Source organism: Pseudomonas sp. MWU349 (assembly GCF_017947325.1).
GTDB lineage: Bacteria > Pseudomonadota > Gammaproteobacteria > Pseudomonadales > Pseudomonadaceae > Aquipseudomonas > Aquipseudomonas protegens.
This window is the reverse complement of the sequence record NZ_JAFEVP010000004.1, coordinates 735,172-818,793: the sequence shown is the minus strand read 5'-3', so window position 1 is coordinate 818,793 and position 83,622 is coordinate 735,172. Positions and strand designations below refer to the sequence as shown.

The 83,622-nt window shown below is 59.5% G+C and carries 76 protein-coding genes and 1 tRNA gene (1 of these 77 only partly in view); 36 read left to right on the top strand and 41 right to left on the bottom strand.

Annotated features, from left to right (window positions below; translation table 11 throughout):
- Positions 1–35: 35 nt before the first annotated feature.
- A complete protein-coding gene (gene tyrS / locus KCG88_RS20110) occupies positions 36–1,235 on the bottom strand; it encodes a tyrosine--tRNA ligase (RefSeq protein ID WP_053154182.1) in 1,200 nt (399 codons plus the stop codon).
- Positions 1,236–1,444: 209 nt separating this feature from the next.
- Between tyrS and KCG88_RS20105 the strand changes: the two genes are divergently transcribed.
- The gene (locus KCG88_RS20105) at positions 1,445–2,866 is read left to right on the top strand and encodes a peptidoglycan DD-metalloendopeptidase family protein (RefSeq protein ID WP_210712976.1); all 1,422 of its coding nucleotides are present in this window, start codon (positions 1,445–1,447) and stop codon (positions 2,864–2,866) included.
- Between the two features lie 3 nt (positions 2,867–2,869).
- On the top strand, positions 2,870–3,961 hold the full coding sequence (locus KCG88_RS20100) for an anhydro-N-acetylmuramic acid kinase (protein WP_210712965.1): 1,092 nt from the start codon (positions 2,870–2,872) through the stop codon (positions 3,959–3,961).
- A 70-nt stretch (positions 3,962–4,031) separates the two neighbouring features.
- On the opposite strand, the gene erpA is transcribed toward KCG88_RS20100, so the two are convergent.
- Positions 4,032–4,382 (bottom strand): iron-sulfur cluster insertion protein ErpA, encoded by a 351-nt coding sequence (gene erpA / locus KCG88_RS20095; RefSeq protein WP_210712964.1) that lies wholly within the window; start codon positions 4,380–4,382, stop codon positions 4,032–4,034.
- A 168-nt stretch (positions 4,383–4,550) separates the two neighbouring features.
- Positions 4,551–5,585, bottom strand: a complete 1,035-nt coding sequence (gene argC / locus KCG88_RS20090) for an N-acetyl-gamma-glutamyl-phosphate reductase (protein ID WP_047337946.1) — start codon at positions 5,583–5,585, stop codon at positions 4,551–4,553.
- 135 nt (positions 5,586–5,720) lie between these two features.
- Here argC and hemJ point away from each other — a divergent pair, with 135 nt between their 5' ends.
- From hemJ to coq7, 6 genes are all read left to right on the top strand, one after another.
- Positions 5,721–6,152 (top strand): protoporphyrinogen oxidase HemJ, encoded by a 432-nt coding sequence (hemJ, locus tag KCG88_RS20085; RefSeq protein ID WP_011063791.1) that lies wholly within the window; start codon positions 5,721–5,723, stop codon positions 6,150–6,152.
- A gap of 32 nt (positions 6,153–6,184) precedes the next feature.
- A complete protein-coding gene (locus KCG88_RS20080) occupies positions 6,185–7,153 on the top strand; it encodes a nitronate monooxygenase family protein (RefSeq protein ID WP_019092762.1) in 969 nt (322 codons plus the stop codon).
- Positions 7,154–7,249: 96 nt separating this feature from the next.
- Positions 7,250–8,170, top strand: a complete 921-nt coding sequence (locus tag KCG88_RS20075) for a DUF805 domain-containing protein (protein ID WP_047289555.1) — start codon at positions 7,250–7,252, stop codon at positions 8,168–8,170.
- Positions 8,171–8,232: 62 nt separating this feature from the next.
- Positions 8,233–9,021 carry an SDR family oxidoreductase gene (locus KCG88_RS20070; protein WP_047289556.1) on the top strand — a complete coding sequence of 263 codons (789 nt, stop codon included), beginning with the start codon at positions 8,233–8,235 and terminating at the stop codon, positions 9,019–9,021.
- Between the two features lie 70 nt (positions 9,022–9,091).
- On the top strand, positions 9,092–9,430 hold the full coding sequence (locus tag KCG88_RS20065; protein ID WP_016963742.1) for a histidine triad nucleotide-binding protein: 339 nt from the start codon (positions 9,092–9,094) through the stop codon (positions 9,428–9,430).
- 126 nt (positions 9,431–9,556) lie between these two features.
- Positions 9,557–10,204, top strand: a complete 648-nt coding sequence (coq7, locus tag KCG88_RS20060; RefSeq protein WP_011063796.1) for a 2-polyprenyl-3-methyl-6-methoxy-1,4-benzoquinone monooxygenase — start codon at positions 9,557–9,559, stop codon at positions 10,202–10,204.
- Positions 10,205–10,277: 73 nt separating this feature from the next.
- Here coq7 and KCG88_RS20055 read toward each other — a convergent pair whose 3' ends face one another.
- Positions 10,278–10,700: an OsmC family protein gene (locus tag KCG88_RS20055; RefSeq protein ID WP_009045862.1), complete on the bottom strand. Its 423-nt coding sequence runs from the start codon at positions 10,698–10,700 to the stop codon at positions 10,278–10,280.
- A gap of 235 nt (positions 10,701–10,935) precedes the next feature.
- Here KCG88_RS20055 and crp point away from each other — a divergent pair, with 235 nt between their 5' ends.
- Entirely contained in the window at positions 10,936–11,580 is a 645-nt protein-coding gene (gene crp / locus KCG88_RS20050; protein ID WP_047289557.1) for a cAMP-activated global transcriptional regulator CRP, read from the top strand.
- Here crp and KCG88_RS20045 read toward each other — a convergent pair.
- From KCG88_RS20045 to KCG88_RS20010, 8 genes are all read right to left on the bottom strand, one after another.
- A complete protein-coding gene (locus KCG88_RS20045) occupies positions 11,577–12,278 on the bottom strand; it encodes a lipoate--protein ligase family protein (protein WP_041120061.1) in 702 nt (233 codons plus the stop codon). The two genes, crp and KCG88_RS20045, sit on opposite strands and share 4 nt — an antisense overlap.
- A gap of 67 nt (positions 12,279–12,345) precedes the next feature.
- Positions 12,346–13,182 (bottom strand): indole-3-glycerol phosphate synthase TrpC, encoded by an 837-nt coding sequence (trpC, locus tag KCG88_RS20040; RefSeq protein WP_047337948.1) that lies wholly within the window; start codon positions 13,180–13,182, stop codon positions 12,346–12,348.
- Entirely contained in the window at positions 13,179–14,228 is a 1,050-nt protein-coding gene (gene trpD, locus KCG88_RS20035) for an anthranilate phosphoribosyltransferase (protein ID WP_011063800.1), read from the bottom strand. The genes trpC and trpD overlap by 4 nt, the downstream gene beginning before the upstream one ends.
- Positions 14,229–14,237: 9 nt before the next feature.
- Positions 14,238–14,831 (bottom strand): aminodeoxychorismate/anthranilate synthase component II, encoded by a 594-nt coding sequence (locus KCG88_RS20030; protein ID WP_011063801.1) that lies wholly within the window; start codon positions 14,829–14,831, stop codon positions 14,238–14,240.
- An 887-nt stretch (positions 14,832–15,718) separates the two neighbouring features.
- Positions 15,719–17,350: an ABC transporter ATP-binding protein gene (locus tag KCG88_RS20025; RefSeq protein WP_210712963.1), complete on the bottom strand. Its 1,632-nt coding sequence runs from the start codon at positions 17,348–17,350 to the stop codon at positions 15,719–15,721.
- Positions 17,351–17,352: 2 nt separating this feature from the next.
- Positions 17,353–18,180 carry an ABC transporter permease gene (locus KCG88_RS20020; protein ID WP_047289562.1) on the bottom strand — a complete coding sequence of 276 codons (828 nt, stop codon included), beginning with the start codon at positions 18,178–18,180 and terminating at the stop codon, positions 17,353–17,355.
- A gap of 3 nt (positions 18,181–18,183) precedes the next feature.
- Complete coding sequence (locus KCG88_RS20015) at positions 18,184–19,143, bottom strand: ABC transporter permease (RefSeq protein WP_210712962.1); 960 nt, start codon at positions 19,141–19,143, stop codon at positions 18,184–18,186.
- 52 nt (positions 19,144–19,195) lie between these two features.
- Positions 19,196–20,797 carry an ABC transporter substrate-binding protein gene (locus KCG88_RS20010; protein ID WP_210712961.1) on the bottom strand — a complete coding sequence of 534 codons (1,602 nt, stop codon included), beginning with the start codon at positions 20,795–20,797 and terminating at the stop codon, positions 19,196–19,198.
- Positions 20,798–21,035: 238 nt separating this feature from the next.
- Here KCG88_RS20010 and KCG88_RS20005 point away from each other — a divergent pair, with 238 nt between their 5' ends.
- Complete coding sequence (locus KCG88_RS20005; RefSeq protein ID WP_047289565.1) at positions 21,036–21,476, top strand: Rrf2 family transcriptional regulator; 441 nt, start codon at positions 21,036–21,038, stop codon at positions 21,474–21,476.
- A gap of 152 nt (positions 21,477–21,628) precedes the next feature.
- On the opposite strand, the gene trpE is transcribed toward KCG88_RS20005, so the two are convergent.
- The 13 genes from trpE to KCG88_RS19940 form a co-directional block, all read right to left on the bottom strand.
- Positions 21,629–23,116, bottom strand: a complete 1,488-nt coding sequence (gene trpE / locus KCG88_RS20000) for an anthranilate synthase component I (RefSeq protein WP_210712960.1) — start codon at positions 23,114–23,116, stop codon at positions 21,629–21,631.
- Between the two features lie 71 nt (positions 23,117–23,187).
- Positions 23,188–24,006 carry a phosphoglycolate phosphatase gene (locus KCG88_RS19995; RefSeq protein WP_047289567.1) on the bottom strand — a complete coding sequence of 273 codons (819 nt, stop codon included), beginning with the start codon at positions 24,004–24,006 and terminating at the stop codon, positions 23,188–23,190.
- Positions 24,003–24,677 carry a ribulose-phosphate 3-epimerase gene (gene rpe, locus KCG88_RS19990; RefSeq protein ID WP_011063809.1) on the bottom strand — a complete coding sequence of 225 codons (675 nt, stop codon included), beginning with the start codon at positions 24,675–24,677 and terminating at the stop codon, positions 24,003–24,005. Before rpe ends, KCG88_RS19995 begins: the two co-directional genes overlap by 4 nt.
- Before the next feature lie 80 nt (positions 24,678–24,757).
- On the bottom strand, positions 24,758–25,906 hold the full coding sequence (locus tag KCG88_RS19985; protein ID WP_047289568.1) for an iron-containing alcohol dehydrogenase: 1,149 nt from the start codon (positions 25,904–25,906) through the stop codon (positions 24,758–24,760).
- A gap of 117 nt (positions 25,907–26,023) precedes the next feature.
- Positions 26,024–27,466 carry a hypothetical protein gene (locus KCG88_RS19980; protein ID WP_210712959.1) on the bottom strand — a complete coding sequence of 481 codons (1,443 nt, stop codon included), beginning with the start codon at positions 27,464–27,466 and terminating at the stop codon, positions 26,024–26,026.
- Between the two features lie 73 nt (positions 27,467–27,539).
- Positions 27,540–28,688, bottom strand: a complete 1,149-nt coding sequence (locus KCG88_RS19975; protein WP_047289570.1) for an iron-containing alcohol dehydrogenase — start codon at positions 28,686–28,688, stop codon at positions 27,540–27,542.
- A gap of 197 nt (positions 28,689–28,885) precedes the next feature.
- Positions 28,886–30,259, bottom strand: coding sequence for a sigma 54-interacting transcriptional regulator (locus KCG88_RS19970; protein WP_047289571.1), 1,374 nt, complete (start codon positions 30,257–30,259; stop codon positions 28,886–28,888).
- A 102-nt stretch (positions 30,260–30,361) separates the two neighbouring features.
- The gene (locus KCG88_RS19965; RefSeq protein WP_047289572.1) at positions 30,362–31,186 is read right to left on the bottom strand and encodes an ABC transporter permease; all 825 of its coding nucleotides are present in this window, start codon (positions 31,184–31,186) and stop codon (positions 30,362–30,364) included.
- Between the two features lie 13 nt (positions 31,187–31,199).
- A complete protein-coding gene (locus KCG88_RS19960; protein WP_047289573.1) occupies positions 31,200–32,447 on the bottom strand; it encodes an ABC transporter permease in 1,248 nt (415 codons plus the stop codon).
- Between the two features lie 148 nt (positions 32,448–32,595).
- Positions 32,596–33,639: an ABC transporter substrate-binding protein gene (locus tag KCG88_RS19955; RefSeq protein ID WP_047337953.1), complete on the bottom strand. Its 1,044-nt coding sequence runs from the start codon at positions 33,637–33,639 to the stop codon at positions 32,596–32,598.
- 43 nt (positions 33,640–33,682) lie between these two features.
- Complete coding sequence (locus KCG88_RS19950; RefSeq protein WP_047337954.1) at positions 33,683–34,807, bottom strand: ABC transporter ATP-binding protein; 1,125 nt, start codon at positions 34,805–34,807, stop codon at positions 33,683–33,685.
- A gap of 262 nt (positions 34,808–35,069) precedes the next feature.
- Positions 35,070–35,699, bottom strand: coding sequence for a response regulator transcription factor (locus tag KCG88_RS19945; RefSeq protein WP_047337955.1), 630 nt, complete (start codon positions 35,697–35,699; stop codon positions 35,070–35,072).
- Positions 35,700–35,712: 13 nt separating this feature from the next.
- A complete protein-coding gene (locus KCG88_RS19940; protein WP_210712958.1) occupies positions 35,713–38,112 on the bottom strand; it encodes a sensor histidine kinase in 2,400 nt (799 codons plus the stop codon).
- A 74-nt stretch (positions 38,113–38,186) separates the two neighbouring features.
- On the opposite strand from KCG88_RS19940, the gene KCG88_RS19935 reads away from it, so the two are divergent.
- Entirely contained in the window at positions 38,187–39,176 is a 990-nt protein-coding gene (locus tag KCG88_RS19935) for an alpha/beta hydrolase family protein (RefSeq protein WP_047289577.1), read from the top strand.
- 45 nt (positions 39,177–39,221) lie between these two features.
- Here the strand turns inward: KCG88_RS19935 and KCG88_RS19930 are convergent, their stop codons facing one another.
- The 3 genes from KCG88_RS19930 to KCG88_RS19920 are packed head-to-tail and all read right to left on the bottom strand — an operon-like array spanning position 39,222 to position 41,687.
- Positions 39,222–39,989 (bottom strand): TerB family tellurite resistance protein, encoded by a 768-nt coding sequence (locus KCG88_RS19930; RefSeq protein ID WP_210712957.1) that lies wholly within the window; start codon positions 39,987–39,989, stop codon positions 39,222–39,224.
- Position 39,990: 1 nt separating this feature from the next.
- A complete protein-coding gene (murU, locus tag KCG88_RS19925) occupies positions 39,991–40,665 on the bottom strand; it encodes an N-acetylmuramate alpha-1-phosphate uridylyltransferase MurU (RefSeq protein ID WP_065365138.1) in 675 nt (224 codons plus the stop codon).
- Complete coding sequence (locus KCG88_RS19920; protein ID WP_210712956.1) at positions 40,662–41,687, bottom strand: phosphotransferase; 1,026 nt, start codon at positions 41,685–41,687, stop codon at positions 40,662–40,664. The genes murU and KCG88_RS19920 overlap by 4 nt, the downstream gene beginning before the upstream one ends.
- 130 nt (positions 41,688–41,817) lie before the next feature.
- On the opposite strand from KCG88_RS19920, the gene KCG88_RS19915 reads away from it, so the two are divergent.
- From KCG88_RS19915 to KCG88_RS19865, 11 genes are all read left to right on the top strand, one after another.
- Complete coding sequence (locus KCG88_RS19915; RefSeq protein ID WP_210712955.1) at positions 41,818–44,655, top strand: LPS-assembly protein LptD; 2,838 nt, start codon at positions 41,818–41,820, stop codon at positions 44,653–44,655.
- Complete coding sequence (surA, locus tag KCG88_RS19910) at positions 44,636–45,952, top strand: peptidylprolyl isomerase SurA (RefSeq protein ID WP_210712954.1); 1,317 nt, start codon at positions 44,636–44,638, stop codon at positions 45,950–45,952. Before KCG88_RS19915 ends, surA begins: the two co-directional genes overlap by 20 nt.
- Complete coding sequence (pdxA, locus tag KCG88_RS19905; RefSeq protein ID WP_015637252.1) at positions 45,949–46,938, top strand: 4-hydroxythreonine-4-phosphate dehydrogenase PdxA; 990 nt, start codon at positions 45,949–45,951, stop codon at positions 46,936–46,938. Before surA ends, pdxA begins: the two co-directional genes overlap by 4 nt.
- Complete coding sequence (rsmA, locus tag KCG88_RS19900) at positions 46,935–47,747, top strand: 16S rRNA (adenine(1518)-N(6)/adenine(1519)-N(6))-dimethyltransferase RsmA (protein ID WP_210712953.1); 813 nt, start codon at positions 46,935–46,937, stop codon at positions 47,745–47,747. The genes pdxA and rsmA overlap by 4 nt, the downstream gene beginning before the upstream one ends.
- A 124-nt stretch (positions 47,748–47,871) precedes the next feature.
- A complete protein-coding gene (gene apaG / locus KCG88_RS19895) occupies positions 47,872–48,252 on the top strand; it encodes a Co2+/Mg2+ efflux protein ApaG (protein ID WP_025131262.1) in 381 nt (126 codons plus the stop codon).
- On the top strand, positions 48,252–49,121 hold the full coding sequence (locus KCG88_RS19890; protein WP_210712952.1) for a symmetrical bis(5'-nucleosyl)-tetraphosphatase: 870 nt from the start codon (positions 48,252–48,254) through the stop codon (positions 49,119–49,121). The genes apaG and KCG88_RS19890 overlap by 1 nt, the downstream gene beginning before the upstream one ends.
- A 33-nt stretch (positions 49,122–49,154) precedes the next feature.
- Positions 49,155–49,484 carry a thiosulfate sulfurtransferase GlpE gene (gene glpE, locus KCG88_RS19885; RefSeq protein WP_011063830.1) on the top strand — a complete coding sequence of 110 codons (330 nt, stop codon included), beginning with the start codon at positions 49,155–49,157 and terminating at the stop codon, positions 49,482–49,484.
- Between the two features lie 299 nt (positions 49,485–49,783).
- A complete protein-coding gene (locus KCG88_RS19880; protein WP_011063831.1) occupies positions 49,784–51,706 on the top strand; it encodes a PrkA family serine protein kinase in 1,923 nt (640 codons plus the stop codon).
- Between the two features lie 118 nt (positions 51,707–51,824).
- Positions 51,825–53,099, top strand: a complete 1,275-nt coding sequence (locus KCG88_RS19875; protein ID WP_011063832.1) for a YeaH/YhbH family protein — start codon at positions 51,825–51,827, stop codon at positions 53,097–53,099.
- Positions 53,096–54,658, top strand: a complete 1,563-nt coding sequence (locus tag KCG88_RS19870; RefSeq protein WP_011063833.1) for a SpoVR family protein — start codon at positions 53,096–53,098, stop codon at positions 54,656–54,658. Before KCG88_RS19875 ends, KCG88_RS19870 begins: the two co-directional genes overlap by 4 nt.
- A gap of 66 nt (positions 54,659–54,724) precedes the next feature.
- Complete coding sequence (locus KCG88_RS19865; RefSeq protein ID WP_210712951.1) at positions 54,725–55,954, top strand: multifunctional CCA addition/repair protein; 1,230 nt, start codon at positions 54,725–54,727, stop codon at positions 55,952–55,954.
- A 46-nt stretch (positions 55,955–56,000) separates the two neighbouring features.
- Here the strand turns inward: KCG88_RS19865 and folK are convergent, their stop codons facing one another.
- Both folK and folB read right to left on the bottom strand, forming a co-directional pair.
- A complete protein-coding gene (gene folK, locus KCG88_RS19860; protein ID WP_047289586.1) occupies positions 56,001–56,516 on the bottom strand; it encodes a 2-amino-4-hydroxy-6-hydroxymethyldihydropteridine diphosphokinase in 516 nt (171 codons plus the stop codon).
- Positions 56,507–56,860: a dihydroneopterin aldolase gene (folB, locus tag KCG88_RS19855; RefSeq protein WP_011063836.1), complete on the bottom strand. Its 354-nt coding sequence runs from the start codon at positions 56,858–56,860 to the stop codon at positions 56,507–56,509. The genes folK and folB overlap by 10 nt, the downstream gene beginning before the upstream one ends.
- A gap of 74 nt (positions 56,861–56,934) precedes the next feature.
- Between folB and plsY the strand changes: the two genes are divergently transcribed.
- Positions 56,935–57,504: a glycerol-3-phosphate 1-O-acyltransferase PlsY gene (plsY, locus tag KCG88_RS19850; protein WP_019094979.1), complete on the top strand. Its 570-nt coding sequence runs from the start codon at positions 56,935–56,937 to the stop codon at positions 57,502–57,504.
- Between the two features lie 45 nt (positions 57,505–57,549).
- On the opposite strand, the gene tsaD is transcribed toward plsY, so the two are convergent.
- The gene (tsaD, locus tag KCG88_RS19845; protein WP_011063838.1) at positions 57,550–58,575 is read right to left on the bottom strand and encodes a tRNA (adenosine(37)-N6)-threonylcarbamoyltransferase complex transferase subunit TsaD; all 1,026 of its coding nucleotides are present in this window, start codon (positions 58,573–58,575) and stop codon (positions 57,550–57,552) included.
- Between the two features lie 200 nt (positions 58,576–58,775).
- Here tsaD and rpsU point away from each other — a divergent pair, with 200 nt between their 5' ends.
- From rpsU to KCG88_RS19810, 8 genes are all read left to right on the top strand, one after another.
- The gene (rpsU, locus tag KCG88_RS19840; protein WP_002551877.1) at positions 58,776–58,991 is read left to right on the top strand and encodes a 30S ribosomal protein S21; all 216 of its coding nucleotides are present in this window, start codon (positions 58,776–58,778) and stop codon (positions 58,989–58,991) included.
- Positions 58,992–59,474: 483 nt separating this feature from the next.
- On the top strand, positions 59,475–61,448 hold the full coding sequence (gene dnaG, locus KCG88_RS19835; RefSeq protein ID WP_210712950.1) for a DNA primase: 1,974 nt from the start codon (positions 59,475–59,477) through the stop codon (positions 61,446–61,448).
- A 67-nt stretch (positions 61,449–61,515) separates the two neighbouring features.
- Positions 61,516–63,363 carry an RNA polymerase sigma factor RpoD gene (rpoD, locus tag KCG88_RS19830; RefSeq protein WP_011063840.1) on the top strand — a complete coding sequence of 616 codons (1,848 nt, stop codon included), beginning with the start codon at positions 61,516–61,518 and terminating at the stop codon, positions 63,361–63,363.
- A gap of 116 nt (positions 63,364–63,479) precedes the next feature.
- Positions 63,480–67,223: an EAL domain-containing protein gene (locus KCG88_RS19825; RefSeq protein ID WP_210712949.1), complete on the top strand. Its 3,744-nt coding sequence runs from the start codon at positions 63,480–63,482 to the stop codon at positions 67,221–67,223.
- A gap of 15 nt (positions 67,224–67,238) precedes the next feature.
- Positions 67,239–67,315: transfer RNA gene (locus KCG88_RS19820), tRNA-Ile, on the top strand.
- 126 nt (positions 67,316–67,441) lie between these two features.
- Positions 67,442–68,497 carry a site-specific integrase gene (locus KCG88_RS19815; protein WP_210712948.1) on the top strand — a complete coding sequence of 352 codons (1,056 nt, stop codon included), beginning with the start codon at positions 67,442–67,444 and terminating at the stop codon, positions 68,495–68,497.
- Positions 68,498–68,748: 251 nt separating this feature from the next.
- Positions 68,749–68,979: a hypothetical protein gene (locus tag KCG88_RS30975; protein WP_033045894.1), complete on the top strand. Its 231-nt coding sequence runs from the start codon at positions 68,749–68,751 to the stop codon at positions 68,977–68,979.
- Between the two features lie 2 nt (positions 68,980–68,981).
- On the top strand, positions 68,982–69,743 hold the full coding sequence (locus KCG88_RS19810) for a helix-turn-helix domain-containing protein (protein WP_210712947.1): 762 nt from the start codon (positions 68,982–68,984) through the stop codon (positions 69,741–69,743).
- Between the two features lie 181 nt (positions 69,744–69,924).
- On the opposite strand, the gene KCG88_RS19805 is transcribed toward KCG88_RS19810, so the two are convergent.
- On the bottom strand, positions 69,925–70,191 hold the full coding sequence (locus KCG88_RS19805; protein WP_152632659.1) for an antitoxin VbhA family protein: 267 nt from the start codon (positions 70,189–70,191) through the stop codon (positions 69,925–69,927).
- Positions 70,192–70,637: 446 nt separating this feature from the next.
- Here KCG88_RS19805 and KCG88_RS30970 point away from each other — a divergent pair, with 446 nt between their 5' ends.
- Positions 70,638–71,867 carry a HEPN domain-containing protein gene (locus KCG88_RS30970; protein WP_246882744.1) on the top strand — a complete coding sequence of 410 codons (1,230 nt, stop codon included), beginning with the start codon at positions 70,638–70,640 and terminating at the stop codon, positions 71,865–71,867.
- A 162-nt stretch (positions 71,868–72,029) separates the two neighbouring features.
- On the opposite strand, the gene KCG88_RS19790 is transcribed toward KCG88_RS30970, so the two are convergent.
- From KCG88_RS19790 to virB5, 5 genes are read right to left on the bottom strand one after another with little or no spacing between them, the layout of a single operon-like run.
- Positions 72,030–72,848, bottom strand: coding sequence for a type IV secretion system protein (locus tag KCG88_RS19790; RefSeq protein ID WP_210712946.1), 819 nt, complete (start codon positions 72,846–72,848; stop codon positions 72,030–72,032).
- Positions 72,743–73,093, bottom strand: coding sequence for a type IV secretion system protein (locus KCG88_RS31145; RefSeq protein ID WP_210712945.1), 351 nt, complete (start codon positions 73,091–73,093; stop codon positions 72,743–72,745). The genes KCG88_RS19790 and KCG88_RS31145 overlap by 106 nt, the downstream gene beginning before the upstream one ends.
- 14 nt (positions 73,094–73,107) lie before the next feature.
- A complete protein-coding gene (locus KCG88_RS19780) occupies positions 73,108–73,368 on the bottom strand; it encodes an EexN family lipoprotein (RefSeq protein WP_068965576.1) in 261 nt (86 codons plus the stop codon).
- Positions 73,365–73,850, bottom strand: coding sequence for a hypothetical protein (locus KCG88_RS19775; protein ID WP_210712944.1), 486 nt, complete (start codon positions 73,848–73,850; stop codon positions 73,365–73,367). Before KCG88_RS19775 ends, KCG88_RS19780 begins: the two co-directional genes overlap by 4 nt.
- Positions 73,851–73,862: 12 nt before the next feature.
- A complete protein-coding gene (gene virB5, locus KCG88_RS19770) occupies positions 73,863–74,594 on the bottom strand; it encodes a P-type DNA transfer protein VirB5 (RefSeq protein WP_210712943.1) in 732 nt (243 codons plus the stop codon).
- A gap of 453 nt (positions 74,595–75,047) precedes the next feature.
- On the opposite strand from virB5, the gene KCG88_RS19765 reads away from it, so the two are divergent.
- Both KCG88_RS19765 and KCG88_RS19760 read left to right on the top strand, forming a co-directional pair.
- Positions 75,048–75,593: a plasmid mobilization relaxosome protein MobC gene (locus KCG88_RS19765; protein WP_210712942.1), complete on the top strand. Its 546-nt coding sequence runs from the start codon at positions 75,048–75,050 to the stop codon at positions 75,591–75,593.
- A gap of 315 nt (positions 75,594–75,908) precedes the next feature.
- On the top strand, positions 75,909–76,763 hold the full coding sequence (locus KCG88_RS19760; RefSeq protein ID WP_210712941.1) for a hypothetical protein: 855 nt from the start codon (positions 75,909–75,911) through the stop codon (positions 76,761–76,763).
- A 374-nt stretch (positions 76,764–77,137) separates the two neighbouring features.
- On the opposite strand, the gene KCG88_RS19755 is transcribed toward KCG88_RS19760, so the two are convergent.
- The 3 genes from KCG88_RS19755 to KCG88_RS19745 are packed head-to-tail and all read right to left on the bottom strand — an operon-like array spanning position 77,138 to position 80,011.
- Positions 77,138–78,166: an RES family NAD+ phosphorylase gene (locus KCG88_RS19755; RefSeq protein ID WP_210712940.1), complete on the bottom strand. Its 1,029-nt coding sequence runs from the start codon at positions 78,164–78,166 to the stop codon at positions 77,138–77,140.
- Positions 78,163–79,104 (bottom strand): sce7725 family protein, encoded by a 942-nt coding sequence (locus KCG88_RS19750; protein ID WP_210712939.1) that lies wholly within the window; start codon positions 79,102–79,104, stop codon positions 78,163–78,165. The genes KCG88_RS19755 and KCG88_RS19750 overlap by 4 nt, the downstream gene beginning before the upstream one ends.
- 7 nt (positions 79,105–79,111) lie before the next feature.
- A complete protein-coding gene (locus tag KCG88_RS19745; RefSeq protein WP_210712938.1) occupies positions 79,112–80,011 on the bottom strand; it encodes a sce7726 family protein in 900 nt (299 codons plus the stop codon).
- Between the two features lie 387 nt (positions 80,012–80,398).
- On the opposite strand from KCG88_RS19745, the gene KCG88_RS19740 reads away from it, so the two are divergent.
- Both KCG88_RS19740 and KCG88_RS19735 read left to right on the top strand, forming a co-directional pair.
- Positions 80,399–81,022, top strand: coding sequence for a hypothetical protein (locus KCG88_RS19740; protein ID WP_210712937.1), 624 nt, complete (start codon positions 80,399–80,401; stop codon positions 81,020–81,022).
- A 60-nt stretch (positions 81,023–81,082) separates the two neighbouring features.
- The gene (locus KCG88_RS19735; protein ID WP_210712936.1) at positions 81,083–82,222 is read left to right on the top strand and encodes a hypothetical protein; all 1,140 of its coding nucleotides are present in this window, start codon (positions 81,083–81,085) and stop codon (positions 82,220–82,222) included.
- Positions 82,223–82,751: 529 nt separating this feature from the next.
- Here KCG88_RS19735 and KCG88_RS19730 read toward each other — a convergent pair.
- Positions 82,752–83,622, bottom strand: the final stretch of a protein-coding gene (locus tag KCG88_RS19730) for an NACHT domain-containing protein (RefSeq protein ID WP_210712935.1). It continues 4,496 nt past the right edge of the window; only the last 871 of its 5,367 coding nucleotides appear in the window; its start codon lies off the right edge, out of view; it ends in the stop codon at positions 82,752–82,754.

The window sequence follows — 83,622 nt, the reverse complement described above, 5'->3', positions numbered from 1 at the left end:
GAGATATAATTCGCCGTCAACACCTATTTTCAGTTTTATTCGGATTTAAGCGTAATTCGTGCAAATGCCTTCTTGCCGGCCTGGCACACATGGGTCGAACCCACTGCATATATATAGGTGCGATCGACAACCTCACCATCCACCCGCACACCACCGGAGCCTAGAAGATCCCGAGCCACCGCGGCATTCTTCACCAGCCCTGCCTTATTAAGGACAGCCGCAATAGGCATGTCCTCGGCAGCAACCAGCTCGATTTCCGGCAGATCATCAGGCAGCTCGCCATCTTTCATGCGATTACCTGCGGCACGGTGAGCATTTGCGGCAGCTTCTTCACCATGGAAGCGCGCAACAATCTCTTCAGCCAGCTTGATCTTGATGTCACGCGGGTTAGCACCAGCATCTACATCCGCCTTGAACGCATTGATCTCATCCATGGAGCGGAAGCTGAGCAACTCGAAGTAACGCCACATCAACGCATCCGGAATGGACACCAGCTTGCCGTACATCACACCCGGCGCTTCCTGGATACCGACATAGTTACCCAGAGACTTGGACATCTTCTTGACGCCATCCAACCCTTCGAGCAATGGCATGGTCAGAATGCACTGCGCCTCCTGACCATACCCGCGCTGCAGCTCACGCCCCATCAACAGGTTGAACTTCTGGTCGGTACCGCCCAGCTCGACATCGGCGCGCAACGCCACCGAGTCATAGCCTTGCACCAATGGGTACAGGAACTCATGAATGGCAATCGGCTGATTGGTCGAGTAACGCTTGTCGAAGTCATCGCGCTCGAGCATTCGCGCAACGGTGTACTGGGAAGTTAGACGAATGAAATCCGCCGGCCCCATCTTGTCCATCCAGGTGGAGTTGAAAGCCACCTCAGTCTTGGCAGGATCAAGAATCTTGAAAACCTGACTTTTATAGGTCTCTGCGTTTTCCAGGACCTGCTCGCGAGTCAAGGGTGGGCGAGTGGCACTCTTGCCACTGGGATCACCGATCATGCCGGTGAAGTCACCAATCAGGAAGATCACCTGGTGACCCAAGTCCTGGAACTGACGCAGCTTATTAATAAGTACGGTATGCCCGAGATGCAGATCCGGCGCCGTCGGATCGAAGCCAGCCTTAATACGCAGCGGTTCGCCACGCTTGAGCTTCTCGATCAACTCGGACTCGACCAACAACTCTTCCGCACCACGTTTGATCAGCGCTAGCTGCTCTTCAACCGACTTCATAACAGACCCGCAAGGCTCAAATTCAAAAGGGAACCAACCATACAAGATCACGGACTAATTACAAGTTTTGCCCGGCGTACGGGACCATTCCGAAAGCACAGTGCCCGCGCCCTTGCGTCACAGATGATTTGGTTATATTTTATACAGTTATTTCATCTTCATCATGTCATTCATCTTTTCCATTTCATCTTTTCAAAGTCAAATTACCTATGACCACCGAACCGTCTAAAGCGCCACCGCTTTATCCGAAGAGCCACCTGCTCGCCGCAAGTGGCATCGCGGCCCTTCTCAGCTTGGCCCTTCTGGTATTTCCATCCAGTGATGTAGAAGCAAAAAAAACGACATTGAGCCTTGATCTGGAAAGCCCGATCGAGCAACTGACACAAGATCAAGACGCCGCATCCAGCGAACAAGCCACAAGCGAGGCCGTTGCCTCACCTTTCGCACAGATCGAAAACACCGCCGAAGACACCACGCAAACCGCAGAAACCGCACCTGTGCCTGCTGCCGTGGAGGAGCCAAAAGCCCCCGGCCACAGGGAAGTGCTGGTCACCAAGGGCGACACCCTCTCCACACTCTTTGAAAAGGTTGGCCTGCCAGCCACTTCTGTCCATGAAGTACTGGCCAGCGACAAGCAGGCCAAGCAGTTCTCCCAACTCAAGCATGGCCAGAAGCTGGAGTTCGAGCTGACGCCTGATGGCCAACTGAACAACCTGCACAGCAAGGTCAGCGACCTGGAAACCATCAGCCTGACCAAAGGCCCCAAGGGCTTCACGTTCAGCCGAGTGATCACCAAGCCAGTGGTTCGTTCTGCTTATGTCCACGGCGTCATCAACAGCTCGCTTTCGCAGTCTGCCGCCCGCGCCGGGCTATCCCACAGCCTGACCATGGATATGGCCAACGTTTTCGGCTACGACATCGACTTCGCCCAGGATATTCGCCAGGGTGACGAATTCGACGTGATCTATGAGCAAAAAGTCGCCAACGGCAAGGTAGTCGGCACAGGCAATATCCTCTCCGCGCGCTTCACTAACCGCGGCAAGACCTACACCGCAGTGCGCTACACCAACAAACAAGGCTCCAGCAGCTACTACACCGCTGATGGCAACAGCATGCGCAAAGCCTTCATCCGTACACCGGTGGACTTCGCTCGCATCAGCTCGCGCTTTTCCATGGGCCGCAAGCACCCGATCCTGAACAAGATCCGTGCCCACAAGGGCGTGGACTATGCCGCGCCACGGGGCACGCCAATCAAGGCTGCCGGTGATGGCAAGGTGCTGCTGGCCGGCCGTCGTGGCGGTTATGGCAATACCGTGATCATCCAGCACGGCAACACCTACCGCACCCTGTACGGCCATATGCAAGGCTTTGCCAAGGGTGTGAAGACTGGCGGCTCAGTGAAACAGGGCCAGGTCATCGGCTATATCGGTACTACCGGGCTGTCCACCGGGCCGCACCTGCACTACGAGTTTCAGGTCAACGGTGTCCACGTGGACCCGCTAGGCCAGAAGCTGCCCATGGCCGACCCGATCGCCAAGGCCGAACGTGCGCGCTTCCTGCAGCAGAGCCAGCCTCTGATGGCCCGGATGGACCAGGAAAAGGCCACGATGCTGGCCTCGAGCAAGCGCTAAGCCATGGCGCTCTATATAGGTGTGATGTCCGGTACCAGCCTTGATGGCCTGGACATCGCCCTGATCGAGCAAAGCCCGGCGCCCAGTTTGGTCGCCACTCGCTACATCCCCATGCCCGATACCCTGCGCGCCGAACTCCTGAGTTTGTGCGCCAGTGGCCCCGACGAGATCGCCCGCTCCGCCATCGCCCAACAGCACTGGGTCGAACTGGCCGCCCAGGGCATCAACCAGCTTCTGCAACAACAGCAACTGCACCCTCAAGACATTCGCGCCATCGGCAGCCATGGACAAACCGTGCGCCATGAGCCAAGCCGCGGGTTCACGGTGCAGATAGGCAACCCGGCCTTGCTCACTGAGCTGACCGGTATCACCGTCGTCAGCGACTTCCGCAGCCGCGACGTGGCAGCGGGCGGACAAGGCGCGCCGCTGGTTCCGGCCTTTCACGAAGCCCTTTTCGACCAGCGCCCGGGAAACCGCGCCGTACTGAACGTCGGCGGGTTCAGCAACCTGAGCCTGATCGAAACCGCCAAGCCGGTGGCGGGATTCGACTGTGGCCCGGGCAACGTCCTGCTCGATGCCTGGATCCAGACCCAACGCGCAGAGAACTTCGACCGCGATGGCCAGTGGGCTGCCAGCGGTCAGGTTGATCCGCCCCTCCTGCAAGCCCTGCTCAGTGATCCGTTCTTCGCCACCCAAGGCCCGAAGAGCACCGGGCGCGAGGTATTCAATCTTGATTGGCTACAGCGGCATCTGACCGCTCGGGGCGCTATTGCCGCCGAAAACGTGCAAGCGACCCTTCTGGAGCTGACGGCACTGACCATCGTCGAGTCGCTGCAGAGCGCTCAAAGTGACACCCAGGAGTTGCTCGTGTGTGGCGGCGGCGCGCATAACGCAGCGCTAATGGGCCGCCTGGCAGCCCTACTCCCGCAAACCCGGGTCAGCAGCACCGCAGCGTATGGGGTAGATCCGGACTGGGTAGAGGCTATGGCGTTCGCCTGGCTGGCCCACTGCTGCCTGGAAGGCATTGCTGCCAACCGGCCCAGCGTTACCGGTGCCCGTGGCCTGCGTGTACTAGGCGCCATCTACCCGGCTTGAACAGCAGACAGCAAAACGCCGCAGGATCCCAGGCCCCTGCGGCGTTCGGCGAATGGCTGTTGCTGGCAAGTCAGATCGAGAAAGACGACCCGCAACCACAGGTAGTGGTGGCATTGGGGTTCTTGATCACGAACCGCGAACCTTCCAGGCCTTCCTGGTAGTCCACTTCAGCACCGGCCAAGTACTGGAAGCTCATCGGATCGACCACCAGGCTCACGCCCTCGCGCTCGACGATAGTGTCATCGTCGGCCACTTCCTCGTCGAAAGTGAAACCGTACTGAAACCCCGAACAACCGCCGCCCGTAACGAATACGCGCAGCTTCAAGCGATCATTACCCTCTTCATCGACCAGGGTCTTCACCTTGTGCGCCGCACCTTGAGTGAATTGCAAAGCCGTGGGGGTGAAGGATTCAACGCTCATGCTGACTATCTCCCGGCGTTAAGCCGCCATACTGCGTAATGACGCGCATTATCCGCTTCTCCGAGAAAATCGGTCAACTATTGTTACGGTATATCAATAGTCGTACAGCCACCCGTATAAAGCAGAAAGGCCCGTCAGACGGGCCTTTTGGTTCACGCAAAAACGACGTTAAGGCAGCATGCCCGCGTGGGACAGCCCCAGACGCTCATCCAGGCCGAACAGGATATTGAGGTTCTGCACCGCCTGGCCCGAAGCGCCCTTGACCAGGTTGTCGATGACCGACAGTACCACTACCAGATCACCATCCTGCGGCCGGTGCACGGCAATCCGGCACACGTTGGCCCCCCTCACACTGCGGGTCTCCGGATGGCTGCCGGCCGGCATTACATCGACAAACGGCTCATTGGCATAACGCTTCTCGAACAACGCCTGCAGATCCACCGATTTATCCACCACCGTGGAGTAGAGCGTGGAGTGGATACCGCGAATCATCGGCGTCAGGTGCGGTACGAACGTCAGGCCAACCTCCTTGCCTGCTGCCCGGCGCAAGCCCTGACGGATTTCCGGCAAGTGACGGTGTCCCTTGACCGCATAGGCCTTCATGCTCTCGGAGGTTTCCGAGTACAGCGACCCGACGCTGGCGCCACGACCAGCACCGCTGACACCGGACTTGCAGTCGGCGATCAGCCGGGAAGTGTCGGCAAGGCCGGCTTCCAGCAGCGGCAGGAAACCGAGCTGGGTTGCGGTTGGATAGCAGCCAGGAACAGCAATCAAACGGGCCTTCCTAATCTGTTCGCGATTGACTTCTGGCAGGCCATAGACCGCTTCGTCCAGCAATTGAGGGGCGCCGTGAGGCTGACCGTACCACTTGGCCCACTCATCGGCATCCTGCAGGCGGAAGTCTGCCGACAGGTCGATGACCTTGGTCCCCGCAGCCAGCAGCTCGCCAGCCAGCGCATGTGCCACGCCATGGGGGGTGGCAAAGAACACCACGTCACAGGCACCCAGGGTCTTGATATCCGGCACGCTGAACGCCAGGCCGTCGTAATGGCCACGCAGGTTCGGATACATGTCGGCAACGGCCAGGCCAGCCTCGGATCGCGAAGTGATGACTTCCACTCGCGCTTGCGGATGCTGTGCCAACAGACGCAGCAGTTCGACACCGGTGTAACCCGTGCCGCCGACGATACCGACCTTGACCATAAACCTGCCCTCAACGAACCCACTGGAAAGCTGCCGATAATAGGGGCGGCGCGCCCCTGCGACAACCGTCAAGGTGACGTGCGGACGCTCTACCCTCTACTATCTTCGCCACCGTGAACCTGGGAATAACTAAAAATGCTCTATCTATGGCTCAAAGCCTTTCATATCGTCAGTGTGGTCTGCTGGTTTGCCGGCCTTTTCTACCTGCCACGCCTGTTCGTTTACCACGCCCAAAGCGAGGACAGCATCAGCCGCGAGCGCTTCTGTCTGATGGAACGCAAGCTGTACCGCTTCATCATGGGGCCCGCGATGATCGCGGCACTGATCTTTGGCATCTGGCTGATCAGCCTCAACCCCAGCGCGTATTTCGGCCAGGGCGGCTGGATGCACGCCAAACTGACCCTGGTGGTCATCCTCATCGGCTATCACCACATGTGCGGCGCGCAAGTGAAGCGCTTTGCCCGTGGCGAAAACACCCGCAGCCATGTCTTTTATCGCTGGTTCAATGAAGTACCGGTTCTGATATTGCTGGCTATTGTAATTTTGGTCGTTGTACGGCCGTTCTAACTCTAATTAGTCGCTTCCCTGGGGGTACTCCAATGTCACTGCCCGCTTTGCTCGAACAACGTCTGCGTCTGCCCCTAGTAGCTGCGCCGATGTTTCTGATTTCCAATCCGGAACTGGTCCTGGCTTGCTGCCGCAATGGTGTGGTGGGTAGCTTTCCCGCCCTCAATCAGCGCGAAAGCAGCGGTTTCAAGGCCTGGTTGGAGGAGATCGAAGCGGGCCTGGCCAAGCTGGAGAACCCTGCTCCCTACGCCGTGAACCTGATCGTGCACAACAGCAATCCGCGGCTGCAGGCCGATTTGCAGATTTGCATCGAGCACAAGGTACCGATCGTCATCACCAGCCTCGGCGCGGTCAAGGAAGTAGTGGACGCCGTGCACAGCTACGGCGGCCTGGTATTTCATGACGTGACCACCCGCCGACACGCCGAGAAAGCCGCCGAGGCGGGTGTCGATGGGCTGATCGCCGTCGCAGCCGGAGCGGGTGGCCATGCCGGCACCTGGAGCCCCTTCTCTCTGGTCGCCGAGATCCGCCAGTTCTTCGACAAGACCCTGCTACTGGCCGGTTGCCTGAACCGGGGCCACGAGATTCTCGCCGCACAGCTGCTTGGCGCCGACCTCGCCTACTTGGGCACCCGCTTTATCGGTACCACCGAAAGCCACGCACCGGATGCCTATAAAGAGATGCTGCTCAGCTCTCGAGCCGCCGACATCGTGCATACCGCCGCGGTTTCCGGAGTACCTGCCAGCTTCATGCGCCAAAGCCTGGAGAACGCCGGCTTCGACCTGGCCGCCCTGCAAGGCAAAGGTGAGATCAACTTCGGCTCCAAGCTCAAACCCATCAGCGATGAGGCAAAAGCCTGGAAAACCGTCTGGTCCGCAGGCCAGGGGGTTTGTGAAATCGACGACCTGCCCAGCGTCGACCAATTGATCGCGCGCCTGGACAGCGAATATCAGGCGGCCCAGCAACGCGCCAGCCAACTGAGCAAACGCTGGCCACGTTAACCCGTTCTCATTAGTTTTTTGGCCAGCTGAGGGGCGCTGGCCTTAAACTGTCGGTCTTTTGTGTAAACCTTCTTTTCAAGTGACAGGGATGCCCCCATGAGCGAAACCCGCTACAAGATCGTTTTCGACGGCACATTGCTGCCCGGCGTGGAAAAAGCCACTGCCCAACTGAACCTCGCCGAACTGTTCAAAAGCGATACCGCCGCCGTAGAGCGCCTGTTCAGCGGCCAGCAGGTGGAGCTCAAGCGCGACCTGACCCAGACCGACGCCCAGCGCTATCTGGAGGCACTGAAGAACGCCGGGATCGACGCCCGCATCGAATCCGAACAGGCCCTGAAGCTGGATCTAGACGCAGTAACCCCCACATCCAGGGCCAGCAACCTCAGCGAGTCGCCCTATGCGCCCCCGCAAGCCGCAGTAGGCGATGCAATCCCACAATACGCCGCACTCAACGTATTCAGCTTCGAAGGCCGTATCGGTCGCCTGCGCTACCTGGCCTGGACCCTGGTTCTGACGGTGGCCATGCTGGCCGTGGTCGGGGTCGGCGCCTTCTTCGGTATCCTGTCCGCGGCGGTGTTCAATTCCACCCTGCTCACCGGCCTGGGGATTGTCGGCGGCATCGTGGTCTTCATCGGTTTCCTCGTGGTGAGCATTCAGATCAGCGTGCAGCGCCTGCACGATCTCGGCTGGTCGGGCTGGCTGTGGCTGCTGAACTTCGTGCCCATCGTCGGCAGCATCTTCCCTCTGGTGCTGATGGTCAGCCCAGGCAGCAACGTGGCCAACCGCTACGGCGCCCCACCACCGCCCAACACCACTGCCGTCAAGGTACTGTCCTGGATGTGGGTTGTCCTGATCGTCGCACTGATCGTGGGCATGGTGGCCGGTGGCCTGAGCTCCCTGGAAGATCGCTACAGCGAAACCAGCTACAGCGAAAGCATCGACTCCAGCAGCGCCGATGAAGATGCCGAACCCGCCGATATCGCCGCCCCTGTAGAATCCGAGTCCGAGCAAGAATAAACGCGCCCCGAGCCTGCGACCCTCCCCGTCGCAGGCCGCCGGCCGTTGCGATGGAGAAATGCATGACCCGTTACGCTCTGATCACTGGCGCTTCCAGCGGCATAGGCCTGGCCCTGGCCGAAGCACTGGCCCGGCGCGGCCGCAACTTGATTCTCGTGGCCCGTCAGCGTGATCAGCTGGAATGCATCGCCCTGGAATTGACCCAGCGCTTCGGCGTCGAAGTGCTGTTCCGCGCCTGCGACCTGGGCGAACCGCTGCGCCTGTCCGGTTTCCTGCTGGAACTGGAGGAAGGTGACCGGCAGATCGACCTGCTGGTCAATTGCGCCGGCATCGGCACCAGCGGCCCGTTCCTGGCCCAGGACTGGATGACCGAGCAGGACCTTATCGAGGTCAACATCCTCGCCCTCACCCGCCTGTGCCATGCCCTGGGCAACAGTATGGCGCTGCTGGGCGGCGGGCAGATCCTCAATGTCGCCTCAGTGGCAGCCTTCTACCCTGGCCCCTGGATGAGCAGCTACTACGCCAGCAAAGCCTATGTCCTGCATTTCTCCGAAGGGTTGCGCGAAGAATTGAAGAAGTGCGCGGTGAAGGTCTCGGTGCTCTGCCCGGGGCCGACCCGCACCGCTTTTTTCCGCACTGCACAGATGGACAGCGCGAAACTCAACGACAGCAAGCTGCTCATGAGCCCCGAGGAGGTCGCGCTGTATGCGGTGCGCGCCCTGGAAAAGAACCGCGCCATCATCATTCCCGGCCGCCTGAACCGCTGGATGGCCTTCAGCGCCCGCCTGAGTTCACGCTGGCTGACCCGCAAGATTGTCGGTTACGTCAATCGGGCCTACTGCCCACGTTAAACGTCGGGGCTGGGCGCACCTTGTGCACCTGAGTACACTCGGCCCGGACCAACCCAATGGAGAAACAGCTGTGGATACTCTGTTCACCAAGATCATCAACAGAGAAATACCCGCGAAAATCATCTACGAGGACGACCAGGTTCTGGCCTTCCACGATATTGCCCCGCAAGCGCCGGTGCACTTCCTGGTGATCCCGAAGAAACCCATCCGCACCCTCAACGACCTCACCGAGGACGACAAGGCCCTGGCCGGACATATTCTGTTCACCGCCCAGCGCCTGGCCAAGGAACAAGGCTGCGAAGACGGCTTCCGGGTGGTCATGAACTGCAACGAGCTGGGTGGGCAGACCGTGTACCACATTCACATGCACGTGCTGGGTCAGCGCCAGATGAACTGGCCGCCGGGCTGATTGCCCGCCCCACCCCTTGCGCAGCGCCCTCTCGGACCATCGGGGACGAGGGTGCGCTGATCCAGCGCAGTTTTCGCTCCTTTGATTGGAGTAAACTGGCCGCCGAGATTTCTCCCGGAGATAAGCATGACTACCCAACGTCACTACTCGCCGATCGACCGCCTGCTGTTGCAAGCCGATATGGCGATGCGCACGCTGCTGCCTTTCAGCGGCCAACCTTATCGCCCGTCGCCGGCTATCGTGCAGCCGGAAGCGCAGATGAGTGACGAGGACACCCGGCACGTGGCCGGCCTGATGCGCATCAACCACACCGGGGAAGTCTGTGCCCAGGCGCTGTACCAGGGCCAGGCCCTGACCGCCAAGCTGCCTCAGGTACGCCAGGCCATGGAACACGCCGCCGAAGAAGAAATCGACCACCTGGCCTGGTGCGAACAGCGCATCCGCCAGTTGGGCAGCCACCCGAGCGTGCTCAACCCGCTGTTCTACGGTTTGTCCTTCGGCATCGGCGCCGCGGCAGGCCTGATCAGCGACAAGGTCAGCCTGGGGTTCGTGGCCGCCACCGAAGACCAGGTGTGCAAGCACCTGAACGAGCATCTGGAGCAACTGCCGGCCGAAGACGAAAAGTCCCGAGCGATTCTCGAACAGATGCGCATCGACGAAGAACATCACGCTGAAACCGCGCTTGAAGCCGGCGGGTTCCGCTTTCCAGCGCCGGTGAAATTCGGCATGAGCCTGCTGGCCAAGGTCATGACCAAGAGTACCTACCGGATCTGACTCCACACCACGGGCATCAAAAAAGGGCGCTATCGAAGCGCCCTTTTCTTTTACCGCCAGAACCCGCGCCGGTTCAGCCCAGCTCGACGATTTCGTAATCGTGAGTGATGGCTACACCGGCCGCACCGAGCATGATCGACGCCGAGCAGTATTTCTCGGCAGACAGCTCGATGGCCCGCTTGACCTGGGCTTCTTTCAGGCCCCGGCCCTTGACCACGAAATGCATGTGGATCTTGGTGAAGACCTTGGGGTCTTCGGTGGCACGCTCGGCGTCCAGGAAGGCCTCGCAGCTTTCAACCGCCTGGCGCGACTTCTTGAGAATGCTGACCACATCGAAGTTGCTGCAACCGCCCACGCCGAGCAGGAGCATTTCCATAGGGCGAACACCCAAGTTGCGGCCACCGGCTTCCGGCGGGCCATCCATCACCACTACGTGGCCACTGCCCGACTCGCCGAGGAACATGGCTTCGCCAGCCCATTGGATGCGTGCCTTCATCGCCAAGACTCCACTGTTAAAAAAGGGTCGCCAGCTTAGCACAGGGTTTTCCAGCCACAGCGCTTTGACCATTTGTCCCTCATTACCGGCTTTCGATAAGAAAAATCTTAATTAGGCCAAGGATGTGTCTGTTAAGCTGACGCCAAATGACTGGCGCATCGCCAGCGTTCAACACCTTCGTTTACGCCCCATAAAAAAAACACCTCATACCGTGCAGTCTTTTCGGGATACAACCATGGTTGCTATTGCCCCCACCCCCAAGATCAAAAACATCGACAAGTTGCTCATGCACTGTCAACGCCGCCGGTATCAGGCCAAGAGCAACATCATCTGCGCCGGTGATGTGTCCGACAGCCTGTACTTCATCATCAAGGGCGCGGTGACCATCCTCATCGAAGACGATGACGGTCGGGAGATGATCATCGCCTACCTCAATGCCGGAGACTTCTTCGGCGAGCTGGGGCTGTTCGAAGAGGCCGGCCATGAGCAGCAGCGCAGCGCCTGGGTGCGCGCCAAGGTAGAGTGCGAGGTTGCCGAGATCAGCTACGCCAAGTTCCGCGAACTGTCGCAGAACGACCCGGACATCCTCTATGTGCTCAGCGGACAAATCGCCCAGCGCCTGCGCAACACCACGCGCAAGGTCGGCGACCTGGCATTCTTCGACGTGACCGGGCGGGTGGCCCGCTGCCTGCTGGAGCTGTGTAAGCAACCGGACGCCATGACCCACCCGGATGGCATGCAGATCAAGATCACCCGCCAGGAAATCGGCCGGATCGTCGGTTGTTCACGGGAAATGGTCGGTCGCGTCCTCAAGGATCTGGAAGAACGCAACCTGGTTCACGTCAAGGGCAAGACCATGGTGGTGTTCGGCACCCGCTAATCCGCCAGGAAACCCTTGAGCATCTGCCGGTACAGGCTCTCCAACCGCACTAGCGCATCGGGCGCCGCAAAGGCCTCGTGCAGGGCGATATGACTTTCGGCCCGGCAGCGCTGTTCCAGGCCACAGGCCTGATTGAAAGTATTGACCGCGCTCACCATCGAATCGCGTTCGTTATCCAGCAGCAAGGCACCATGTACCAGGCCCACTGGCCGCTGGCCACCCTTGCTCTGACGCCAGCGCTGGGCGGTGCCGACCATCTTGCGGCCGTCCAGGTTGACGTTGAAGCGACCATCGCAGAACGCCCCTTCCACTTCGCCCAATGACGGGTTGCCCCCCAACTCGCTGAGCAGATCGCAGATCGGCTGACACAGGCGCCGGTACGCAGTTTCGATCCGACCCTGATCCCCTTCGCTGCGCGGCGGGGCGTAGACCAGGGCGATGTTCACCGTGGCCGCCGACTGCGGCACCGGCTCGCCGCCGGTTTCGCGCAACAGCACCGGCCAGCCGTTGGCGGCCGACTCCTCGCAGGCCCGTTCAAATCCAGGTAGGCGGCTCAAGCGCCGAGGCATCACCAGCGCCCGGTCACTGGGCTGCCAGAACAGCAGGCCGAACTCTTGTTCACCGGTACACACCAGGGCCAGCAGATCTTGCTCGGCCTGCAGGCCGGCTTCGACAGTCAAGGCAAGGGGTTGAGTCATGGCAGTAGAAATCCTTGGCGATAGGCATGAAAAAGCCGGCATCGCCGGCTTGTTCATTGTCACGGGTTCAGTCCAGGGTCGAGCCGCTGACCGGCAGGCCGCGTTCCGGGAAGAACAGACGCTGCAATTCGCTGCCCGGGCTTTCGGCACGCATGAACGCCTCACCCACCAGGAACGAATAGACATCGCTGATTTCCATCAGCTCGACATCGGCACGGTTGAGGATACCGCTCTCGGTAATCACCAGGCGCTCACGGGGAATGCGTGGCAGCAGGTCGAGGGTGGTCTCCAGATTGACTTCGAAGGTGTGCAGGTTGCGGTTGTTGACCCCCACCAGCGGTGTGTCGAGGGTCTTCAGCGCCCGCTCCAGCTCATCACCATCATGCACTTCCACCAGCACATCCAGGCCAACGCCCTTGGCCACCGCCGCCAGCTCCGCCATCCGCGCGTCATCCAGCGCAGCGACAATCAGCAATACGCAGTCGGCGCCCAGGGCGCGGGCTTCGACGATCTGATACGGGTCGATCATGAAATCCTTGCGGATCACCGGCAGCTTGCAGGCGGCGCGGGCCTGCTTCAGGTACTCATCGGCCCCCAGGAAGTAGTCGACATCGGTCAGCACGGACAGGCAAGTGGCACCGCCTTTCTCGTAGCTCTTGGCAATGTCCGCCGGAACGAAGTTCTCACGGATCACGCCTTTGCTCGGCGAGGCCTTCTTGATCTCGGCAATCACAGCCGGCTGCTTGAGCTTGACCTGGTCCTGCAAGGCCCGGGCGAAACCTCGTGGTGCATCGGCAGCACGCGCCAGGGTTTCCAGCTCGGCCAGGCTGACGCGGGCGCTGCGCTCGGCAACCTCCTCGGCTTTACGGGCGAGGATTTTTTCCAGAACTGTCGGCACACTCATCCTTCATTCTCCTGCTTGAACACCGCGGTAAAGGCACCCAGCTCTTCGAGCTTCTCCCGGGCCAGGCCGGTGTGCAAGGCGTCGTGAGCCAGGGCCACGCCCTCTTTCAGGCTACTGGCATGATCGGCGGCATACAGCGCCGCACCCGCATTGAGCACAATCATTTCGGCGGCCTTCTGGCCATGCTCTGTCTTGCGGCGCCCCAGGGCATCGCGGATCAGCTCCAGGGAGGCCGCCGGGCTTTCCACCACCAGGCCGAACAGACTCTGGCTCTTCATGCCCAGATCCTCGGGCTGTACCCAGTACTCGGTGATCTGGTCATTCTTCAGTTCGGCCACATAGGTGGGCGCAGCCAGGCTGAACTCGTCCAGACCATCCTGGGAATGCACCACCAGAACGTGCTTGCTGCCCAGGCGTTGCAAGACTTCGGCCAAGGGCCGGCACAACGCCTGAGTGAACACGCCTACCACCTGATGCTTGACTCCGGCCGGATTCGTAAGCGGGCCGAGCATGTTGAACAGGGTGCGCAGGCCAAGGTCGCGACGCGGGCCGGCGGCATATTTCATCGCCCCGTGATGGGACTGGGCAAACATGAAGCCGATGCCGACGTTATCGATGCAGCGCGCCACCTGGACCGGGGTCAGGTTCAAATAGATCCCTGCCGCTTCCAGCAGGTCGGCGCTGCCGCTCTTGCCGGACACCGCGCGGTTGCCGTGCTTGGCCACAGTGCAACCGGCCGCTGCGACCACAAAGGAGGAAGCCGTGGACACGTTGAAGATGTTCGCCCCGTCGCCGCCGGTGCCCACTACATCCACCACGCCATCCAGGGTTTTCAGCTCGACCCGGTCCGCCAGCTCGCGCATTGCCGATACCGCACCGACGATCTCGTCGATGCTTTCGCTTTTCATGCGCATGGCCATCATGAAGGCGCCAATCTGCGCATCGGTGCATTGGCCGGTCATGATTTCACGCATTACCGAACGCATTTCTTCGGTGCTCAGGTCCAGGTGGCCGACGATACGGCTCAGGGCAGTCTTGATATCCATGAAAAGTCCTTAGCGCGTGCCGCCGCTCTGTTTGAGAAAGTTGGCGAACAGCTCGTGGCCCTGCTCGGTGAGAATAGACTCGGGGTGAAATTGCACCCCCTCGATATTCAGCGTCTTGTGGCGCAACCCCATGATCTCATCGACGGAGCCGTCTTCCAGCTGGGTCCAGGCCGTGACTTCGAGGCACTCGGGCAAGCTCTCGTGCTTGACCACCAGTGAGTGGTAACGGGTTACGGTCAGCGGCATGTTCAGGCCGTTGAACACCCCCAGGTCGCGGTGGAACACCGGGCTGGTCTTGCCGTGCATCACTTGCCGGGCACGCACCACCTGGCCGCCAAAGGCCTGGCCGATGGACTGATGCCCCAGGCATACGCCGAGAATCGGCAGCTTGCCGGCGAAATGCTTGATCGCCTCGATGGAAATACCGGCTTCGGTCGGCGTGCAAGGCCCGGGCGAGACCACGATGCGCTCGGGCTTGAGCGCCTCGATCTGAGCCACGGTCAGTTCGTCATTGCGCACTACCTTCACCTCAGCTCCCAACTCGCCCAGGTACTGGACGACGTTGTAGGTGAAGGAGTCGTAGTTATCAATCATCAGCAGCATACATGCTCCAACTTATTGATTTTAAAGTAGGTGTGCATGCAACTCAGGGTGTCGATATGCACATTGATATACACGAGCGCAGTGGAGCGTGCCGGGCGAGCTTGCGCACCCGAATGCTGCAAGCTGTCGGCAGGGCAGACAAGGTGATGGAATTGAACCGCCTTATCTATGCAATGTCGCTCAGCTCGCCACGCCATCGTCGGCCATCGCCAGCGCAAGCCGGCAGAACGTTGGGCATGACGATGCACCCGATGGCATTGCCGCCGGGCGAAGGTGTACTGCGTGGGGAGACTGATTGGCATGCAGCGTTCTCCTGGGGTTTGGAGCCGCCGTGCCGGAGAGCTATTAGATCCTTGATCCCTGCTTGCCGATTACGGCGGCAGGGTTCGGTTAAAAAACCGCAACGACGTGCCGCTTCCTATTGAAAGCGCCACCACTGACTAAAACGAATCGTTGCAATGCAAAGCATAGGACCTAACCGTAATTGAGCACTCGACGGCGTTCCGCAGCCGAGCTTCGAGGCGCGATTGTACCGTTCATCAAGGGGCTGCGTCGATTGCAATTTGCCGCTGGGTCTTGCGGCACTCACTCCGCTGGTTGATACCTGCCCCACTCCGTTGGAGCGCAATGCATGGCTGGCCCCGCGTATGCCGTGCGCTCCAGAGCGCCGGGCGGCACGACATGCAAACCGCTTTGCGCAGCCCGCCTCGGCAGATGGCTTGGAGGCCCTTTAAACGCCACAAGTCCATCACCGAAACGGCGCTCTTTAAGGTGGTGGCAGCCTGTTTGCGCCTTCTTAGCCGTGCGGCTCAAGGGGCGTTCCGCCTCTTCTGGCCCCAGAAGCACGGCCGCTTGATCAAAGGGGCGCTTTTCTTGCCATGGCCAAGTCAGGAAACCAGCGCCCTTTTCTCGAGCAAATGGTCGAGCCAGTCCGGATCCATTTCTGGCTCGCTGGAGAACAACAAGCCGGTGTAGTCGCGGTACGGCGGGGTAAAGATCTCCTCCCGGCAGCCGTGATCGACCACCTTCCCACGCTGCATCACCAGTACCTCGTCGGCAATGGCGCGCACGGTGGCGACGTCGTGGGTGATGAACAAGTAGGCCACGCCCAGTTGCTGCTGGATGCGGTTGAGCAGCTTCAGAACGCCTTCGGCCACCAGTTGGTCGAGGGCCGAGGTGACTTCGTCGCAAATGATCAGTTGCGGCTCGGCCGCCAGAGCCCGGGCGATACAGATCCGCTGCTTCTGCCCGCCAGACAGTTCGCGGGGCTGGCGATCCATGTACAACGCCGGGTCCAGCTCGATCATCTCCAATAGCTCGGCGACCCGCTGGCGCAGCGCCTGGCCCTTGAGGCCGAGGTAGAAACTCAGCGGCCGGCCGATGATGTCGACGATGCGCTGGCGCGGGTTGAGCGCGGTGTCGGGGATCTGGTAAATCATCTGCAATCGGCGCAGTTGCTCCTTGCTGCGCTGGCGATAATCAGCTGGCAGCGCTTTTGCGTCATACAACACCTGGCCGCTGGTCGGCGGCAACAACCCGGTGATCAAGCGTGCCGTAGAACTCTTGCCGCTGCCCGACTCGCCGATCACCGCCAGGGTCTGGCCACGATAGAGCTTGAGCGAGACATCATGCAGCACCGGCTGATGGCCGTAGCTGGCGCTGGCCTTGCGTACCTCCAGCAGCGGTGTTGCCTGCGGTGGGCACGGCTTGGGCTCGGTGCGCAAGCTACGCACTGCCCACAGCGATCGGGTGTAATCCTGCTGTGGGGCGTCGAGCATGGTCCGGGTGTCGGCCTCCTCCACCAGCTTGCCGTGACGCAGAACCATGATGCGGTCGGCCATTTGCGCCACCACTGCCAGGTCGTGGCTGATATATAAGGCAGCGCTCCCGTAGGTTTTCACCGCATCGCGAATCGCCACCAGCACTTCGATCTGGGTGGTGACATCCAGCGCCGTGGTCGGTTCGTCGAAGATGATCAGGTCCGGATGGCAGGCCATGGCCATGGCGGTCATCACCCGTTGCAACTGACCGCCGGAAACCTGGTGCGGGTAGCGCTGGCCGATCTGCTCGGGGTTGGGCAGACGCAGTATGCGGTAGAGCTCCACCGCTTCGGCTTGCGCCTTGGCACGGTCGATACCAGCGTTCCTTACCGCGGTTTCGACATGCTGGTCGATCAGCCGGTGCGCGGGGTTGAACGAGGCCGCCGCGCTTTGTGCGACATAGGCGATACGCAGGCCGCGCAGCTTGCGCAGGGCTTCGGGCCTGGCGCCCACCAGTTCCTGGCCATCGAAGCGCACCGAGCCACCCGTGATACGGCAACCGTCGCGCACATAACCCATGGAGGCCAGGCCCAGAGTCGACTTGCCCGCCCCCGATTCACCAATCAGGCCCAGCACTTCGCCCCGCTGCAGGCTCAGGTCGATGCCTTTGATCAGCGGGTGCCAAGCGCCCTGATAATGGCCTTCAATACGCAGGTCGTGGATTTCCAGCAGCGGCTTGTCACTTGAATGAACGGTCATGCTCAGCACTCCTTCAGGCCGCTGGACAGATGCAGCACCCAGTCCACGACAAAGTTGACGCTGACGGTGATCAGCGCCACTGCCAGGGCCGGCAGCAGCGGGCTGATATCGCCGAAGGTGATCAGCACGGCATTGTCGCGGACCATGCTGCCCCAGTCGGCGGTCGGCGGCTGGATGCCCAGGCCCAGGAACGACAACGCACTGATGAACAGAAACACGAAGCAAAAACGCAGACCGAACTCGGCAATCAGCGGCGCGGCGGCATTGGGCAGTACCTCGCGGCTGACCAGCCACCACAGCCCTTCCCCACGCAGCCGGGCGGCCTCGACGAAGTCCTGGACCACCACGGTCATCGCCACCGCCCGTGACAGGCGAAACACCCGGGTGGCATCGAGCAGCGCGATCACCAGCACCAGCGAGGTGGCGTTGGTGCCGACCACGCTGAGGATCAGCAAGGCAAAGATCAGCTGCGGGATGGCCATGAGGATATCCACCAGCCGCGACAGGCCCTGGTCGATCCAGCCGCCCCTGATCGCCGCTACCAGCCCGCAGAAACCGCCGACGGCAAAGGCCAGTAGCGTGGTCAGGAAGGCAATCCCCAGGGTGTTGCGCGCGCCATACACCAGGCGGCTGAACATGTCGCGGCCAAGGTTATCGGTACCCAGCAGGAACTGCCCACCCCAGGGCGCAAAACCTTCACCGACCACTTCAGTCTCGCCATACGGCGCCAGCATCGGCGCAAACAGCGCCACCAGGATGTAGGCAACAATCACCAGCAGGCCGAACTGGGCGCTCATGGGCGCCCGCAACAACGCTTTGATCAGGCTCATGGCTTACCCCTTCGGATGCATCAGGCGTGGGTTGCTGGCAATCGACAGCACGTCGGCCGCGGTATTGAGCAGGATGTAGGTGGCGGCGAAGATCAGGCTGCAGGCCTGCACCACCGGGATATCGCGCTTGGACACCGAGTCGACCAGTAACTGGCCGAGCCCCGGATAGACGAACACCACCTCGACCACCACCACGCCGACCACCAGGTAGGCCAGGTTCAGTGCCACCACGTTGATAATCGGTGCCAGGGCATTGGGCAAGGCGTGGTGGAAAATGATCCGCACCTGGCTGATGCCCTTGAGCCGAGCCATCTCGATATAGGGGCTGGCCAGCACGTTGATCAAGGCCGCGCGGGTCATGCGCATCATTTGCGCGATCACCACCAGGCTCAGGGTCAGCACCGGTAGTAGCGAGCGCTCCAGCACCTCGGCGAACGATGCCCCCGGGGCCAGGTTGGAGATACTCGGTAACCAGTTGAGCTTGACTGCGAACACCAGGATCAGGATGTAGGCGACGAAAAACTCCGGGAACGACACCGCGCTCAGGGCGCTGGTGTTGAGCAGGCGGTCGAACCAGCTGTTGCGGTACAACGCCGCGAGCATGCCCAGCAGCAAGGCCACCGGCACCGATACCAGCGCCGCCAGCAAGGCCAGGGTAAAGGTATTGCCCAGGCGCGCGCCGATCAGCTCGGCAATCGGCCGCTGGTTGGCCAGCGACAGGCCCAGGTCACCGTGCAGCAGTTGCCAGGCCCAGTGGCCGAAGCGGGTCAGCGGCGGCAGGTCCAGGCCCAGTTGGGCACGGAAGGCAGCGACGGTCTCGGGAGTTGCCGCCTGGCCGAGCATGGCCTGGGCGACATCGCCCGGGAGCATGCCAACGGCCAGGAAGATGATCACCGACACCGCCAACAGCGACAACAGGCCCAGGGCCAGGCGCTGGAGCAACAGTTTGCAAAGGCTATTCACCGTACAGCTCCTCGAACAGGATCAACGAAGAAAGGTGCAAAAAGTGTCGGGCTTACGCCTGCCACCAGCGCTCGATCAAGCGCAGGCCGTCGAGCTCGCCATAGGGCGCGGTCAGCCCGCCGTGGGCCACGCGCTTGGAACGTGCGGCCACGGAGCTTGCGAACAGCGGCACGATCGCCCCGCCCTCGTCACGGCACAGGGCCTGCATTTCGTTGTACATCTCCTGGCGCAGCGGCGCGTTCATCTCGCCGCGAGCGGCGTTGAGCAGCTGATTGAAACGGGCATTGTCCCAGTGCGTTTCGTTCCAGGCCGCGCCCTTTGCGTAGCCGATGCTGAACATGCGGTCGGCGGTCAGGCTGCTGTACCAGAACGAGGTGGTGAAGGGCTGCTTCATCCATACATTGGAAAAAAAGCCGTCGGCAGGTTCGCGCACCACGTCGATGTCGATACCGGCCTGGCGTGCCTGCTCCTTGAACAGTACCGAGGCATCCACCGCTCCGGTGTAAGCGGCATCGGAGGCCTGCAGGCGCACCTTAAGCGAATCGACCCCGGCCTGGCGCAGGTAAAAACGCGCCTTGTCCGGGTCATAGCCACGCTGCTCCAGGGCGCTGTTGATGAAGCGACTACCGGGCTGGATCGGGTGGTCGTTGCCAATCTGGCCATAGCCATAAAGCACCGAGGCCAACAGGGTTTCGCGGTTGATCGCATGCTTGAGCGCCAGACGGATGTTGTTGTCCTGGAACTGCTGGCTGTCGGTCAGCATCGGGAAGGTGTAGTGCTGGGCGCCCTTGGTCTCTTCGATGACCAGATTGGGGTTGCGCTTGAGCAAGGCGACAGTCTTGAGATCGACCTTGTTGATCACATCGACCTGGCCGGTGACCAGGGCGTTGACCCGCGCGGCGCCATCGGCGATGGCCAGCAACTCGGCGCTGGCGAAATGGGCGCGGCCGGCTTTCCAGTAATCCGGGCTGCGCTCAAGGTCCATGCGCACGCCGGGTTCGAAGCCCTTGAGGCGATAACCGCCGGTGCCGATCCCGGCCTGCCAGTCGGCGGCGCCGTCCTTGGCGGGCATGATCACCAGGTGATAATCGGCCACCACGTAGGCGAAGTCGGCATTGCCCGAATGCAGTTCGAATACCACGGTGTCATTACCCTGGGCGCTGACCTTGGCAACATCGCCGAGCACAGTCTTGGCCGCCGAGGTGGACTTGTCGCCCAGGTGATGCCCGATTGAGGCGACCACGTCGCCGGCATCCAGAGTCTTGCCGTTATGGAAAGTCACCCCCTGGCGCAAGGTGAAGGTCCAGATGCGTGCATCGGGGCTGGATTCCCAGCGCTCGGCCAGCTCCGGGATCGCCGTGCCATCGACGCCGATTTCGCTCAGGGTGTTGTACACCGCCGAGAAACCGACAAAGGTAAAGGTGTCGCTCCATGAACCTGGATCACGGGAATCGGTAGTACTGCCACCGGCCAGGCCCATGCGCAGCACGCCGCCCGCTTTCGGCGTGGCCTCCCCGGCCCAGCCGCGTTGCGGCAAGCCCAGTGAAAACGCCCCGGCCACGGCAACCGCCGCTGCACTGCATTTGAGAAAATCCCGACGCGGCAGGCCGCTGTCGTGCATCGCTTGAGTTATTTTGTTGTTGTTATCGCTCATGGCATTGCCTCTGTTGAACCGCAGAGAAAAGGATTCAGCCGACCTCGCACGCACTGATGCAAAATATTTGTAATTGTCATCGTGACAAATACATTAAGCTCAAAAACAGGTCGCTGCCAATCCCCTTTTCTTTACGAGCGAGGCTCTTGCTAGGCGGGGGTTTGTCAGTACTATCGGTTCGAAGGGGCAGATCGGAATGTCGCTACTGCCCTACCACTGAAGAGAGAATTCAAACTAGATGAGTCAGTCGACCCGCCTGATCACCGCCTCATACATCCTCTCGTTCGTAGCGGCCAACGCGCCGCAGAGGTTGCGTACCGAGACCATTGCCAAGTGGGTCAAGACTCATCCCACCCGGGTACGCAGCCTCGTGTCGCTGATGGTCAAAGCCAATATTCTGAAGTCATGGCGCGGCGCCCACGGCGGCCTGACCCTTGCGCGCCCAGCCAGCGATATCACCTTGCGTGAGGTCTATGACGCCGTACAGGAAAGCTCGCTGATCGCCGAGAAGATCGACAACCCGTTCTCAGGCATGGAAGAACACTGCAAGGTATTCGATGTATTCACCCGCCTGTTCGCCATGCTTGAAGCCAACATGCGCCTGGACCTTGGCGCTATCACCGCAGACCAACTGTTCGTTGCCTTCGAGAAACCGCAAGAAAATATCAGGCAGGCCTGAGACCTCAGGGCGCAATGCTCCGGGCTTACATCAGCGCAGCACCTGGGCGCTTTTCGCTCCCGCGCTCGATTGGTATACACCACAGCACTGGATTTCATGAGGACCTGATGGAAGTCAGGATCCTCAAGAACCCAATCAGCTACAGCAACGCCTCACGCCTTGGATGCAGGGGTCTGTTCCGCCAGTGCCACGGCACGAAACATTGCGCGACGCTTGTTCAGTGTCTCTTCCCACTCCAGGGTCGGCACCGAGTCGGCAACAATCCCGCCGCCGGCCTGTACATGCAGCTCGCCGTTCTTGATCACCGCCGTGCGAATGGCAATGGCGGTGTCCATGTTGCCGTTCCAGGCGAAGTAACCCACGGCGCCGCCATAGATCCCACGCTTGACAGGCTCCAGCTCGTCGATGATTTCCATCGCACGGATTTTCGGTGCGCCGGACAGGGTGCCCGCCGGCAGGATCGCCCGCAGCGCATCCATGGCCGTCAGCCCGGCCTTGAGCTGGCCGGTGACGTTGGAAACGATGTGCATCACGTTGGAATAGCGCTCGATGACCATCTTTTCGGTGAGTTTCACCGAACCGATTTCCGAGACCCGACCGGTGTCGTTGCGCCCCAGGTCGATCAGCATCAGGTGCTCGGCGATCTCCTTGGCGTCCGACAGCAGGTCCTGCTCCAGGGCCAGGTCGGCTTCCTCGGTAGCACCCCGCGGGCGGGTACCGGCGATCGGCCGCACAGTGATCAGGTTGTCTTCGACCCGCACCAGCACCTCCGGCGAGCTGCCCACTACGTGGAAATCACCGAAGTTGAAGAAGTACATGTAAGGGGTCGGGTTGAAGCAGCGCAGCGCCCGGTACAGGTCGATGGGCGCCGCCGAAAAATCGATGGACATGCGCTGGGACGGCACCACCTGCATGCAGTCACCGGCCAGGATGTATTCCTTGATGGTGTCCACGGCCCGTTCATAGTCAGCCTGGGTAAAGCTGGAGCGGAACAGCGGATCGGCGGCCAACTGCTTGCTGAAATCCAGGCCTGGACGCGGAGTGATCGGCTGGCGCAGTTGCGCCAGCAATTCCTGCAAACGTGCCTGGCCGGCTTCGAAGGCGTTGTCCTGGCTAGGGTCGGCCAGCACGATGGCGTGCATCTTGCCCGCCAGGTTGTCGAACACCACTACCGCGTCGGAGACCATCAGCAGGATATCCGGCACACCGATCGGATCCGGGTTAGGGCACGAGCCCAGGCGCGGCTCGACATAACGCACGCAGTCATAGCCGAAATAGCCCACCAGGCCACCGTTGAAACGCGGCAGGCCGGCAATGGTCGGGACGTTGTAGCGGGCTTTGAATTCCTCGACGAAGGCCAGCGGGTCGGCCACTTCGTGACTTTCGATCTCCACGCCATCATGGGTCACGCTGACCTGGAAGCCGTGCACCCGCAGCACAGTGCGGCACGGCAGGCCGATGATCGAGTAACGCCCCCACTTCTCGCCGCCCTGCACCGACTCCAGCAGATAGGAGTTGGGCTGGTCGGCCAGTTTCAGGTAGATCGACAGCGGGGTGTCGAAGTCGGCAAGGGTTTCGCAGGCCAGCGGGATACGGTTGTAACCGGCTGCGGTCAAACGCAGGAATTCTTCGCGAATCATGGGATGCCTCGTGGCTTGAGGGTCTAACAGTCAGGTATGCAAACGTGCCGGCGGGGCCGGCCAGACAAAAATCAGGCGCGCCAACGCCAACGGGCCAAGGCCTTGATGACTTTCATCCAGAGTTTGCGAGTGACCACCACGATGGAGTTTCCAGAATGGGATGGAACAGCGTCGGGCAACGTTATCTCAGCGGCAGGTTCTAAGCAACCGGGGATCAGCGCCCGCAGGTTGTCGATCACCAGCGCTGGCGATTCCTCGGCAATCGGCCGGCCGTGGTTGTAGCCGTAGCTCAGGGCGACGCACTTGACCCCCGCCGCCTTGGCCGCCAGCACATCACTGCGCGAATCGCCGACGAACAGTGATTGCGAGGCCGGCACGCTGGCCATCTTCATCACAAAGAACAGCGCCGCCGGATCGGGTTTCTTCTGCGGCAGGGTATCGCCGCCGATGATCCAGCGGAAATACCGGCCGATTTTCATCTGGTCCAGCAAGGGGGCCACGAAACGCTCGGGCTTGTTGGTAATCAGGGCCATTTCCACGCCCTGCTTGTGCAGCCACTTGAGAGTCTCGCGCACACCGGGATAGACCACGGTCAACTCGTGGCTGTCCTCGTAGGCGGTATTGAACAGCTCCAGCGCATACTCGGCCTCGACATCGTCGACCCCCTGGGCCTCCAGGCTATTGGCCAGGGCCCGGCGCACCAGCATGGGTGCACCATTGCCAACCCACTCACGCACCGCCTCGATACCGGCAGGCTTGCGTCCCAGCTTGAGCAGCATCTGATCCACGGCGGCCGCAAGGTCCGGTACCGAATCGACCAGGGTGCCATCCAGGTCGAACATCACCAGCCGCGGCAGGCGCCCCTGGAACAGCTGCTCAAAGGCGCTCATGGTCGCGCCAACGCCAATTCGGCACGCATTTTCTCGATGACTTCCTGATAATTCGGCGCGTTGAAGATCGCCGAGCCTGCCACAAAGGTATCGGCGCCTGCGGCAGCGATTTCGCGGATGTTGCCCACGTTCACCCCACCGTCGATTTCCAGGCGGATGTCCCGCCCGGAGGCATCGATCAAGGCACGAGCCTCACGCAGCTTGTCGAGGGTGCCCGGAATGAACTTCTGCCCGCCAAAACCCGGGTTGACACTCATCAGCAGCACCATGTCGACCTTGTCCATCACGTACTTGAGCACGTCCAGCGGAGTTGCCGGGTTGAACACCAGGCCGGCCTTGCAACCGCCTTCGCGGATCATCTGCAGGGAGCGGTCCACATGCAGCGTGGCTTCCGGGTGGAAGGTGATGTAGGTGGCGCCCGCTTCGATGAAGTCACCGATGATGCGGTCCACCGGAGTGACCATCAGGTGCGCATCGATGGGCGCGGTGATCCCGTACTTGCGCAGCGCAGCGCAGACCATCGGGCCGATGGTCAGGTTCGGCACATAGTGGTTGTCCATGACGTCGAAGTGGACGATATCGGCACCGGCGGCCAGGACATTGTCCACTTCCTCGCCCAGACGGGCGAAGTCGGCGGAGAGAATCGACGGAGCAATAGCGAAGGGCTGCATGACGCACCTTTTTTGAGCAGAATCACGATGGCGCGCATTGTATACCTCATGCTTTGGAGCGCACACCGTAACCGCGATGATCAGTAGGCCGCGCGATAGATCTTCTCGATATCGGCGGGGCTCAGCCGGCGCGGGTTGTTGCGCATCAAGCGCTCGATACCCGCGGCCTCGACGGCCATGGCCGGGATCGCGTCCTCGGGCACGCCGAAGCTGCGCAAGCCGCTGGGAATTTCCACTGCCGTACACAACGCTGCCATGGCCTCCACTGCCCGGTCGGCCGCCTCGCTGGCGCTCAGGTGCGCGGTCTGGACCCCCATGGCCTCGGCGATATCCTGCATACGCTCGACGCAGGCCATCTTGTTCCAGGTCATGACATAGGGCAGCAGCAAGGCATTGCTGACCCCGTGGGACATATGAAAGCGTCCGCCCAGGGGATAGGCCATCGCATGCACCGCACCGACCCCGGCGTTGCCGAAGGCCATGCCGGCCATCAGGCTGGCGGTGGCCATGTCCTCCCGGGCCTGCAGGTGGGCCGGGTTGGCAAAGGCCTTGGGTAAAGCCTTGACGATCAGCTTGATGGCGCCGATCGCCAGGGAGTCGGTGATCGCGGAAGCATTGAGGGACAGGTAGGCCTCGATGGCATGCGCCAGGGCATCGACGCCGCTGGCCGCGGTGACATGCGGCGGGCAGGTCAGGGTCATCTGCGGGCTGACCAGGGCCACGTCCGGCAACAGGTAGTCGCTGATGATGCCTTTCTTCAATTGCGCGACCCGGTCCGAGAGGATCGCCACATTGGTCACTTCCGAGCCAGTGCCTGCGGTGGTGGGAATGGCGATCAGCGGCGGCCCCTTGCGCGGCACCTGGTCGATGCCGAACAGGTCCTCCAGGGCGCCGTGATAGCCGGCATAGGCTCCGACACTCTTGGCGATATCGATGGCGCTGCCACCGCCCAGGCCGATCAGCCCGTCATGCCCACCCTCGCGGTACACCTGCATGCAGTCCTCGACGATGGCGATTTCCGGATCCGGCTGCACCCGGTCGAAGACTTCGTAACTGCGCTCCCCCAGGTGGGCCAACGCCAGCTCCACCGTGCCAGACCTGAGCAAGGCAGTATCGGTGACGATCAGCGGGTTATCGACATCCAGGCGGGTCAGCTCGGCAGCCAGTTGCTCGATGGCAGTACTGCCGGTCAGCAATTTATGGGCGATCTTGAAAGAGGAAATACTCATGTGCGCAGCCTCTTCTATAAAGGTGGGAGCCGGCACAAGCGTAGCTGGGGATTGAGAAACCGGGCTGTCGCGATGCCCGATCGGCATCACGACAATGCTCACGTTGCGCCCGGAGGCTCAGGCCACCTCGCTTTCCACCGCCCGGGCGGGCTTGGCCTGGGGCCCTTGGGCACCCGGGGCGGGAGTTGCGTCCGCGCTGCCCAGGTCCTTGCTGAAAGTCCGGTCGTTCTCGCCCTTGAAGAAGTTCTTGCCGTAGATCAGCAGGCACAGCACCACGCCAATGGCAAAGCCCCAACTGGCGCCCTTGATCGCCAGCACTGCACCGATCACCCCTGCGATGCCCAGGTCACGCTGGCTACGGGCCTCGAGAATGCCCAGGCGCACGCTGACGTAGCCCTGGATCAGCAAGGTCAGCGCCAGCGCCACCCCGAGAATCGGCTGCACCAGGGTCACTACCGGCAACAGCAGCAGGCCGGTGTTGGTGCCCCAGCGGAACGAGCCCATGCCGCCGTAGATCGACTTCATGGCCTTGGGCCCGCCCTTGAAGCGTTCGATCACCACCACCAGCATCGCCGCCCATTTAGGCCCGCACATGGCAATGTCCGGACCGAAGATGCTCATGAAGGCGTTGCGCCCGCCGAAGATCAGGTGCGAGCGGTCCGGGTCGTAGTCGACCTTTTCGTCGGTGCGGATCTGCTCGGCTTCGTCCAGCAGCACCTTGGCGCTGAGCACATCGCCAAAGACGATGATGTACACCGCGAGCATGGTCGGCAGCGCGCTGATGAACATCGACAGCGGCGGCATGCCCAGGCCGAACACCGTGTAGTTGTTCCACAGGCCGATGAAGTCCGGCTTGCTCAGGCCCCACTGGATGGTCGGCCACGGCGCTTCACCGAACAGCGGCGCCAGCACCACCGCCAGCAGGATGATCGGCAGGATGCCCAGCTTGGCGAAGTTCCACCAGAAGCGGTTGCGCAGCTTGAGCTGGGCAAAGTGCTGGGAAAAGATCAGGTAGAAGGCAATGCCGATGGCGATGGAAATGGTCCAGGGAAAGCTGTCGAACTTGCCACCCACCTGGAACACCGCGGTCACCGCACTGAGCCCGGCGCCGACAATGATTCCCGACTTGATCGCCGAGGGCACGAAGCCCACCACCTTGCGCGCCATGCCGGTGGCCCCCAGGGCGATGGAGAACACCCCGAGCATCAGCTGGAAGGCAATCAGCGCGTGGACACGCTCCGGGCCCACGGGAAACTGCGCGCAATAGGCCATCAGCAGCGGCACCGCCGGGGTGATCCAGCCGGGCACCACGGGGTCGCCCAGCAGGTGGTGGGCCAGGTACAACAGGCCGTTGAGCATGACCACGGCCAGGGCCATCTCGAAGGGCATGCCGAGGAACTCGGTCATCAGTGGAATGGCCGCCAGGTCGACGGCGCACATCAGCAAGCCTTGCAGGTAGTCCGGCAGCTCGAGTTTGTAGTGGATAAAGGGCAAACGCACCTTGAACGGGCCAAGGGGGATGTACGGCGTTTCGTGCCGAGTGTCGGAAGGCGTTGGCATCAACTGCACCTGTCTTATTGGTATTGGTGGCGGTGTAAAGCGGCCCGCGCCAGTTGGCACGGGCAAGGATCGATCAATAGGCAGCCCGGTAGATCTGCTCGATATCGCCGGGGCTCAGTTGGCGCGGGTTGTTGCGCATCAGCCGCTGGATACCCGCCGCTTCCAGGGCCATGGCCGGGATCGCGTCCTCGGGCACACCGAAGCTGCGCATGCCGGTGGGAATGTCTACGGCAGCGCACAGCGCAGCCATGGCCTGGACCGCCTGCTCCGCGGCCTGGCCATCACTGAGCCCGGCGATCGGCAGGTCCATGGCCTGGGCGATATCGCGAAAGCGCTCGACACAGGCCATTTTGTTCCAGGCCATGACGTAGGGCAGCAGCAGCGCGTTGCTCACCCCGTGGGCGATATTGAAGCGCCCGCCCAGGGGATAGGCCAGGGCATGCACCGCACCGACCCCGGCATTGCCGAAGGCCATGCCAGCCATCAGGCTAGCGGTGGCCATGTCTTCCCGGGCCTGCAGGTTGGCCGGATTGGCGTAGGCCTTGGGCAGCGCCCTGACGATCAGGCGGATCGCGCCCAGGGCCAGGGAGTCGGTGATCGGCGAACCGTTGAGCGACAGGTAGGACTCCACCGCATGTACCAGCGCGTCGACACCACTGGCGGCGGTGACGCTACGCGGGCAGGTCAGGGTCATCACCGGGCTCACCAGCGCTACGTCCGGCAGCAGGTAATCGCTGACGATGCCCTTTTTCAACTGGGCCACCTTGTCCGAGAGGATCGCCACGTTGGTCACCTCCGAACCGGTGCCCGCAGTGGTAGGAATGGCAATCAGCGGCGGCCCCTTGCGCTGCACCTGATCCACCCCGAACAGCTCTTCCAGCGCGCCTTCATGGCCGGCGAACGCAGCCACCGCCTTGGCGATATCAATGGCGCTGCCGCCGCCCAGGCCGATCAGGCCATCGTGGCCACCGGCCCGGTAAGCCTGGGTGCAGGCCTGGACTATGGCGATTTCCGGCTCCGGCTGGACCTCGTCGAAGATCCGGTAGGCGCGCCCGCCCAGGTGGGCCAGGGCCAGATCGACGGTGCCGGACTTGACCAGGATCGCATCGGTGACGATCAGCGGGTTGCGGATCTGCAGGCGCGCCAGTTCGGCGTCCAGCTGTTCGATGGCGCCCTGGCCGGTAATCAGTTTGTTGGCAATCTTGAACGCAGAAATACTCATCAGCTCGGCCTTGTTTAATTGTTGTGGCAAGAGCGCCGTCAGGCGGCCACTCTCGAATGGGCTCGCAGGCTGTAGAGCGAAAGCTGTGCCAAGATACGCAAAGCCTTGATCTACAAGGCTCTGTGAGGAAATCCAGGGGAATGACCGGGGCGTCGCGATTGAATTGCTGATCGCTGCAGGCAGCTCTGATCAGAATCCTAATCAGAGTGTTCCCAGCGCTTCATCTTCTGCACCACCGTGGCCTGGCTCACCCCCAGCGCCTTGGCGGCCAGGCGGGTGGTCTTGTGCAGTTGCAGGGCCGCCCGAATTGCCTGGCGCTCGGCGTTCTCCAGCACCTTGCGCAGCGGCAGGCGGCTGTCGTCGGTGTTGCGGGCCTGTTGCTCGATCAGGTCCTCCGGCAGGTCCAGGGCCTCTATCACCTGTCCGGAGCAGGTCACCACCAGGCGCTCCACCACGTTGATCAGCTCGCGGATGTTCCCCGGCCAGGCGTACTCGCCCAGCAGTTCCAGGGCTTCCAGGCTCCACTGCACCTGACGCTGATAGCGCTGGTTGAAATGCTCCAGGTAGTACTCCAGCAAGGGGCCGATTTCCTCGCTGCGCTCGCGCAGGGCCGGGATCGCGATGGGCACCACATTCAGGCGGTAATACAGGTCGGCGCGGAACTTGCCCTCGGCCACCCGCTGCTTGAGGTCGTGATGGGTGGCGCTGATGATGCGCACATCCACCTCCTTGAGCTCCAGGCCGCCCACCGGAATGAAGCGGTTCTCTTCGATGACCTTGAGCAGCTTGACCTGCACCGCCAGGGGCAGATCGCCGATCTCGTCGAGAAACAGCGTACCGTTGTGGGCCAGTTCCAGCAGCCCGCGCTTGCCCTTACTGCCAGCACCAGTGAAGGCACCCGGGGCATAGCCGAACAGCTCGGCCTCGATCAGGTTCTCCGGCAGCGCCCCGCAGTTGAGGGCCAGGAACGGTTCACGGGCACGAGCACTCGCGTTGTGGATAAATTGCGCCACCAGGGTTTTACCCACACCCGTCTCCCCTTGCAGCAGCACCTTCACATCGCAGTCGGCCACTTGCCGGGCCTGGGCAAAAACCCGCCCGGAAACCTCCTGGTCGGCCATCAGCGGGGATTGCAACAGGTCGTCGCGCTGGCCCGCATGCAGCCGCGCAGTGCTGGTGCGCAGTTGCTTGAGCTGCTGCAACTCGTCGCGCTCGCGCTTGATGCGCAGCAGCTCGGTCATGTCGCGCACGGTGCTGACCACATAGCGAATGCTCTGGTCGGCGGCGAGGATCGGCGTGGCACTGACCAGCAACTTCTTGCCGTGGCTGAGGCTCTGCATCACCGATACCGGCCGACCGTCCTGCAGTACCCGTAGTGAAGCGGACTGGGAAATCACTCCGCTCTTCACCAGCTCCTGCATCGGCCGCCCCAGCAGCTCGGCGCCGCTCAGGCCGGTGAGACGCTCGTAGGCCTGGTTGACCTTGAGGGTCTGACCCTGGCCATCGGTGATGTAGACGCCGTCATGCAGCGCATTGAGCAGCTCTTCGAAACTGGCATCGTTGAAGTTCACCCGCGACTCCACAGTAAGCATGGGAAGCGCGCAGTTTACGGGTGAACGACAAGCAGAGGGGATGGGGCGGCCCCGACCTTAGTAAAAGGCCGCCCGAGGGGCTCAGACCTGAGCCGTGCGCAGTTTCTCGCTGCGCCCACGCAGCCATTCCAGGGTCAGCAGCAGGATCACCGAGAAGGCGATCAGCAACGTGGCCGCAGCGGCGATGGTCGGGCTGAGGTTCTCGCGGATGCCGCTGAACATCTGCCGCGGCAGGGTGGCCTGCTCCGGGCCGGCGAGGAACAGGGTCACCACCACTTCATCGAACGAGGTGGCGAAGGCGAACAGCGCGCCACTGATGACCCCGGGGGCGATCAACGGCAAGGTTACCCGGCGGAACGTGGTCAGCGGCGAGGCGCCCAAACTGGCCGCGGCCCGCACCAGGTTGTGGTTGAAGCCCTGCAGGGTTGCCGACACGGTGATGATCACGAAAGGCACGCCGAGCACCGCATGCACGATGATCAGCGAAAAGAAACTGTTACCCATGCCCAGTGGAGCGAAGAACAGGTAGCTGGCCACACCGATGATCACCACCGGCACCACCATCGGCGAAATCACCAGGGCCATCACCAGCGCCTTGCCGGGGAAATCACCGCGGGTCAGGCCGATGGCCGCCAGGGTGCCGAAGACCATGGCCAGCAAGGTCGCGGCCGGCGCCACGATGACGCTGTTCTTCAGTGCGCGCATCCACTCGGCAGAGGCGAAGAAGTCCTGGTACCAGTGCAGCGAAAAGCCCTGCAGCGGGTACACCAGGAAACTGCCGGAGTTGAACGACAGCGGGATGATCACCAGCACCGGTAACACCAGGAACAACAGGATCAAGCCGCAGAGAATCCGCAAGCTGTAGAACCAGACCCGTTCGACGGGCGACATGTAGGGGCTCAGCATTTCGATTCTCTCCTTAGCTCAGGCGCAGGCGGCTGGCGCCCACCAGCCAGCTGTAAATCAGATAGAGCACGATGGTCGCCAGCAACAGCAGGCCGCCCAGGGCCGTGGCCATGCCCCAGTTGATGCTGGTGTTGGTATAGAAGGCGACGAAGTAGCTGACCATCTGATCGTTCGGGCTGCCCAGCAATGCCGGGGTGATGTAGTAACCAATCGCCAGGATGAACACCAGCAGGCAACCGGCGCCGACCCCGGCATAGGTCTGCGGGAAGTACACCCGCCAGAAGCTGGCGAACGGATGGCAGCCCAGGGAAATCGCCGCACGCATGTAGGTGGGCGAGATGCCCTTCATCACGCTGTAGATCGGCAGGATCATGAACGGCAGCAGGATGTGCACCATGGAGATGTAGACCCCGGTGCGGTTGAACACCAGTTCCAGGGGCTTGTCGATCACCCCCATGGCCAGCAGCGCGCTGTTGATCAGGCCGCCCGATTGCAGCAGCACGATCCAGGCCGCGACCCGCACCAGGATCGAAGTCCAGAACGGCAACAGCACCAGAATCATCAAGAGGTTGCTCTTGCGCGCCGGCAGATTGGCCAGCAGGTAGGCCAGGGGATAGGCCAGGGCCAGGCAGATGGCGGTGATCACCAGGCCCATCCAGAAGGTGCGGGCGAAGATGTCCAGGTAGATGGCCTGGTCCGGGGTAGCCGGGGCCAGCTCGCCCAGGTCATCGATGCGATGGTCCACCGCCGCCAGCAGGTAGTACGGGGTCAGGCTGCTGGTGTTGCGGCGGATCGCCTGCCAGTAGGCCGGGTCACCCCAGCGCTCATCCAGGCTTTCCATGGCTTCTTTATAGGATTCGGGCTCGGCCTTGAACGGCAAGGCGCGGGCGGTTTTGGTCAGCAGGCTGCGGTAGCCGGCCAACTCCATGTTCAGGCGCTTGGACAGGTCGCCCAGTGTCTGATTCTTGCGGGCGTCCGCCAGGTCTTCGCTCAAGGCCTTGTAGGCCCCTTCAGCGGGCAGGCCACGACCGTCCCAGGCACTCACGGCCGCCACCGTACGCGGCATACCGCCGACCACTTCCGGGTTGCCGACGCTCTTGTACAGCAGCGCCACGATCGGTACCAGGAACACCAGCAACAGAAACAGCACCAGGGGCGCGATCAGCGCCTGGGCCTTCCAGCGGTTGACCCGCTCGGCACGGGCCAGCCGCTGCTTGAGGGTCGGGCCGGTGACCGCGTTCAGGGGAACGGTGATGGTCATGACAAACTCCGCGAATCGATCTTTCGAATACAAACCACCGGGTGGCAGGAGCGGGCTTGGCCGCGCATCGAAGGGTGTGCTTCAACATCAAGGTTGATGCGCATGACGCCTTCGCGGGCAAGCTCGCTCCTACAACGGCTGGGGGTGGTTACTTGGCTGCCCAGGCGTTGAAGCGCTGTTCCAGTTGCTCACCGTTGTCAGCCCAGAAGCTGACGTCGATCTGCACCTGGTTGGCGATGTTTTCCGGAGTGGTCGGCATGTCCTTGAGGATGTCCTTGGCCAGCAGCGGCACGGCCTGGGTGTTGGCCGGACCGTAGGCGATATTCTCCGAATAGGTCTTCTGCTGCTGCGGCTGTACCGAGTAGGCGATGAATTTCTTCGCCGCTTCGGCGCGAGCCTTGTCCAGGCCTTTGGGAATGGCCCAGGCGTCGAAGTCGTAGATGCCGCCGTTCCATACCACTTTCAGGTTGCTTTCCTTCTGCACCGCAGCGATCCGACCGTTGTAGGCCGAACTCATGACCACGTCGCCGGAGGCCAGGTACTGCGGCGGCTGGGCGCCGGCTTCCCACCACTGGATGTAAGGCTTGAGCTCATCGAGTTTCTTGAAGGCGCGGTCCTGGCCATCCTTGCCGGCCAGGACCTTGTACACGTCCTTGGGCGCGACGCCGTCGGCCATCAAGGCGAATTCCAGGGTGTACTTGGCGCCCTTGCGCAGGCCGCGCTTGCCCGGGAACTGCTTGACGTCCCAGAAATCAGCCCAACTGCTCGGAGCGGTTTTCAGCTTGTCGGCGTTGTAGGCCAGGACCGTGGACCAGACGAAGAAGCCCACGCCGCACGGTTGGATAGCGCCCTTGACGTAGTCTTCGCTCTTGCCGAACAGCGCCGGGTCCAGTTGCTCGAACATGTCCTCGTCGCAACCGCGGGACAGTTCCGGGGACTCCACTTCCACCAGGTCCCAGGACACGCTCTTGGTGTCGACCATGGCTTTGATCTTGGCCATCTCGCCGTTGTATTCACCGGCGATGATCTTGCCCTTGCCGGCCGCTTCCCAAGGGGCATAGAAGGCCTTGACCTGTGCCGCCTTGTTCGCCCCGCCAAAGGACACTACGGTCAGGTCCGGCCCCGCCGCCATGGCGTGCGCCGCACCCAGCATGCCCAATGCCAGGGCGGTGAATTTCAGGGATCTCAACATTTATTGTGTTCTCCACGTGCAGGTTGGTGTTGCAGGGGGGCGATCAATTCGCCTCTAGAAGCGGGTCGAGCGCGCGAACGTGCTCGACTTGCCAGCCAAGCGGCACCACGTCACCCACCGCCAGCGCAGGATCGAGCTCGGCAATCGGCTGTTTCACGAAGAAGTCGCTTTTGCCGCAGACTTCCAGGCGCACCCGGACGTGGTCGCCCAGATAGATGAATTCCGCCACCCGGCCGGAGAAGCGGTTGACGCAGCTTTCGCTGGAACCGTTGAGGCTCACCCGCTCCGGGCGGATGGACAAGGTCACCGGGCCGCCGACCTGGCCGACATTCACTGCCAGCGCCTCGACCTTCTCGCCACGCCCCAGCTCCACCACGCAGCGCTCGCCGTTATGGCTGTGCAGGCGGCCGTTGAGGCGGTTGTTCTCGCCGATGAAGTTGGCGACGAAGGTGTTCTTCGGCTCTTCGTAGAGGGTGCGCGGCGGCGCGATCTGCTGGATCTCGCCCTGGTGGAACACCGCCACACGGTCGGACATGGTCAGTGCTTCGCCCTGGTCGTGGGTCACATAAACCACGGTCACGCCCAGGCGCTGATGCAGGTGCTTGATCTCCATCTGCATGTGTTCGCGCAGCTGCTTGTCGAGGGCGCCGAGGGGTTCGTCCATCAGCACCAGCTGCGGCTCGAACACCAGGGCCCGGGCCAGGGCCACCCGCTGCTGCTGGCCGCCGGACAGTTGCGCCGGGTAGCGCTGGGCGAACGCATCGAGCTGGACCATGCTTAGCACGCGCTTGACCCGCTCACTGATGTCGGTCTTGCTCAGGCCACGCACCGACAGCGGAAAGCCGAGGTTCTCGGCCACGGTCATGTGCGGGAACAAGGCGTAGTTCTGGAACACCATGCCGATATCGCGCTTGTGCGGCGGCACATTGTTAATGGCACGCCCGGCCAGCTGGATCTCACCGGCGGTCGGCGTCTCGAAACCGGCCAGCATCATCAGGCTGGTGGTCTTGCCGGAACCGGACGGCCCCAGCAGGGTGAGGAACTCGCCTTTGCGAATTTCCAGGTTGAGGTCTTTGACGATCAGGTTCTCGCCGTCGTAGCTCTTCTGCACACCACGAAAACTGACCAGAACATCGTTGGCCCCAGCGCTTGAAACGACCTCGCTCATACCCACACCTTTTGTTTTAGACGGCTGTGGAGCAAGCCTAGAGGAGCCTGCAGAGCGCGCAAATCGGGGGCCAGGAGAGATTCGCCTCAGCCCTCTGGAAGGTTGCGTGTAGGGATTGCCCTACAAGAATGGCGCGATTGGATAAGGGCGGAGGCAAACGGCAGGCTGCAAGCGGCAAGAAACGGCCAAAGCCTGAAAGCGCGGAATGTCGCAAATGGATAAGTGCCCTCCCCCAAGGGGAGGGAGAGCACAGGAGAGGGTGTCAGAGCAGCTTGTGCTCCATGGCGTACTTCACCAGTTCGGCCAGGGAGGTGATGTTGAGTTTCTGCATCAGCCGCGCCTTGTGGGTGCTGATGGTCTTGCTGCTCAGGGCCAGTTGCTGGGCGATGTCGTTGACATTGGCGCCCTGGGCCAGGCGCTCGAAGACCGAGAACTCTCGCTCGGACAGCAGCGAATGCAAGGGCCGGGCATCGGTCAGGCCGACTTCGAAGACCATGCGGTCCGCCAGGTCCGGGTCGATATAGCGCCCGCCGGAGGCCACCTTGCGGATGGCGGTCAGCAGCAGCGACGGGTCGCTGTCCTTGGTGGCGTAGCCGGCAGCGCCGATCTTCAGCGCCCGGGCGGCCATCTGCGCCTCGTCGTGCATCGACAGCACCAGGATTGCCGGCGGATTGCTCAGGGCGCGGATCCGCGGAATGGCCTCCAGGCCGTTCACCCCGGGCATGGAGATATCCAGCAGTACCACTTCGCAGGGCACCTGACGCAGGGTCTCCAGCAACTGCTCGCCGTTGCTCGCCTCGCCCACCACGACCAGGTCCTTGGCCAGGCCAATCAGTTGCTTGATGCCTTCGCGAACGATGGTGTGGTCTTCGGCTACCAGTACACGGATCACGCGCTTCTCCTCGTTATTCTTCTGGATCCAGGGGCACCCGGACGCTCAGGGTGGTGCCTTCGCCCTGCTCACTGTGCAGCGACAGGCTCCCGCCCATGATCAGCACCCGCTCGCGCATGCCCACCAGGCCAAAGGAGGTCGGGCGCGCCGACGCGGTGTCGAAGCCCAGGCCGTCATCGCTGATGCTCATGCACAGCTCGTGTGCTTCCAGGGTCAGGGTCAGTTCCACAGTATGCGCCTGGGCATGGCGCATGACATTGGTCAGGGCCTCCTGGAGGATACGGAACAGGCCGACGGCCTTGGCGTCGCTCAAGCGTGGCAGGTTGTCCGGCACCTGGACCAGGCAAGGGATCTGGGTGCGGGCCTCGAACCGGCGGGCCTGCCATTCGATGGCCGAGGCGATGCCCGCATCGAGGATCGGCGGCCGCAAGGCGGTAGCCACATCCCGCACCAGCTGGAACAGCTGGGCGATCAGGCGCTTCATGCTGTTGAGGCGTTCATGCAGGCCCGGGTCGAGCTGGGCATAGGCCAGTTCACACATGGACGTTTCCAGCTTGAGCACCGTCAGCATCTGCCCCAGTTCGTCATGGACTTCCCGGGCAATGCGGGCCTTTTCCTCTTCGCGCACGCTTTCCAGGTGCGCCGACAGCTCCCGCAACTGTTCACGGGAGCTGGCCAGTTCCAGCTCGATGCGCTTGCTTTCGCTGATGTCCCAGACAATGCCGTCCCAGACAAACGCGCCGTCATCCAGGCGCCGGGTGATGGCCTTGATCTCGGCCCAGCGCTGCTGGCCCTGGCGAGTGAGGATGCGGCCCTGCCAGGACCAGTCGCTGTCGGTGTCCAGGGCCTGGTCCTGGGTCTGGTGATAGCTGGCCTTGTCGTCCGGGTGCACCAGGCTGCGCAGGCCCTTGTCCCGGTGGGCCAGCACTGCTGGCGAGTAGCCCACCAGGGTCTCGCTGCCTTCGCTGATATAGGCAAAGTCGATCTGCCCGGTGACCGGCGCCCGCTCCAGGCGGAACACCAGGCCCGGCACGTTGGCTGCAATCCCCTGCAGACGCGCCTCGCTTTCGCGCAGGGCCGCCAGCGCGCGACGGCGCTCGGTCACGTCATTGAGGTAAACCACCAGGTATTCGCTGTCGCGAAAGCGCAGGAAGCTCAGGGACACGTCCGCCGGCAGGATGCTGCCATCGGCACGCACACACTGGGTCTCGAAACTTTGCACGCCCTCCTCGCTGGCCCGGGCCCGCTTCCACAGGTTGAGCCAGCGATCCATGTGCAGGTTGGGCTCGAAATCGATCAGCGGCCGGTCGATCACCCCGCCCGCCGGGTAACCGAGCATCTCTTCGGCTGCCCGGTTGGCGTAGCGCACATGGCTGTCCCAATTGACCCAGAGAATGCCCACGGTGCTCTGATCGATGGAGAACTGGGTCAGACGCAGGGCTTCCTCGCTGGCGGCACGCAAGGCGATGTCCTCCCGCGCTGCCAGCAGGCGCTGCTCCAGGCTGCGCTGCTGGCGGCGCTGCCAGAAGACGATCGCCAGACTCGCCAGCAGCAGGATCACCAACAGCAGGCTGAGGTTCTGCCAAACCCCGGGGGACTCGCCAAGCCGCGGGTACTTGGGCTGCAGCCAGCGGCCATGGAGCTGCTCCAGCTCCTTGGCCGGGATCGCATGCAAGGCCGCTTCGACAATGCTCGCCAGTTCCGGCCAATCGCGGCGGGTGGCTATCCGCAGCAATTGCGGCAGGCCGATATCCCCCACCACGGCCAGCCCGGCGAACTCCGCCTCCCCCGACAGGCGACTGAGCTGAGCTTCGTCCACCACCGCGTAGCGGGCCTGCTGGCTCAGCAGCAACTGCAGGGCCTGGCGCTCCAGGGGCACCCCTTGCAGGTTGAGGTTGGGGTAAGTCAGGCGCAGGTAATCGGCCACTGCACTGGGCATGCGCACGGCTACCCGGGCCTGGCTGTCGAGCTTTTCCAGCTCCACCGCACCTGCGCCCTTGCGCTCCCCGACCACCAGCTGCGGCACGCGCATATAGGGGTCGCTGAACAGCCACAGGCGCAGACCGGCCGGGGTCTGGGTCAGGCCCGGGGCCATGTCCACTTCGCCGTCGCGCAGGGCTCGCTCCAGCTGTGCCTGGTCAGGGAAGTTGCGCCAGCTGAGCTCGATGTTCAACGCCTTGGCCAGGGCTTGCATCAACTCGACATTGGCCCCGGACAGCCGCTGCAGGCGCCGGTCGTACTGGGCGAACGGCGCCTGCAACACCAGCCCCACTCGCAACTCGGGGTGCTGCGCCAGCCACTGGCGCTGTTCCAGGCTCAAGGACGCCGTCGGCACCTGGGGCGCCGGGGCCGCACGGCCTATCAAGGGAAGGCACAGACAGCCGATAAGCAGAAGGCAGCGAAAACGCATCATCTGAAGTCTCACACCCTGACAAATACTGACCAACCCATTAGGCTGCCGGAATTACTTCTGGCCTGGAATATCCGATGCCCCTTGTCCACCGCTCGGCACTGCCCGCATTGTGCCTGTCGCTGATCCTGCCCTGGACCTTTTCTGTGCAAGCTGCCGACCCGGCTCCAGAAACCAAGACTCCCGAGGAACAACCGGCGCAACGCCAACCCTTGCCTGAACGTAGCCAGGAAGACGCCGCCGCCCTGGAGCGCCAGTTGCCCGCCCTGGAACAGCAGCAGTTGCAAGCCGGCGGCGATACCTTCCTGGCCCTGTGGAAGCCAGCCAACACCAGCGACCCCAAGGGCGTGGTGATTATCCTCCCGGGAGCGGGTGAAACCGCTGACTGGCCGCAAGCCATTGCACCTTTGCGCAACAGATTGCCGGACACCGAGTGGGCCAGCCTGAGCCTGACCCTGCCCGACATGCTCAGCGAGGCCGCGCAACCACGGGTGGTCGAAGCCGCACCGGCCCCTACGGACAAGGCCAATACCGCCAAGGACGCCAGCACCGAGGCCAAGCCGATCGAGCAGGTCGCTGGCGGCGAAGCCGACGTGGCCGACCGGGTAGTAGCAGAAAGCACGGAAGAGCAGGTCAAGGCGGATGCCGAGCGCATCTTCACCCGTGTCGATGCGGCCCTGGCCTTTGCCGAACAGCAGAACGCCCGCAGCATCGTGCTCCTGGGTCATGGTACGGGTGCCTACTGGGCCGCACGCTACCTCAGCGAGAAACAGCCGGCCCAGGTACAGAAGCTGGTGATGGTAGCAGCCCAGTCCCCGGCCAATGGCAAACCGCAGTTGGCGGAGATCACGCCTACGTTGAAGCTGGCCACTGCCGACTTCTTCTACGTCGACAAGCCCCTGGCGCAAAAAGCCGCCCTGGAGCGACTGCAAGCGAGCAAGCGCCTGAAGCACTCGAACTTCAGCCAGATTCCCCTCAAGGCCCTGCCTGGCAACAACACCGCCCAGCAAGAGCAGCTGTTTCGCCGGGTACGCGGTTGGTTGAACCCTCAGAACACCGATAGCTGAGCCCACAGGCCGCGACTGCCACAGCGGCGATCGCGGCCTGCACCCTCAGCGAAATTCTCGGCGCTGGCGTATCAGGGCATAGGCGCTGTGCAGCTCCCGGGTCTTTTCCGTGGCCTCACGCACCTGTGACTCGCTGGCGCCGTTGCCGGCGATCTTGTCCGGGTGATGGCGGCTGAGCAGGCGCCGATAGGCCCGCTTGATCTGCGACGGCTCACTGGTAGCTGCAACCCCCAACAGGCGCAGCGCCTCTTGATAAGTCAGGGCACCTTCGGCCAGCGACTTCCTCGCCGGACCGTAGTCCTGCGCCAGTGCCTGCACCTGCTCGCGGGTCCAGCCCAGCCATTTGCCCCAGAGCTGGATCAGCTCGCGCTCCGCCGGCCCGACCCGGCCGTCGGCCCAGACCATGCGCCAACAGGCCCGCAGCACGCCTTCGGCGGCATGGGGCTGGGCCGCAAGGCGACGCAGATAGCCGCGCAGACGGTCATTGCCCGACTTGCCGCGGTTGAATGCGGCAATCGCCCGGCGCTGGGACGCATCGTTCATCTCCAGCGAGCGCATTTCCTGACGCGCCTGCTGGATATGCCCGTCCATCACCCGGCCATCACTCTTGGCCAGCCGCCCCAGCAGTACGAACAGCAATTCATCATTGCGCAACGCCGGGCGGCCGCCCAGGCGTTCACGCACCTGCGCCCAGCTGTGCAGTTGCAGGCGCCGGTCCAGCGCCTGCCCCAGCAACGCACCGAGCATGGCCCCCGGAATACTGGCGATTGCAAATCCAGCTCCGGCTCCGATCAGAGTCCCTGGCCACCACATATCAGCGACTCGCTTGCAGCAGGTGTTCAACCTGGGCCAGACGCTCGACGGTGCCGACATCGACCCAGTGCCCCTGCATATGTTCGCCGCTGACCTGGCCTTGGGCCATGGCCTCGCGCAATAGCGGCGCCAGCTTGAACGGACCGGCAACACAACCCTGGAACAACCGCGGATGCAGCACCGATATGCCGCTGAACGTGAGCGCCGCTGCGCCTGGCTGGCGGTCGTGCAACTGGCCGTTTACCAGGCAGAAGTCGCCACCACTGGGGTGGTGCGGCGGGTTGTCCACCATCACCAGATGAGCCAGCCCGGCCAGGGGCCGACGCAGCGCGGCAAAATCGTAATCGGTCCAGATATCGCCATTGACCACCAGGAACGGCGCGTCCCCCAACAAGGGCAGTGCCTGGAAAATCCCGCCGCCGGTTTCCAGCGGCTGGCCTTCGGCCGAATACTGAATGTTCAGGCCCCAGCGCTGCCCATCGCCGAGGGCATCCTCGATCTGCTGGCCGAGCCAGGCATGGTTGATAACGATGTCGCGAAAGCCTGCCGCCGCCAGGGCCCGCAGGTGGTACTCGATCAGCGGCATGCCCGCTACAGGCAGCAAGGGTTTGGGAGTGGTCAGGGTCAGGGGGCGCATGCGCTCGCCCTTGCCGGCTGCCAGGATCATCGCCTTCATGCATGGGCTCCCGCCGGCTGGCGCAGGCTGAGCAGCAGTTGCGACAGCTCTGCAAGCTCGGGGCGTCGGGACGTCACCGCCTCTATATAAGCAAAGAAGCGCGGCACGTCGGCCAGGTAGCGTGGTTTGCCATCGCGGTGGCAAATCCGCGAGAAGATACCGATCACCTTGAGGTGACGCTGCACGCCCATCAGGTCGCTGGCCCGCAGAAACTCGTCAAAGTCGTCCTGCACCGGGATGCCCCGCGCCCGCGCCTGGCGCCAGTACTGGCTCAGCCAGCCTTGTACCCGGGACTCCGGCCAGCTGAGGAAGGCATCCTTGAACAGACAGGTCAAGTCATAGGTCACCGGGCCGTAGACCGCATCCTGGAAGTCCAGCACGCCGGGGTTCGGGTCGCTGTGCATCAGGTTGCGTGGCATATAGTCGCGGTGCACCAGCACCTTGGGTTGCGCCAGGGCGCTGTCGATCAGCAGGTCGCTGACGCGCTGCCATTGCTCGCGCTGCTGCGGACTCAGGCTGATGCCCAGCTCACGGCCGATGTACCACTCGGGGAACAGCTCCAGTTCACGGCGCAGCAGGGCCACGTCGTAACTGGGCAGGGGCGCGTCCATCGGCAACTGCTGGAAGGCCAGCAAAGCCTGGAATGCATCCTCGAACAGTGCGTCGGCATTATGTTCGTTGATCACGTCCAGGTAGGTCTGATTGCCCAGGTCATTGAGCAACAGGAAGCCGCGAGGCAAATCTTCTGCATAAATTTTCGGCACGTTGATGCCGCAAGTCGCCAGTAAACGGGCGATATCCACGAAGGGTTTGCAGTTTTCCTGGGGGGGCGGAGCGTCCATCACCACGAAGCTGCGACCCGCGCCCTGCCAACGGAAATAACGACGGAAACTCGCGTCGCTGCTGGCTGCGGTCAATGTTGCCGGGGGCACTTCACCCCAGCCCTGTGCTGCATAAACAATCGCCAACTGCTCATCGAGCCAAACTTTCAGGTGTTGCAAGCGTACATCTTGGTCAGGCATTACAAGGGTCTCCGACGGCGCTAGCCGTCAAGCGGGTCATGCTTTATTATCCAGCATCTTTTTCAGACCATCGAGAGGCGTGCGGCCCACACCGCGGGCAGATGGCACGCAGGAAGCCCGGACTAATAAGATGGCATTGAAATCCCCCGCGTTTCGTAAAAAATTTCCGTTGCTGGTTACCGGCAGTTTGCTGGCCCTGCAACCTCTAGCCACTTCCTTCGTGGTCGCCGCGGAACAGTATGACTGCTCAGTCTCTGCTTCGGGTGGCTGGGCCTGTGCGCCGAAAACCAGCGCCGCCCAACTGCCGCCGCGCCCGGTTCACGACGCCAACTCGGTCAGCTCCAGCGTTGCTACGGCAGCCGATGCTGCGGGTGAAGAGGCCAGCAGCGACAAGTCGAAGCTGGTGACCGAGGCCAAGGGCCGTGGCCTGAGGTCCCGCAGTGCGGACTACAGCCACCTCGACTGGGTACCGCGCGAGAAGCTCACCGCAGCTCAATTGGCCGAGACCGGTCCTTACTGCTCTGGTTCCTATATCGAACCGATTCGTCCTGGCATGAATGACAAGACGAATAAAAGTGACGCCCCGACCTTTATCGGTGCCAAGGCTTCCCGCTATCAGCAGGAAGAACAGGTGGCGACCCTGGCCGGTGACGTGGTCATGCGCCAGGGCAGCATGCAGGTCGAAGCCGACGAGGCCAGCCTGTACCAGGCCGAGAACCGCGGCGAACTGAGCGGTAACGTGCGCATACGCGACAATGGCGCGCTGCTGGTGGGCGATCACGCCGACGTCCAGCTGGACACCGGTGAAGCCAAGGTCGACAACGCCGAGTACGTCCTGCACAAATCCCGCGTCCGTGGTAATGCGCTGTATGCCAAGCGTGCGGAAAACGCCATCATCCGCCTCAAGGATGGTACGTACACCACGTGCGAACCGAACAGCAACGCCTGGCAGCTCAAGGGCAACAACATCACCTTGAACCCGGCCACCGGCTTCGGCACTGCGACCAACGTGACCCTTCGGGTCAAAGATATTCCGGTGCTCTACACCCCATATATCTACTTCCCGATCGACGATCGTCGCCAGTCCGGCTTCCTGCCGCCTAGCTTCAGCACCGGCAGCGACACCGGCTTCATGCTGGTGACGCCGTACTACTTCAACTTGGCGCCCAACTACGACGCCACGTTGTACCCACGCTACATGGCCAAGCGCGGCCTGTTGATGGAAGGCGAGTTCCGCTACCTGACCAAGAGCAGCGAAGGTCAGTTCGGCGCCGCGTACCTCAACGACGACGACACCGATCGCAAGAAGCAGACCGACTACGAAAAAACCCGCTACATGCTCAACTGGCAGCACAAGGGTGGGCTTGATTCGCGTCTGATGACCGAAGTCGACTACACCAAGATCAGCGATCCGTACTACTTCCAGGATCTGCAGACCGACCAGATCGGCGTGAAGTCCACCGACTACGTCAACCAGCAAGGTGCCGTGACCTATCGTGGAGACAGCTACACCGCACGCCTGAACGTACAGGCGTACGAGCTGGCCAGCGTGGCCAACATCACGCCGTACAACAAGCTGCCGCAAATCACTTTCAACGGCGCGCTGCCGTACCATCCGCAAGGCCTGGATTTCACCTATGAAACAGAGCTGGTGCGCTTCGATCGGGATCTGCTGACAGGCAATTATACGGACAAGGACGGTGGGCCGATCGATCCGGTTACCGGTGCAGCGGGCACACGACGCCTGGATACCAACGTCGCTGGGCTAGCCCGCGCGAATGGCGATCGTCTGAACCTCAAGCCGGGCGTCAGCCTACCGCTGAACTGGAGCTATGGCTACCTGACGCCTTCCTTGAAGTACATGTACACCCAATACAACCTTGATCTTGATGGTACTGGCAAAGAAGGCATCGTCGCAGCCCGCAACAACGCGACCGCTACAGGCACCCGCTATGTCGGCGGCGACTACAGCCGAAACCAAAATCGCGGCGTCCCGATCGCTAGCCTCGACGGCGGCCTGTACTTCGACCGCAACACCCAATGGTTTGGCAAGAACTATCGTCAAACCCTGGAGCCACGCGCGTTCTACCTCTACGTTCCTGAGGAAGATCAGAAAGACATCCCGGTATTCGATACTGGCGAGCCCACGTTCAACTACGCCTCCTTGTTCCGCGACAACCGCTTTTACGGCTCCGATCGTGTCGGTGACGAGAACAAGCTGTCCTTGGGTGTGACCAGCCGCTGGATCGAAGACAACGGTTTCCAACGCCAGCGCATCAGCGTCGGCCAGGCTCTGTATTTCAAGGACCGTACCGTCCAGCTTCCGGGCATCGACTACCGTACCCGCGCGGACGCCACCTCGAACGTCTCGCCTTACGCACTTGAGTACGAATACCGCTACAACCGCGACTGGCGTGCAACTGCCGACTACAACTGGGATCCGGACAGCCACAGCCCGCGTTCCGGCAGTGCGATGCTCCACTATCAGCCTGAAGACAACCCGAACAAGGTGGTCAACGCCGGCTATCGCTATCGCAACGACCAAGTTCGCTACGACCAGAACAGCGGTACCTGGAAAATGGGCGGCGACTACGGCACTCCAGGCCAGCCTGGCTACGTGAAGGACTACTACAAGATCCAGCAGCATGACTTCTCGGTGATCTGGCCGATCGTGCCGCAATGGAACGCCATCAGCCGTTGGCAGTACGACTACAACCGTAACCGCACGCTCGAGGCCTTCGGTGGTTTCGAATACGACAACTGCTGCTGGAAACTGCGCCTGATCAACCGTTACTGGGTCAAGTATGACGAGTTCAGTCAGAACGCTCCGGAGAACGAAAAAGGCGACCGCGGCATCTTCCTCCAAATTGTTCTGAAGGGTCTCGGTGGCGTCATGGGCACCAAAGTAGAGAGCTTCCTCGACAAAGGCATCCAAGGTTATCGTGAACGTGAAGACCAAGCTTTCTGATTGTCTGCGCCCGCTGATGCTGGGCGCGCTGTTCCTGAGTACTGCGGCCAGCGCCGCAGTACAGTCCATCGACAAGGTCGTGGCCATCGTCGACAACGACGTGGTCATGCAGAGCCAGTTGGACCAACGGGTTCACGAAGTCCAGCAAACCATCGCCAAGCGTGGCGGTGGTGTACCGCCTACCAGCGTCCTGGAGCAACAGGTTCTGGAACGCCTGATCGTTGAAAACCTGCAACTGCAGATTGGCGAACGCTCCGGCATCCGCATCACCGATGAAGAACTGAACCAGGCGATCGGCACCATTGCCCAGCGCAACAGCATGAGCATCGAGCAATTCCGTGCCGCCCTGGCCCACGATGGTCTCTCTTATGAGGACGCCCGTGACCAGGTTCGCCGCGAGATGATCATCAGCCGCGTGCGTCAGCGCCGTGTGGCCGAACGCATCCAGGTATCGGAACAGGAAGTGAAGAACTTCCTGGCCTCGGACCTGGGCAAGATGCAGCTCTCCGAAGAGCTGCACCTGGCCAACATCCTGATCCCGACCCCGGAAAGCGCCAACTCCGAAGCCATTCAGAGCGCTGCCCGCCAGGCCATGGAGGTGTACCAGCAGCTCAAGCAGGGTGCAGACTTCGCCCAGCTGGCAATCGCCCGCTCCGGCAGCGACAACGCCCTGGAAGGCGGCGACATGGGCTGGCGTAAAGCAGCTCAACTGCCCCCTCCTTTCGATCGTGAACTGAGCGCAATGTCCGTGGGCGATATCACCCAGCCCGCGCGCACCCCTGGCGGTTTCATCATCCTCAAGCTGCTGGACAAGCGCGGCGGCGGCAATCAGGTGCGTGACGAAGTGCACGTGCGTCACATCCTGATCAAGCCAAGCGAAATTCGCAGCGAAGAAGAGACCAAGCGCCTGGCGCAGAAACTCTACGATCGCATCGAGGCCGGCGAAGACTTCGCCGAACTGGCGAAAAGCTACTCGGAAGACCCAGGCTCCGCCCTCAATGGCGGCGACCTCAACTGGATCGACCCGAACGCCCTGGTGCCGGAGTTCCGCGAAGTGATGGCCAAGACCCCACAAGGTCAACTGTCCAAGCCCTTCAAGAGCCCTTACGGCTGGCACGTACTGGAAGTCCTTGGCCGTCGCGCCACCGACAGCACCAGCCAGGCTCGCGAACAGCAAGCCATGACCGTCCTGCGTAACCGCAAGTACGACGAAGAGCTGCAGACCTGGTTGCGGCAGATCCGTGACGAGGCCTACGTCGAAATCAAGCTGCCCGGCGCTGAACAGGCCGCACAGTGAAACCCAGACGTTTCGCTCTGACACCCGGCGAACCGGCGGGTATAGGTCCTGACCTGTGCCTGCTGCTCGCTTCGCAACCCCAGCCTCACCCCCTGATTGCCATTACCAGCCGCGACCTGCTCCTAGAGCGGGCCGCGCAACTGGGCGTGGCCGTCGATCTGCTGCCGGTAACCCTGGAGCAACTGCCGACTGAACCCGCCCCAGCGAACAGCCTGTATGTCTGGGACACGCCCCTGGCCAAACCAGTGATCAGCGGCCAGCTGGACCAGGCCAATGCGGCTTTTGTCCTGCAAACCCTGACCCGCGCCGGCCAGGGCTGCCTGGACGGGCACTTTGCCGGCATGATCACCGCCCCCGTGCACAAAGGCGTGATCAACGATTCCGGGATCGCCTTTTCCGGCCATACCGAATTCCTCGCCGACCTGACCCACACCGAGCAAGTGGTGATGATGCTGGCCACCCACGGCCTGCGCGTGGCGCTGGTAACCACCCACCTGCCCTTGCGGGAGATTGCCGACGCCATCACTGTCGAGCGCCTGGAGCGGGTCACGCGGATCCTGCATGCCGACCTGCAACACAAGTTCGGCATCGCCCGGCCACGCATCCTGGTCTGCGGGCTCAACCCCCACGCCGGTGAAGGCGGTCACCTGGGCCGCGAAGAAATCGACATCATCGAACCTACCCTAGAGCGCCTGCGCACCGAAGGCATGGACCTGCGCGGTCCGTTGCCTGCCGACACTCTGTTTACCCCCAAATATCTGGAGCACTGCGACGCAGTGCTGGCGATGTACCACGACCAAGGCTTGCCTGTGCTGAAGTACAAAGGCTTCGGTGCGGCCGTCAACGTGACGCTCGGCTTGCCGATCATCCGCACCTCCGTCGACCACGGCACCGCCCTGGACCTGGCCGGCAGCGGCAAGATCGACACCGGCAGCCTGCAGGTCGCCCTGGAAACCGCCTACCAGATGGCCGAGAACCGTATATGACCGAGCAATACCAACACCGGGCGCGCAAGCGCTTCGGCCAGAACTTCCTGCATGACGCTGGCGTCATCGATCGCATCCTGCGGTCCATCCATGCCAAGCCCGAGGACCGCATGCTGGAAATCGGCCCGGGCCAGGGCGCCCTGACCGAGGGCCTGCTGGGCAGCGGCGCCCAGCTGGACGTGGTGGAACTGGACAAGGACCTGATCCCGATCCTCAACCAGCAGTTCGCCAGCAAGAGCAACTTCAACCTGCACCAGGGCGACGCCCTGAAGTTCGACTTCAACACCCTGGGCGCAGCGCCAGGCAGCCTGCGGGTGGTTGGCAACCTGCCCTACAACATCTCTACTCCGCTGATCTTCCACCTGCTGCAGAACGCCGGCCTGATCCGCGACATGCACTTCATGCTGCAAAAGGAAGTGGTCGAACGCCTGGCTGCCGGCCCTGGCGGTGGTGACTGGGGCCGTCTTTCGATCATGGTCCAGTATCACTGCCGTGTGGAACACCTGTTCAACGTCGGCCCGGGCGCCTTCAATCCGCCGCCAAAAGTCGACTCGGCCATCGTGCGCCTGGTGCCCCACGCCGTACTGCCCCACCCGGCCAAGGATCATCGCCTGCTCGAGCGCATCGTCCGCGAAGCCTTCAACCAGCGCCGCAAGACCCTGCGCAACACCCTCAAGGCACTGCTCAGCAGCGCCGAGATCGAGGCGGCCGGCGTCGACGGCAGCCTGCGTCCCGAGCAACTGGATCTGGCCGCCTTCGTGCGCCTGGCCGATCAGCTGGCAGACCAGCCCAAGCCCGCCGCCGACTGAAACGCCCTCGGCTGATATCGGGTAGGACGCCAGACGGGATGTCTGGTCTACTACCCGATACTTGACCTAGACTGGCTTCCATCAGTCCTGTCCCGCGTCCCGCTTTGCTTTAAAGGCCTCTTGCATGTCCGATCCTCGTTACCAGGTCGACGTCAGCGTCGTCACTCGCTTTCTGGCAGACCAATCGCAACCCGAGCAGAACCGCTTCGCTTTCGCCTACACCATCACCGTACAGAACAACGGCTCGCTTCCAGCCAAGCTGCTGTCCCGGCACTGGGTGATCACCGATGGCGACGGGCATGTCGAAGAGGTCCGTGGTGCCGGCGTGGTGGGCCAGCAACCGCTGATCGCCGCAGGCAAAAGCCACACCTACAGCAGCGGCACGGTAATGACCACCCGGGTTGGCAACATGCAGGGCAGCTATCAGATGCTCGCCGAGGATGGCAAACAGTTCGATGCCATCATTGCGCCCTTCCGCCTGGCCGTGCCCGGAGCCTTGCACTGATGGCGACCTACGCCGTCGGCGACCTGCAAGGCTGCCTGGAACCTCTGCAATGCCTGCTTGAACAAGTAGCCTTCGACCCTGCCCGGGATCGCCTGTGGCTGGTGGGCGACCTGGTCAACCGTGGCCCGCAGTCGCTGGAAACCCTGCGCTACCTGCATTCGATCCGCCACTCGCTGGTCTGCGTGCTGGGCAATCACGACCTGCATCTGCTGGCCGCCTGGCGCAACGTCGAGCGCCTGAAGAAATCCGACACCCTGCGCGAGATCCTGGAGGCTCCCGATTGCGAGGAGCTCTTGCAGTGGCTGCGCCAGCAGAAGCTGATGCATTACGACGAAGCCCGCAACATCGCCATGGTCCACGCCGGCATAGCCCCCCAGTGGTCGCTGAAAAAAGCCCAGAAATGTGCCGCCGAGGTCGAAGAAGCGTTGCGCGACGACAACCTCCTCGACCCCTTCCTGGACGGCATGTATGGCAATGATCCAGCGAAATGGGACAGTGATCTCAAAGGCGTGACCCGCCTGCGGGTCATCACCAACTACTTCACTCGCATGCGCTTCTGTACCAGCGACGGCAAGCTGGACCTCAAGAGCAAGGAAGGCCTGGACACCGCGCCACCGGGCTATGCCCCTTGGTTCAGCCACAAGGAGCGCAAGACCCGCGACCTGAAGATCATCTTCGGCCACTGGGCAGCCCTGGAAGGCCGCTGCAACGAGCCCGGCATCTTTGCCCTGGACAGCGGCTGCGTCTGGGGCGGGGCCATGACCCTGCTGAATGTCGATAGCGGCACACGCCTGACCTGCGACTGCGATGCCCAAGGCCGCACCGCCGCTGTTTCCCCCGAACCCCTGCCGGCACCGGCAAAGCGCTAGCCGGCGCTGATTATCAAGCTCCAGGAGCCCGCCATGAGCGAATTCAAACGCATCCCCCCAGAACAGGCCCAGGCACTGCGCGAGCAAGGTGCCGTGGTGGTGGACATCCGCGATCCGCAAACCTACGCGCTGAACCACATCAGTGGCTCGCAACACCTGGACAATCACTCTATTTCCGACTTCATTCGCGCGGCTGACCTCGACGCTCCGCTAGTGGTGGTTTGCTATCACGGAAACTCGAGCCAGAGCGCGGCGGCCTACCTGGTCAGCCAGGGCTTTTCCGACGTCTACAGCCTGGACGGCGGCTTCGAACTGTGGCGCAGCACTTATCCAGCGGAAACCGCTCAGGGCAACCCTGAATAATTTTTTTCCGACGCTCTAGCCCGCGTACGACGCGGGCTGACGCAGTACCAGACGAACGGTAGCGGGCAACTAATTCCCCATCTCGCCTTGACCTCCCGGATTCCGAACTATCCTTAGCCTCAGGCCATCCAAATCAGGGGAGAGCCGGTACACCGGCGAGCGGGTCATCGGTACTAGCTTTCAAGGTCGATAGCTTTGAAAGTGTTCTGGGGGGTAAACAGCAGCTGGAAACTCAGCTGCATGCCAGCACTTGACTGACTGATCCGACGCCGGCTCCACGTATCGAGCGAGGTGACGTCATGAGTATTTTTAGCCACTTCCAACAACGCTTCGAATCCACACGCCAGGAAGAGTTTTCGCTGCAGGAATACCTGGAGCTGTGCAAGAAGGATCGAAGCGCCTACGCCTCGGCCGCCGAGCGCCTGCTGCTGGCCATCGGCGAGCCCGAATTGCTGGATACCTCGACCAATTCGAGGCTGTCGCGAATCTTCTCCAACAAAGTGATCCGCCGCTATCCGGCGTTCGAAGACTTCCATGGCATGGAAGAATGCATCGATCAGATCGTCTCCTACTTCCGTCATGCCGCTCAGGGCCTGGAAGAAAAGAAACAGATCCTCTATCTGCTGGGGCCGGTGGGCGGTGGTAAATCATCCCTCGCCGAGAAACTCAAGCAACTGATCGAGAAAGTGCCCTTCTACGCCATCAAGGGCTCTCCGGTCTTCGAATCACCGCTGGGCCTGTTCAACGCCACGGAAGATGGCGCGATTCTCGAAGAAGACTTCGGCATTCCCCGGCGCTATCTCAACACCATCATGTCGCCCTGGGCCACCAAGCGCCTGTCGGAGTTCGGAGGCGACATCAGCCAGTTCCGGGTGGTGAAGCTCTATCCGTCGATCCTCAACCAGATTGCCGTGGCCAAGACCGAGCCTGGGGATGAGAACAACCAGGACATCTCGGCCCTCGTGGGCAAGGTGGATATCCGCAAGCTGGAAGAATTCCCCCAGAACGACGCCGACGCCTACAGCTACTCCGGGGCGCTGTGCCGGGCCAACCAGGGCCTGATGGAATTCGTCGAAATGTTCAAGGCACCGATCAAGGTGCTGCACCCATTGCTGACCGCGACCCAGGAAGGCAACTACAACAGCACCGAAGGCCTGGGGGCGATCCCGTTTACCGGCATTCTGCTGGCCCACTCCAACGAGTCGGAATGGCACACCTTCCGCAACAACAAGAACAACGAAGCCTTCATCGACCGGATCTATATCGTCAAGGTGCCGTACTGCCTGCGGGTCACCGATGAGGTGAAGATCTACGACAAGCTGCTGTTCAACAGCTCCCTGGCCAAGGCCCACTGCGCCCCCGACACCCTGAAGATGCTGGCGCAGTTCACCGTGCTTTCACGCCTCAAGGAGCCGGAGAACTCCAACATCTACTCGAAGATGCGGGTGTATGACGGCGAAAACCTCAAGGACACCGATCCCAAGGCCAAGTCGATCCAGGAATACCGTGACAGCGCCGGCGTCGATGAGGGGATGAACGGGCTGTCGACTCGCTTTGCCTTCAAGATTCTGTCGAAGGTCTTCAACTTCGACCCTCACGAAGTGGCGGCGAACCCGGTGCACCTGCTGTACGTGCTGGAACAGCAGATCGAGCAGGAACAGTTCCAGGCCGAAACCCGCGAGCGTTACCTGCGCTTCCTCAAGGAATACCTGGCACCGCGCTACATCGAATTCATCGGCAAGGAGATCCAGACCGCCTACCTCGAGTCCTACAGCGAGTACGGCCAGAACATCTTCGACCGCTACGTGCTCTATGCGGACTTCTGGATCCAGGATCAGGAATACCGCGATCCGGAGACCGGCGAAATCCTCAATCGCGTGGCCCTCAACGAGGAACTGGAAAAGATCGAAAAACCGGCCGGGATCAGCAACCCGAAAGATTTCCGCAACGAAATCGTCAATTTCGTCCTGCGCGCCCGGGCCAACAACAATGGCAAGAACCCCACCTGGCTCAGCTACGAGAAGCTGCGGGTGGTCATCGAGAAGAAAATGTTCTCCAACACCGAGGACCTGTTGCCGGTCATCAGCTTCAACGCCAAGGCGAGCAAGGAGGATCAGCAGAAGCACAACGACTTCGTCACACGAATGGTCGAGCGCGGCTACACCGACAAACAGGTACGGCTGCTATCCGAATGGTATCTGCGGGTCAGAAAGTCGCAGTAAAGCAGCTGCAAGCTTCTAGCCCCAAGCTGCGGGCACCTTGCCGTAGAGCCCTTGCGGGCTCTGCTGCAACGCTGCCTACCGCTTGAAGCTTATGTCTTGAAGCTCCCCGGAGGGGCCCATGAGCTATGTGATCGACCGACGTCTCAATGGCAAGAACAAGAGCACGGTAAACCGCCAGCGGTTTCTGCGGCGCTACCGTGACCACATTAAAAAGGCCGTCGAAGAGGCGGTTAGCCGGCGCTCCATCACCGATATGGAGCATGGCGAGCAAATCAGCATTCCCGGACGGGATATCGACGAGCCGGTGCTGCACCACGGCCGTGGCGGCAAGCAGACCGTGGTTCACCCTGGCAACAAGGAATTCACTGCCGGCGAGCACATTGCCAGGCCTCAAGGCGGCGGTGGGGGCGGTGGCGGCCGGGGCAAGGCCGGCAATTCCGGCGAAGGCATGGACGAGTTCGTGTTCCAGATCACCCAGGAGGAATTCCTCGAATTCATGTTCGAGGACCTGGAACTGCCCAACCTGGTGAAACGCAACCTGACCGGCACCGACACCTTCAAGACCGTACGAGCCGGGATCAGCAACGAAGGCAACCCGGCTCGGATCAATATCATCCGTACCTTGCGTTCGGCCCACGCGCGGCGCATTGCCTTGTCCGGCAGCAGCCGGGCCAAGCTGCGCGAAGCCAAGGAAGAACTGGCACGCCTGAAGCGGGAAGAACCGGACAACTTCGGTGATATCCAGGAGCTTGAGGCGGAAATCGAGCGCCTGAGTGCCCGGATTCACCGCGTGCCCTTCCTCGACACCTTCGACCTCAAGTACAACCTGCTGGTGAAACAGCCCAACCCCAGCTCCAAGGCGGTGATGTTCTGCCTAATGGACGTTTCCGGCTCCATGACCCAGGCCACCAAGGACATCGCCAAGCGTTTCTTCATCCTTCTGTACCTGTTCCTCAAGCGCAACTACGACAAGATCGACGTCGTGTTCATCCGCCACCACACCAGTGCCCGGGAAGTGGACGAAGAGGAGTTCTTCTATTCACGGGAAACCGGCGGCACCATCGTCTCCAGCGCCCTGAAGCTGATGCAGGAGATCATGGCCGAGCGCTACCCTAGCAACGAGTGGAACATCTACGCCGCCCAGGCCTCCGATGGCGACAACTGGAACGACGATTCGCCGATCTGCCGCGACATCCTGATCAACCAGATCATGCCGTTCGTGCAGTACTACACCTACGTGGAAATCACCCCGCGCGAGCACCAGGCCCTGTGGTTCGAGTACGAGCGCATCGCCGAGGCCTTTTCCGATACATTCGCCCAGCAGCAACTGGTTTCGGCCGGAGACATCTATCCGGTCTTCCGTGAACTCTTCCAGCGCAGGTTAGTGACATGACCGCCAGAGAGCAGAAGCGCCAACCCATCTCCACCGGCTCGGAATGGACCTTCGAGCTGATCCAGGCCTACGACCGTGAAATCAGCCGTATCGCGGCCCGCTATGCCCTGGACACCTATCCCAACCAGATCGAAGTGATCACCGCCGAGCAGATGATGGACGCCTATGCCTCGGTGGGCATGCCCCTGGGCTATCACCACTGGTCCTACGGCAAGCACTTCCTCAGCACCGAAAAATCCTACAGCCGAGGCCAGATGGGCCTCGCCTACGAAATCGTCATCAACTCCGACCCTTGCATTGCCTATCTGATGGAAGAGAACACCATCTGCATGCAGGCGCTGGTGGTAGCTCACGCCTGCTATGGCCACAACAGTTTCTTCAAGGGCAACTACCTGTTCCGCACCTGGACCGATGCCAGCTCGATCATCGACTACCTGGTGTTCGCCAAGCAGTACATCATGCAATGCGAGGAGCGCCATGGCATCGATGCCGTGGAAGATCTGCTGGACTCCTGCCATGCCTTGATGAACTACGGTGTCGACCGCTACAAGCGGCCCTACCCGATTTCCGCCGAGGAAGAACGGCGCCGGCAGAAAGACCGGGAGGAACACCTGCAGAAACAGATCAACGACCTGTGGCGCACCATTCCCAAGGGCGCGGACAAGTACAGCGACAAGGACAATGCGCGCTTCCCCGCCGAACCTCAGGAAAACATCCTCTACTTCATCGAAAAACACGCGCCACTGCTGGAGCCCTGGCAACGCGAGATCGTGCGCATCGTGCGCAAGATCGCCCAGTACTTCTACCCGCAACGCCAGACCCAGGTGATGAACGAAGGCTGGGCTACCTTCTGGCACTACACCTTGATGAACGACCTGTACGACGAAGGCCTGGTCACCGATGGCTTCATGATGGAATTCCTCACCTCCCATACCAGCGTGGTATTCCAGCCAGGCTTCGACAGCCCCTACTACAACGGCATCAACCCCTATGCCCTGGGCTTTGCCATGTACCGCGACATCCGGCGCATCTGCGAGGAGCCCACGGAAGAGGACCGGCGCTGGTTCCCGGAACTGGCCGGCACCGACTGGCTGTCGAGCATCAAGTTCGCCATGAGCAGCTTCAAGGACGAGAGCTTCATCCTGCAGTACCTGTCGCCCAAGGTCATCCGCGATCTCAAGCTGTTCAGCATCATGGACGACGACCAGAAGGACGACCTGCTGGTACCGGCTATCCATGATGAAAGCGGCTATCGGATCATCCGTGAAACCCTGGCCGCGCAATACAACCTGGGCAACCGCGAACCCAACGTGCAGATCTGGAGCATCGACCGCCGGGGCGACCGCTCCTTGACCCTGCGTCATCAGCAACACGACCGTAAACCCCTGGGGGATTCCACCGACGAAGTGCTCAAGCACCTGCACCGCCTCTGGGGCTTCGACATTCACCTGGAAACCCTGCAGGGCGATCAGGTGATGAAAACCCACCACGTACCGCCAAAGAGCGATCACAACGAAAACGACTACGGTCGCCTCGACCTGGCGGTTATCCACCTTTAAGCCCGATAACAAGCCTCCGGATGCGCGATACAAGGGTTATCCTGTCGCGCTAACGGAGGTTTTTTTATGCGGATTTACAAAGTCGGCGGCGCCGTGCGCGACCGCCTGCTCGGCAGGCCGGTTACCGATATCGACTGGGTGGTAGTGGGTGCCAGTGCAGAGGAGATGCTCGCCAAGGGCTTTCGCCCCGTGGGCGCGGACTTCCCGGTGTTCCTGCACCCCAAGAGCGGCGAGGAATATGCCCTGGCCCGCACCGAACGCAAGAGTGGGCGGGGTTATGGCGGCTTCACCTTCCATGCCAGCCCGGAAGTCACCCTGGAAGAGGACCTGATCCGTCGCGACCTGACCATCAACGCCATGGCCGAAGATGAACAGGGCCGCCTCACCGATCCCTACAACGGTCAGAAGGACCTTGAAGAACGGCTATTACGCCACGTTTCCCCGGCATTCGCCGAAGATCCCCTGCGAGTACTGCGGGTTGCCCGCTTCGCCGCCCGCTACGCCGGGCTGGGTTTTCGCGTGGCGCCAGAGACACTCGAGCTGATGCGCGAACTCAGTGAATCCGGTGAGCTTCAGGCCCTGACGGCCGAACGCAGCTGGAAAGAGATATCGCGCGCCCTGATGGAGGACCAGCCCCAGGTCTTTATCCAGGTATTGCGCGACTGCGGCGCGCTGGCGGTGCTGATGCCCGAGATCGACGCACTGTTCGGCGTACCTCAGCCCGCGGCCCACCACCCGGAAATAGACACCGGCACGCACACCCTCAGCGTTTTGCTGCAAGCCGCGCTGCATCAGCAGCCCCTCAGCGTGCGCTGGGCCTGCCTGCTCCACGACCTGGGCAAGGGGCTGACACCCAAGGAGGAGTGGCCACGGCACATTGGCCATGAGCGCACCGGCCTGGAACTGATCAAGGCGGTCAATGAACGCTTCAAGGCGCCCCGGGAATGCCAGGAGCTGGCACTGCTGGTGGGCCAGTACCATACCCACGGCCACAAGGCCCTGGAACTCAAGGCCTCGACACTCCTGGAACTCTTGCAAAGTTTCGACGTGTTCCGACGCCCACAGCGTTTCGAAGAGTTCATCGCGGCATGCGAAATGGATGCTCGCGGCCGTCTTGGGCTGGAGTCGCGGCCTTATCCGCAGGCCGATTACCTGCGAGGAGCCGCCGAGGCGGCACGCAAGGTGGCGGTTCAACCCTTGCTGGAACAGGGGTTCAAGGGGCCGCAACTGGGCGAGGCGCTAAGGCTGGAACGACTGAAGGCCATCAAGGCCTACAAGGAACAGCACGCGCCTTGAGCAAGTCGCGGACCACCCCGCCTGGCCCGCGATTAGCCGAGGGTAGCTACAGGTCTGGAGGGGTCAGTTGCATGCCCCGCCATTCGAAGGCGACCGGGGCCAGCACCTGATCGATCTGCGCCTCGGCCCAGAGCGCCCCGAGGCTCTTGCCCGCCAGCGGATGCACCCGCTCGGGCGCCATCAGCGACAGCGGCCAGAGCACGAAGGCGTTCTTCAGAATCTCTGCCCGGGGCAGGATCAGGCCATCGAAATTGCCGGTCAGTTCACCGTAGAGCAATACATCGATATCCAGCGGCAGGCCTTTACGTTCAGGGGCATAACGGCCGTTATCGGCCTCGATGAACTTCAGGCGCCGGTCCAGCTCGATCAAAGGCAAGTCGGTAAAAGCCGTCACCACCAGGTTGAAGAACGGGCCGCTCTTGATCCCCACCGGCTGGCTTTCGAACACCGGCGAGCAACGCATATCCACCAGAAAACCGGCCAGGGCATCGAGCCCGGCCCGCAGATGAACTTCACGCTCGATATTGCTACCGAGCCCCAGATACACCTGAGTCAGCGACATCCGCGCTCGATCTCCACACCCACACCCGAGGCAGCCGGGACGGCGCCAGGCTTGGTCAGTTTCAAGCGCAACCAAGGAATGTGAAATTCATTCATCAGAACCTCGGCAAGGCGCTCGGCAAAGGTTTCCACCAACTGATACTGGGCATGCTCGGCAAACGCCTGAATCCGGGTGGAGACACTGGCATAGTCCAATGCCAGCGTCAGATCATCTCCAGCCGCTGCCGGGCGATTGTCCCAGGCAAAGCTCAGATCAAGACGCAGGCACTGTCGGATGCCGCGCTCCCAGTCGTAGGCACCAATCACGGTGTCCACTTCCAGTCCTTCGATAAACACTCTGTCCAAGCACTCTTCTCCGCAGCACGACAAGGGCGCAATGCGCCGTTAGAATCAGGGCTTCCTCGCCCGGAATAGTTAGCATGTTTTGGTTACTGGCGATTTTCGCCTACCTGCTCGGCTCTCTGTCCTTCGCCATTTTGCTCAGCCGCCTTACGGGTAATCCCGACCCGCGAATGAGTGGCTCGGGTAATGCCGGCGCCACCAACATGCTGCGCCTGGCCGGCAAGAAACTCGCAGTCCTGACCCTGCTGGGAGACCTGTGCAAAGGCCTGGTGCCTGTGCTGATCGCCCACCTCGCGGGCTTGTCCCTGCAACAACAGGCCTGGGTCGGGCTCTATGCCGTCCTCGGCCATCTGTTCCCACTGTACTTCCGCTTCCGCGGTGGCAAGGGTGTCGCCACCGCCGCCGGCATGCTGCTGGGGCTCTACCCCCCGGCCGCGCTGCTGGCCATCGCCGCCTGGGCGCTGACCTTCTATCTCACTCGCACCAGCTCACTGGCCGCGCTGATCGCCACCCCCCTGACCTTGCCACTGCTGGCCTGGCAGGAACCGGAGGCGCTATTGCCGATGAGCGTGCTGACACTGCTGATCGTCTGGCGCCACCGCGGCAATTTACGCGACCTGTTTGCCGGGCGCGAACGGCATTTTTGAATCCCTCAGATGAAAAGGCTCCAGCCTGAGCCTCCCCGCATGAAGTCAGAGGGCTGACAACTGCTCCATAGGCCAACGCGCCTGCACGCTGATCGCCAGGCTTTCCTGCTGCCCGGCCTGCAAGCGCTGGCAACCGGCAAAGGCGATCATCGCTCCGTTGTCGGTGCAGAACTCGGGACGGGCATAGAACACATTGCCCTTCATTTCAGCCAGCATCTTTTCCAGCGAAGCGCGCAACGCCTTGTTGGCACTTACGCCCCCCGCAATAACCAGGCGTTTGAGACCGGTCTGCTTCAAGGCACGCTTGCATTTGATGGTCAGAGTCTCCACCACCGCCTGCTGGAACGCGAGAGAGATGTCGCAACGGGTTTGCTCGCCGTCGTCTCCAGCGCTTACGCACTGCTGCCAGGTGTTCAAGGCGAAGGTTTTCAAGCCGCTGAAGCTGAAATCCAGCCCCGGGCGATCAGTCATCGGCCGTGGAAAGACAAAGCGCCCCGCTACGCCCTGGGTCGCCAGGCGCGCAATCTCGGGGCCACCCGGATAATTCAGGCCGATCATCTTCGCCGTCTTGTCGAACGCCTCGCCTGCGGCGTCATCCAGGGTCTCGCCCAACAACTCGTATTGGCCGATACCATCGACCCGAACCAACTGGGTATGACCACCGGACACCAACAAAGCGACGAACGGGAATTGCGGAGGTTGCTCCTCCAGCATCGGCGCCAGCAGGTGGCCCTCCATATGGTGCACGCCCAGGGCTGGAATGCCCCAGGCAAAGGCCAGCGCCTGGGCGCAGGAAGCCCCCACCAGCAAGGCACCGACAAGGCCGGGGCCAGCGGTGTAGGCAATCGCGTCGATCTCGGTAGGCACGCAGTCGGCCTCGGCCAGCACCTGGCGGATCAAGGGCAGCATGCGCTTGACGTGATCCCGGGAGGCCAGCTCCGGCACCACGCCACCGTAGGCGCGATGCAGGTCGATCTGGCTGAACAGCGCGTCGGCCAGCAGGCCCCGCTCACTGTCGTATAACGCGACGCCGGTTTCGTCGCAGGACGTTTCTAATCCCAGTACTAGCATGGGTTTGCGCCTTGTAGAGGCTGAATTCGAAGGCGCGCATAATAGTCGCCACTCCCGCGCCCGACCAGCGGTTTTCGATCAGAGGCTTTGCATTCCGAGCGTTGAGGGGTTAACATCCGCAACCCTTAAAAACCGACGACCTCAGCCGCGATTTTTGCGACGAGAACGTTGACCCCGGTAATGAATGAAGGTAGCTCTGGATGCCAGCCGTCAAAGTTAAAGAGAACGAACCCTTCGACGTAGCTCTGCGTCGTTTCAAGCGCTCCTGCGAAAAAGCCGGTGTTCTGGCTGAAGTTCGTAGCCGCGAATTTTACGAGAAGCCGACTTCTGAGCGTAAGCGCAAAGCAGCTGCTGCTGTTAAGCGTCACGCCAAGAAAGTTCAGCGCGAACAGCGCCGCGCCGTACGTCTGTACTAATACACAGACGTTCGTTGCAAGCTTCTGCCAAGCCCGGCCCTCAGCCGGGCTAATGGCATTTGCGGAATACGCTTGATGCTTCACCGTCGAAGCCGCCCATGCGACCCAGACGATTCTGCTTCACCACGTCAGACCTGGCTTCTTGCCAGCGGTGCACGTCTTTTCTGACGAGCCTTCCAAGGCTACTGACGAGCACACCCTTATCTGATTCCTACAGACGATCAGCCCAAGGCGCCCTTCTCCAGCGCCCGCTTAATGAGCTATCCGAGGCCAGCCCAAAGCCACTGTCGGACTCAGCGCAACACCTTCAAATAGTCGAATACTGATTGAAACTAACGTCAGTGGACGTTCGGCAGATACACTTCCCGACTGCGATCACGCCGAAAACCAGGGTCGAGCCGCGCAACCTCACGCTTGGCCGCCACCTGAACTTTCGACAGTGTCGCCAGGGCTATCTTTGCGCGCAGTGATGACGAGAACGCCATGGCCGGGCTTATTCCCCAGAGCTTTATTGACGACCTTCTGAACCGCACCGACATCGTCGATGTCGTCAGTTCGCGCCTGCAAATCAAGAAAGCCGGCAAGAACTACACCGCCTGCTGCCCCTTCCACAAGGAAAAGACCCCCTCCTTCAGCGTCAGCCCCGACAAGCAGTTCTACTACTGCTTTGGCTGCGGCGCAGGCGGGAACGCCCTCGGCTTCATCATGGACCACGACAACCTGGACTTTCCCCAGGCCGTCGAGGAACTGGCGAAGGCGGCTGGCATGGAAATCCCCCGCGAAGAGAGCAGCCGCGGCCAGCGCAAGCCTCGGCAACCCACCGACTCACCGCTGTATCCGCTGCTCACCGCCGCCGCCGACTACTACCGCCAGGCCCTGAAAAGCCATCCAGCGCGCAAGGCTGCGGTCGACTACCTGAAGGGGCGCGGCCTTACCGGCGAGATCGCCCGGGACTTCGGCCTGGGCTTCGCTCCGCCTGGCTGGGACAACCTGTTCAAACACCTGAGCAGCGACACCCTGCAGCAGAAAGCCATGATCGATGCCGGCCTGCTGATCGAGAACGCCGAGACCGGCAAGCGCTATGACCGCTTTCGCGACCGGGTGATGTTCCCGATCCGTGACACCCGCGGCCGAATCATCGCCTTCGGTGGCCGGGTTCTGGGAGACGACAAGCCCAAATACCTGAACTCCCCGGAAACTCCGGTCTTCCACAAGGGCCAGGAGCTCTACGGCCTGTTCGAAGCCCGCAAGAACAACCGCAACCTCGACGAAATCATCGTTGTCGAGGGCTACATGGACGTCATCGCCCTGGCCCAGCAAGGCCTGCGCAACGCCGTGGCCACCCTGGGTACCGCCACCAGCGAAGAACACCTCAAGCGCCTGTTCCGCATCGTACCCAACGTACTGTTCTGCTTCGACGGTGACCAGGCGGGACGCAAGGCCGCCTGGCGCGCCCTGGAGGCGACCCTGACCTGCCTGCAGGACGGGCGCCGCGCGCGCTTTCTGTTCCTTCCCGAAGGCGAGGATCCGGACACCCTGGTCCGCTCCGAAGGCACAGATGCCTTCCGCGCCCGAATCAACCAGCATGCACAACCGCTGGCCGATTACTTTTTCCAGCAGCTGATCGATGAAGCCGACCCGCGCTCACTGGAAGGCAAGGCCCATCTGGCGACCCTGGCCGCGCCACTGATCGAGAAAATCCCCGGGGCCAATCTGCGCACCCTGATGCGCCAGCGCCTGAGCGAAATCACCGGCCTGACCAACGAAACGGTCAACCAATTGGCCCACAGCGCACCGCCCGAAGCGCCACCCGCCTACGACGCAGGCATCGATTACGACGCGATGCCGGATTACGCCGACTACCATGAGCCGCATCAGGAGGCGTACACCCCACAACAAGAGTGGACGCCAAAGAAAAATGCCGGCGGCAAGAAGTGGGAAAACAAACCCTGGGACAAGAACGGCAAGGGCAAGCGCCAGGGCGATCGCGACCAGCCACGCGGCCCGCGCATTCCCGCTGCCGTGGAACCGCCTACCCTTTCAGCCTTGCGCACTTTGCTGCATCACCCGCAACTGGCAGAAAAAGTTGAAGATGCCGGGCATTTTGCCGATGACGACAACACCAATACCCAGTTGCTGGTGGCTCTGATCGAAGCCGTGCAGAAAAATCCTAAGCTACGCTCTATTCATCAATTGATGGCGCGCTGGCACGGCACCCAGCAAGGGCATCTGCTCACCGCATTGGCGGAAAAAGAATGGCTGATCGACGGAGATAACCTTGAACAACAGTTTTTCGACACCATTAATAGCTTGTCAGCTCGCCAACGCGAGCGTGTTTTAGAGCAACTTCTCAGGAAATCGCGTCAAAGCGAGCTCAGCAGCGAAGAGAAAAAACAGCTGGTTGAGCTTCTAAAACGCAATGTTCCCGCATCAAACCCGACCTCAACTGGCGCGTGAGGTCATAGCTCGGGTATAATCCTCGGCTTGTTTTTTGCCCGCCAAGACCTTCAGTGGATAGGGTGTTATGTCCGGAAAAGCGCAACAGCAGTCTCGCCTCAAAGAGTTGATCAGCCGTGGACGTGAGCAGGGTTACCTGACTTACGCGGAGGTCAACGACCACCTGCCGGAGGATATTTCAGATCCGGAACAGGTGGAAGACATCATCCGCATGATCAACGACATGGGGATCAACGTATTCGAGAGTGCTCCGGATGCGGATGCCCTTTTGTTGGCCGAAGCCGATACCGACGAAGCAGCAGCTGAAGAAGCCGCCGCAGCGTTGGCGGCTGTGGAAACCGACATTGGTCGCACTACCGACCCAGTGCGCATGTACATGCGCGAAATGGGCACGGTAGAGCTGCTCACACGTGAAGGCGAAATCGAAATCGCCAAGCGTATCGAAGAGGGTATCCGTGAAGTGATGGGCGCAATCGCGCACTTCCCTGGCACGGTTGATCACATCCTCTCCGAGTACACTCGCGTCACCACCGAAGGTGGACGCCTGTCCGACGTTCTCAGCGGGTACATCGACCCGGATGACGGCATTACGCCGCCTGCCGCCGAAGTGCCACCGCCTGTCGACACCAAGACCGCGAAAGCGGATGACGACAGCGAAGACGAAGAAGCGGAAGCGACCGAAGACGAAGAAGAAGCCGAAAGCGGTCCGGATCCGGTCATCGCCGCACAGCGCTTTGGCGCCGTCGCCGACCAGATGGAAGTCACCCGCAAGGCGCTGAAGAAACACGGCCGCGAGAACAAGCAAGCCATCGCCGAAATGCTGGCCCTGGCTGAACTGTTCATGCCGATCAAACTGGTTCCGAAGCAATTCGAAGGCCTGGTTGAACGTGTACGCAGTGCCCTGGATCGCCTGCGCCAGCAGGAACGCGCCATCATGCAGCTCTGCGTGCGTGATGCCCGCATGCCACGTGCCGACTTCCTGCGCCAGTTCCCGGGCAACGAAGTGGATGAAAGCTGGACCGACGCCCTGGCCAAAGGCAAGAGCAAGTACGCCGAAGCCATCGCCCGCCTGCAGCCGGACATCATCCGTTGCCAGCAGAAGCTGACCGCTCTTGAAGTCGAAACCGGCTTGAAGATCGCCGAGATCAAGGACATCAACCGTCGCATGTCGATCGGTGAGGCCAAGGCCCGCCGCGCGAAGAAAGAGATGGTTGAAGCCAACCTGCGTCTGGTGATCTCCATCGCCAAGAAGTACACCAACCGTGGCCTGCAGTTCCTCGACCTGATCCAGGAAGGCAACATCGGCTTGATGAAAGCGGTGGACAAGTTCGAATACCGTCGCGGCTACAAGTTCTCGACTTATGCCACCTGGTGGATCCGTCAGGCGATCACTCGCTCAATCGCCGACCAGGCCCGCACCATCCGTATTCCGGTGCACATGATCGAGACGATCAACAAGCTCAACCGTATTTCCCGGCAGATGCTGCAGGAAATGGGTCGCGAACCGACCCCGGAAGAGCTGGGCGAACGCATGGAAATGCCTGAGGACAAGATCCGCAAGGTATTGAAGATCGCCAAAGAGCCGATCTCCATGGAGACCCCGATCGGTGATGACGAAGACTCCCATCTGGGTGACTTCATCGAAGACTCGACCATGCAGTCGCCAATCGATGTCGCCACGGTTGAGAGCCTGAAGGAAGCAACTCGCGAAGTACTCTCCGGCCTCACTGCCCGTGAAGCCAAGGTACTGCGCATGCGCTTCGGCATCGACATGAATACCGACCATACCCTCGAGGAAGTTGGTAAGCAGTTCGATGTGACCCGTGAGCGGATCCGCCAGATCGAAGCCAAGGCGCTGCGCAAGCTGCGCCACCCGACGCGAAGCGAGCATCTGCGCTCCTTCCTCGACGAGTAAGCCCAAGACCCCCAGCCCAGCTGGGGGTTTTGCTTTTTGCAGCCCATCCTTCTTTCCTTCCCCGCCCCATAGCCCGTCTACACTCGAAACATTCCCCGTGCCATAACGAGACGGTTATGCCCAGACTGTCGGCCATGCTCCTGCTGGCGCTGCTCACCTGGACCGCAACGGCTGGCGCGCTGACTCTCACCGACGAAGAACGTAGCTGGCTCAAGACTCACCCGGAACTGCGCCTGGGTGTGGACGCTTCATGGCCGCCTTTCGAGTATCGGGATGAGGAAGGCCGCTACCAGGGCCTGGCCGCGGACTACATCCACTTGATCCAGGAACGCCTGTCCGTAAACCTCAAGCCCGTCGAGCCCGCCAGCTGGACCGAGGTGCTAGAGGACGCCAAGCAAGGCAAGCTGGACCTGCTGCCCGGGATCATGTCGACCCCCGAACGCCAGAACTACATGGCCTTCACCCGGCCTTACCTGGACTTCCCCATCGTCATCCTCGCCCATGAAGGCGGCGCGCAACCCCACAACCTCAAGGAGCTGTACGGCCTCAAGATAGCGGTGGTGGAAAACTACGCCCCTCACGAACTGTTGCGCACCCACCACCCGGACCTGAACCTGGTGGCCATGCCCAATGTCAGCTCGGCGCTGCAGGCCCTGGCCACCGACGAAGTGGACGCCGTGGTCGGCGACCTCGCCTCCAGTGTCTGGAGCCTGCGTCAGCTCAAGCTCGACGGTCTCTATGTCAGCGGCGAAACCCCGTATCGCTATCAGTTGGCGATGGGCGTTCCGCGGGAAAACAAGGTTCTGGTAAGCATTCTCGACAAGGTGCTCGCCGATCTCAGCCCCGAGGAGATCAGCACTATCCAGCAACACTGGGTGGGCAGCGTGCTCGACCACAGGACCTTCTGGTCGGATGTCCTGATGTATGGCCTGCCCGGTCTACTGCTGCTGGTCACCGTGCTGGCGGTGGTGATCCGCATCAACCGCCGCTTGAGCTCGGAAATCTCCCGGCGGGTCGCCCTGGAACAGGAACTGCGCAGCAGCGAATACCACTACCGCAGCCTGGTGGAAAGCCTGTCTGCGATTGCCTGGGAGGCGCGCATCAGCGACTTCACCTACAGCTATGTGTCGCCCCATGCCGAAGCCCTGCTGGGCTATCCCCTGGCCCATTGGCTGATTCCCGGCTTCTGGCGCAACATCATCCACCCCGCGGACCTGACCCGGGCCCAGGCCTTCTGCGACCACGAAGTGCAGGCCGGGCGGGATCACAGCCTCGACTACCGGGTGATTACCGCCGATGGTCGCTGCCTCTGGGTACGCGATATCGTCAGCCTGATCGAGCATGGCCACGAACCGGTGATGCGCGGGCTGATGATCGACATCAGCGAGACCAAGCACACCGAAGAGGCCCTGCGCCTGTCCGAACAGAAGTTCGCCTCGGTGTTCCAGCAATGTCCGGACATCCTGGTGATTGCCCGGCTGTCCGACGGCTGCCTGCTGGAAGTCAACAAGGCCTTCGAGGAGCAGATCGGCCTGAGCGCGCAAAGCGTGGTTGGCCAGACCGCCACCGAGCTCAATATATGGGGCATCCCCGGGGTCGGACCGGGGCTGCTGCAACGCTTGCAGGCCGGCAGCATCCGCAATCTGGAAATGCCCTTTCGCCGGCATAACGGCCAGTTGTTCACCGGCCTGATCTCCGCCGAGCCCTTCGACCTCGACACCACGCCGGCGCTGGTGGTGGTGGTGCGCGACATCACCCAGCTCAAGGAAACCCAACAACAACTGCAGACCTCCGAGGAGAAGTTCGCCAAGGCCTTCCATGCCTCCCCCGATGGCCTGCTGCTGACCCGTCAGCGCGACGGGCTGCTGATCGAGGTCAACGAAGGCTTCAGTCGCATCACCGGCTTCAACAGCGCCATGTCGCTGGACCGCTCGACCCTGGACCTGGGCATCTGGGTCAATCTCAATGAACGCAAGCAGATGCTCGACCTGCTGCAGCGCGATGGTTTTGTCCGCGACTTCAACTGCCATATCCGGCGCAACGATGGCCAGATCCGCCTCTGCGAGCTGTCGAGCCGGCCACTGCCCATCGGCGGTGACGACTGCATGCTGACTATCGCCCGGGACGTCACCGACCGCCGCCTGATGCAGGAGAAGCTGCAACAGGCGGCGACCGTATTCGAAAGCACGGCCGAAGGCGTGATGATAACCGATACCCAGCAGCGCATCAGCGCAGTCAATCGCGCCTTCAGCGAAATCACCGGCTACAGCGAACGTGAAGCCTTGGGCCACACTCCACGCCTGCTTGCCTCGGGCCTGCATGACAGCGCCTTCTACGCCGCGATGTGGCATCAGTTGACCCTGGAAGGCCACTGGCAGGGTGAGATCTCCAACAAGCGCAAGAACGGTGAGCTTTATCCCAACTGGTTGACCATCAATGCGGTGCGCAACCGGGAAAACCAGATCACCCATTTCGTCGCGGTGTTCGCCGATATTTCCAGCCTCAAGCACGCCCAGGCGCGGCTCGACTACCAGGCTCACCACGACCCCCTGACGGGCCTGCCGAATCGCACCCTGTTCGAAAGCCGGCTGCTCAGTGCCCTCAATAGCCAACAGGACAACGGCAGCCAGGGTGCGGTGCTGTTCCTCGACCTGGACCGGTTCAAGCACATCAACGACAGCCTCGGCCACCCGGTGGGCGACCTGCTGCTCAAGGGCATCGCCGTGCGTCTTAAAGAACAGTTGAGGGATATCGACACCGTGGCCCGCCTGGGTGGAGACGAGTTCATCATCCTGCTGCCGGGCCTGCATCAGGCCAGCGATGCCGATCACATCGCCACCAAACTGCTGAACTGCTTTACCGCCCCCTTCCAGGCCGGCGAACACGAGTTCTTCATCAGCGCCAGCATCGGCACCAGCCTGTACCCCAAGGACGGCTGCGATGTCGCCACCCTGATCAAGAACGCCGACGCCGCCATGTATCGCTCCAAGGCCAAGGGCCGCAACCGGGTCGAGCGCTACACCCGCGACCTGACCGCCCAGGCCAGCGAACGGGTCGCCCTGGAGCACGAGCTGCGGCGAGCCATAGAACGCAACGAGCTGTCGCTGTATTTCCAACCCAAGGTCAGCCTCAGCAACCACGAGTTGGTGGGCGCCGAAGCCCTGATCCGCTGGCATCACCCCACTTTCGGCGATGTGCCCCCCGAACACTTCATTCCCCTGGCCGAAGAAAACGGCATGATCCTGCTGATCGGCGACTGGGTACTGGAACAGGCCTGCCTGCAACTCAACAACTGGAACCGGCGCTTTGAGGATTTCGGCCCACTGTCGGTGAACCTCGCCGGCGCCCAGTTGCGCCAGCCCAACCTGCTGGGGCGCATCGAGCAGCTACTGCGCGACTATGACCTGCAGCCCGGAATGCTACAGCTGGAGATCACCGAGAATTTCATCATGAGCCAGGCCGAAGAAGCCCTGGAAGTGTTGCATCAGCTCAAGCGCCTGGGCGTGCAACTGGCCATCGACGACTTCGGCACCGGCTACTCGTCCCTCAGCTACCTCAAGCGCCTGCCCCTGGACTTTCTCAAGATCGACCAGTCCTTTGTCCGCGGGCTGCCGGACGACCCCCACGACGTGGCGATTGTCCGCGCCATCATCGCCCTGGGGCGCAGCATGCAGTTCACGGTGATTGCCGAAGGTGTGGAAAACCAGGAGCAGCAGACCTTCCTCACCCTGGAAGGCTGCGAACAGATCCAGGGTTTTATCGTCAGCCTGCCCCTTGAAGCCGAAGAGTTCTGTACGACCTTCCTGCGAATCCGAGTTTCCGATTTTTCGGATAGCACAGCCGAGAAACCATCGCTATAATCCGGCGCCTACTGAGGGCCTATAGCTCAGTTGGTTAGAGCAGAGGACTCATAATCCTTTGGTCCACGGTTCAAGTCCGTGTGGGCCCACCAACTCCAAAGCCGCGCATTGCGCGGCTTTCGCGTTTCTGGCGGAACCATCACAGATACAGTCCTATGGTCCAAAGGTACAAATTAGGTACAGTGCGGCTTCGCTTGCACGCCTTTGGAGTCCTTCAGATGGCCACAATCGTTAAAACCCCTGCCGGCACCTGGAAGGCCGTCATCCGCAAAACCGGATGGCCTACCAACGCCAAAACCTTCCGCACCAAACGCGACGCCGAAGACTGGTCACGACGCACCGAAGACGAAATGGTGCGCGGCGTGTATATCCAACGCAGCGGCTCCGAGCGACTGACGCTCGAAAAGGCGCTCCAGCAATACCTACGTGAAGTGAGCCCTACCAAGAAGCCGACTACACAGCGAGCAGAGGCCACCAAGGCGCAGCAGTTGATACAGCATCTGGGCAAGTATTCCCTCGCAGCGTTATCGTCCGAAGTGATCGCCAATTATCGCGACACCCGACTGGGCTCACTCACCAACCGCGGCAATCCCACGAGTAACAATACGGTGCGGCTGGAGCTGGCTTTGCTTAGCCATCTGTTCACGGTTGCGATTCAAGAGTGGGGGCTCGGATTAACCTTTAACCCAGTGCTCAATATTCGTAAGCCGAGCCCAGGCGAAGGTCGAAATAGACGCCTCATGGCTGATGAGGAAAAACGCCTATTGGCAGCAGTGAACAAGCACAGCAACCCCATGCTGGGGTGGATTGTCCAGATTGCCTTGGCAACGGGCATGCGCGCTTCTGAGATCGCGAGCCTACGTCGCTCACAGATTGATATCCAAAAACGGATAGTGCGGCTCTCAGACACGAAAAACGATAGCGCTCGTACCGTCCCTCTGAGCAAATTAGCTACCGAGGTATTTCGTACCGCCCTGGCGAATCCGGTACGTCCTATCGATTGTGATTTGGTCTTCTTCGGCGAACCAGGAAAGGACCAAAAGCGTCGCCCTTATGCGTTCACGAAAATCTGGGGCACGATCAAGAAAAAGGCTAACGTACCCGATTTCCGCTTCCATGATCTTCGACACGAGGCTGTCAGCAGGCTTGTCGAGGGAGGACTTTCTGATCAGGAGGTTTCCGCGATCAGCGGTCATAAATCGATGCAGATGCTCAAGCGCTATACGCATTTACGTGCCGAGGATCTGGTGCGTAAGCTCGATCAGTTTGGCTGAGTTCCCGACCTTAAAAAAGAATGTAGCAGCTATCCGGCTGCTGCCTTCTATTGTTTTCCTTCTGTTATATTTTGTTTTCTTTAGTTTTCCTGTGTTTTTTAGTTGTTACCAATTTGTTTTTCAACACAGCCACACTCCTGTTGGCGACAACTTCCCAGCAAACCCCTATCTTTACTGTCACCAAACTTAATTGATAGCTTTCTCCGAACATTACAAATGATACGTAAGCCAACGTAACTACGGAGAAATATATGACTTCCGAACAATACCTTTTGGACCGGTTTGGTCCGTTGATGAGCATGGCTCAAGTCGCAAACTTGTTGGACCGTTCTGCAGACGGATTCAGAGTAGCGATGTACAGCGACTCAGAGCTCTCCAGAAAGCTGAAGCCTGCGGTTGTTCGCGTTGGGCGTCGAGTCTACTTCCGCACTCTGCAAGTCAACCAGGCACTGTCTCTTGATACCCCAGCTCTTCAGGCCTGAACATGAGCTACAGGACTATAGACTGGGTTTATAACCAGCAGCTACCTGCGCAAGACAAGCTCATTCTCGTTTATATCGCTAAATGCGAAAACGAACAGGAGCCCTGTTTTGCCAGCGTAAAACTGTTGGCTGCTAAATGCGGCGTTTCGGCCCGAACAGTACAAAGGATCTTGAAGAAGCTCTGTGAAGCCGGACTTGTCTCCTCTACCCCACGGTTTAGAACTGACGGCTCACAAACCAGTAACTTCTACACTATTAACGTTGAGCAGGATGTCACAGCTATGTCACCCCCCCATGACATTCAACTGACAGGGGGGGATGTCAGCCGGGTGTCACCGCCCGACGCCACGCAGATGTCAGGCCTTGAACTACCAAATAAAACCAAATCAAAGCCACTACTACCTTCGGACACGTCACCCAGGCATCTGGTTTATCCACAAGGGTTGACGAAGCATTCCAAGGATTCAGTTGGTAGGATCCTGCAAGGAATCCCCACCGATGCCGCCCAGACCCTTCTGGATGAACTGGCCGGGGCTATGGCCGCAGGTTTCATCAAAAAGGGACCTGAATACTGGCTCTCTGGGGTAGCGATGAAATATCGGGCCGGGCAATTCAAACCGAACCTTGGTTTGGAGATAGCAAAAAACAGAAGACCTCAGGCGAGCCTTCCCTCACCAAACAAGCCGCCTGCAAGCGACGTGAAAGTGGACCGAGGAGTGGGGAACAGATTCCTCGCCCAGTTACGACCACAGCGAACGCCATGATGACGTTTTTTAAGAGCTCTAGGCCTCTCCGCGCTCCGCTTGGGCAACCCCTTCGGTTGCACCCCGCGTCCTATCCTTGCCGGACTGGCGGCAGGGGCAGGTCCTGCGGCTTCGCCTGGTTCCTACCCCTGGCGCTAGGCTTGGACGCTTGCAGCTGTATCAAGGGTAAAGGCTGCGCCCATCATCCTCGCCCGTTCGGTGCTCGCCCTGAAGGGCTCCGCTCCGCTGCGGCCTCCGGTGATGCCCTTGACACATCTTCCAGCTCAGACGGCGCTGTAGAGCGTACAAAATCACTCAAATCCAGATCGCCGTCTACAAAAGCCTGAGCGCGAGCTTCATCTTCGGTGCTTAGGCTGTAACCCGAAAGCTCGGTCGATGCTCGAGCATAATCGACCGCTTCCTGCCTGCGCTTCCGCTCTTCGTCGGTAATGGTATTGCGTAGCTTCATTTGATCACTCCGAAACACCGACAGATTAATAACAAGACAAATTCAGCGCGGACTCAGTGGGTCAAGGGCGGCACCACAAGCCGCAGCCCGCGAAGCGGGACCGGGTGAGGATGCCGGCGCAGCGAACCCTTGACGCGCTTTTCACGATGACCCTATTGGCTGGGTTGCGGGAGGCGTTATCCCCGCAGCCCTGCCACCCGGCGAGGGGCAGGAAGTCCAGAGGGGCAGAGCCCCTTTGGGAAGGTCCACGAGCACGCAACCCTCCCGGCTATTTTGGATCTGTCATGCACGTATTGATAGTCAGTGCATGCACCTTTTAATCAAAGGGTGCTCTACCATTGCAGAACCACCAGTGAATACGCAGACCATATTGAATGGACATGCACGCGAGAATACGACGGATTGCTAATAGCGACCTAGCCACCTTGTTTCGAACGAAGGAATTGATGCCTGCAACAAAAGCATTCAAAAATTTCGATCTGATGGAGAGGTTATACCGCGAAATCAAAACCCCCAGCGGCGGCCTGATCTATCTGTCTGAAAAAGCGTATGCAAGTTTTCTGCGTTTAGTAAAAACGGTAGAAGCGCATGCTCACGGTCGCGATATCGTTACGTCCGACGAAATTTATCGGGCATGCAAAATTGAGCTGGGCCACCTATACGAACAAGAATCTCCGTCGAAAGATATCGATACCTTTCTCGCCGAGGTGGAAATTGCGCTCAAGAATCAAATCAGTACGCACAGGTTCTACACGACGCTAGATGGTCTAAGCCTCAACGGTGTGGATCAGATGAGAATCGGCAGGTTGGAATTACATAGGCCTCGCTTAGAAATACTGGAGCAAAGTGTCGCGAACGAAGCGATGGTCAGCGGGACTTGGAAGCGAATGGAGAGAGGTCTTTGGATCTCAGGGGAAATTAAAGGAAGCAGAAAATACGCAGAACGGTGCTTTTTTGAGGACGTGAAGGCAGCATGCGGTTTACTTGCGGTCTCGCTGACCACCCTTTCAGAACGAGGCGGCTGCGCCGTGCGATTGACACCAAGCATGACGGGGCGACTCAGGCCAAGCGCGGTGACGTGGTTTTCAATTGAGACAACCTCCAACAAACTATGCACAAGTGCCTCCATGACAGGATTTCATTCTGTCGATCTCGATAGCGACCTTGTCAACGGGTTACAGACCTCCGACTGGTTCAGTGTGTTGACCCGCGTCATCCAAGCCGGCGGGGATAGCGACATTGAGCATGCAGTGAGACGTGCAATTTATTGGTTCTTCGATGCACAGACGGATACTTCAGCGGAAATGCAGCTGGTGAAATTCTGGAGCTGTATAGAATGTTTCTTTTCCTTTGAAAATGCAGGGGAAACCACGACCAAAATTAAACGCGGCCTCACCGCATTGCTGACGTTCGGAGGCTACAAGTTTTCCAGCTTAGACTCCTGGAGAGAGCTTGAAAAAGAGATCGACGCGCTTTACCAACTGCGCTCCAGTGCAGTTCATGACGCAAGACATAGCCACGTATCGGATCGTGACATCACCACAGTCAGCAAGTGGGCCGCGTGGGCCATTCTAGAAATTTCTGGGCTAATCTCTAACGGCTTCGAAACCCGGGCTCAGATCAAGGAACAAACAGATCGCTTGTCTGCAATGCTTCAGAAGCAACGTGCTCATTAGGCGTCTCCCAGCTCACCTTATGTAAGTTAGGAAGACACCCATGGCTCTGGTAGCAGTTGACCACTATCAAAGCGGCTGCCCGTAAGCACAAATCTGCCCTTTGTTTCCGCGCATCCAGACCGCCACCAAGCCTATATGTTATTCATAACTGACTGCGCATGATCAGTCTCGCCCAACCTTCCCCCCCTTCGCATAGCCCCAATTCTTGCCTAAGTTTTGCATCACGTGTTGCCGGTAAGCTGGATTCCAGAGGGTATTACCCGCCACCAAATGATTTGTACGTCCAGCTGTCACCATCATGCCGGACTCCATATCACGCCGCGTACTCGGAGCATTCATCAACCGAGCAGCAGTTCGAATAGGCGAGGCAGCGCCCTGAACCATCGCGCGCAGCGTGACTGCCGCACTACTGATCCCACCGGCAAGCTGCCCTGCAACTGAGTTCGCCTCACCCAGCAGCCAGAACATGACAATGGTGAAGGTGATCAGAACCAGAGACGTGAACAGTGGATTTTGCTCGCTATCCAAGTCAACGCTGTTTATCAGCGCATTGAACCCTTTGAATGCCAGCCCTACAACAGCCGCCATGAGGGCGATACGCAATACATATGTCATAACCTGGCCAAACCAGCTATCGAAGAAACGAGCAGTGGCGGGCCACATCAAAGCGATGAGAAAGAAAGGGCCTATACCGAGCATGATCGTTAACCCTGCCTTAGCAACAACGATCATTCCGCCAGCCGGAATACCCAGCAAGCCGGTTGCTACCGCAATGATGCCGGCATTGAAATACTCACCAAATGCCATGCCGATTTCCGACCAGTCACGATTGGCCGCCCTCTCCCAAAGGTCACCAGCGATTCTCCATCCTCGCCCTAAGGCCCTTGATACACGGAAGTGGCATCCCCGCCAGAGGACCCCGTGCCGGCAAAGGCCGAAGTGAAGCCCACCTCCAAGGACCGAATGCCTCCAACAATCCATTCCGTATACATGTCAGCATTGAGCGCAAATGCTGCAATCAAAATGAGCTTGGCGCAGGTTTTCAGAAAGGTGGACATCGGCGCTTCGATATACCCCCAGCCGATCATGTACCCCATGACAGTCAGATAAAGCGTGGTGCCCCCAAGCGCGAACAGCGTAAACATCGTAATGACGTTGCCGGCGGTTTGGCTCACGAATGCATTCAATGCAGCATCGAGAAAAGCCCCGATGAACTGAAAAATCATTGGCCCTTCCATGTTCACTCTCCCTTCTTGTCGAGATCGACTGCACCTGGGGTGAGCCATCCGCGTCGGGCATTGGCTTTTTCGTTGTCGGCCTGCTGCGCATTAACGCAGTTCGGCGAGGCGGCCAGTTCACCAGGGCTGGCTTTACATTTGGCGACCATCGCCTTTCTTTCCGAGTCGTGCTGTTTGTACCAGTCGACAGTTTGCACGGGGGTGTTTTCGCCACATCCAGCCAGTCCCACGGCGATCAGCAGAGTTAGGAAAAAACCTCTCATTTCCGCACCTCCTGCTTTTCTACATCGATCACAACACCTCGACTCGACCCATGACGAGCCTCATGGCGCTGCGCAAAATCCAAAGCGTAAGCAAGCTCAGCAGCATCGATGATGCGGAGCGTCGCGACAGTGCGCAGGGCGCTTTCCCGAGTGCCAGCCCAATGCCCAGCGAAGCGATTTCCAGAATCGCGTAATGACAGCACCGCACCACCTAAACACCCAACTGAAAGAAAGGCAGATAGCACCGGTGAAACCGGTCCTTCCTGGTACGGCAGTGGAATCCCGAACCAATCGACCGCTGCAATTACGAAGGGTAAAAATGCGAGCGATGCAACGAGGATGTCGGTGTGAACCAACGCAGGTGCGCGACGGCCCACCTCCCGAAGGAAGCCCATCTTGTCGATACAGATCCAGAAACGGCGCATGGCTAGCAAGAGGAAAAAACAGACTGCCAGAATAGGAAGCTGAATGAATGAAATCATGACGCGTCACCCTCAGTTCAAGTTGTTCGATGCATCCGGTTGTATCCAACCGCGTCGGGCATTGGCCTGGGCGTTGAGCTCCCGCTGCCGTTGTAGCTGCAAACGGTCCTCTGCCTGCGCCACCATCTGAAACATCTGAAGCTTGGTTTGCTCGTTCTGGATTTTCGCCTGTTCAATCGCAATCCGGCCTTGTAATTCCGCAATGGCCTTCGGATCTTGCGTCGCATTGATACGCGACATGAGCCCATCTATTTGCGAAAGTCGGCTTTTAGCCGCGTCGTAGGCATCAAGGGCAACCGCTTTGTCTTGCGATGGTTTGACCGCCCGCGCTTCACACGCCCGTTGCGCGTCGCGGGAGTTGATGAAGTTGCAGCTATCAAACGTCTTGTTGGCGGCATAGACCTGTTTACCGCGACCAGTCAGGCCGGCATACCCACCGTCCCTCACCGAGTCGTAGACCTGTTGCCAGTCTTGCGGCAGGTAATCACGCAGAGCCGGGTTGTCCATGATGCTGCCCATTCCACGCGATCCGGTGATCGACTGGTACTGCTGCTTCATCTGGTCAATCTGCGACGTCATCTGCTCGACTTGCTGCGCCCAGCGCGCAGTGTTGGCCGAGAACTCGGCCATGGTCATCGGCGAGTCACTTGCCTGGGTAGTTACTGTTACAGGTATTTGCGCGAAGGCTGCTGAAGGCATTGCAATGCCTACAGCCAAGAACAAAGAAGGTAGGGGATTTTTCATATTCGCCACTCCAAAGGTTGGGGGCGAACGCAGGATCGTACTGTTCCGATCTGTCGGTCTGTTTAGGAACCGCGCCCGGCACGCTGTGCGTTCTTGGGGCGACTTAGGCGGCCATTCTGTTCTTGGCGGTCAGGCCCTTCTTCTCAGGCCGGCACCCGGTACGCGCGAGGCGTTCTTGGGGTAGAGCAACGTTCGTTAGAAGACCAAAACTATTCATTCTGGCGTGCGACATTTTCCCATTTTGGCTAGAAGATGTCGATCACGCAAAAACGTTTAGCCAGCAATTTGCTCGCAGTTTTACTGAGCACCTCCCCCCGGTCGAAAATTTCGTCATGACGAAGAAATGCAAAGGTATGAGGACTAGTGCAGGATAGGCTAACCGCCGGTTAAATGTGCGCACACATTTAGCACTGCATGGCTTTGCAAGTTTCGTTACCGTTGAGGGGAGTATTTATGGAGAACTCAAACCGAGCCTTGAACGTTCACCTGGGCGCAGACCTAAAAGCCCGCTGGGCAGATTACTGCCTTGCTTTGGGTAAATCTCCTGGAGCAGCAATCAAAGCTGCGATTGAGCAACAACTGGCGCAATCAGCGGCGAACCCGGCCCGAAAGACTTATCAGCAAGTCGCAGAGACGACGACAAGCGTTCCCAAGCACCGCTTTGAAATCCTGCTGACTGCTTCGGAAAAAGCAGCTATCAACGAGCGAGCTCAGATAGAGCGCTGTTCCATGCGGCGTTGGATCGTCGACGCCATCCGTATCGGGTTGACCCACGAGCCACAGTTCGGCATGGATGAAGTCGACGCATTAGGTGAATCGAACTATCAGCTTTTGGCTCTAGGACGAAATCTCAACCAGATCGCCCGCAGCCTGAACGACGGTAAGTATGAGCCGGTCACTGTCGAGATGATTACAGCCTTAAGCGGGTTGATTCAGAGACACACTGAAGTGGTCAGTAAAGTCATTCGCGCTAGCCTTGAGCGCTGGGACATCGAATGACGTGTCACTTCCTCAGAAGTCATTTTAAGACAGCATGTGCAACAAAATGGAGCAGAGGGTCGAACAGAACTCGTAAACGGCACATCAGCCGGGTGTACCTGCATCGAGGTTGGAAACGGTATCGGAGCAGCGCTGTCGTCCGGTTGCAGATATTTTAACCAGCCGCTACCATCAACATCGGTAGTGACAGCTGCCCCGTGCTCGCCATGCTAAGCCACAGCCCCGTGGCCCTGTTGCAACACTCCTCATTATCTCTGGGTTCTTCATGCTCAGAAACGATTGCGAGCTTCGTTTCCGCTGAGCTTGGAGTTGTCCATGATCGCAACACCCCGTAAGCCTAACTCCATCGCTGGCATCAAGAAATTTGCCAAAGAATTGAAGAAAGGCTCAAAAATCACTCATTTCCAAGCATTGAATCTGGCAGCTCAGTTGTCAGGTTTTCATAACTTCAACCACGCCCATAGCTCGCTGAATCCATCTGCATCTGGGATGCCGCACACTCACAAGCACCAAGTGACGATATCTGCTAGGTGGAGAGACTGGGAAGGCAACAAAGGCAGCGTCTCTGCAACAGTGTCTATCCCCAAGCTGTTGCATCAATTGGTCACTCCGCAAAATTTTTTCGGGCTGCTTTCCGATTTGGAAATTAACGGTTCTGAAGAACTATCGTTTGCCAAAGTTCTACCGGGAGAGGGACACGCAGAAATGAGGGTGTTCTCTGCAGCACGAGCGATCCGATTCATCTCTGTGACGGGCTTAGTCCCCGCGCTGACACCACGAAACCCACTACCGTTTTTTGAGGACATCCACGGATTTCAGCGCAAGATCCCTAACGGTGATCACACTCGCTTTTGGAAAGATCCTATCAGTGGACATCACGTCATCACAGATGAACCCTATCTCGGTGAAGCCACTCCTCCATTAGTGAAGGCCAAACGGACTGAGTGGGCGAACAAGCATCAGCTCAGTGTTGGATTTCCGGAATGGCCTGGGATGCACAACCCAGGTTACGGAACACGTTTAACGCTTTTTTCGCAAAATCTAGACGTAGCGCCCTTTGTGAGAGCTTTGGACAAGATTCCCGCCCCAGGTGAGGGTTACGATGTAGATCTGTTAGAGCCAGATTATCGAAAAAGTACCTCACCCATTGGCAAACGAGCTTATAGCTGAAACTAGCCACAGTTTTAGGTGATGATCCGTTTTCGTCGGTGGTATTTCGAAAACGGATCGCCCCGCACTCCGACATCGCCAAACGAGTACATCCAATAGATAGCGCCCGTAGTGCTTGACTCACTTTAAGAAAAATTTAACCCACTCACCATAAATTTTTACCCGACATAAGCATAACGGAGACAAAATTTTGTCTTGGAAAGAAAGGCCCGAATACTTTCATATTACGGGCCCTCAAAGGTAGTCAAGAGAGCAACTTCTCATGCATTGTGAACGGCTGTTGGAGTGCCGATGCAGACCAAGCTTACAGCGCTACCCCCTTAGACTAGAAAATCTAACTTCCTATGTATTACCAAACACACTCATTCAAATCTTCATTCAGCGAAATTGACTGTTACTCGCCCGACCCGCTGAGTTACAGTCGCTCCTACTTCTGCTACGTCGGGGTCAAATAATGCTAAATTAACGCCATCCCCTACCGAACTCCGATACATAACACCATCAAACCCACAAACTTTCACATACTCGCATAGATATTGGCTGGGCACGTAATCGAACGCAGCAGATCTTGGCAAAACGGGCCGAGTAAGTTCTTCACCTAGTTTCTCAAGAAACTCTATATCACTTCTAAGCATAGATATTTCGCTCTCATCAGAAAGCATAAAAGGGGAAACACTTCTTTTAGGATGCCTGAGATCAATAACTTTTAATCCGTCAGGAATACGTACACTGGCAACGGACGCATCCTCTCCCGTATGAGGGCGAATTTCAGAAACAGCTGTTATAGGTGTGGACGCCAAGTATAGATATGGAATACCTGCTGGGTTGGCTCTACCATGTGAGGCGAGGTGTTTTGGAGGCGATTTCATTTCTATAGGAGTGAATGTCGAAGTACCAGTTTGTATCCGCGCACGGAACCAGTTTGTAGCCACCTCCGCAGCAGGAAGCAACAAATAATCAAACAGCCTTTTGAGGCGAGAAAGATTTATTTCGGTTTCAGGAAAATATCTGTTTTTATGTATGAGTTCCTGACGTAAATCATCCCATCTTTGTAGTGCGTTATCTGAAACAGCAGACTCAGATGGCCTGTATCGTTGCCTTACCAATTCACCGTCATCGAGAACATCGCTAAGCAGCTCTTTAGCATGAGCTATGTCCATTCTCTCATGACTGAACAGCCCCCAATCACTTTTCAGCAACTCGATAAGTCCAATTCCTTGGGGATCTCTGACATAGATCCCTGTCAACAACTCAAATTGTTCTCTAAGTTCTCGCGGGTATAACAGTGGTTGATCGGGGGAAAGACAATAGCTACAAATCCCCATTTCGTGAGAGAACTGAACAAAAAAACTTCTTCGAAGATGTATATCACCGAAACAGCTTGGGCAGCAGTACAATTTCATTCCCGTCCATGAAAATAATCGGCCATCACTTCAATGTGATGCTGCATAGAGAGCTTTTTAACATACCCCAATCCGGGAAAGTGGCCGCGCTCATGCAACTCAATAAACTCATCGACCGAGCGAGTTCGCAAAATTTTTGTGCCGGGTCTCAGGGCTTCATTAACTAACTTACGCAAAGCCTCAGCAAACTTACCTGCTGGGTCCGTCGGCGTTTCGAAGCGATCAGACTTAAAGTGATGGATATACATTCCATCATCCTGCTCATCGTCGATAAATGTTAAATGAATGGCAACAGCGTAAGCAGGCCCTCCACCTTCAGAGTACTCATCTCCAACTATTAGAAAATCTCCAAAACCTTCAGCCCCATCATCTTCGAAGGTAACGTGCAAGTCCGAGAAAAACTCTACAACGGGGTGAAGCCTATTCGCACGCTTCTCAAATCCATTCTTAACGACAATCTTTTCAAAATCGGTAAAATTTCTCTGATATAGACGACCATTGTAACCGTCTAAAAAAACATGAGCAGAGTCATCGTCCCGAGGTAGAAGATTTAACAGTCCTCGAGCATCAGTAAAACCAGCATGGATGAATAGTTTCTTGCGCTGACCTACAGACTCTAAAATATTTTCAACCTGATGAACATCAATCTCATCAGTGAGCAATACACCTGCATACACATTCGCAGCGTGCTCATAATTAGTATCCAGAAGCTCGATCAATCTGGACGGGTCGGCGGAAAGATCTCCATAGCGAGGATTTACTATAAGCGAAATATTTCCGCCAGCATCGCTCACAGCATCAATTGCCCGTATCAAACCACTCACTGCCTCTTTGACTGGTTCGATAATTGGGACAAATCCCCGTTCAGACATAATATCCGCACACTCGCGAATAGTAATTAGATCGTACTGCTTACCACGAAAATAAGGGTAGTACATGCTCCATTCATCCCCACTTCAACGCTTCCATTAGTGGAGTATCTATTGCATCTAATAGATTCCCCTTAGTCCGTTCTGTTAGAGGAACGGTTAACGCAAAAAATCTTATTGAAGCTGGCAAGCTTCTGACCGACTCAGAAAGCCCCGATAGATTTCTAGTACTTTTTAAAACTCGTACCATTTCATCATGCACAATAGCAGAGGGGATTTTCACAAACTCTCTATCTAGAGCGCTATGCATTTGTGTGTTTGGTACGCTAGGGACACGTACATCTAGATTCTTCAGGACCTCAATGGCCTCTCTTTGAGTAATGGCCTTGAATATAGAGCTTGAGACAGTACGACTAGGATCACAAAAGCTTTTACGAAATGTTGAGATCTGATATCTATCGGTGAGCACAGAAACACCTACAAAGTCAGGAACAATAGAAACAACTGCCTCTAGATGTCTTTCAGCACAAAGCACCGTAACACTCGCAAAAACCTCACTATACGACACGACCTGTGAGTAGAGCCTATCCAACTTATCCCGATCAGACTTTATTTCATATGCCGTGGACGTACCATTCAACATAACTATATCTGCTTTGTTCTTACCAACTCTAAACTCATCGACAAGCGATGCGGTCCTCAAAGAGTGCGAACCAAGCAATACTTTTTGAGCAACAGCAGTTTTATAGGCATACTCATTTCTAAAGCTCTTCCGCTTCAGTAAGTCGAAGAGCCCATCCAGTATCCGCCCTACGCTCCAAGTGTACTTATCAACCTCGACTGCAAGCTCTTTCATTAATCGTGCAAAGATCGGAGACTGGCCCTTTTTGACCATCTCGTGAAAAACGGCAGCCGTGAAAATCCGTGCGATAGCCGCTTGCTCTCGGACCTCTGTCCCCTTCACCGTTCTCAACATAAGCCTTCTTGAAGCCCTCGCCTTTCAGTCAATCTGGTTCTAGCCATCCTGGCCGCCACTCTGGCTTAGCCCAAGAATAGGGTTACAACCGCCATTCCGCTGGTCCCAGTATACCCCTTCTCCCAGCAGCTAGCTTCAGTACAAATGCCAGCACATTCGCACGCTTTTTCAGATTTCCCTTGGCCTGCTTGAGCTTGGAGCAAGAGCGTGCACATCGATTCGTGGAGCACGCCGGTTCGTAGAATTAAGCTGGAAACCACATGAAATTTCAACGATTTAAAACCAAAGAACATTGATAGCTTTGCCTGTTACACCACCTCAAACTATGCTGAACAAGCTGTAAGTAACTTTGCGTAATCGAGAAACGGCCATGGAGGTAGTTTTGCAATGAGCAATTATCCAAAGCGCGTCTGGGACAACATCCTGCCACTGTCCGTTGGAGAGTCTTTGCCCGAAGCTTTCGAGGAGTGGTCCTTCACAGAGATCGTTAGGGATCATGAGCAGCCGACCGAGACCTGTGAGTTGTGTGATCAGGAGTCGCTTCGATATCAGTTTGAAATTTGCAATACCCTGACTAAACATACGTTATGGGTTGGATCGCAGTGCATTCTTAGGTTCGGCCTTTCGGTGTTTGAGGCAGGTCGTAGACTTTCACCAACTGACGCCAAGAAAAAACTTGAACGTTTAACGCAACAGATGCGATTAAATTCATGTATTGGAGCTCTGGAGAAACTGGCAGTTACTGAAAATAACTCGATGTTGTCAAACGCACTAAAATATTACCGAACCAACAAGTACCTTTCTCCAAAGTTTGCTTTCGTCGTGCTCTGGCGCTTAAAAGCAAATAAAATTGATCACAGCCCTTCTTTTTTCAAAATCAACCTTAAACGCAGCAAATATCAGGAAGACCTGAGACATATGAAACCAGGAAATGTAGAGATGATTTGGCCAGCACTGTCGTCCAGTCAAAGGCAGATGGCATTAGTAATGGGACATAAAGCACCAGCGTAAACACTCTAGAAGTACAACTTATAAATCCCTGGAAACATTACACACATTATGGATATTGACGTGAATAAGAACTACTATTGGGAAATTGAAAAATCTCCCTACCCATCACCCTTCTTATCAGAAACAAAAACATTTGGAGAAGCCAACCCAATATTCCTTATAGATCAACTAGAAGGTAAACGGCCCGCCGTCTTCAATGAAAGTTTTCTAGCGTCTGGAGAGATAAACTTCCCTATATATCCGAGTGCACTGCTCGACTCCAACATAATGGATGCAATTGACAACAGAGTTCAAAAAAATACAAAACTTGACGGACTAGAAAACTTCCTTCACTTCGTAACATTAAACAAATGGGACTTCAGCCCACTTTTTTATTACATGGAGCATTACTCCAAATCTTCAACTGAAGACTTCATAAAAAATGCGAAAAGGCGGACCGAATCGTACCTAAAAGTTTTCTCAATGAACCAAGAGCACTTTCTGTCCACGAAAGAAATAACTCCAGATCCAGCCGCGGTCGAATTCTACTTAGAACCTACCCCTCATAAAACCTTAACTGAATTAGCAGAAGGAAGAACGATAGATTTTACAGAGAGATTTGACAAACGTCTCTTAAGCAATGCAATTGAGGCTATACAAATAGCTTTAATCAAGATGATATTAATAGAAAAAGTTGAGTTTAAAGGTGCTACTCCGCTACAAAAACATGGAGAACTAGTCAACTTCTTAAAAAATGGACTCGGAATAATGCTCGGGCGCGAAGCACATATGGCTCTGCACTACTTTTCAGGTATTGCTGGTCGCTTATTGGGAGTTCAAGCCAGCACGCCATACATTACAGCACTTAAAAACATTCGTTCAACTGCTTGGGATATGTTCTTGCTCAGAGTACCAGAGGGGTTATATACGGAATCGCCCGACGAATTATGTATCAGCTATATAGCCACTCAAGAAAAGCAACTTCACACCCTTGCAAAGCTCTTCACCTTGGAGAGAATATTTAGCACTAAGAAAAACGGATTCACCCCCATAATCAGTTACAACATGAAAATGCTTCCACATGAGATTTCGTCCAGCGCAGCCAAAAACGATGAACAGTTATTTTTTAGCCATATTGAGCGTAGCACACAAACGAGGTTAGAACCGCCTACAGGACTTCTCAACGCGTTGGAAAACGAACTCAAAAGATATTGCAGCTAACGCCCAGCATCAACATTGAAATTATGCCGCGCGCCTTCACTTTATTTATTAATCACTGCAGCGAGCACAAGAAAACATAAAATTAATCGATCACATAAAAAATTAAAAATCTTACACTGTTTTTATTAACACTTAGAAATCCAGGCTGCGCGCACAACACAGCACCCTACGAGAGCGAGAGGCAAAGCAGATGGCTAAACTTTAAGTCCCCCCGAAGGTATTTATCTCATATTCTTGGGAACGCGACGCCCACAAGCAATGGGTAAGAGTTCTGGCTTAGAGGCTAACAAAAAACGACGTGAACGTCCGGCTAGACCAGTGGCATATCGCCCCCCGGACAATGCCTAACTAAGTTCATGGAAATTGAAGCTCAAAATTGAGACTTCGCCCTTATAATTTGCACGAAGGACTACAGCAGAAAGTCATTGGCTCGTGCTGGTAGGGTTCCAGTGAGCTATGCACCGTGCATAGGTGGACCTCCCTACATCGCAGTACGGCTCTTGGCTATGACCGCCCCACATGGATCGACTCAAACTGCCCCAGCAAGACACACTCCGCGAAAAGACTCGCTTTGCTGCAAGGCGGCACTGCGGCGATCACCAAGGTCGACCAGTGCATCAAGCACCTGCAGCAGCTTACGAGCCAGGGGGGCGGGCAGCGGATGCAAGCGATCAGCATGCGCCTGCACCAGAGCCGCAATCGCGGCCGGTATCGAACTACCCTTCCAACCCGCAGGCAGGCGTCCGTCAACGATCTGCGACAGAATTTGGTCAGCAAACGTGTCGGCTTGGTAGGCAGCACCGGAACGCTCGCATAGGGTGACGAACTGGCGCGTGACGTAGGGGTTCCAGCCAGCGGCACGCACCATACGGTCGATCAACGGCATGACTTTCAAAAGATCATTCCAATTACCGTTAGCGAATCGAGTAGCCCCGGGGGCACGCTCAACGACCACGAAGAGAAGTGATTTGATCAACTCCGGCAGGTCGAATCCACCAATGCGCCCATCGCTATATCGCGAGCGGAGGTCATAAACCTCTAGCGTTCGTTCGAGCACAGCCTGCAGCAAATGTAGCGTGTCATCCCGGATCTCCTGCGCATCGAGAACTTCACTGCAAACCAGCGATACAGTGAAAGGGGCGAGCAATCGCATTGCAATTTCATCGGGCTGCTCAAGGATCGGCCGTAGAAGCCTCCGCAAGGTCTCGTCGCCAGAAAGATGGGGAACAACGCTTGCCAACATATTTCCCAACTGATCCTTCCACCTATAGAGGTTTGCGTCGCCACGCTCGCGCCCCCGGCGCCTTTCCGTTCGCCATGCCGGGTTGATCGTGTCTAGCGTCCAGCTGACAAACGCCTCAAGGGCATCTACATAATGCACTCGATACGAGCTCGCCATG

Excerpts from the sequence above, each read along its gene's own strand:
- tyrS (WP_053154182.1), bottom strand. The coding sequence starts at position 1,235 with ATGAAGTCGGTTGAAGAGCAGCTAGCGCTGATCAAACGTGGTGCGGAA.
- KCG88_RS20105 (WP_210712976.1), top strand. The coding sequence starts at position 1,445 with ATGACCACCGAACCGTCTAAAGCGCCACCGCTTTATCCGAAGAGCCAC.
- KCG88_RS20100 (WP_210712965.1), top strand. The coding sequence starts at position 2,870 with ATGGCGCTCTATATAGGTGTGATGTCCGGTACCAGCCTTGATGGCCTG.
- erpA (WP_210712964.1), bottom strand. The coding sequence starts at position 4,382 with ATGAGCGTTGAATCCTTCACCCCCACGGCTTTGCAATTCACTCAAGGT.
- argC (WP_047337946.1), bottom strand. The coding sequence starts at position 5,585 with ATGGTCAAGGTCGGTATCGTCGGCGGCACGGGTTACACCGGTGTCGAA.
- hemJ (WP_011063791.1), top strand. The coding sequence starts at position 5,721 with ATGCTCTATCTATGGCTCAAAGCCTTTCATATCGTCAGTGTGGTCTGC.
- KCG88_RS20080 (WP_019092762.1), top strand. The coding sequence starts at position 6,185 with ATGTCACTGCCCGCTTTGCTCGAACAACGTCTGCGTCTGCCCCTAGTA.
- KCG88_RS20075 (WP_047289555.1), top strand. The coding sequence starts at position 7,250 with ATGAGCGAAACCCGCTACAAGATCGTTTTCGACGGCACATTGCTGCCC.
- KCG88_RS20070 (WP_047289556.1), top strand. The coding sequence starts at position 8,233 with ATGACCCGTTACGCTCTGATCACTGGCGCTTCCAGCGGCATAGGCCTG.
- coq7 (WP_011063796.1), top strand. The coding sequence starts at position 9,557 with ATGACTACCCAACGTCACTACTCGCCGATCGACCGCCTGCTGTTGCAA.
- KCG88_RS20055 (WP_009045862.1), bottom strand. The coding sequence starts at position 10,700 with ATGAAGGCACGCATCCAATGGGCTGGCGAAGCCATGTTCCTCGGCGAG.
- crp (WP_047289557.1), top strand. The coding sequence starts at position 10,936 with ATGGTTGCTATTGCCCCCACCCCCAAGATCAAAAACATCGACAAGTTG.
- KCG88_RS20045 (WP_041120061.1), bottom strand. The coding sequence starts at position 12,278 with ATGACTCAACCCCTTGCCTTGACTGTCGAAGCCGGCCTGCAGGCCGAG.
- trpC (WP_047337948.1), bottom strand. The coding sequence starts at position 13,182 with ATGAGTGTGCCGACAGTTCTGGAAAAAATCCTCGCCCGTAAAGCCGAG.
- trpD (WP_011063800.1), bottom strand. The coding sequence starts at position 14,228 with ATGGATATCAAGACTGCCCTGAGCCGTATCGTCGGCCACCTGGACCTG.
- KCG88_RS20030 (WP_011063801.1), bottom strand. The coding sequence starts at position 14,831 with ATGCTGCTGATGATTGATAACTACGACTCCTTCACCTACAACGTCGTC.
- KCG88_RS20025 (WP_210712963.1), bottom strand. The coding sequence starts at position 17,350 with ATGACCGTTCATTCAAGTGACAAGCCGCTGCTGGAAATCCACGACCTG.
- KCG88_RS20020 (WP_047289562.1), bottom strand. The coding sequence starts at position 18,180 with ATGAGCCTGATCAAAGCGTTGTTGCGGGCGCCCATGAGCGCCCAGTTC.
- KCG88_RS20010 (WP_210712961.1), bottom strand. The coding sequence starts at position 20,797 with ATGAGCGATAACAACAACAAAATAACTCAAGCGATGCACGACAGCGGC.
- KCG88_RS20005 (WP_047289565.1), top strand. The coding sequence starts at position 21,036 with ATGAGTCAGTCGACCCGCCTGATCACCGCCTCATACATCCTCTCGTTC.
- trpE (WP_210712960.1), bottom strand. The coding sequence starts at position 23,116 with ATGATTCGCGAAGAATTCCTGCGTTTGACCGCAGCCGGTTACAACCGT.
- KCG88_RS19995 (WP_047289567.1), bottom strand. The coding sequence starts at position 24,006 with ATGAGCGCCTTTGAGCAGCTGTTCCAGGGGCGCCTGCCGCGGCTGGTG.
- rpe (WP_011063809.1), bottom strand. The coding sequence starts at position 24,677 with ATGCAGCCCTTCGCTATTGCTCCGTCGATTCTCTCCGCCGACTTCGCC.
- KCG88_RS19985 (WP_047289568.1), bottom strand. The coding sequence starts at position 25,906 with ATGAGTATTTCCTCTTTCAAGATCGCCCATAAATTGCTGACCGGCAGT.
- KCG88_RS19980 (WP_210712959.1), bottom strand. The coding sequence starts at position 27,466 with ATGCCAACGCCTTCCGACACTCGGCACGAAACGCCGTACATCCCCCTT.
- KCG88_RS19975 (WP_047289570.1), bottom strand. The coding sequence starts at position 28,688 with ATGAGTATTTCTGCGTTCAAGATTGCCAACAAACTGATTACCGGCCAG.
- KCG88_RS19965 (WP_047289572.1), bottom strand. The coding sequence starts at position 31,186 with ATGCTGAGCCCCTACATGTCGCCCGTCGAACGGGTCTGGTTCTACAGC.
- KCG88_RS19960 (WP_047289573.1), bottom strand. The coding sequence starts at position 32,447 with ATGACCATCACCGTTCCCCTGAACGCGGTCACCGGCCCGACCCTCAAG.
- KCG88_RS19955 (WP_047337953.1), bottom strand. The coding sequence starts at position 33,639 with ATGTTGAGATCCCTGAAATTCACCGCCCTGGCATTGGGCATGCTGGGT.
- KCG88_RS19950 (WP_047337954.1), bottom strand. The coding sequence starts at position 34,807 with ATGAGCGAGGTCGTTTCAAGCGCTGGGGCCAACGATGTTCTGGTCAGT.
- KCG88_RS19940 (WP_210712958.1), bottom strand. The coding sequence starts at position 38,112 with ATGATGCGTTTTCGCTGCCTTCTGCTTATCGGCTGTCTGTGCCTTCCC.
- KCG88_RS19935 (WP_047289577.1), top strand. The coding sequence starts at position 38,187 with ATGCCCCTTGTCCACCGCTCGGCACTGCCCGCATTGTGCCTGTCGCTG.
- KCG88_RS19930 (WP_210712957.1), bottom strand. The coding sequence starts at position 39,989 with ATGTGGTGGCCAGGGACTCTGATCGGAGCCGGAGCTGGATTTGCAATC.
- murU (WP_065365138.1), bottom strand. The coding sequence starts at position 40,665 with ATGAAGGCGATGATCCTGGCAGCCGGCAAGGGCGAGCGCATGCGCCCC.
- KCG88_RS19920 (WP_210712956.1), bottom strand. The coding sequence starts at position 41,687 with ATGCCTGACCAAGATGTACGCTTGCAACACCTGAAAGTTTGGCTCGAT.
- KCG88_RS19915 (WP_210712955.1), top strand. The coding sequence starts at position 41,818 with ATGGCATTGAAATCCCCCGCGTTTCGTAAAAAATTTCCGTTGCTGGTT.
- rsmA (WP_210712953.1), top strand. The coding sequence starts at position 46,935 with ATGACCGAGCAATACCAACACCGGGCGCGCAAGCGCTTCGGCCAGAAC.
- apaG (WP_025131262.1), top strand. The coding sequence starts at position 47,872 with ATGTCCGATCCTCGTTACCAGGTCGACGTCAGCGTCGTCACTCGCTTT.
- KCG88_RS19890 (WP_210712952.1), top strand. The coding sequence starts at position 48,252 with ATGGCGACCTACGCCGTCGGCGACCTGCAAGGCTGCCTGGAACCTCTG.
- glpE (WP_011063830.1), top strand. The coding sequence starts at position 49,155 with ATGAGCGAATTCAAACGCATCCCCCCAGAACAGGCCCAGGCACTGCGC.
- KCG88_RS19880 (WP_011063831.1), top strand. The coding sequence starts at position 49,784 with ATGAGTATTTTTAGCCACTTCCAACAACGCTTCGAATCCACACGCCAG.
- KCG88_RS19875 (WP_011063832.1), top strand. The coding sequence starts at position 51,825 with ATGAGCTATGTGATCGACCGACGTCTCAATGGCAAGAACAAGAGCACG.
- KCG88_RS19870 (WP_011063833.1), top strand. The coding sequence starts at position 53,096 with ATGACCGCCAGAGAGCAGAAGCGCCAACCCATCTCCACCGGCTCGGAA.
- KCG88_RS19865 (WP_210712951.1), top strand. The coding sequence starts at position 54,725 with ATGCGGATTTACAAAGTCGGCGGCGCCGTGCGCGACCGCCTGCTCGGC.
- folK (WP_047289586.1), bottom strand. The coding sequence starts at position 56,516 with ATGTCGCTGACTCAGGTGTATCTGGGGCTCGGTAGCAATATCGAGCGT.
- plsY (WP_019094979.1), top strand. The coding sequence starts at position 56,935 with ATGTTTTGGTTACTGGCGATTTTCGCCTACCTGCTCGGCTCTCTGTCC.
- tsaD (WP_011063838.1), bottom strand. The coding sequence starts at position 58,575 with ATGCTAGTACTGGGATTAGAAACGTCCTGCGACGAAACCGGCGTCGCG.
- rpsU (WP_002551877.1), top strand. The coding sequence starts at position 58,776 with ATGCCAGCCGTCAAAGTTAAAGAGAACGAACCCTTCGACGTAGCTCTG.
- dnaG (WP_210712950.1), top strand. The coding sequence starts at position 59,475 with ATGGCCGGGCTTATTCCCCAGAGCTTTATTGACGACCTTCTGAACCGC.
- rpoD (WP_011063840.1), top strand. The coding sequence starts at position 61,516 with ATGTCCGGAAAAGCGCAACAGCAGTCTCGCCTCAAAGAGTTGATCAGC.
- KCG88_RS19825 (WP_210712949.1), top strand. The coding sequence starts at position 63,480 with ATGCCCAGACTGTCGGCCATGCTCCTGCTGGCGCTGCTCACCTGGACC.
- KCG88_RS19815 (WP_210712948.1), top strand. The coding sequence starts at position 67,442 with ATGGCCACAATCGTTAAAACCCCTGCCGGCACCTGGAAGGCCGTCATC.
- KCG88_RS30975 (WP_033045894.1), top strand. The coding sequence starts at position 68,749 with ATGACTTCCGAACAATACCTTTTGGACCGGTTTGGTCCGTTGATGAGC.
- KCG88_RS19810 (WP_210712947.1), top strand. The coding sequence starts at position 68,982 with ATGAGCTACAGGACTATAGACTGGGTTTATAACCAGCAGCTACCTGCG.
- KCG88_RS19805 (WP_152632659.1), bottom strand. The coding sequence starts at position 70,191 with ATGAAGCTACGCAATACCATTACCGACGAAGAGCGGAAGCGCAGGCAG.
- KCG88_RS30970 (WP_246882744.1), top strand. The coding sequence starts at position 70,638 with ATGCCTGCAACAAAAGCATTCAAAAATTTCGATCTGATGGAGAGGTTA.
- KCG88_RS19790 (WP_210712946.1), bottom strand. The coding sequence starts at position 72,848 with ATGGATTGTTGGAGGCATTCGGTCCTTGGAGGTGGGCTTCACTTCGGC.
- KCG88_RS31145 (WP_210712945.1), bottom strand. The coding sequence starts at position 73,093 with ATGATTTTTCAGTTCATCGGGGCTTTTCTCGATGCTGCATTGAATGCA.
- KCG88_RS19780 (WP_068965576.1), bottom strand. The coding sequence starts at position 73,368 with ATGAGAGGTTTTTTCCTAACTCTGCTGATCGCCGTGGGACTGGCTGGA.
- KCG88_RS19775 (WP_210712944.1), bottom strand. The coding sequence starts at position 73,850 with ATGATTTCATTCATTCAGCTTCCTATTCTGGCAGTCTGTTTTTTCCTC.
- virB5 (WP_210712943.1), bottom strand. The coding sequence starts at position 74,594 with ATGAAAAATCCCCTACCTTCTTTGTTCTTGGCTGTAGGCATTGCAATG.
- KCG88_RS19765 (WP_210712942.1), top strand. The coding sequence starts at position 75,048 with ATGGAGAACTCAAACCGAGCCTTGAACGTTCACCTGGGCGCAGACCTA.
- KCG88_RS19760 (WP_210712941.1), top strand. The coding sequence starts at position 75,909 with ATGATCGCAACACCCCGTAAGCCTAACTCCATCGCTGGCATCAAGAAA.
- KCG88_RS19755 (WP_210712940.1), bottom strand. The coding sequence starts at position 78,166 with ATGAAATTGTACTGCTGCCCAAGCTGTTTCGGTGATATACATCTTCGA.
- KCG88_RS19750 (WP_210712939.1), bottom strand. The coding sequence starts at position 79,104 with ATGTACTACCCTTATTTTCGTGGTAAGCAGTACGATCTAATTACTATT.
- KCG88_RS19745 (WP_210712938.1), bottom strand. The coding sequence starts at position 80,011 with ATGTTGAGAACGGTGAAGGGGACAGAGGTCCGAGAGCAAGCGGCTATC.
- KCG88_RS19740 (WP_210712937.1), top strand. The coding sequence starts at position 80,399 with ATGAGCAATTATCCAAAGCGCGTCTGGGACAACATCCTGCCACTGTCC.